Genomic DNA, 112,932 nt, shown 5'->3' on the forward strand with positions numbered 1-112,932 from the left:
CGCATTACCTCAATTGCGGGCGCTTTGCCCTGCCATCCGCCCCGACCGGGGATTGCCCCTCATCCGGCCCGCCGGCCACCTTCTCCCCGCGAGTGGGGAGAAGGGGACTAGCAGCGCTCGCCGAAGTCCCCTCTCCCCGCCTGCGGGGAGAGGGTTAGGGTGAGGGGCAATTCCGGGCAGAGGTAGCCACTCTTCTACCCAGCCACGCGCAGCTTCGCCGCTTCCTTCTCCGCGCGGATCTCCTCGATCGAGCGCACTTCGCGCCGAGCGGCGCCCTTCCACTCCCGGGTGGCGACCGTAGCGCGGGCGAGCCTTTCCTTGGCAGCGTCGATCGCATGGGCATATTGCGGCAGCCATTTGGCCTGCGCGACGACCATTTCGTCGACCATCTGCCAGACTTCCTCCGGCGTGCAGATGGCGCCGACCAGCGGGTCGTGCAGCACGGCGAGCTTCAGAAGATCGATGTCGCCGGTGATCGCCGCATGAACGGACATGCGCTGGACGTTGACCGACGAGATGCAGGTGGCCGCACAGGCCTCAGGCAATGTGATGCCTGCCACCATGTTGATGCCGAAACGATCGACGAAGCCGGGCGATTCGATGATCGCATCCGCCGGAAGGTTGGTGATCACGCCGTTGTTCTTGACGTTGAAGTGGCCGCGATAGACCCGACCCGTCTCCAGCGCTTCGAGGATGCGGCTCGCATGTTCGTTCGAGCGCCTGATCGTTTCCAGCGGCCGGCCCGCCTCTTCGAGGAAGCGCGGATATTCGGTCTCGAACCAGTTGCGGGTCTCGGTCGAATAGCGGAGATACCCGCCGGTCTCCCCATGGATCCAGTCCGACATGTCGATCCATCTGGAGATCTCGTCCGGACGCTTGCGATACCAGGGCAGGTATTCGGACAGGTGTCCGTTGCTTTCGGTCGAATAGACGCCGAAGCGCTTCAACACGTCGATCCGAAGCTTCTCCTGCTTTGAAAAGACGGGATGCGCCTCGAAGGCGGCGACGAGTTCGTCCTTGCCGACCTTGCGGCCGTTGAGGCGGATATCGACGAACCATGTCTGGTGGTTGATGCCGGAGCAGATGTAGTCGAGCTCGCCTTCCCCGGCGCCGAGAATCTCGGCGATCTGCTCGGCCCCGTGCTGGACGCCGTGGCAGAGACCGACCGTGTCGACCTTGCCGTATTCGATCGCCGCCCAGGTGTTCATCGCCATCGGGTTGGCATAGTTGAGGAACTTGGCGCCGGGCTCGGCCACTTCGCGGATGTCCTTGCAGAAATCGAGGATCACCGGAATGTTGCGCTGACCGTAGAGAATGCCGCCGGCGCAGATCGTGTCGCCGACGCATTGGTCGACGCCGTATTTCAGCGGTATGCGGATATCGTCGGCATAGGCCTCGAGGCCGCCGACGCGCACGCAGCTGATGATGTAACGCGCGCCCTCCAGCGCCTTGCGGCGGTCGATCGTCGCGGTTACCCGCGTGGGCAGTTTGTTCGCCTCGACGATCCGGTCGAGGATGGACTTGATCATGGCGAGGTTGTGCTCGCTCAGATCCGTCAACGCGAACTCGACGTCCCGGAGCTCCGGCACCGAAACGATGTCGGTGAAGAGCTTCTTGGTGAAGCCGATGCTGCCGGCGCCGATGATGGCGATCTTAAAGCTGGCCATGGCCGTGCTATTCCTCCTCAGACTGCGACCTTCGCGCTAAAAGGGTAAAATCAATTCATTGAACTGGCCGCGATCGGCGAAGCGGTGCCCTCCTCGGCAAACCCTCGTCAAACGCCGTAGCAACCGCATGTCTTGCGCGATCTGGGGGCATTATGTGTATAATCGGATGCACGACTAGAGAGGTATTGTGCTTTCATGGGTAATTCTATGCTGCAGCAACTGATCGCCCGGGGACCCGCGATGCGGACGGTCTCGCTGCCGCGGGGACGCCAGAACCTGCACACCATGCCGACGAGCACCGGCTACGAGATCAGGACCGATGCAAGCTACGATTGGGACGGTCGCAAGCGGGGCCAAACTCCGTTCACCGTGCTGCAGTACACGATCGGCGGGGCCGGCAACCTGCGATATGAGAACCGCAGTCACCGCGTGCGTCCGGGCGAGACGCTGCTCCTGCTCGTGCCGCACAATCATCGCTATTGGCTTGAAGAAGGCGGGCGCTGGGAGTTCTTCTGGATCTCCATGAACGGCGAGGAGGCGCTGAGGATCCACCGCGCCATTCTCGCCGTCACCGGTCCCATCATAAGGTTGCAGCCGGAAACCGTCGAACATCTTGCCGACTGCAGCCTGCGTCTCATGGCCGGTGGCGACACCCCGGGCAGCGCCTCGGCGATCGCCTATGAGGCGGCGATGGCGCTTTATGACGACGTGTTCGGATCGCATCCGGTTCTCAGTGACGAATACCGGAAGATGCAGCACGTGATCGATCATGTTCTGGGCAATCTCGACAAGCCCCTTCCGGTCGAGGAGCTCGCGCGCATTTCGGGCCTGAGCCGCGCCCATTTCTCCCGAGTCTTCGCCGCCAGCGAAGGCATGCCGCCGGCGGAATTTGTGCTGCAGAAGCGCCTGCAAAGGGCGGTAAAGCTGCTGACCAAGACCGCGGACCTGCCGGTCAAGGAAGTCGCCATCCTGTCCGGCTTCGAGGACCCCAACTACTTCGCCAAGGTATTCCGCCGCGTCTTCGGCGCGAGCCCGACCGAGTTCCGCACCACAGGCATGTATGCGAGCGTATCTGCCACGGGCCGCAATGCGAGGACCAACGAATCCGTGACCACGTTGGCTGCGGCTTGCGATTGAAAAAGCTGCGATAAAAATTTACTAAACAGGATACTCGAGCGCGGCACGGCAGAAGGACAGGCGAAACCGGAATGGTCACAATCAAGGAAATCGCGTCGGCCGTCGGCGTATCGTCGGCAACCGTCTCACGCGTCCTCAACTATGACCCGACGCTGTCGATCTCGAACAGGAAACGCCAGGCGATCATCGAAACGGCGGAGTCGCTCAACTATGCGACGCCGCGCAATCGCAGCCGCGCCGCAGCGCATGGCGTCGGCGTCGGGCTGAAGATCGCGCTCGTGCATTTCCTCGACCCCGCCCAGGAACTCGCCGATCCCTACTATGTCGGCGTCCGCCTCGGCATCGAAAGCCGCTGCCAGGCGCTGAAGAGCGAAGTCGTCAAGGTCTTCCTCACCGGCAACCCTCCGGAAGCGACGATCCTGGAGGGCGCCTCGGGCGTGGTGGCCGTCGGTCACTATTACGGCGATGAGCTAGAATGGTTGCGCCGCCACAGCCGCCACCTCGTCTTTGCCGATTACGCACCGGCCGGAGACATGGAGGACACCGTGCTCAGCGACGTCTCGCTGGCAATGACCCGGCTCCTGGAGGCGGTGCATGCCATGGGCTACCGGCGCATCGGCTTCATCGGCTGGATCGACGCCTTCTACGGGCCCGACAACGTCCATTCGGAGCGCCGTTGCCGCACCTATATCGACTGGATGACCAAGGCCGGGCTTTATGATCCGGAATTGTGCATGGTCGAGCCGATGACGCCCGACAGCGGCTACAAGCTTGCCAGGGCGATGCTATCGAAGCCCAATCCACCGAAGATCCTCATCACCTGCAACGACAATATGGCGCTGGGCGCCTACAGGGCCATCCGCGAGATGGGGCTCAGGATTCCCGAGGATATCGCGGTCGCAAGCTTCAACGACATTCCGGTCGCGCAGTTTCTCGGGCCGCCGCTTTCCACGGTGAAGATTCCGGCGGAGCTCATCGGAGAGACCGCCGTCGACCTGCTGCTGGAGCGCCTTTCGGGCCGAGAGGTCGCCAAGAAGGTGGTTTTCGGCACGGAAATCGTCTGGCGCGGCAGCACGCCGGCACCGGCCGACACAGCGAACAAGGAAGATGACATGGCGGGCGGGTCTTAAAAATCCCTGGACGATATCGACTCGACCCGTCGTGGCGATACCCGCAAACTCGCGTGTAGCCCATCGCCGCCTTTCACTCTGGCAATAGCGCATCGGGCGCCGACAGGCGCGACCGTGACGGCTGACGTCCTTTCAAAGCACGCGTGGCAAGTGCCAAGTAAAAATTTACTGAAAATAATTGCGCCCACTCGAGTTTTGAGAAATACTCGCCGCCGGGACAGAGAGGACTGTCTCGGGGAACACGATTTCGGGAGGAAACAATGGACATTCAGGCGCGTGCCTATCTGCCGCGTATCGCCGCTCTGGCTCTCGCGGGCGCAAGCTTCCTGGGGGTTACCGCGGCGCAGGCCAAGGAAATCACCATCTGGTGCTGGGACCCGAACTTCAACGTCGCGATCATGAAGGAGGCGGGCGCCCGCTATACGAAATCGCATCCGGACGTCACCTTCAACATCGTCGATTTCGCCAAGCTCGACGTCGAGCAGAAGCTGCAGACCGGACTTTCGTCCGGCACCGCCGACGCGCTTCCCGACATCGTGCTCATCGAGGATTACGGCGCTCAGAAATACCTTCAATCCTTCCCGGGGGCCTTCGCGCCTTTGTCCGGCACCGTCGATTATTCCGGTTTCGCCCCCTACAAGGTCGAGCTCATGACGCTCGACGGGCAAGTCTACGGAATGCCCTTCGATTCCGGCGTCACGGGTCTTTATTACCGCAAGGATTATCTGGAAGCCGCCGGCTTCAAGCCGCAGGACATGCAGGATCTCACCTGGGACCGCTTCATCGAGATCGGAAAGCAGGTCGAAGCGAAGACCGGCAAGAAGATGATGGGCCTCGACCCGAACGACGCCGGCCTCGTGCGCATCATCATGCAGTCGGCCGGGCAATGGTATTTCGACAAGGAAGGCAAGCCGAACATCACCGGCAATGCGGCGCTGAAGGCGGCGCTCGAAACCATCGGCAAGATCATGCAGGCGAATATCTACAAGCCTGCCAACGGCTGGTCCGACTGGGTGGGCACCTTCACCTCCGGCGATGTCGCGACCGTCGTCACGGGCGTCTGGATCACCGGCACCGTCAAGGCGCAGCCGGACCAGTCCGGCAACTGGGGCGTCGCCCCCATTCCGGCGCTCTCGATCGAAGGCGCGACGCATGCCTCCAATCTCGGCGGCTCCAGCTGGTACGTGCTCGAAAGCTCCGAGGAGAAGGCGGAGGCCATCGACTTCCTGAACGAGATCTACGCCAAGGACATCGATTTCTATCAGAAGATCCTCCAGGACCGCGGTGCGGTCGGCTCGCTGCTCGCCGCCCGCGGCGGCGCGGCCTATGAGGCGGCAGACCCCTTCTTCGGCGGCGAGAAGGTCTGGCAGAACTTCTCCGATTGGCTGGCGAAGGTCCCCTCGGTCAATTACGGCATCTTCACCAACGAGGCGGACCTCGCCGTCACTGCGCAACTCCCGGCCGTGACGCAGGGGACGCCGGTCGACGAGGTGCTGCAGGCGATCGAGGCCGAGGTCAGCGCACAGATCCAGTGATGCGGGGGATGGCGGCGGGCATGCGCCCGCTGTTTCCGGCCGCGGCTCTTGCCGCGGCCAAATTTCCGGCTGTCCGGCCTTCCAGGAGGGGAACATGGTTCGAGCGCGCCGCGGTATCGGCCGATATTACGACGTCAATGGCTGGCTGTTCGTCGCGCCGGCCCTCGGGCTGATCGCCCTGTTCATGGTCTATCCCATCGCGTGGTCCCTCTGGATGTCGTTCCAGTCCGGCCGCGGCATGACCATGAAGTTCGCGGGCTTCGCGAACATCGTTCGGCTCTGGAACGATCCGGTCTTCATCAAGGCCCTCACCAACACGATGACCTATTTCGTCGTGCAGGTGCCGATCATGATCCTGCTCGCGCTGATCCTGGCGTCGCTCCTCAACAACACGCGGCTCGTCGGCCGAGGGGTTTTCCGCACGGCGATCTTCCTGCCCTGCGTCAGTTCGCTGGTCGCCTATTCGGTGCTCTTCAAGGGCATGTTCGCAACCGACGGGATCGTCAATTCGACGCTCCAGGCGATCGGTCTCGTCGCCTCGCCCATTCCGTGGCTGACGCATCCCTTCTGGGCGAAGGTTCTCGTCATTCTTGCCATCACCTGGCGCTGGACCGGCTACAACATGATCTTCTATCTTGCGGCACTTCAGAACATCGACAAGTCGATCTACGAGGTGGCGCGCATCGACGGCGTTCCGGCCTGGGCGCGCTTTACCCACCTCACCATCCCTCTGCTGAAGCCGGTCATCCTCTTCACGACAGTCATTTCGACGATCGGCACGCTGCAGCTTTTCGACGAGGTCTATAACCTGACCGAGGGCAAGGGCGGCCCGTCCAATGCCACGCTCACCTTGTCGCTCTACATCTACAACCTGACCTTCCGCTTCATGCCGAATCTCGGTTATGCGGCGACGGTCTCCTATGTCATCGTCGTCCTCGTCGCGCTCCTCGCCTTCGTGCAATTCTTCGCAGCAAGGGAGCGTGACCGATGAACGGATTTGGACGTTTCGCGGCAATGGCGGCCACCTATGGCTTCCTCGGCCTGATGGCCTTCCTCTCCGTCTTTCCGTTCATCTGGATGGTGCTCGGCGCAACCAATTCATCGATAGACATCATCAAGGGCAAGCTCCTGCCGGGCGCAGCCTTTGCCACCAATGTCGGCAACTTCTTCACGCTGGTAAACGTGCCGCTCGTCTTCTGGAACTCGGCGAAGATCGCGATCCTTGCGACCGTGCTCACGCTCGCGGTCTCCTCGCTCGCCGGTTACGGCTTCGAGATGTTCCGCTCGCGAAGACGCGAGCGCGTCTACCGGGCGATGCTGCTCACCCTTATGATCCCCTTCGCCGCGCTGATGATCCCGCTCTTCGTCATCATGGGGAAGGCGGGTCTCATCAACACGCATCTCGCCGTCGTCCTGCCGACGATCGGCTCGGCCTTCGTCATCTTCTACTTCCGGCAGAGCACCAAGGCCTTCCCCTCCGAGCTCCGCGACGCAGCCAAGGTCGACGGGCTCAAGGAGTGGCAGATCTTCCTCTTCATCTACGTACCGGTCATGCGTTCGACCTATGCGGCCGCCTTCGTCATCGTCTTCATGACCGCGTGGAACAACTATCTCTGGCCGCTGATCGTGCTCCAGACCAACGAGACCAAGACGATCACGCTGGTCATCTCGTCGCTCGCCTCCGCCTACTACCCCGATTACGGCGTGGTCATGGTCGGGACGATTCTCGCGACACTGCCGACGCTAGCCGTTTTCTTCTTCATGCAACGCCAGTTCGTCCAGGGCATGCTGGGCTCAGTCAAATAGGAACGATGATGCGCTCTGTTACTTCCTTCAATAATTCGTGGATCTTCTCCGAAGGCTTCGACGCCGCCGACGCCGGAACGCTCCGGGCGGGTCAGCCGATCAGCCTGCCGCACAACGCCGTCGAACTGCCGTTCAACTATTTCGACGAGACATGCTACCAGCGCGCCTTCACCTACCAGAAGGTGCTTGCCTGGCGCCCGGACTTCTCCGGCCGGGAGGTCTCGCTCGTCTTCGACGCGGCAATGGCCGATGCGGTCGTCTATCTCAACGGCGAAGAGATCTTGGCGCATAAGGACGGCTACACGCCTTTCGAGGCACGCCTGACGGACAGGCTCCTGGAAGGCGACAATCTCATCACGGTGAAGATCGACGGCAGCGAGAATCCGGAGATCCCGCCTTTCGGCGGCCGGATCGACTATCTGACCTATGCCGGCATCTATCGCGACGTCTGGCTGAAGGTCACCGATCCGGTTTCGATCGCCAATATCAAGATCGAAACCCGCGACGTGCTCTCCGACCACAAGGCCGTTTCCGTCCGGTGCGACCTTTCCAATCCGCAAGGGTTGCCCTTCTCGGGTACGGTCTCGGCGCTCCTCAAGAATGCGGCGGGCGAAGTGCTGGCCGAGGTCGCCGGCGAAACCGCCGGCGAGAGCCTCACCCTTGAGATGGATGGCCTGAAAGGCCTATCGCTCTGGGACATCGACGATCCGGTGCTGTACGAGATCGAAGCCGAGCTCCGGACCCGCCAGGGCTCCGACCGCCTGGCCTCGCATTTCGGTTTTCGCATGGCGGAGTTTACGACCGCAGGCTTCCGGCTCAACGGCCGCCCGCTGAAGATCCGGGGGCTGAACCGTCATCAGGCCTTCCCCTATGTCGGCTACGCCATGGGGCGCACCGCCCAGGAGCGCGACGCCGAGATCATGAAGCACAGGCTTCACTGCAATCTCGTGCGCACCTCGCATTACCCGCAGTCGAAATGGTTCCTCGACCATTGCGACCGCATCGGGCTCCTCGTCTTCGAGGAAATTCCCGGCTGGCAGCACATCGGCGGGGAGGAATGGAAACAGGAGGCGATCCGCAATGTCCGGCGCATGATCGAGCGCGACTGGAACCATCCGTCGATCGTCATCTGGGGTGTGCGCATCAACGAGTCACAGGATTCGCACGACTTCTATGCCGAGACCAATCGCCTCGCCCGCGAGCTCGACCCGACACGGCAGACGGGCGGCGTGCGATACATTACCGACAGCGAATTTCTGGAAGACGTCTACACGATGAACGACTTCATCCTCGGCAACGAGGAGCTGCCCGGCTCGAACCGGCCGCGCACGGCGCTTCGCCCGCAACAGGAGTGCACCGGGCTTGCCCGCAAGGTGCCCTATCTCATCACCGAATTCGGCGGGCACATGTATCCGACGAAGATCTATGACCAGGAGCAGCGCCAGGCCGAACATGTTCGCCGGCATCTGGAAGTGCTGAATGCGGCTTATGGCGATCCCGGCATTTCCGGTGCGATCGGCTGGTGCATGTTCGACTACAACACCCACAAGGATTTCGGCTCCGGGGACCGGATCTGCTATCACGGCGTCATGGACATGTTCCGCGAACCGAAATTCGCGGCTTATGTCTATGCCAGCCAGTGCGATCCCTCCGAGGAAGTCGTGATGAAGCCGGTGACCTTCTGGGCGCGCGGCGAGCGCAATATCGGCGGCGTGCTGCCCTTGATCGTGCTGACGAATTGCGACGAGGTCGAATTGAAATACGGCTCGCTTTCCAAGCGCGTCGGCCCGGATCGCGAGAATTTCCCGCACCTGCCGCATCCGCCGGTCGTCATCGACCACCGCCACTTCACCAAGGACGAGCTCGGAGTCTGGGGCATGAAGTGGGAAAGCGCGGAATTTACCGGCTTCGTCGCCGGCAAGCCGGTCGCCGATCTCCGCATGGCCGCCGATCCCGTGCCTACGACGCTTCACGTCGAGGCGGATAGCAAGACGCTGCGTGCGGAGGGCCGCGACAGCGTTCGCGTCATCCTGCGCGCGCTCGACCAGGCCGGCAACGTCCTGCCCTTCCTGAACGATGCAGTCGACGTCGAGGTTCATGGTCCGGCGCGGCTGGTCGGACCGGCCCGCCTCGTCCTTCAGGGCGGTTCCGCCGGTTTCTGGCTGGAGTCCACGGGCCCCGCCGGCGCCGTCGTCGTCTCGGTCGCTTCGACGCGGCTCGGCGCGGCGAAGCTCGAGCTCGTCGCCCTGGCGGAAGGAGCGGCGAGCGCATGAGCCAACTCCAACTCAGCGATGTCCGTAAATCCTATGGTGGCCTCGAGGTCATCAAGGGTGTCGATCTCGACATAAAATCCGGCGAGTTCGTCGTTTTCGTCGGACCTTCCGGCTGCGGCAAGTCCACGCTGCTCCGGATGATCGCCGGGCTTGAGGAGATCACCTCCGGCGACCTGACGATCGACGATAGCCGAATGAACGATGTCGATCCGTCCAAGCGCGGGATCGCCATGGTGTTCCAGTCCTATGCGCTTTATCCGCATATGACGGTGCGCGAGAATATGGGTTTTGCGCTCCGCTTCGCCGGTGTCCCCAGGGCCGAGATCGAGAAGAGGGTGAACGAGGCCGCCCATATCCTGGAACTCGGGGCGCTGCTCGACCGCAAACCGAAGCAGCTTTCGGGCGGCCAGCGCCAGCGCGTGGCGATCGGCCGGGCGATCGTCCGCCATCCGAAGATCTTCCTGTTCGACGAGCCGCTTTCCAACCTCGATGCGGAGCTGCGCGTGCATATGCGCATCGAGATCGCACGGCTGCACAAGCAGCTCGCCACCACCATCGTCTACGTGACGCATGATCAGGTCGAGGCCATGACGCTCGCCGACAAGATCGTCGTCATGCGCGCCGGCGTGGTCGAACAGGTGGGCTCGCCCCTCGATCTCTATGACGACCCGGCCAACCTCTTCGTCGCCGGCTTCATCGGGTCGCCGAAGATGAATTTCCTGAAGGGCGTGATCGAAATCGACCAGGACCGAGCCTATGCGCGCCTGCCGGATCATGGAGACGCGAAGATCCCCGTCACCCTGCAGGCGGCGGCGGGAACTGCGGTGACGATCGGCATCCGGCCCGAGCATTTCAATGAAGACGGTCCTGCAGGGCTAGCCCTCACGATCGACATGCTGGAACATCTCGGCGGAGAGACCTTCGCCTATGCCCGCCACGGCAACGGCGAGCTCATCGTGGTCGAAACGAAGAACGGCCGCGGACTCAAGGCCGGTGACCGCCTGACGGCCCGCTTCGATCCGGTTTCGGTTCTGGTGTTCGACGGAGAGGGAAAACGGCTGCGTTAGTGACGCAATTTCCCGGAATCGTTCTAATGTCGCCGGTACGAATCAAGGGAGTGAACAGCGATGCGTATTGGCTTCATCGGCACCGGCGCCATCACCGAAGCGATGGTGACGGGCATCGTCGGTTCCGGGCTCGACGCCGCCGGGATCCTCGTCTCCCCGCGCAACCGGGAAATTGCTGCCCGGCTTGCCGGCCGCTTCCCGCTCGTGCGGATCGCCAAGGACAATCAGGAAACGGTGGACGCGGCCGACGTGCTGTTCCTCGCCGTCCGTCCTCAAATCGCCGAGGACGTGATCCCCAAGCTCAAATTCCGCAAGGGTCAGAAGGTCGTCAGCGTCATTGCCGCTACCGATCGTTCCACGCTTCTCGGCTGGATCAGCGAGGAGGTGGAGCTCACCCAGGCAATCCCCCTGCCCTTCGTCGCCGAGCGCGAGGGCGTGACGGCGATCTATCCACCGAACCGCGCCGTTGCCGCGATCTTTGCGGCACTCGGAACGGCGGTCGAATGCGAGACCAAGGAGGAATATGACCTGCTTGCCGTCGGAAGCGCTCTGATGGCGACCTATCTCGGCATTCTCGACCGGACGACCGGCTGGTTCGCCGAAAAGGGTCTCGACCGCGACAAGGCACGCGCCTATATCGCGCCGCTCTTCGCCAGTCTCTCCCAGAGGGCGGTCAGGGACGAGGGGACGCCGCTCGAAGAACTCGCCCGCGAATTTTCGACCGCCGGCGGATTGAACGAGCAGGTTTTGACGGACTTCGACCGCGGCGGCGGCCACCGGGCGCTGACGGATGCGCTCGAACGCGTGCTGCTGCGGGTGCGCGGCGACGACCGGTAGAGGTCTTCAAAGCTCGGTGCCAAGACCCGCGTGGCGACGAAAACGCCCGGCGGCGAAGTCCACGAAGGCGCGCACCCTTGCAGAGACCATGCGGCCTTCCGCATGCACGATGTGGATCGGCACCGGCTCGCGCTCGTGGTCGGCAAGGACGACCTTGAGCCTGCCGGCTCTCACGTCGGGTGCCACCTGGTAGGACTGAAACCGCGACAATCCCCAGCCCGCCAAAGCGGCGGAGAGGACAGCGTCATTGGTGTTGCAGATGAGACGAGGGCTGATCGGAACGCGGATGCTGTTGTCGCGTCCGAAGAGCCATTCCGAGTGGCCGAAGAGGCCCTCTCACCCGATGATGCGATGACGGGCAAGCTCCCGCGGGCTGCCCGGCTCGCCGAAGCGGGTGAAATAATCCGGCGAGCCGCAAAGCACTTGCCGGACCGAGCCGATCCGGCGCGCAACGAGCCCGGAGGGCGGGAGCGAGGCAATGCGGATCGCCACATCCAGGCCCTCGTCGACCAGATTGGTCACGCGGTCGACGAAGACGGTCTTGACCTGCATTGCCGGATAGTGATCGAGGAAGTCGAGGATGACGGGGAGCACGTGGATGCGCCCGAAGAGCGCGGGCGCCGTTACCGTGAGCAACCCTGCAGGTGCGGTGAAGCTGCCCGCCGCATTGGCTTCCGCCTCTGCGATCTCCCCGAGGATACGCCGGCAATCGGCCACGTAACCTTCGCCCGCCGCAGTCAGTTTCAGCGAGCGCGTGGTACGCACCAGAAGCCGTGTCCCGATCAGGTCCTCCAGCTTCGCCACCGCCCGGGTGACCGATGGCGGGCTCATATGCAGCACCTTGGCGGCCGCCGCGAAGCCGCCGCTTTCCACCACCTCCACGAAGGTCCGCATCGCCTGCCAGCGATCCATCGAATGCTCCTCGATTATTTCATCAAGTGAAACTGTCTAGTGCGTCTATCGGAGCTTATCAACTCCGCGGATAACAATCATCTTGGTGTCGTTCCATCATTCAACGAGGCCGACATGAAACTCTATCATCATCCCCTCTCCGGCCACGCGCACCGCGCCCGCTTGTTCCTCTCGCTGCTCGATATCGAGCATGAGCTGGTGGTCGTCGATTTCGCCAGGGGAGAGCACAAGCAAGCGGATTTCCTGAAGCTCAATTCCTTCGGTCAGGTCCCGGTGCTCGACGACGGCGGCACGATCGTCTCGGACTCAAGCGCCATTCTCGTCTATCTGGCAAAGAAGACCGGCCGCACGGACTGGCTGCCGGAAGATGCCGCCGGGGCGGCTGCCGTTCAGCGCTGGCTTTCGGTGGCTGCCGGCCAGATCGCCCATGGCCCGGCCCAGGCGCGGCTCATCAACGTGTTCAAGGCGCCCTACCGGCCGGAAGAGGTGATCCCTCGTTCGCATGCGATCCTGGCGCTGATCGAGCAGGAGCTCAAAGGCAGAGGCTGGATTGCCGCCGACCGGCCGACGATCGCCGATGTCGCGCTCTACAGCTACGTGGCGCGCGCCCCCGAAGGCGACGTCGATCTCCAGCCCTATCCGGAGATCCGCGGCTGGCTCGCCCGCATCGAGGCATTGCCGGGCTTCGTCGAGTTCGCAAAGACGCCGGTGGGGTTGGCGGCTTAGCGAGCGTTATGACGACGTCCGCTTGCGGGAAGCCATCTCGCACGGCACGTGCTTTTAAGCGTATCGAAGGACTGCAACCACCCTCTTCCCTGTGCTTGTCGCAGGGATGAGAGCAGCGCCGCGTCTGCGGTGCGAGGAGTCCTTCAGACCGGTGACTTGGCCTGCTGGGTTCCTGTGACAGACACAGGAATGAGGGAGTTTGGGCCGGGGGCGGATGTTATCGCCGCGAACAAGCCCAGAGATGCCCAACATTCACGCAACCAAGGAAACAATCGTTATGGAGGCTCCCATCCTCGCACATTCGCCCTGGCATGAGGGTGAAATCGCCCTGCAGAAGAGGCTGGGTGTGGAAACGCGCATGGACGAGATCGGACGCCGCGTCATGCGCGACCACCTGATCGACCAGCACCGGGAATTCTATCCCCTTCTGCCGATGGTCGTGCTGGGCTCGGTCGATCGCGGCGACGCCTGGGCGACGCTCAGGGCGGGCGAACCCGGCTTCCTCCACGCGCCGGACGAAAAAAGGCTTACCGTCGAGCTCCCGCGGGAGCCGACGGACCCCGCCGAGGCGGGCATGGAGGACGGCGCTCCCCTCGCCCTGCTCGGAATCGATCTCGGCACCCGCCGGCGCAACCGGCTGAACGGCACGCTTAAGCGGCATGCCCGCGGTTTCGATCTCGGCGTCGACCAGAGCTTCGGCAACTGTCCGAAATACATCCAGCTCCGCCAGGTCCGTTTCGTGCGCGACCCTTCCGTGCCGCCTTCGGTACCGCCCGTTTCCAGCTTCGGGCTCGACGCCGCCGCGCGTGCTCTGGTGGCGCAGGCGGACACGTTCTTCGTCGCAACCTTTGCCGATCTCGCCGGCGGCCGGCAGATCGACGTCTCCCATCGCGGCGGCCACGCCGGATTCGTGCATGTCGGCGAAGACGGTTGGCTGGTGATCCCGGATTTCGTCGGCAACCGCTTCTTCAACACGCTCGGCAACATCGCGCTCAATCCGCGCGCCGGGCTCACTTTCCCGGACTTCTCCACGGGCGGCCTCCTGCAGATGACCGGCGAGGCCGAGCTCCTGTCCGAAGCTCCGGACGGCGTGCCTCTCGACGGCGCCGAGCGCTATTGGCGTTTCCGTCCGCGCCGCAGCGTATGGCGGGCCGACGCTCTACCTGTTCGCTACGACCTTGCCGGAGCGGGATGAGGATAGTGCGTGCGGTTTTCCGCCCGCATCCCGCTCCACCTCTCGGAATGGGCGATAGCAGCAGGCCGGATGCCCGGGTAATTTTTGCGTGCAGGGGAACCAACCTCCCTCGCCAAGGTTTCGTGCCCATCCGCCCCCGACCAAGGAGTGCTGCCATGGCCAAGAAACCCTCTGCGCCGAACAATACGAAACCGGCCACCATTCATGACCAGAAAGCGACACGCGGCAACGGTGGAGAACTTCACCAGATCGCCGAAGGCGACACGCCCGTCCTGACGACGGCTCAGGGCGGCCCCGTCGCCGACGACCAGAACAGTCTTCGCGCCGGCGAACGCGGCCCGACGCTCATCGAGGATTTCCACTTCCGCGAGAAGATCTTCCACTTCGATCACGAACGCATTCCCGAGCGCGTCGTGCATGCCCGCGGCTACGGCGTGCACGGCTTCTTCGAAACCTACGAGTCGCTTGCAGCCTACACCCGGGCGGATCTGTTCCAGCGACCGGGCGAACGAACCCCTGTCTTCGTGCGGTTCTCGACGGTCGCCGGAAGCAAGGGCTCGTTCGACCTCGCCCGCGACGTTCGCGGTTTCGCGGTCAAAATCTACACAAAGGAGGGCAATTGGGACCTCGTCGGCAACAACATCCCGGTGTTCTTCATCCAGGACGCGATCAAGTTCCCCGACGTCATACACTCGGTAAAGCCCGAACCGGACCGGGAATTTCCCCAGGCGCAGTCCGCGCATGACAATTTCTGGGACTTCATCAGCCTGACGCCGGAAAGCATGCACATGGTCATGTGGGTCATGTCGGACCGGGCGATCCCACGCTCCTTCCGGTTCATGGAAGGCTTCGGCGTCCACACCTTCCGTTTCGTCAATGCCAAGGACGAGTCCACCTTCGTCAAATTCCATTGGAAGCCCAAGCTCGGTCTCCAGTCGGTCGTCTGGAACGAGGCCGTGAAGATCAATGGCGCCGATCCTGATTTCCACAGGCGCGATATGTGGCAAGCCATCCAGTCCGGCAACTTCCCGGAATGGGAACTGCATGTGCAGCTTTTCGATCAGGACTTCGCCGACAAGTTCGATTTCGACATTCTCGATCCGACCAAGATCATCCCGGAGGAAGTGCTGCCGACGAAGCCTATCGGCCGGCTGGTACTCGATCGCATGCCGGAGAATTTCTTCGCCGAAACCGAGCAGGTCGCCTTCATGACGCAGAACGTGCCGCCCGGCATCGACTTCAGCGACGATCCGTTGCTGCAGGGGCGCAACTTCTCCTATCTCGACACGCAGCTGAAGCGGCTCGGCAGCCCGAACTTCACCCATCTTCCGATTAACGCGCCGAAATGTCCCTTCCAGCACTTTCAGCAGGACGGCCACATGGCCATGCGCAACCCGGTCGGACGCGTGAACTACCAGCCCAATTCCTGGGGCGAGGGTCCGCGCGAGTCGCCCATGAAAGGCTTCCGCCATTTTCCTTCCGAGGAGCAGGGCCCGAAGCTGCGCATCCGCGCCGAGAGCTTTGCCGACCATTACAGCCAGGCCCGTCAGTTCTTTATCAGCCAGACGCCGCCCGAGCAGCGCCACATCGCCGATGCCCTGACCTTCGAATTGAGCAAGGTGGAGACGCCGGTGATCCGCGAACGAATGGTCGCGCATCTTCTCAATATCGATGAAACGTTGGGGAAAAAGGTCGGCCACGCCCTCGGCCTGGAGACGATGCCGAAACCGGCGGATGCGGCCGTTGCCACCCGCCAGGACCTCGACCCCTCGCCGGCCCTCAGCATCATCCAGCGTGGGCCGAAGCGTTTCGAGGGCCGCAAGCTCGGAATATTGGCGACGGACGGCGCGGACGCCGCGCTTCTCGACGCCCTGATAGCGGCTGTCGAGAAGGAGAAGGCGGTCTTCGAGCTGATCGCGCCGAAAGTCGGCGGCTTTACCGCCTCCGACGGAAAGCGCATCGCCGCCCACCAGATGCTCGACGGCGGCCCGTCGGTACTCTACGACGCGGTGGTCCTGCTTCCTTCCGCAGAGGCCGTCGCGGATCTGATCGACGTCGCTACCGCGCGCGATTTCGTGGCCGACGCCTTCGCCCATTGCAAATATATCGGCTATGCCGGCGCCGCCGTTCCCCTTCTCGAGAGGGCCGGCATTGCGGAGCTGCTCGATGAGGGAACGATCGAACTCACCGACGCTGCGAGTGCGGCCGCCTTCCTCAAGGAGCTCGGCAAGTTGCGCGTCTGGGGAAGAGAGCCCTCGGTCAAGCTGAAATAGGCCGACGGTTTAGACGGAGTGGACGATGGCGTCGCCCGCACATGGAAAGCCGACGAAGAAGGCCGCTCCGTCAAGCGCGGCGAAGAAGGCGGGGAGCTTTCCCCTGCCCGTCAGCACGGCGCCGATGGAAGCCCGTTCCGCGACCGGGCTTCCGGGCGGCGACGCATGGCAGTACGAGCCGAAGTGGGACGGCTTTCGCTGCCTTGCGTTCAAGTCCGGCGAGGACGTCGACATAAGGGCGAAATCCGGCAAGCCGCTCGGGCGTTTCTTCCCCGAGATCCTCGCCCTGCTGCGCCGACTGGAGCCGGACATGTTCGTCCTCGACGGCGAACTGGTGATCGAGGTCGACGGGCGCCTTTCCTTCGACGCCCTTCAGATGCGCCTGCATCCTGCGGCAAGCCGCGTGCAGAAGCTCTCGCGGGAAACGCCGGCCAAACTCATCCTGTTCGACATGCTGGCCGGCACCGACGGAACGGTCCTGACCGGCCAGTCCCTGACAGCACGGCGTGCCCGGCTCGAAACATTCGCCAAAGACAACGCGGTTGCGGAGATGCTCGAGCTTTCGCCCTTCACGCTCGACGTTAAGGAGGCCGAGAGGTGGCTCACCTCATGGCAGGCGGGTGCCACCGACGGGGTCGTCGCAAAGCGGCGCGACGGCGCGTATGAATGCGGCGAAAGGGCAATGGTGAAGGTCAAGCGGCTGAAGACGGCCGACTGCGTCGTCGGCGGCTTCCGCTACGAGCGCGACAGCTCTTTGGTCGGCTCGCTTCTGCTCGGCCTTTACGACACCGAGGGACTGCTGAACCATGTGGGCTTTACCGCGACGATCTCGGACAAGGAGCGGCCTGCCCTGACGCGCCAGCTCGAAGCTTTGCAGGAGCCGCCGGGCTTCACCGGCAAGGCACCGGGCGGGCCCAGCCGCTGGAGCAGCGAGCGCAGCGGCGAATGGCAGCCGGTTCGGCCGGAACTGGTCGTCGAAGTCCGGTTCGACCATGTCAGCAACCGGCGCTTCCGCCACGGTACGAAACTCATGCGCTGGCGGCCGGACAAGGACCCGCGCCAATGTACCTATGAGCAGATCGTACGTCCTGAAGGCTCGCCTTGAAAACCGAGGATCCGGGCAGCGATGAGCAATGATCTCCTGATCATCCTGGGAATCGCGGCGGCGGCGGCCGTCGCATCGCCCCTGGGCGGCCTGGCGGCGATCTCGCTCAGGCCGTCGAGCCTCGTGCTCTCGATCGCGGTCGGCTTCGCGGCCGGCGTCCTCATGGGCACCTTCGCTTTCGAGATGATGCCCACCTCCATGGAACTTGCGGGTCTTCCGCTTGCCGTTGCCGGATTTCTGCTCGGGCTGGGACTCGTCTATATTCTCGACCTCTACGTCAACCGATGGAAAATGGCCGGGCCGGAGGCGGACCAAAAGGCCGAGGTCGATCAGTTGCACCGGAGGCGCAGGCCGCGCGGGAGCAATGTCGCGGTGCTCGCCGGCGGCACGAGTGCGGAAGAGCTGATCGAAGGCATGACGATCGGCGTCGGCGCCACCTTCGAGCCGAAGGTGGCGCTTGTCGTGGGCCTCGCCATCTGCATCGATAATTTCAGCGAAGGAATGAGCATCGGCGAATTGACGCTCGACGAGGAGCGGAAGAACGCGAAGCGCCGGACGCTCGGATGGACCTCCGTCATCGGCCTCTCCCTTTTCGTGTCCGCCGTTGCAGGGTGGTTCCTGCTGAAAGGCCTGGTCCAGCCGGTCACCGGTTTTCTCTTCGCGACGGGAGCGGGCGGGATGTTCTACCTGACGATTACCGACCTCGTGCCGGAAGCGGAGTCGCATCAATTCCAGCAGTCTTCGGCGATCGCCAACGCCGCCGGCTTCCTGCTCGTCATGGTGCTTGCCCAGATGAGCTGATTGGACCACCGCGTCTTGAGGCGCGTCCGTCAGACGATCGCCCGGTCCCAGCCGCCATAATGTTCTTCGCTGCGCGTCCCGCGCGGAAGGCTGAGCGCGATCAGTGCCAAGCCGATCGCGACGTCGGCAAGGGTCGCGACCGTGCTGCCGCCGGCAAACAGGAAGGGCGAAGCCGCCACGCAGGCGCCGAGCAGCACATTCAGGAAGCGCACCGGCCGGACGACCTCCGCCATGGCGGTGACGGCAACCAGGATCACGACGCAGCCGAGAACGTGGTCGCTGTGATAGAGCGGCGGGACGCTGCCGAAAATCAAGGGCGTCGTCATCAGGACCGCCCCGAGCAATGCGCTGGCGACCAGCGTCCAGGGAAAGTTGACGCCGCCGACGATGAATTCCTTCAACAGCTCGGTCGCCGGACGGTTGAGGTCGGGCGCCGGCGTCTGGTCCTCCGAAATGGCCGGGCCGCCCATCCAGAACGTCCGCCAGAACGGCTCGCCCGCCTTCCTTACGCGCCAGAGGTATTGGATGGTGGCGAGCACCTCGTCTATCGAATAGGGGATGAGCACGACGGTGACGGCCGCCTGGATGATGCAGAGCGTACAGAGTGCGCCGATAAGCGGCGGCTGGATGATGATGAAGGAGACGCTGACGGCGCCGAGGGGCACGATCAGCAGGCCGAAGAGGAGCACCATCCAGGGCATGGTGCGCCAGCGCCGGCTGTCACCGATCGCGCCGGCCAGAATGTCCAACGAATAGGCGAAGGCGCCGAGGCCGGCATCGGCGATCGGAAAGCCCTTGGAAACCCAGGACGTCACGACCGCCTCGCTGCCGTTGCGGACGGGTGCCTCGCCAGGCCCGAAGAACGGGTCCCACAGCCCGTCGACATGGCCCATCTGATAGGCGGCGAGATAGCGCGAGACGAAGAGGCCGACGAAGGCGAGCGCGACGATCGGCATTCGCTGCGTGAAGGAGGACGGCGAATAGCTCCAGCCGAGCGGCCGGTCGTCGTCGGCCGCGAGCGCCCGCAGCCTTATTCCGGGCGTCGGCGGAATCATCACCGCAAAGGCCACGATCAGCATGCCGACAAGCGTATCGATGGCGTAGGCCGCGGCACTCGTCGTCCAGAAGACAAGCGGGGCAAGCATGATCCAGACGCCGAGCGCGGCCGTGATCCATTGCGCATGAGACCAGCGCCGGTACATCCCGAAAAGCGCGAATGCGGCAACGAGCAATCCGGACAGGATCTCGCTTGTCCCGAGACGGGCATTGCGTATGGCGGGTTCGTCGATCTCGTGGCCGAGCGCCGGTGGCAGCGGCACGCTGACGGGATCGAAAAGGCCGAGCGTCGCCGGCGAGGAGACGAGCCACAGGCCGAGAGCGACATTTGCCAGCGGCGCCCAGAGCGTGCGCAGCCGGTGCGCTTCCACGGCAGCTTCGACTTCGGCGTCACTGCGCTCCAGCGGCTCCGCCAGCCTTTTCTCCGCCTGCTCGATCTCGGGATCCGAGGCGGCGACCACGGAGGGCTCCAGCTTGTTCTTCGCGTACCAGTCGGTCGGGTCTTGCTTCAGCCGCCGGATCATTTCCGGCAACGTCGCAGCTAGGCTGTGCCTCGGCTCCCAGCCGAGCTTGTTGCGGGCACGGGAGATGTCGATCTCGTAATGATCGTCCGAGTTCTCGACCATCCACGGCTTGATCTCCGAGTCCTGGTCGAGCACCTCGGTCTGCATCCAAGCCCCCGGCTTGGCGAGGCTCTTGGGCAGAGCGAGCGTGCGCCAGTCCTCGCCGTGGATCAGCCGGCCGATGCGCTTCTGCAAGTCGCCATAGGAGAGCGTTTCCTCCTCGCCGATCAGCAACACGCAATCATCGGGCAAGTCGTTGCGACGGTCGACCGTGCGCGCGAAAGCCTCGACCAGATCGTCCTTGTGCAGATAGGGCTGGCCTGCATCCAGATCGCCGCTGAACAGATAGGCGGTCGGGAGCCGCTCGAAGATGCGGGCGATCTGCTGAGCGATGAAAGCGGCTCGGCAGTCCTCGTCATAGACGCCAGCGAGACGGAGGGTCGCGGTCCTGATTGCGCCGCGATGTCTGGCAATCACCGCCTCGGTCTCGGCCTTCGATTTGGGATAGGCCCAGGCGGGGTCCAGCGGATCATCCTCGTTGATCCGCGCACCCCTGGCCGGACTGGGCGCCTGCACCAGCAGCGTGCTTGCATAGATGAACTGTTCGGTGGGAAGGCCCTGCAGCGCCTCCAATAGCCGGCGCGTGCCCTCGACATTGACGGCATCGTATTTGGGATTGTCCTTGCCGGTGGTGTCGTAATAGGCGGCGAGATGAATGACGGAGGCAAGGCGCCCGCCGCTGCGCTTGCCCGCCGTCTCGATCGCCTCTCTCACGCTTTCGTCGGAGGTGATGTCGAATTTGATCGTCTCTTCGGTCTCGGACTTGCCTTTCGGCGGGGACAGGTCGAGCCCGATGACGCGATACCGGTCCCTCAGGCGATGCGCGATCGCCTGGCCCAGAAAGCCGCTCGAGCCGGTAATGAGAACGGTCGGCTGATTTGCATCTTTCGGCATGCCGAAGCAAACCGCGCTCCGGCAGGAAGGTTCCCGACTGGGTTGAAGCGCACGAACTACGCCCCCACGCGCGCCACGACGGGAATATAGTTTTCGAGCTCCGGCGCCGGGAAATGCAGCGTCGCGCCGATCTCGGCGGAGCGGTAGAGGCCCATCAGGATTTCGACGACCGCCAGGCCGTCCTCGAAGGTTTCGAGCGGCTTTATCCCCTTGCGGAAGCATTCGACCATGTGGCGGTTTTCGTCCGTATAGCCGTAGACGCCGGCTTCGTCCTCCAGCACCGGCATCAGGCCCTGCTCGGCATTCTGCTTTTCGACGAGGTCCTCGCCCTCGGTGCCCTGCACGGCCCGCGACAGGAAGATCTTCAAGCCGGTGCCGAGCGAATTGTATTCCAGCGCATATTCGGGCCCAAGAAGCTCGAGCTGAATGCGCAGGCCGGCGCCGACATAGGCCCAGGAGGTCGTTGCCTCGATCATCAGTTCGTTGCCCTCCTCGTCCTCCAGCGTCACGGTCGCCCGGGCGAAATCCTCCGATGGGCGCCGGCGGTAGTCGACATCCTCACCGAAGCGGCGGCGCAGCTCGTCGGCATAGCCGGCCCGCGTCCATTTGAGGTTCGCGACCGTGCCGTTCACCGATTTGACCTTCAACGAATTGCGAGGCGCGCCGGGCGCCGTGAGCAGATGGCGCGCCACCTCGACGCTGTGGCACATCATATCGGAAAGCACCCCGCCGCCCTGCTTGTCGCCCTGCCAGAACCAGGGCGCGTGCGGACCGGCATGTTCTTCCGCGGCGCGTGCGAGATAGGGCCGGCCGGTGGTCGAGGCGGCGCGCCGCCAAATGATCTCCTTGCCCCGCAGCACCGGCGTGCAGAAGACCTGGTTTTCGAGATAGCCATGGTTGAGACCTGCATCCTCGGCCAGGTGCAGCATCTCGCGTGCCTCCGCTACGGTACGCGCAAGCGGCTTCTCGCAGGCGACGGCGAAGATCTTGCTGCGTCCCGCCTTGACCTCCCGGTGGAGCGTCCGCATGACGTCGAGCCGCGTGTAGTTCGGCGACAGAATCCAGACCGCGTCGACGTCGCCGGCGGACAGGAGCGATTCGAGACTCTCATGCGCGCGGCACGCGCCTAGATCAAGCGCCCCGACTTCGCTCGCGAAGCGCGCGCGGTTTTCGGGATTGCGGCTGTAGACGCCGGTCACCTCGACATTGCGTACCCCGATGAGCGATTTCAGGTGGAAATGCGCGATAAAGCCGGTGCCGACGAAGCCTACTCGCAAGGTCTGTTTCGGTAATGTGGTCATTCTTTCCTCCCCGACATCCAGCGGCGACCGCTTCCAGCCGCCCGCATGTGCTTTCAGATAAGTGGCGGCGCCGTACTGCCTCGTACCTTCAGGGCCGTGGGCAGCACGATCGGTTCGGCCCCCACCGAGCCGCCCGCCAGAATTCCAAGGAGCACCGCCATGGCGGTGCGGCCGATCTCGGAGCGAGGCTGGACGACCGTCGTCAGCGGCGGATAGAAGGCCTTGCTCAGATAGAGATCGTCGAAGCCGACGACCGAAACGTCGCCCGGCACGTCGCGTCCGATCCGTCTCAGCTCGTGGACGGCACCATAGGCCATTTCGTCATTGGCGACGAAGAGCGCGGTCGGCGGATCGGAAAGAGAGAAGAGCGAGCGGCAGCATTCCTCGCCGCTTTCGATCAGGAAGTCGCCCCGCACCTCGTAGCCGGCTGGAATCGGCAGCCCGGCAGCGCGCATCGCCAGGCGAAACCCCTCCCGCCGATAGACGCTCATCGGCTCGGGAACCGGCCCGGATATATGAGCGATCCTCCGATGGCCGAGTGAAATCAGGTGCTCGACGGCACCACGGGCCGCGGCGACATTGTCGACCTGCACATGCGGCAGGCCAGAGCCCTCGATCATTTCCAACGCCACCACCACGGGCAGATGGTTCCAGCCGCCCGCTGGCGGCAGCTTGCCGGTCATCAGGATCATGCCGTCGGCATGCCCGTCGCGCAGCATGTTGAAATATTCGGTCTCGCGCGCCGGGTCGTCCTCGGTATTGCCCATCAGCACGGCATAGCCGGCTTCGCGCGCCGTCGCCTCGACGCCCTTGAGGATGTCGAGATAGAAGGGATTGCCGACGTCGCGTACGACCATCAGCACCGTCATGGACCTGCGGGTGCGCAGGTTCCGGGCGCTGACATTCGGGCGGTAATCAAGCTCGCGCGCCAGGTCGAGCACGCGCTGGCGCGTCTCGGCGGTCACCAGCGTCGAAGCGGCGAGGGCGCGCGAGACGGTGGCCACCGACACGCCCGCCTTCTCGGCGATGTCCTTGATCTTCGGCCGGTCCCTCATGCGCGCATCGCCCGGCCCCGTCCGTAGAACATCATCAACAGGAGCAGCGTCGCGCCGAACACCATCTGGCGTCCGGACTCCTCGATGTTGATGGTCGTCAGGATGCTCTGCAGGATGACCAGCAGGACCGCGCCCGCCATGGTGCCGGTGTAGCCGCCCTTGCCCCCGGCAAGCGATGTGCCGCCGAAGACGACCGCGATGATCGAGGGGAGCATGTACTGCTCGCCGACATTGGCGAAAGACGTGCCGGAATAGCCGAGCAGGCAGAGGCCGGCGATCGCGGCGAACATGCCGGAGATCATGAAGAGCGCGATGCGGACCAGCTTGACCGGCACGCCGGCCATGTAGGCCGCGTGCTCGTTGGAGCCGATCGCATAGATGCGGTGGCCGAAGACGGTGCGGTTGAGCATGAGCGCCATTAGGATGCCGATCACGATCCAGAGCCAGATGATGCCGGGAATGCCATAGGCGAGCGGTTGCGTGACGAAGCGCGAGAGCGCGGGCGCGGCCTGGCCGGAGGGAATTCCCATCCGGATGACGACGAGAAGCCCCTGCAGCACGCCCAGCATTCCGAGCGTCATCACCAGCGGCGGGATTCTGAGAAGCGTGACGCCGAGCCCGTTCAGGAGGCCGAAGAAGGCGCCGGCCGCAAGACAGGCGGCGACGGCCGGCAAGATGCCGCCATCGGCGCCGTTCATGACGTTGCCCGCGAGGATCGCCGAGAGCGAGACGACGCCGCCGACCGAGAGATCGATTCCTTCGCGTCCGCCGAGGATGACGACGTTCTGACCGGCCGCGACGATGCCGAGCAGCGAGGCGACGATCAGGAGCCGCAGGATCTGACCGCCGGTCGCAAAGCCCGGCGACAGCGCCTCGCCGAGATAGAGGAGCAGCACGATGAGCGCGAGCGCGACGACGATCGGCTGCCGGACGAAGGACACCACTCGGCTCATGAGCGCGCCCTCCTGCCGGCAAGCACGCCCGCCATCAGGACGAGGAGGATCGCGAGGCCCTGCACGAAGTTCTGCCACTCGGACGGCGTGCCCATGAAAAAGACGACCGAGTTGATGAGCCCTATCGTCAGCGCCCCGAGCAGCGAGCCGACGACGGTGCCCCAGCCGCCGGAGAGCGCGCTGCCGCCGAGCACGACCGCCGCGACGCTGTAGAGCGTCATCTTGCCCCCGACCAGCGGATCGCCGCTTGCGGTATCGCCGGTGATGCAGAAGGCGGCGAGCGCGGAAAAGAGGCCGCAGAGCACATAGCCCTTGATCCGGGTCGCTATGACAGGCAGACCGGTCTGGTAGGCCGCCTGCTGGTCGTCGCCCACGGCAAGCAGTTGCGTGACCAGCCTGGTGCGGCTCATCACCGCGAGGAGGATGACGAGGGCCGCCAGGATGTAGAAGACGAAGGGAACGCCGAAAAGCCGGCCGCCATAGGTGCGCCAGAAGAGCGCCGGCGCCGGCGTGCCGGCAACGGGCAGGATGTAAAGCGCAAGGCCCGTGAAGAAGATGCTGGTTGCGAAGGTCGCGACGATCGCCTGCAGCCGCAGAGCTGCGACGACGAGGCCGTTCACGAGCCCGCAGGCCAGCCCGAGCAGGAGACCGATGGCCAGTGCCAGGAACACCGCGCCGGCCCCCCCTCCCCAGCGTTCCATCAGAACCACGATCGCGACATTGACCAGCGAGAGGATCGCGCCGGCAGAGAGGTCGATATCGCCGGCATAGACGACGTAGGTCTGTGCGATCGCGAGCAGGATCAGCGCCATATAGGTGCTGAGCAGCCCGGTCAGAGCCCGGAATGTCAGGCTGTTCGGCGAAAAGAAGCCGTTGAGGAGAAGGAGTACGGCGACGATCACGAGTGCGGGCAGAAAAGGATAGCGCTCCAGCAGCCTGCCGATGCCGCCGGCGCGCCGGTATGTCGGGACGGTTGCGGTCTCTGCCATCACGCGGCCTCGTAAGCGGCTTGATATAGATTGTAGCGGGTGCGGTCCGCCCCCGTGAGCTCCCGGCTGACCGATCCGCCGTTGAAGACGAGAATGCGATTGGCGTTGCCGAGCAGTTCGGCATCCTCGGAAGAATAGAGAACGATGCCGAGCCCCTCCGCCGCCAGTTGCCGGATCAGCGCGAAGAGGTCCGCCTTGGCGGACAGGTCGATGCCCTTGGTCGGGTCGTCGAGCAGCAGCACGTCGGGGCGGTCGATCAGCCAGCGGGCGATGATCACCTTCTGCTGATTGCCGCCCGAAAGCGAACCGATCGGGTGGAAGAGGCTCGCGAATTTGGTGTGCATGCTTTCCAGCGCCGGCGCCACCCTATCGCGCAGCTTGCCCGGCCGAGCGATCATCAGCCGGTCGCGCAGATAGTGGATCGGCGTGACGTTCTCGATGATCGGTCTTCCGCTGATGACGCCGTCGCGGCTGCGGTCGCCGGAGACATAGGCGCAGCCGCGCCGGATCGCGTCACGCGGGTTCGAAGCGTCGAAGCGGCTGTCGCCGATGAGGATTTCGCCCGACGCGATCGAGCCGGCGCCGAAGATCGCTCTGAGCACCGCCGATTGGCCCTGGCCGTGCAGCCCGCCGAAGCCGAGAATCTCGCCCCGGCCAACCTCGAAACTCACATTGCGGAAACCGCGGCCGGAAAGATCGCGCACCGTCAGCGCGGCGCCTCCTTCACCCTCCACCACCGCCGGCACTGAGGATTGCGTTGCCGGCATGTCGCCGGCGCCGCCGACCATCAGCCGGATCACGGTTGCCGGATCCGTGTCGCCCAGGTTGAGCGTGGTGATGGTCTCGCCGTCGCGAATGATGGTGACGCGATCGCCGATCGCCTTGATCTCGTCCATGCGGTGCGAAATGAAGATGATGCCGCGCCCGCGACGTTTGAGATCGCGCAGGATTTCGAAGAAGCGCTCCACCTGGGCTCGGTCGAGCGCCGAGGTCGGCTCGTCGAAGATGAGGAGCGGCGCCTCGCTGGCCAGCGCCTTCATGATCTCGACGAGCTGACGCTGGTCGGGGCGCAGGTTGCCGACGAGTGTGTCGGCGGAAAACCCTTCGCCGCAGACGCCGTCGAAAAGGCCGATATAGCGCGCCGCGCGCTGCCGGAGTTCCCAGCGGTCGATGAAGACCCGCGATTTGACCGGCAGCTTGCCGAGCGAGATGTTTTCCTCGACCGAGCGGTGCGCGGCGAGGCTGAGTTCCTGATAGAAGATGCCGATGCCGTGGGCTCGCGCCGAGCGCGGTCCGCTGATCGTCACCGGCTGGTCGTCGACCAGGATCCTGCCGCTATCGGGCCGCACGCTGCCCGCAATGATCTTGCAGAGGGTGCTTTTTCCCGAGCCGTTGGAACCCATCAGGACATGGACTTCGCCGGCCATGAGCTCAAGATCGCCGCGGCGGACCGCCAGGGTCGCGCCGTAAGCCTTGCTCACGCCGCTCAGTTTCAATTTCGACATGGAAACTCGTCCGTTCGCTTCGGTTTGGCGGGCGCTGGCCGGGATCGGCTACTTTATGTTTCCTCAAATCCTGGCGGATTTAGGGATAGAAACATGCAGCAAGACAAAGTGTTACCGGGAGCATGCGCGCCCAACGGGACGCGCAATGCCTCAGCGCCCCGCCGAAGGCTCACTTGAACAGCGCTTCCGCCTCCTCGATCGAAAGCGAGCTCGTATAGGAATAATAGCCGGGCTTGCCCTCGAGCTGCTTTGCGGCTTCCGCCACGTTCTTGGAGTCGATGAAGGGAATCGGCAGGTAGAGCGCGTTGCCGTATTGTCCAGCCTTTGCCGGCTCCTTCAGTTCCTTGCCCTGCAGCATCAAAACGGCGACGTTGAGGGCACTCGCCATGACGCCGGGCGGATTCACGGTCGCTCCCGAGTTCAGTTTTTCCTTGATCCAGAGGTCGATGAAGTCCTTGCGGATTTCGCCGGTTGCCGCGATCTCGCCGGCCTTGCCGGCGTCCATGATCGATTTCCAGGCACCGGCCGCCATGCCGTCCTGCACCAGCACGCCGTTGATGTCCGGATAGGTGGCAAGAATGTTCTGCATCGCCTGCTGGCCCTGCGCCTGGTCCCAGTTGGCATTGACCTCGTTGACGACCTGGATATCCGGATAATCCTTGAAGACGCTCTTGTAGCCGGCGACGCGCATCTCGTTCGCCGGATGGCCGGCGACGCCGTTGATCGCAACCACCTTGCCCTTGCCGCCGAGCGTTTCGGCGAGCCACTTGGCGCCCGCGGCACCCCAGGCGGTCTGGTCGATGCCGACATAGATGGCATCGGGCGAAGAGACTTCCGCGTCGGTGGCGATCACCAGGATGCCGGCTTCCTTCGCCTGGGCGAAGATCGGATCGAAGGCGGTCGGGCTGTTGGGGTTGACGATGATGGCGTTCACCCCTTCCGCGATGAAGTTGCGGATATGCGCGATCTGCCCGGGCACGTCGACATTGGCGCTCTGGACGGAGACCTCGACGTCGACGCCTTTTTCCTTCCATTCCGCAGCGGCGGCCTTCGCCTCGTCGATCATCTGGGTGCGCCACTCGCTGCCGACCCAGCCGTTGGAGAGACCTATTTTAAAGGTCTCGGCGTGAGCGGATGCCGACAGGACGATGGACGCGACGGTGCCCAGCGCAAATGCGATAAGTTTCTTCATAAGATCCTCCCAAATCTTGCCGGCACATGAAGCCAGAAAATGTAATCGATTTCAATCGCCGTTTTGGGCGACGATCAGGGGCCGGGAGGGTCATTTACAGCCGCGCGTCTTATCAGACGCGCAAAGATCTTTAATCTGGGGCCTGTAATCGCCCCTGATCAGTAGGCCAGGTCTCGATCACGCGGACGAAATGCGTCAGCCACGCATTGGTCTGGTGGCCGTCCAGCGCACGATGGTCGATCGTCAGCGACACATAGGCCATCGGGCGTATCTGGATCGTGTCGGCGCCATCCACCTCGCGGACGACCACCCGCTTGTCGAGCTTGCCCACGCCCAGGATCGCCGATTGCGGCTGGTTGATAATGATCGGCGCCGCGAGCAGCGATCCGGAGACGCCATGATTGGAAATAGTGAAGGTGCCGCCCGTCACGTCCGCGCGGGAGAGCGCGTTCGAACGCGCGCGCGTCGTCAGCTCCTGTAGCCGGGCCGCAATCTCGGCAAGCGACAGGTCCTGCGCCCGATGGAGGACCGGCACGACCAGGCCCTTGTCCCCGAGGGAAATACCCACGCCGATATTGATGTCGTCGAATGTTTCGAGCGCATCCTCGTGCCAGCGGCTGTTGACCTCGGGGACCGCGCGCATCGCCGCCACGCAGGCCGAAACCACATAAGCCGTATAGGAGAGCTTGGCGCCGTCAGCGGCAAGCCTCTTCCCATGTTCGTCCCGATGGCGCATCACCGCCGAGAAATCGGCCTCGAACACCGCCGTCACATGCGGCGCCGTCGTGACGGAGGTGAGCATATGTTCGGCGATCGCGGCGCGCATGGCGCTATGGGGTATCCTGCGCGACTTGGGTGCCGCTCCCCTGCCGCCAGCCTCGGCCGCGACCGAAGCAGTGCCTTCCTGCCGGGCCGTAAACGCCCTGTCCATGTCGGCGCGCGTGACGCGACCACCCCTGCCGGTGCCGGTGACGGTGGCCGGATCCAGGCCATATTCTTCCGCTGCATGCCGCACGGCCGGCGAATAACGCGGCGCGTGTCCCGCCCCGGCAGCCTCGCTGCCGATCCGGCCGAGAACGGCGCCGGGCGGGGCATCGTCGCCATTTCGCATCAGGATTTCCGCGAGCACCCCGTCGGCGGGCGCCGACACCTCCTGGGTCACCTTGTCGGTCTCGAGCTCGACCAGCGGATCGCCCGATTTGACCGTCTCGCCGATCTTCCTTAGCCAATTGCGGACGACCGCTTTGGTCCCCTCCTGCTCCAGCGGAGCCTGAATGTCGATGAGATCGCCCATTCTCAGAACTCCAGAAGGTCGGTGATCTTCTGGCGTATGCGTTCCGTCGATGGAACCGCCCAGTCGAGCAGGACGGGATTATGGGGGCTGGGAATATCCGGCATGGTGAGACGCGAGATCGGCGCGTCGAGATCGATGAAGGCTTCGTCGGCGACCGCTGCGGCAATCTCCGCGCCGAAACCCGCCGTTGCGAGGTCCTCGTGGACGATGAGGCACCGGCGGGTGCGGCGCACGGAAGCGATGACCGCTTTCCTGTCCCAGGGCATCAGGGTTCTCAGATCGATCACATCGGCGGAGATCCCCTCGGCCGCCTCTTCGCAACGCGGCACCATGGCGCCCCAGGTGACGATGGTGATGTCGCGACCTTCACGCGCGAACTTCGCCTTGCCGAAAGGCAGGGCGAAGGCATCGCCGGGATAGGGCCGCCGCGCCCAGGGATGATCGAGCATGGCCCGGTGCTCGAAGAAGATCACCGGGTCGTTCCCGCGCAAGGCGGTGCGCAGGAGCCCGACGGCGTCCTCGGCATTGGAGGGTACGGCGATCTTCCAGCCGGGCTGGTGGACGAAGGCGACCTCGTTCGTCTGGCTGTGCCACGGATCGCCGCATTTGAAGAATCCCCCCGCCATCCGCACGACGATCGGCGCGGCGAAGCGGTTGCTGGTCCGCCAGCGGATCGTGCCGCAATCGTTGAGCTGCTCGATCGCGGGCTCGGCATATTTGCGGAACTGGATTTCCGGCACCGGCACGAGCCCCGCGAGCGCCATGCCCACCGCCCGGCCGATGATGCCTTCCTCCGAGAGCGACGTGTCGAAGACGCGGGCGGTACCGTATTTCTCCTGCAGCCCGAGGGTCACGGCATGGACGCCGCCCTTCGGGCCGATATCCTCGCCGAAGAGGACGACCCTCTCGTTCACCGACATCTCGTGATCGAGCGTGCGGCGGATCGCCGTCACCATGTTGATCCTCTGGCCGTCGCCCGTCACGGTTTCCGTCGTTTCCGGCGGACGGTAGCCGGCAGAGTGCTGTCCGCCCATGACCTGCATCTGGCCTTCGAAGAAGACATTGCTGGTCACTGTTTCGGGGTCGGCGACCGGCCGGGATTCGGCCTCCATGCGCGCCCGTTCGGCGGCAGCCTTCGCGTCTCTCGCAGCTTCGTTCCATTCCTCTGCGCTCAACAGGGCGGGGACGAGGTAGTCCCTCAGCCGCGGCAGGGGATCGTGTGCCCATTCGCTCCTGACGAGCTCCTCGCTCTTGTAGGTCTGGGTATCCTGGAAGCTGTGCCCTTCGAGGCGCGGCACCTCGAGCCTGAGCAGCACCGGCATCCGCCCTTCGCGCACCAGTTCCACGGCGCCCTTCGTAAGCCGGGCGGCCTCTTCGGGATCCGAGCCGTCGCCGTCGAGAACGGTCAAGTTTTTCCAGCCGGCGAGATTGCCGGCAATATTGCCCTCGGGTGTCTGGAAGCTCGACGGAACGGAGATGCCGAAGCCGTTGTCTTCGATATAGAAGAGCAGCGGCAGGCCCTGCGTCGTCGCGATCGTCAGAGCGGACCAGAAGCCGTTGGAGGCAACGGAACCGTCACCGCCCAGCACGACGGCAACATCCTTCCGATATTCCTCCTTTCCGAGAACTTCGCTGAAATAGGTGATCGCCTGCGCCCAGCCGGCCGTCGGCGTGTACTGGGTGCCCACGCCGCCGCACATCGGCAGGGCCGAGGCGCCGTGCGGGTTGGGATAGTTGAAGACGACACCGATATCCCGGCCGTCGGAATATCCGCCCGCGCGCCCCATCGCCGAGCCGAGCGCGTCCGCCGGATCGACGCCGAGCGCGAGCAGCAGCGGGCGCGAGCGATAATAGCCGCATGCCGCGTCATGCCTGCCCGTGAGGTGAAGCCCCAGGAGAATCTGCGCCATGTCATGGCCGCGGGCCGAAAATTGGTAGAGGACCTTTTTCTCCGGGACCAGCCGCTGCTCTTCCATCTCGTCGAGGGCGCGCGACAGGAGCAGAAGTTGCACGACCTTTTTCCAGTCGATGCTCTCGTCCGGTGCGTTGCGCCGGTCCTTTTTGAGTGCGGCCTGAGCCATCAGGGTCTCCTCCGGTCCTCCGAGATCAAGACTACGCCGCTCGACGCGCAAAACGGTTTCAATCTGGTCGTTTTTTAGCTAGGCTTTGATGAGAATGTTTCGGTTTTGAGGAGTTTATGATGAATTCATTCAATCTCGACGCGATCGACCGAAAGATTCTAGGAATCCTCCAGGACCGGGGCGACATCAGCCATGCAGCCTTGGCGGAGGCGGTCGGTGCCTCGCCGGCGTCCTGCTGGCGGCGCATCAAGGCGCTCGAGACGGCGGGGGTGCTGGTCAAGACCGTGAGCCTCGTCAATCCCGACCTGGTCGGACGCGGATTGAACGTCTTCTGCCAGGTGCGCATGAAGTCCCATGATCCGGTTGCGCGCCGAAATTTCGAACGCTTCGTGGAAAGCCACGAGGAAGTTCTCGAATGCTATTCCATGTCGGGTGATTGGGATTACCTGCTACGGGTCCTCGTTGCCGATGTCGCCGACTACGAGCGCCTGCTGATGCGCGGCATCCTCACCCACGAGGCAGTGGCGAACTCGTCGTCTCACTTCGCGCTGAAGAGCGTCAAATACTCCACTGCCGTTCCCGTCTAGATCATTGAAGCTGCGCCCTTTTCCTGGAAATGCTCTAAGACCTTAGTCCGACGCTTCCGGCCATAGGTCCTAGGACCGTTGCGTGCCGAGTTCCCATAACCTATGCCAGTGGTTGCGCGTTCTCGGGATAACGGAAAGCCCCAACTGCCGCCCGGGCGCGCGAGGGTCGCAGAGCGAAGACGCCCCAGCCCCAACTGTATCGCTCTGCGACCCTCGCCTCGAGCATTCCCGCCCATTTTCCCGTCTACGGCACCGAACGCCCCCTCACATGTCGCGATTTTCTCGGAACCATCCGCTGGCCGAGACGTTAGACGCGGTCGCTTTTGCCCGAAGCGACTGGAAGCGTAAGAGGGTCGGCTCGTCATTCCCTCCCCCCTCCCCGAAGAGTCGACCGACAGGCGGCGGCGCCCTTTCTCCTCCCTCGGGGGCGCCGCCATCACTTCTTCGAAACGGCCTGCAGGTCATGGATGCACCGTTGCCGTCGCTGGCTCCGCGTGATCAAGTGCATCCTGCGCCAACAGCCCAGGGAACCGTGCCGTGACGACTGTGATCCTTTTCCATTCCGTCTATGGACTGCGCCCGTTCGAGAGGGGCGTCGCCGAGCGCCTCACTGTCGCAGGCCACGAGGTGTTCACGCCCGACCTCTACGAAGGCCGGGTTGCTTCCTCGATGGAGGAGGGCTTTGCCCTGAAGGAAGAGATCGGCTGGGGCACCCTTTGCGAGCGCGCCGAGCGGGCGGTCGCGGATCTGCCTGCCGATGCCGTTCTCGGCGGTTTTTCCATGGGCGCTGCTGTCGCCGCCAGCCTGTGGCCGAAGCGGCCCGAGGCGGCCGGAATTCTCTTTCTGCACAGCATCGCCGAAATTCCGGCAAATGCACGTCGCGGGCTGCCGGTGCAGGTCCATCTCGCCGACCCGGATATCTTCGAGCCTGCAGACGAGGTCGCCGTCTGGCGTGCTGATGCCGAACGGACGCCGGTGGCACTGGAAGTCTTCATATATCCCGGTGCCGGGCATCTTTATACCGACGCCACGCTTGCCGATTACGACTCCGAGGCGGCCCGGCTCACCTGGAGCCGCATCGAACGTTGCCTTGCAGCACTTTGAGCGGACACTCGAAGTCTGCCCCTCATCCGGCTGCCGCCACTTTCTCCCCGCAGGCGGGGAGAAAGGAGCAAGCCGCACGTTCTTGGATCCCCTTTCCGTCATAACCGGGAGAGAGGGGCGATCCGTGAAGCTTTGACGTTACGAAGCCTTCCCATAACCTCCGCCCGTCGGCGTCACGACGGTGAAAGTCTCGCCCGCCTCGAGCACCGTATGAGCCGAGCCCGGCAGCTCTTCGATGCGGCCGTCATTGCGGCGGACAAAATTGCGGCCGGTTTCCCCCGCCTCGCCGCCCTTCAGGCCGAAGGGCCGGATGCGGCGGTGGCCGGAAAGGATCGCGAAGTCCAGCCGCTCGCGCGCGCGGATCGTCCTCTGTGTACCGTCGCCCGCCGACCACTTGCCGCGCCCGCCCGAGCCCTTGCGGATGTGGAAGTCTTCGAGCACGACCGGGAAGCGCGTCTCCAGGATTTCCGGGTCGGTGAGGCGCGAATTGGTCATGTGCGTGTGAACCGCATCGGCGCCGTCATAGCCGGGGCCGGCCGGCGCGCCGGAGCAGATCGTCTCGTAATACTGGTAGTCGGCGTTTCCGAAAGTCAGGTTGTTCATTGTTCCCTGCGCGGCGGCCTGCGCCTCGACGGCGCCGAAGAGGCAATTGGTGACCGCCTGACTGACCTCTACATTGCCGGCGACCACCGCCGCCGGGTAGCGCGGCGAAAGCATGGTGCCTTGCGGGATGACGATGCGGATAGGCCTCAGGCAACCGGCATTCATCGGGATGTCGGCCTCGACCAGTACCCGGAAGACATAGAGCACGGCGGCACGCGTCACCGGCTCCGGCGCGTTGAAGTTATCCGAGCGCTGTTGCGACGTTCCGGTGAAGTCGACCGTTGCTTCCCGGCTCTCGCGGTCGATGGATATCTTCACAACGATCCGGCAGCCCTGGTCCATCTCGTAGGAGAATTCGCCGTCCGGCAATCGGTCGAGCACGCGGCGCACGCTTTCGGCCGCATTATCCTGGACGTGACCCATATAGGCCTCGACCACATCCTCTCCGAATTGCGCGATCATCTTCGTGAGTTCCGCCACGCCCTTCTCGTTGGCCGCGACCTGTGCCTTGAGATCGTTGACGTTCTGGAGGATGTTGCGCACCGGATAGCGCGCTCCGTTCAAGAGCTTCTCCAGTTCCTTCTCGCAGAAGCGGCCGCGGTCGATGAGCTTGAAGTTGTCGATATAGACGCCTTCCTCTTCGATATTGGTGGCCAGCGGCGACATCGAGCCCGGCGAGATACCGCCGATATCCGCATGGTGACCGCGGCTTGCGACCCAGAAGCGGATCTCGTGGCCCTCCTTGTCGAAGACCGGCGTGCAGACCGTCAGGTCCGGCAGATGCGTGCCGCCGTTGTAGGGCGCATTGATCAGGAACACATCGCCCGGATGGATGACCGGGTTCTCACGGATGGCGGTCGCGACCGAAGCGTCCATGGAGCCCAGATGCACCGGCATGTGCGGCGCATTGGCGACCAGATTTCCCCTGTTGTCGAAGACCGCGCAGGAGAAATCGAGCCGCTCCTTGATATTGACCGAATAGGCGGTGTTCTGCAGCGTCACGCCCATCTGCTCGGCAATCGACATGAAGAGATTGTTGAAGATCTCCAGCATGACCGGATCGGCCTTCGTGCCGATCGCAGTGCGTTCGGGCAGCGCCTTGATCCGCCTCAGGACGATATGGTCTTTCGCCGTCAGTTCCGCCTGCCAGCCGTCCTCGACGACGATCGTCTGGTTGGCTTCGATGATGATTGCGGGCCCGGTGAGCTTCTGGCCGGGCCTGATTTGGGAACGCAGCGCCACCGGAGCGTCGTGAAACGCACCCTGCGAATAGAAGCGGGTCCGCCGGTTCGGGGCGACATCTCCGACCGTCACGGCAAGACCTTCCGCTTCCATTTCCGCAGCCCCGCCGCCGACCGTTTCGACCTCGACCGCATCGATCACCAGAGCCTTGTTTTCGGCGACGAATCCGAAGCGGCGCCTGTGCAGACGCTCGAATTCAGCGCGGAGCCGCGCCTGGTCGTCCTCATCCGGGAAGGTCGCTTCCACCGGCAGCACCGTGTCGGTTCCGGCATAGCGGATATGCGCGCGCAAATGTGTGCGTATCCGCTCACGGGAAATCCCCTGCGCCTCGAGTTCCGTCAGGCATTCCGATTGCAGTGCCCGGGCAAGTGCGGCAAGCGCCCTCGGCGCGGCCTCGTCGAGACCGGCCCCGAGCGCCTTCTGCCGCGTCGCGCGAATGTCGGCAAGGCCCATTCCATAGGCCGAGAGCAGCCCCGACATCGGGTGCAGGAGAATACTCTTCATGCCGAGCGCGTCGGCGACCAGGCAAGCGTGTTGCCCGCCGGCGCCGCCGAAGCAGTTGAGCGCATAGCGCGTCACGTCATAGCCGCGGCTTACGGAAATCTTCTTGATCGCCTCGACCATATTGGCGACCGCGATGCGGATGAAGCCGTCGGCGACGTCCTCGGGGCTCCGCCCGTCGCCGATCTCGGCCGCTAGCGCGACGAAACCTTCGCGCACGGTCTCCACGTCGAGCGGCAGATTCTGTTCCGGCCCGAAGATCGCCGGAAAGTGTTCCGGCAATAGCTTGCCGAGCATGACATTGGCATCGGTGACGGCGAGCGGTCCGCCGTTGCGGTAACAGGCGGGACCGGGATTGGCGCCGGCCGAATCCGGACCGACACGAAAGCGCTCGCCGTCGAAATGGAGGACCGAGCCGCCGCCAGCGGCAACCGTGTGGATCAGCATCATCGGCGCTCGCACCCGCACGCCGGCAACCTCGGTCTCGAAGGCGCGCTCGTACTCGCCGTCGAAATGGGCGACGTCGGTCGAGGTTCCGCCCATGTCGAAGCCGATCACGCGGCCGAATCCGGCCGCCTCGCCCGTCCGCGCCAGACCGACGACACCGCCCGCAGGTCCGGAGAGGATCGCATCCTTCCCCTGGAACATCTTCGCCGCCGTAAGCCCGCCGGACGACATCATGAACATGAGCCGGGCGCCGGATCGGGCGACGTCCAGCTCTTCCGAAACCTGCGCCACGTAGCGGCCGAGCACGGGCGAGAGATAGGCGTCGATCACGGTCGTATCGCCACGGCCGACATATTTGACGAGCGGCGAGACCTCGTGGCTGACGGATACCTGCTCGAATCCCATCGATCGTGCGATGCGGGCGACGATCGCCTCGTGGGCGGGATATCTGTAGGCGTGCATCAGGACGATGGCGACCGCCCCGTAGCCATTGGCCTTCAAGCCTTCGAGCGCCTGGCGCGCTGCCGCCTCGTCGAGCGGCCGCTCGACCGTGCCGTCGGCGAGCACCCGCTCGTCGAGCTCGACGATCTCCGAATAGAGTGCCTCGGGCTTGATGATCTCGGTGGCGAAGATCTTCTTGCGTTCCTGATAGCCGATCCTGAGCGCATCGCAGAAGCCGCGCGTCGTGACGAGCGCCAGCCGCTCGCCCTTGCGCTCCAGCAAAGCATTGGTGGCAACCGTCGTGCCCATCCTGACCTCGCCGACCACGCCCGCCGGAACCGGATCGCGGGGGCCGAGACCGAGATGCTGCCGGATGCCGTGGACCGCCGCATCGCGATAGGCGCCGGGATTTTCCGAGAGGACCTTCAGCGCGTGCAAGGCGCCCGCCGGATCGCGGCCGACCACGTCGGTGAAGGTACCGCCGCGATCCACCCAGAAATCCCAAGCTCCCGTCACGCTCATCTCCAGTTCCTCCACAATTCCGCCCGCCGCTTCCATGGGCGCTTTTATGGGCCGGCGACGATCGGCGGGCAAGGGAAGAAGAGGCGCGCCACCATCGAAAAGGGCGCCGATACCTCTGCCGGATCTCTGGCCTCGCACCGCCATTTATGTCAGAGGAGGCACGATCCAACAGCGCGGAGGCGGATAAGGTGAAACAGCGCCACCCTACGGCGAAAAGGCGGATCGGAGGCGCGAAAGCCGGCGAACTGCCCGGCAAGCGGGTGACGCTCGCCCGGGCGCTCTCCAAGCTCGGCTACTGCTCGAGGACGCAGGCCGAAAAGCTGATCGCCGAGGGGCGTGTCAGCGTCGCCGGCCGGAAGATCACGGATCTCTCCCACTGGGTCGATATCGAAGCGGACAGGATCGCCGTCGACGGAACCGTCATCGCCGCGCAAGCCAGAGTCTATCTCATGCTGAACAAGCCGCGCGGCCTCGTGACCACCCGCGACGATCCCGAGGGCCGGCCGACTGTCTTCAGCTGCCTCGACAATGTCGACGTTCCGTCCCTCTCGCCGGTCGGCAGGCTCGACAAGGCCAGCGAGGGGCTTCTGCTCTTCACCAACGACACGGTGCTGGCGCAGCGTCTGCTCGATCCGGAGACCCATCTCGGCAAGATATACCATGTTCAGTTGCGCGGCATTTTCGGCGAGGCCATGGCCGCACGGATGCTGGAAGGCGTTACGGAGGGTGGCGAACTGCTGCGCGCCGTGCGGGTCGAACTCCTGAAAAGCGGAGACAGGAACAGTTGGATCGAGGTGGAGCTTGACGAAGGACGCAACCGTCAGATCCGCCGCATGCTCGACACGCTCGGCTTCGAGTGCCTGCGTCTCCTTCGCGTCTCGATCGGCGACATAAGCCTCGGCGACCTGCCGAAGGGAGCAAGCCGGCCGCTGACGGAGGCGGAGATAGTTTATCTCAGACACCGCACCGGGCTCTGACGAGGGCTTTCCCCGGCTTGCCGGCGCGACAAGCCCGATGTCCCGAAGTCCACCCATCGACAGGCGCTTTTGTTTCCAAATCCACCCATTTGACGCGCCTATCCGCGGTAAATGCATGAAACGGCGTCGGGCAGCGGTTGTCTGTGCTAAAATCCGGCCTGCTAATGGGTGAACCCAGAACCGGCGGGAGGAACCATGCCGGCTGGTCGATAATTTCATCCGGGAGGAAAAGATGAAAATCCTTAACGCGCTTCTGGGCGCAGCCGCCGCCGTTTCCCTTTTTGCCGCTTCGGCGAACGCCCAAACCTATCCGGAGCGCACGATCACCATGGTGGTGCCGTTCTCGGCCGGCGGCCCGACCGATACGGTGGCCCGCCTCGTCGCCGAGTCCATGTCGAAGGATCTCGGCCAGCAGATCATCGTCGAGAATGTCGGCGGCGCCGGCGGGACGCTCGGTGCCGGCCGCGTCGCTCAGGCCGATCCGGACGGCTACACGCTGCTTCTGCATCACATCGGCATGGCCACCAGCGCGACGCTCTATCGCAAGCTCGCCTATGACACGCTGAATGCCTTCGAATATGTCGGCCTCGTCACCGAAGTTCCGATGACCATCGTTGCCCGCAAGGATTTCGAGCCGACCGACCTCAAGGGCCTGATCGAACACGTCAAGGCGAACAAGGACACGGTGACGGTCGCCAATGCCGGCATCGGCGCGGCGTCGCATCTTTGCGGCATGATGTTCATGAGCGCGATCGAAACGCCGCTGACGACCGTGCCCTACAAAGGGACCGGCCCGGCGATGACCGACCTGCTCGGCGGCCAGGTCGACATCATGTGCGACCAGACGACGAACACGACGAAGCAGATCCAGGGCGGCACGATCAAGGCCTATGCAGTGACCTCGCCGCAGCGCCTCAAGATCTTCCCCGATCTGCCGACCGCCGAGGAAGCGGGCCTTGCCGGCTTCCAGGTCGGCATCTGGCACGGCATCTATGCGCCGAAGGGCACGCCGGCCGAAGTCACCGACCGCCTCTCCAAGTCGCTGCAGAAGGCACTCAAGGACGAGAACGTGGTTGCCCGCTTCGGCGAACTCGGCACCGAGCCGTCGAGCGAAGCCGACGCAACCCCAGCGGCGCTGAAGGCCAAGCTCGAAAGCGAGATCGCCCGCTGGAAGCCGGTGATCGAGGCCGCCGGCCAGTACGCCGACTGATCGCGCGTCAGGCCTTCAATCCGTGCGGGCGCCTAGCGAGAATGCGCCCGCACCGGCGTTGACAGCTGTCAACAGGCGATGCCTCGGCTTCCCACTTTCGGGCGACATGCATCAGCCAGCAGAACATGCGAAGATATTCGCCAAAAACCGGTGCGGCACGCTCCTCGGAAAAGGGATCGGCACTCACGGAAATAATGGGGAAACGATGAAATCCATCTCTTTCGACACGACCAACGCGCTGTGCGGCGGCATTCTGACGGCCGTCGGGCTGTTCTTCGCCTGGCAGTCGCTCGGGCTCGAGCTCGGCACCGCCTTCCGCATGGGCCCGGGCTATTTCCCGCTGGTTCTCTCCGCCGTGCTGATCCTGCTCGGTCTGATCATCCTGGTGCAATCGGCGCGCGTTCACGGCGAGCCGATGGGGCCGATCGCCATCCGCGGCATCGTCTTCATCCTTCCGGCGCCGATCTTCTTCGGGCTGACCGTGCGCGGCCTCGGCTTCGTCCCCTCACTCTTCTTCACGGCGCTGATCGCCTGTTTCGCCTCCAGCCGGATGAAGCCGCTCTGGGCGATCGCTCTCTCGCTTGCCTTGACCATCTTTTCGGTCGGCGTCTTCAGCTACGGCCTCAACCTGCCATTCGAGCGGTTCGGCCCGTGGACCCGGTTCTAGGAGTCGGCGACGATGGAACTCTTCAGCAATCTTGCCCTCGGCTTTGCCACAGCCGCCTCGCCGGCGAACCTGCTCTTCTGTCTGATCGGCGTACTCCTCGGAACCCTGATCGGCGTGCTGCCCGGCATCGGCGCCACTGCGACCATCGCCATGCTGCTGCCGATCACCTTCCAGCTTGAGCCGGTCTCTTCGCTGATCATGCTCGCCGGCATCTATTACGGCGCTCAATATGGCGGATCGACCACCGCGATCCTGATCAACATGCCCGGCGAATCCTCTTCTGCCGTCACCGCCATCGACGGCTATCAGATGGCGCGCAAGGGCCGCGCCGGCACAGCGCTCGCAATCGCGGCGCTCGGCTCGTTCTTCGCCGGCACGGTCTCGACATTCCTGGTCGCGCTCTTCGCGCCGCCTTTGACGGAGATCGCGCTCGAGTTCGGCGCGGCGGAATATTTCTCGCTGATGATCGTCGGCCTCGTCTCCTCGGTCGCGCTTGCGCACGGATCGGTCATCAAGGCGCTTGCCATGGTGGCGCTCGGCCTGCTTCTCGGCCTCGTGGGCACGGATATCTATACCGGCACGCCGCGCTTCACCCTCGGCATCCGGGAATATTCGGACGGCCTCAATTTCGTGGCGCTGGCGGTCGGCGTCTTCGGTATCGCCGAAATCCTCCGCAATCTCGAAAGCGAGAAGACGCGCGAAGTGCTGATGGCGAAGGTCACCGATCTGATGCCGACGCGCGAGGACTTTAGGCAGATGGTCGCTCCGGTCCTGCGCGGCACGGCCATCGGCTCGGCGCTCGGCGTATTGCCCGGCGGCGGCGCGATCCTCGCCGCCTTCGCCTCCTACACGGTGGAGAAGCGCCTCTCCGACCGGCCGGAGGAATTCGGCCGCGGCGCGGTCGCGGGTGTCGCCGGACCTGAAAGCGCCAACAATGCCGGCGCGCAAACCTCGTTCATTCCATTGCTCACCCTCGGCATTCCGGCAAATCCGGTGATGGCGCTTATGATCGGTGCGATGATCATCCAGGGCATCGTACCCGGCCCGAACGTGGCGGTGGAGCAGCCGGCGCTTTTCTGGGGCATCATCGCCTCGATGTGGATCGGCAACCTGATGCTGGTGGTCCTGAACCTGCCCTTGATCGGTCTCTGGGTGAAGCTCCTGAAGATCCCCTATTTCGTGCTCTTCCCGATCATCATGGCCTTCTGCTCGATCGGGGTCTACAGCGTCAACTCCAATGTCTACGACCTCTACGCCGTCGCCTTCTTCGGCCTTGTCGGCTACCTGCTCCTGAAGCTGCGCTGCGAACCGGCGCCGCTGCTCCTCGGCTTCGTGCTCGGCCCCCTGCTCGAGGAAAACCTCAGGCGCGCAATGATCCTCTCGCGCGGCGACCCGACGACCTTCGTCACCCGGCCGATCAGTGCGACCCTGCTCCTCATTGCCTTCGCCGTGCTCGTCGTCGTCTTCCTGCCGAGCATCAAGAAAAAGCGCGAGCAGGTCTTCGTCGAGGAGGATTGAACCGGATCGGTCTGGTGCACCGGGCGCATGGCCCCATGCGCCCCCTCACTGACCGGGAAATCGATCGGTGAAGGTGTGCGTGTATTCGCCTGTCTGGAAATCTTCGAAACGCTGAGACCAGCGTTTCCCCGGCCAGATATAGTCTACTCTGCCTTTTGCAGGTCGATAGACGGCTGTGTAGAGGGTGGGATGGGGGCCGCTCACGGAATAAAGCGGCGGCCGAAGGAAGCCATCCGTCAGCTTCTCCAGCGACATGGAAGGATCCTCTAGTGCTTGCAGAATAAATTGCTGTCGAGCCACCGAGAATGATGACGGTCGTGCCGCCCGCTGATGATTTGCGCATGCCTTCAGGCGCGTAATGATCGGGCGCTGGCCCGGCCCGAGGAACAGAGTGGCATAATTGCCGGCACTATCCAGTACGGTGACGTTCTGCGCGAGCGCCACAGGTATTCGGCATAGAGCTTTGACAGCCTGCTCGACCTGGTGACAGGTCTCCAGCACGTAGCGGATCACGAGGATGATCGAGAACCCTCTGCCCTGAGAACGTCCGCCCCCAAGAGTAACACTTGCGACCAGTCCTTCCTCATTCATCCCGTCCACGCAGCCTCCCCAAGGGCGTTGCGCCTTCGCGATCACCTTCATCCCGGACCACCGGGTCATTTCGAAACGATCGGAGGCCACACTCGGCGGATAGTCGAAATTGCGGATCAGTGCCGGGCCCCCTTCCCCGAGCCAGACAGATTGACTGCAGCCGTAAGCATCCGGCGCGGGTCGAAAGTGACTGAGCATCCGATGAGCAACCTCATCATCTCCAACGAGAGCGCAGGCGTGCTCATAGTGAGGAACGAGTTCCGGCATGTACTGCCGTAAGGCCTCGCGACATTCTTTGACGCTCGGACCCGATGCTCGTCGGGCCCGCCCGAAATACCAGCTCTCCGCCTCGGCTCGACCGGCGGCAAACCGCGAAAGCCAAGCTTCCCCAGGCCGTTCCTCTTGCGCCGCGACGAAGGTCTTCTCCATAGCCCGAGGAGTATAAGGACGGAGTGAGCGGCTTTGCAACGCAGCCTTGTTGCCCGCTTTCCGCCCGCGGGGACATCCAGCGAAGCACCGGCGACGGCTCTTCCGCGTCGCCTATGGCACCCCGCTCGGCGGCCGCGATCGCACCTGTGTTATCCTCTCGGTCATCAGGATCGCGGTTGCCGCCCTCGTCGTCGTCTTCCCGCCGCGGGGCCGAGCCCGAGATCGAGCCTTGAATTCCTCCGCCCGCAGGCGCATTCATGTAGTCACATGTGACTACATGCCTGGGATGAAACCATGTCGACCGTGAGTCTTAAAGATGCCAAGGCCCGCCTGTCGGCCTATGTAGACGAGGCGATCGCCGGCGAGTTCGTAACGATCACCCGCCACGGAAAGCCCGTCGCAGCGCTGGTTCCGCTTGCGGCAGCGGAGATTGCACGCAAGGCCCTAAACAGGATCCGGCCCAGCCTGACCTCGCATCTGCAGAAGTTCCCCGGCGGTGAGTTCGAACGCAACAGTTCACCATCCCGGGATGTCGATCTGTAAGCGGTTATCCCTCAACACGACCGTCATTTCGATGTTCTCGCCGTCCAAACCGACAGTGCCGGAGGGTTTTATCCGCTGGCTGGAGGCGGCCGATGCGGAAGGCACGAGATTCCTCTCCGTGTTGACAGTTCACGAAATCGAAAAGGGCGTCGCCCTGCTCGAGCGGATGGGAGCCACGGCGAGAGGAGCAAGTCTTCGGCTCTGGCTTTCCGGCCTTGTGTCGACCTACGACGACAGGATCCTGTCGATAGACACGACCGTTTCCACAAGATCGGGCCAACTGGGAGCAATCGCAGTGGCGGCCGGTCACAGTCCCGGCATGGCCGATGCGCTGATTGCCGGCACCGCGAAAGTCCATGACCTGGTCGTGGTCACTAGGAATCCGAAGCACTTCGACCCCTTCGGGATCGGCGTGATGGCTCCCGGGGCGGCCGATCCGAGGAATTCCGGCGGTTCGCTGGAACAGTAAAAGTTGATCCACGCAAAAAAATTCGCATCGATGTCACACCGGCGAACTCTGTCTCGTCATGGTGTCGGAACCAACAAAAGGAGACCGACCATGACTGCCAGACTTGATCCCTTTGCCGCCGCCCCTTCGCTGATGAAGAGCTGGTTCAGCATCTCGACCACGATCGCTTCGAGCCTCGAGTCGAGCCTTATCGAGCTCGTCAAGATCCGCGCTTCGCAGATCAACGGTTGCGCAAACTGCATCAACATGCATACGACGGAGGCGCGTGCCAAGGGCGAGAGCGAGCAGCGGATTTACCTGCTCTCGGCATGGCGCGAGGCGCCGTGCTATACCGACCGCGAGCGCGCTGCGCTCGCCTGGACGGAAGCTTTGACGCGGCTGTCGGAGGGCCACACTCACGTCGCCGCCTATGAGGCGCTGAATGCCGAGTTCACGCAGGAGGAGCAGGTGAAGCTCACGCTCATGATCAATGTCATCAACGGGTGGAACCGCCTCGCCGTGGGCTTCGGCCTGTGGGTCGAACCGGCAGCCGCAAAGACAATCGCCGAGAAGGCGGTCGCCTGATGACACAGGCTACGCAAGCGGATGCGGCAGCGAGTTTCGACCCGCTGCGTCCAAAGCTGATGCGCGTCGCCTATCGCATGCTCGGCTCGGTTGCCGACGCCGAGGATATGGTGCAGGAGGCCTTCATCCGCTGGATGGGGGCCGACCGCGCCGCGGTGCGCGAACCGGAGGCCTTCCTGCGCCGCACCGTCACCCGGCTCTGCCTCGATCAGCTAAAATCGGCTCGGCGCCAGCGCGAGACCTATGTGGGGCCTTGGCTTCCCGATCCCGTCGTGGAGGAGGAGGAAGAGGAAGACGTCACATTGCCGCTGATGCTGGCGCTGGAGCGGTTGTCCCCTCTCGAGCGGGCAGCGTTCCTGTTGCACGACGTGTTCGGGCTAGGTTTCGAGGAGGTCGCGGCGACCATCCAGCGCGACGCCGCCGCCTGCCGGCAGCTTGCCGCCCGCGCACGCTCGCATGTCCGGGAGGCAAGGCCTCGCTTTCACGTCGAGAAGGAGCGCGGCCTCCAGCTTGCGGAGGCCTTCTTCAAGGCCTCGCGTAGCGGGGACATGAACGCGTTCGGCGCGATGCTCGCGGCCGATGTCAGCATCCATGCGGACGGCGGCGGCAAGCGCTCGGCAGCGATCATGCCGATCGTCGGCTTTGATGCCGTTATGAAGGTCCATGAGAAGCTGGCTGCGCTTTTTCGGGCGAACGGCTCGAAACTGCTGCGCATCGGTTTCGTCAACGGGCTGCCCGGCTTCATCACGATGGAAGCCGACGGCGAAATCCAGACCACCGCCCTCGACATCGAGGGCGGCAAAATCGCTGCGATTTATGTCGTAAGGAACCCCGACAAGCTGAGGCACCTGCACTGAGCCCGACGTGAAAGCCGCTCGAAATTAGTGCGAGGCGCCCGAACCGCCGACGGCGACGATCGCAAAGGGCTGACCTTCGATGGGGATCGTGCGGGTCTCCTTGAGAGTCTCTGCATCGGTCACCCGGAGGAGAGCGTGTCGCGGGTCGGTGATCACGATCTGGCCGTCGGCTGCCGCCAGGCGCGGGCGCGGATCACGCCAATGGCCGTCCTTGCTGTATGGCTCGGTGACCCTGCCCTTGCGGAGGATTTCCCCCTTGATCACGTCCAGCACATGAAGGTCGCCGTCTTCCGTCAGAATGTAGGCATTGGCCGGCATTGCAGGATCCAGGAGGAAGTCGACACGCCGAGTCGGCAGCGTGATCAGCCGATACGGTTCGCTGCTGTCGGGATCGATGAGCACGACTTTATCGTCGCCGTAATTGCCGAGGAAAAACTGCATCGCCTTGCCTCCGAGCAGGGTGCCGGTGTGACCCTTCGGGAAATCCGAGGGGTAGGGAAGCATTGTGAGCTTCGGCCCGTCGATACCGCCGGGGCGGGCGACGAGCACCCCTTCCTTGCAGCCGAAGGCGACGAGACGGGCTGATGTGGCCTCGCCATGCAGGTCGGTGCATTTGCTGATCTCGCCGATCTGCCCGCCCTTCTCGTCGATCACACGCACGCCGACGCGCGGCGGCAGTTCGTCCGGCTTCGGCTCGATTTCCGTGTCCGGCACCGAGACGAGGACGTGGCGCCCCATGCTCACGGCGACACCATGGTGCGGCCTGGTCGTATCGATCGTCCTGACCTGCGCCTTGCCTTCGAGAAGTGCGGCTTCATCGACGATGTCCGCCTTGCCGCCGCGATCGTAGAAAATGATCGCGTGATCGTCATGCGGCACCACATGGGCGGGGCGCTTGCCCTCGAGCGCCACCGGAAGAAGCGCCACATCGGAGACTTCCAGATCGCGATGCTCCCCATGATCCGAGAACCCGATGCCGGTCTTGATGACGTGTACGATGTCTTCTTCCGACTGCGCGGCGAAGACCGTCTGACCGGATGCGCTGACCGTCAGGGCTGCATATCCCTTGGTGTCGTAGCGGCCCAATTCGTTGCCGTCCGAAAAGTCGATGGCGCGTACCACCGGCTGCGTGTGATCGGCGACGAACAGGCGCCACGCCTCCTTCGTCTCATGATCATCCGCGCGTGCGCCGGGTGCGGCCAGGACGAAAGCGGTCGCCACTGCTGCCATCAGGCGGGCCCGGGTGAGAGACAATATCATGGGGGTCCTTTCTTTGTGTTGAAACAGTTTTCGTCCGCGCAATCCGTCGGCACGGCCGGGCTATCGAAAAGTCCTCGCGCAGCGGATCTTCCCGAAGTCGCTATGTTATTACATTACTCGATAGCGACGTAATAACATTACCGAAGCCATGCCTGTCAATCCCGAGAACGTTACAAGCGAATGCTTTTCGCCCTCGCTCCCCTGCTGGTCGCAGAAATGAAAACGGAGAGGATCTAGCGAAGCGCCGCGCTGGGCTCGTCGCCCTTCAGATAGCTCACCACGGCATCGGCGATCATCGTGCGATGCCGCGCGATCGTCTCGGGCTCCGACAGGTCCCGACGGAAGATCGTGCCGAAGGTGTAGCGGTTCGACACGCGGAAGAAGCAGAAGGCGCTGATCAGCATGTGCACGTCGATCGGGTCGGCCTTGCGGCGGAAGGTCCCGTCGCCAAGGCCGCGCTCGATGATCGCGTCGATCATCTGGATCACCGAGACGTTGAGGTCGCGGATCGCATCAGAGCGCAGCATGTGCGCGGCGCGATGAATGTTTTCGATGCTGACCAGACGGACGAAGTCCGGATTGGCCTCGTCATGGTCGAAGGTGGTCGCGATCAGCGTGCGAAGTGCCTCTTCCGGAGGCAGGTTCGCAAGCTCCAGGTCGGCCTCCAGCGTGCGGATCTTGCGATAGGACCGCTCGAGGACGGCGAGATACAGCGCTTCCTTGCTGCCGAAGTAATAATAGATCATCCGCTTCGACGTGCGGGTGCGCTCGGCGATCTGATCGACGCGCGCGCCTGCGAGGCCATGGGTGGAGAACTCCTCCGTCGCGACTTCGAGGATGTCGTCCTGCGTCCGCTGCGGATCGTTCTTCCTGCCGTTTGCCTGCCGCTCCGCCATTTTCACCGCTGCTCCCCCGCTCTCCCTCAAGCCGTTTACCGATCCAATTTGCCGAAGCAAGGCGGCGGTCGAACCACGGACCTCCCGAACGATGGATCAAGACATATCACCTTGCCGAACCCTTTCAACCTCGCGGGATTGATTTTCCGAACTAGTTAGTACATTTTGCAACGAGACATGCCGAACGCCACGAAGGAGCGTGGTGGAGGGCTCCGGGCGACCGCCTGGTTGGGAGGAGAAGCCTGCGACAGGTCTGCGCCTTGGGCTGTCGCTCGCCTGTCGCTTGGGAGGAGCGGATGAGCCGCATCATCGATTTCTATTTCTTCGCGTTGAAGGTGACGATCGCGCTGCTGCTTGCCGGCATGGTCGTTCTCGTCTTCGGCAATGTTGTGCTGCGCTATGCCTTCAACCAGGGAATAACGGTGTCGGAGGAGCTGTCGCGGATGTTTTTCGTCTGGCTCACCTTTCTCGGCGCCGTGGTCGCCATGCGCGAGCACGGCCATCTCGGCGTCGACTCGCTCATCAAGCGCCTGCCGCCGCGCGCCGCGAAGGCGGCCGTGCTCTGCGGCCACGCGCTGATGCTCTTTGCAATCTGGCTGGTGATCAGCGGCAGTTGGACCCAGACGTTGATCAACCTCCATGTCGGCGCGCCGGCGACCGGCATCTCCATGGCCTTCTTCTACGGTGCGGGCCTCGCCTTCGGCATTCCGGCCTTCCTGATCCTGCTCGCCGATGCCTTCGCGATCGCGACCGGCCGCATCGACGTGACCACGACCGATCTCGTACGCGACAGCGAGGACGAAGCAGCACTCGACGACCTTTCTGCCCCCGCACTCGGTCCGCTTTCGGCGAAGCATTGAGGAGGCGGCGATGACCGTATCCATCTTCCTCGGCGCCCTTCTCGGACCTATGGCTCTCGGCGTGCCGATCGCCTTCGCCCTCATCCTGAGCGGCGTGGCGCTGATGCTCTATCTCGGCCTCTTCGACGCCCAGATCGTGGCGCAGAACGTGCTGAACGGTGCCGACAGCTTCCCGCTGATGGCCGTTCCCTTCTTCCTGCTTGCCGGCGAGGTCATGAATACGGGCGGCCTCTCCCGCCGCATCGTCGCACTGGCCATGGCCATGGTCGGCCATATCCGCGGCGGGCTCGGCTTCGTCGCGATCTTCGCGGCCTGCATTCTCTCCAGTCTTTCCGGTTCGGCGGTCGCCGATGCGGCCGCACTCGGCGCGCTGCTTCTGCCGATGATGCTGAAAAGCGGCCACGACCCGGCGCGTGCCGGCGGGCTCATCGCCTCCGCCTCGATAATCGGCCCGATCATACCGCCCTCGATCGGCTTCATCCTATTCGGCGTGGTCGGCGGCGTCTCCATCACCAAACTCTTCCTCGCCGGCATATTCCCGGGACTGATGATCGCCGCGGCGCTTTCGATCACCTGGCTGATCGTCGCCCGCAAGGAGCAATTCGACCTGCCGCCGCGGCAGAGCGGCAGGCTGCGGCTCAGGGCCTTCGTCAACAGCCTCTGGGCGCTTTTCCTGCCCGTCATCATCATCGTCGGTCTGAAGTTCGGCGTCTTCACGCCGACGGAGGCGGGTGTCATCGCCGCCGTCTATTCGCTCTTCGTTTCGATGGTCGTCTATCGCGAACTGGCGCCGGCGCAACTCTTCCACGTCTTCGTCTCGGCCGCCAAGATCAGCGCCGTGGTGATGTTCCTCGTCGCCTGCGCGGCGGTTTCGGCCTGGCTGATCACCGTTGCCGACGTTCCCGGCGCGCTCGCCGCACTCCTCGAGCCCCTGATGGGCAACCAGACGGCTCTGCTTATCGCGATCATGGTGTTGATCGTGATCGTCGGCACCGCGATGGACATGACGCCGACAATCCTGATCATGACGCCGGTGCTGATGCCGGTCATCAAACAGGCGGGCATCGATCCGGTCTATTTCGGCGTGCTCTTCATCATCAACAACTCGATCGGCCTGATCACCCCTCCGGTCGGCACCGTCCTGAACGTCATCTGCGGCGTGTCGAAGCTTTCGATGGAGAATCTCATGAAGGGCGTGATGCCCTTCCTCTTCGCGGAACTGATCGTTCTTTTCCTGCTCGTCCTGTTCCCTGAACTGGTGACCGTTCCGGTCTCCTGGTTCGGGCGCTGACGCGCGATTTTCGACTGTCAACAAGGCCGGCACGATACCGGCCCAACCTGGGAGGAAAACATGTTCGACAGACTGACCAAAATGGCACTGGGCCTAGCCGTGCCACTGGCACTCATGACGGCGGGGCCGGCACTGGCAGAAATCCGCGATCAAACGGTCAAATTCGCCTCGGCGAACAACAAGGGTCATCCGCAGGTGACCGGCATGGAGAAATTCGCCGAGCTCGTGAAGGAGAAGAGCGGCGGCAAAATCGAGGTGAAGCTCTTCCCGGGCGGGACGCTCGGCGGTGACGTGCAGACCGTTTCGGCGCTGCAGGGCGGCGTCATCGAGATGACGGTACTGAACGCCGGCATTCTGGCGAGCAACGTCAAGGAGTTCGGCGCGGTCGACCTCCCCTTCCTGTTCGACAGCGGCGAGGAGGCGGACAAGGTGATGGACGGTCCCTTCGGTACCGGCCTGATGGAACGCCTGCCCGACACCGGGCTCGTAGGCCTCGCCTATTGGGAGCTCGGTTTCCGCAACCTGACCAACAACCGGCATCCGGTGACCAAGCTCGAAGACATCAAGGGCCTGAAGATCCGCACCATTCAGTCGCCGATCCCGGTCGAGCTTTTCAACGCGCTCGGCGCCAATGCGGTGCCGCTCCCCTATACCGAGCTCTATACCGCGCTCGAGACGGGAACGGTCGACGGCCAGGAGAATCCCTCCGCCAACATCATCAACGCAAAATTCTACGAGGTGCAGAAGTACATGACGCTCACCCGTCATCAGTACAATCCGCAGATCGTGCTCGTCAGCAAGAAGTTCTGGGACGGCCTCAATGACGAGGAGAAGGCCGTACTGCAACAGGCAGCCGTCGAAGCGCGCGACTTCCAGCGCAAGGTCTCGCGCGAGCAGGATGCCGCAGCACTCGAAGAGATCCGCAAGACGGGGATGGAGGTCAGCGAACTGAGCCCCGAGGAAACGCAGAAACTGCGCGATGCCGTCAAGCCGATGATCGAGAAGTTCAGTGCCGATATCGGCCAGGAGACGGTCGAGGCGCTCTTCAAGGAAATCGGCACCGCCCGCGGCCAGTGATCGTCATGCCGGTCCGCCCGCAACCGGACGGGCCGGCGCGCCGTGGCCGCAGCCGAAAACGAAACAACCGGAACCCGACGCATGACCGAAACGCTTGTAAAATCCTTGAAGGCGGGCCTGATCGGCGCGGGTATCCAGGCTTCGCTGACGCCGGCGATGCACATGGCGGAAGGTGCGGCGCAGGGCATTCGCTACGATTATGAGCTGATCGATCTCAACGTGCTGGGGGCGAGCGAGAAGGACCTGCCGCGCCTGCTCGCCGACGCCGAGCGGCGGGGGGTTGCCGGGCTCAATATCACCCATCCCTGCAAGCAGGCGGTCATTCCCTATCTCGACGAGCTCGCCCCCGAGGCACGGCAACTCGGCGCCGTCAACACGGTGGTCCTCAGAAGCGGACGGCGCTACGGCCACAATACGGACTGGTGGGGTTTTGCCGAAGGCTTCCGGCGCGGCCTGCCGGATGCCGACCTCTCCTGCGCTGTCCAGCTCGGCGCCGGCGGAGCAGGCGTCGCCACGGCCTATGCCGCGCTCTCGCTCGGCTTGCAGCGGCTGGTCGTGTTCGACCGCGAGGCCGGCCGCGCGCAGGCGCTTGCCCGGATGCTCTCCCCTCTCTTTCCGAAAGCCGAGGTGGCGGCCGGCACCGATCTCCCCTCGGAAATGGGAAATGCCGCCGGCCTCATCCACGCGACGCCGACCGGCATGGCGAAATATCCCGGATTGCCGCTCGACGCGGAGCTTCTTTCGCGAAGCCATTGGGTCGCCGAGATCGTCTATTTTCCGCTGGAAACGGCGCTTCTCGGGGAGGCCCGGCGGCGTGGCTGCAAAACGCTCGACGGCGGCGGCATGGCGGTGTTCCAGGCGGTCGGCGCGTTTCGGCTGTTCACCGGGCTCGAACCCGACGCGGCGCGGATGCTCGGCCACTTCAGGGCGATGACCGCCTGAAGGCGCCCGGTCACACAGGTTTCATTTGACGACCGGCTTGTGTAGCGTGTCATTCAAGGAGGCACGGGGCAAGGGGCGGTTGTGATGGGGCTTACATTCTGGTTATCGGCGGCGGCGTTCGCCGTCAAGTTCAGCATAGACGAGCAATTTCTGAGCCTCCTCCGCAGGGGAGACCAGAAGGCGATGAGTGAGCTGATTGCACGGCACCACGGTGCTTTGGTCAGGCTGGCGGACAGCATCGTCAGGAACCGGGCCGTCGCGGAGGAAGTGGCCCAGGAAACCTGGCTCGCCGTCATCGCCAACCTGGGGTCCTTCGAAGGCAGATCGGCCCTTTCCACCTGGATCATTTCCATCCTCCTGAACAAGGCGAAGAACCACGCGAAGCGCGAGAGCCGCTATGCCGCATTGGGACAGGGGGAAGACCCGGGGCGGGATCCGGAGCAGACGCTGCGCAGCCGATTCGACGAAAGCGGCCATTGGAGCGAGGCGCCGGTCTCCTTCGATGGTCTCACGCCGGAGCGGATCGTCGCCGGGCGCCACCTCTGGGAGCATGTGCGGCAGATGATCGATCGCTTGCCGCCAGCCCAGAAGGCGGTCCTGGTGATGCGCGACGTCGAAGGGGCAGACGCTGCGGAAACCTGCCGCCTCCTGGACCTTACTCCCGAGAACCAGCGGACCCTTTTGCATCGGGCACGTACGCGCATCCGCGACGAGATCGAGACGCAGCCTGGAATGATCGTGATCTACGCAGCGGTCAGGAGTGCTGCAAGCTCGCGAAAAAGCCGCTCGTCTTCCGACTGGGCGACATTGAAGCGCAAAAAGCCGCTGGCCGTCTGCGTATGACTGAAGACATTGCCCGGTGCGAGCACGATGCCTCTGGCGAGCGCTTGCCTCGCGAGCTTGGCGGCATCGATGCCATCGGGCAGCCGGCACCAGAGGAACATGCCCGCCTGCGGCTCGATCCAGGGCGTGATGCCGATCCGGGCGAGTCTTCGGGCAGTCTCGGCCATCGCCCCTGCCAGGCGCTGACGCACCGTCTCCATGTGCTTGCGATAGCTGCCGTCTTTCAGGAGCGTCAGCACCAGTTCGGAGGAGAAGCCGGCGGCGCCGAAGCACGTGGCGATCTTGAGGTCGGTCAACGCCTCCACCCATCCGCGAGGCGCCACGATGAACCCGCAGCGCACCGCCGCCGAAAGCGTTTTCGAGAAGCTGCCTATGTGCACCACCCTTTCGAGCCCGTCGAAAGCCGCAAGGCGCGGCGCCGGCGTCTCTTCGAAATCGGCGAAGATATCGTCCTCGATGATCGTCAGCCCGGCCTGCTCCGCAAGCTTGAGCAGACGATGGCCGACGAGCGGCGACAGCATTGCGCCGGTCGGGTTGTGAATGGCGGAATTGGTGATGTAGAGCCGCGGTTTGTGTTCTGCGAGCGCTTCGGCGAAGCGGCCGATGTCCGGCCCGCCGGGCGTATAGGGAACACCGACGATTTTTGCCTGATGCGCCCTGAGGAGTGCGTGGAAATTGAAATAACACGGATCGTCGACGAGCACTGCATCCCCCGGCTTCAGCAGGAAACGGCAAAGCAGATCGATCGCCTGCGTGCCGGATTCGGTGAGCAATATCTGATCGGGCGACGCCTCTATGCCGTGCTGCGCCACGCGCCGTGCCAGAAGCTGACGCAGCGGCAGCAATCCGAGTGGCGAACCATAGTCGACGAGCGTGGCGGCGCCGCCGCGGGCGATGCCCCGCAACGCCCGCCGTAGTCCTTCCTCCGGCATCCAGTGCGGCGGCAGCCAGCCGCAGCCGGGCCTGAGTACCCCCTCCCCCGGCTCAAGGGCCTGGCGCGAGATCCACAGGGGATCGACGGCCCGGTCCAGGCGCGGGCCGATCTCGGCAAGCGTGAGCGGCGCGAGCGGCGCCGCTACGAAGAAGCCCGAGCCCGGCCGCGAGCGGATCACACCTTCGGCCTGAAGGCGCTCATAGGCCTCGACCACCGTGGACTTGGAGACTTTCATCGTCAAAGCGAAGGAACGGATGGATGGGAGCCTCGCGCCGGGCGTCAAACTCCGCGCCGCTATCCGGTGCTTCACCGTGCCCATCACCCTGGCGATCAGGCTTTCGCCAGCGGCACTCGTCGCTTTCAGCTGCATCCGTACTGGGCCTTTCTCCATGACAGTTCTTCTCAACTGTACCCTACTGTCTCTGGAACGGCCAGCGATCCAGCCCGATACCGGAGAAAAAGGAGCATAGGTATGAATAAGGCAGCGAACGGCTGGATGAGCGGTTTGATCGGCGTCGTGATCTTCAGCGGCTCGTTGCCGGCGACCCGCGTCGCAGTGATGGACTTCGACCCCATCTTCCTGACCGTGGCACGGGCGACGATCGCTGGAATTCTCGCCTTCTGCCTGCTCTTCGCGTTCCGAGAAAGACGGCCTGCCCGCGGAGACCTCGCATCGCTGGCCGTGATCTCGCTCGGCGTCGTCGTCGGTTTCCCGCTTCTGACGGCGCTTGCGCTGCGTCACGTGACCTCCGCCCATTCCATCGTCTTCATCGGCCTTCTGCCGCTTGCGACGGCGATTTTCGGCGTGCTTCGCGGCGGCGAGCGTCCACGCCCCACCTTCTGGGTGTTCTCCGGCCTCGGCAGCGCGATCGTCGTCGGCTTCGCGGCACGGCAGGGCTTTTCCGCCTCCCCGATCGGGGATCTCCTGATGCTCGCTGCCATCGTCGCGTGCGGGCTCGGTTACGCGGAGGGTGCGAAGCTGTCGCGCAGGCTCGGCGGCTGGCAGGTCATTTCCTGGGCCCTCGTCCTCTCCCTTCCGATCATGACGGCCCTGATGCTCGCCACCATGCCGTCGACTCTTGCGGGCCTGAGCGCCGCTTCCTGGCTCGGCTTCGGATACGTCTCCGTCTTCAGCATGCTCATCGGCTTCATCTTCTGGTATCGCGGTCTGGCGCTGGGAGGGATCGTGGCGGTCGGCCAGTTACAATTGCTGCAGCCCTTCTTCGGTCTTGCGCTGGCTTCGACATTGCTCGGCGAAACCGTCAGCTGGGGCATGCTTGCCGCGACGGTCGCCATCGTCGCCTGCGTCGCCGGCGCCAGAAAATTTGCCTGACCTCCGGCGAGCGTTCCTGGAGTCATCCGGCGTCTGCCCGCCGCGACCGATCGGTGATACTGTTGCGATAACGGCCCGCCGGAACCTTCGCAGCCATCCGCCGTTTCATTCGGACCGGTCGCTCAACGAGCGTCTGCGGAAGACCGCGTGCCTTTCCTCACTCCGCTCCAGAACGGGAGGCTTATGACGATGATGCGGCGGAAGATATCCCGGTTCGTGCTTGCGGGGCTCGTGCTCGTCGGGGGGATACTTCCCTTGGAGACGAGCGCTGCCCCGGCCGACGAGGCCGCCTTTCTCAATTCGCTGGAGGGCCGATGGACCGGCGGCGGCACGGTGCTGCTTCGCATCGACCGAGGACCGATCAATGTCTCGTGCAATTTCAGCTCGGATGCGACCGGTACCGCCCTCGCCATGAGAGGAACCTGCCGCGGTCTGCTCGTGGTGTCACGCTCGATCAGCGCGGATCTGCGATCCGACGGCGCCCGCTATACCGGCATCTATGTCGGCCCGAGAGGCGGGCGGTCCGCCTTGTCCGGGAGCCGCCGCGGCAACGCCATCAATCTCAGCGTCACCTGGGCAAGGGAAGTCAACGGCGATCGCAAGGCGACGCTCATCGTGCAGAAACGCGGCGAGAACGGAATGCGCCTCAGTACTGTCGACGTGGATCCGGCGACAGGAAAACGGGTGGTGACGAGCGAGCTCAACCTGCGGCGGAGCTGAAGCGGCCGTTTCCCCTCGCTCTTTCAGAGCACGCCCCAGCCGCGATAGCGCCCCCTGCCCGTCATTTCGCGCACCCCGAGTTCGCGCACAAGATTGAGGGCGCCGCGCGGCGTGACCCCGAGATGGCGCGCGATCAGAGGTGCGGAGACGATCGGTCGCGACAGAACGAGATCGATCAGGCCCGGGAGATTGCTGTTCGATCGGCGGTCTTTGATCCGCAATTCCATCTGCGTTCTGGCGAGCGACAGACGGTCGAGTTCCTTCATGCCGAGTTCGGCCGCCGCGGACATCGCCTCCAGAAAACCGGTGAGACGCGTCAGCCGGTCCTTTGAGCGTCGACGCTCGTGGCGGATCGTCTTCAAGCCCGTATTATAGGCAAGCACGTGCGAACCGACCTTGCCGCGAAATCGAAGATAGGCGCCGACCAGAAGCGAGCCGAGCCAGTGTTGCCGACGCAACGGCTCGATGCGCTCCCATGCATCGAAAAGAACGGCAGCCCCAAGCGCGGCGGGCAGTTGGTCGGCAACCGGCAGCACGGCGCGCCACGCGTCGAGCCGGGCGGCCTCATCCCAGTCGTCATCGAAGAGCAGGCCGAGTTGACCCGTCGGCTCTACTCTCGGCGACTGCGTTTCGATTGCGGGCTGTTCTGCCATGACCGCGCTTCCAGCATGAATGTCCAGCAGCCGCGCGGACCGGGCGATCGCCGCATCGATCTCGGCGAATGCATCGGAAAGGGAGCTGTCCATCGGACCGTCCGCCATGTCGGGCGCATCCGTTTCGTCCGGATCGTCCCGGAAAGCCGAAGTGTCGGGAGAGTCATGCCTGACGGCCGGACCCGCCTCGCCGCGCAACGCGCTCAGCCCGGGCGGCGACAAGGCCCAGTCGGCATCGGCCAAATCCAATCGTCGCCGCGCCCTCAGAACCGCGTGCGCGATGGTCAGCTCGTGCGACGGAGCGCGCGCGTCCATATGCGAATCGTGTAGAACCAGGTCCTCGACATGGACCAGTTCACCGGCGACCCAAAGGGCCGCCGCCGCGTCGAAAAACTGACCGCGCTCCCGAAAGCCCTCGGCGACGGCATGACGCCCTGCCCGCTCGTCGAGCCGGGCGAGCCCGTCTTCGGCGGCAATCAGGACCGGCAGCAGCGCCGGATCGAGCGGATCAGGGATCTCATATCTCATTTTGAAAGCAAAGCGTTGGCGGTGAAACGGAAGGTAACACGCGCCTTCGTTCCGGCACAGCTATTCGAAGGTTTTCCACCCCTATTGTGCTCCGCTCACATCTGTTCCCCGCACGCCGTCCACGAGGACGCTTGCGCGCCGGCGGCGTTGATCTTAAGACCGGCCTAAGACCAACCAACTTGATGGAGTTGACAGCTGTCAAGTCCGGGCCGGCATGGCGGAGCGCTCTTGATCTCGGGTCTCCCGACGCCTCCCCGGAACTCCAGGAGGTAACGGCTGTCTGCACAGCGGGAGGGTTCCGGACCGGAGCAAGTCGCCCCTCGGCAAAGCATCAGCTGTGCGGATGCGCCGTTAGACACAAGGAAAAGGCAAGCGTCTATGGTATCCGATGTTCTCGCCGCATCCGGCGGCGTCAAGCAGGTAATCTGTATAAATTGGGGAACGAAATACGGGGCGCCTTTCGTGAACCGCCTCTTCGCGATGGTCGCCCGCAACATCACGCCGCCTTTCACCTTCACCTGTTTTACCGACAATAGGGAAGGCCTTCGGTCGGAAATACTCTGCGAGGACCTTCCGCCGCTCGATGTCGAGATGCCGGTGAATACCAAGGGAATCTGGCCCAAGGCGCGCCTGTGGGGCCCGGAACTCGGCAGCCTCAAGGGACCGGTACTCTTTCTCGACCTCGATCTGGTGGTCGTCGGATCGCTCGACGCGTTTTTCGAGATCGGCGGTCCCAACGATATCGTGATGACCCGCAATCAGACGACGCCGCTTGAGCGTCTCGGGCAGACGTCGCTGTTCCGCTTCCCTGTCGGAAAGCTGGTCCCATTGCAGGAGAAGTTCCGCGCCGACCCGCAACAGGTGGCGGACGAATATGAATTCGAGCAACGCTTCGTGACGCGCAACGCGCCAGGAGGGGCGAAATTCTTCCCGCGGCGTTTCGTTCTGCATTTCCGCCAGGATTGTCGGCGGCCATTCCCCTTGAACTACTTCCTGCCGCCACAGCTGCCGGCGGATGCACGCGTGGTTATTTTTCCGCGCGGTCTGCTGCCGCAACATGCGATAGACGGGCAGTTCGGCTACAAGGGGCGGGTGGCGACGCCGATCGATCATATTCGCGGGCTCTTCTCTCCAGACAGAAGAGAAAGGAGCCCGTTCCGCTACCTCCGGCACTATATTCTCCCGAGCCCATGGGTCGCGGAACACTGGCGCGAGTGACGGCAAAGTTCGCATTGTTGACAGCTGTCAACTGGGGAAACGGCAGCAGGGATCGACACCTGCATATGGCCGGTTGCCATGCTTCCGAGTTGGTTGGCGCCCGCACGACGTTCACTCGACTGGAGAATAGGGGAGGTGGTTGGCCGCCGTCGCTGCGGTCACCAACCCTCGAAATAAGGCCGTCCGCGTGACGGAACCTATTGGCGATTTAGCTTCCGCATTGCCGATTTATCGCTTTGTTCGCCAATACCTTACGATAGAAGCAAAATTGTTAAAAAACAGACACCAAGGCGGTAAATCAAAAACGAATGCGAATCCCCAACTGAGGCGAGTTTCCCCTATCTGGAGCGTCAAGGCAACCGCGAGTGGTCCGCGTCGCAAGCCAGACCCAACCTTACGACAGACAAATCCTGCAGTGCGCTTGAGATCCCTGTCCTATGGGGTCCGCTGAGCGAGAGGCGTCAACCGGCAAGCGGCATGCTTGGCCCTCGCGCGCGCCTCAGTGCAGCGACCATCGGAGCAACCGAGAAAGACTGCCGCCGCGCTCTCGCGGTAAGAACCCGAAGATAGCCGCCGGGCGAACTTATGCAATCGGCTCTCTCCAGGATGCAGGCGATGACGCTCGCAGCATTTTCCTGGCCGAGAACCGTGCATGCATCGTCATAGGCATCCGTGCTCACGTTCAGCATGGTCCTGACGACGATTGCAGCGGTCAGCAGTTCCTTCCAGGTCGTTATCCGGCCCTGTGGTCCGTAATCGGTGATCTGCGGGCAAGCGGATAGGAGGACGGGCAGGGGAATTTCCCGGGCGAGGCGGGAGATCGGCAGAGATGGAGGCGCCGGTCTGACAGGGGTCTGCGCATCGACATCGGTCGAGACCTCCGAGAGCTTCGCCTTCGGCGTTACAGGATCCACGTTGCAGCTTCGGGCGCTTGCCGAAAATTTCCCCGACCTTTTTCCCAAGCCAGGTTCAGATTCAAATTGAGAGTCTGGATGTGAATTCTGTATGTGCTGCCCATTATGGCGATCATTGGCCTCCATTTTTTCCGAATTAAGTAGTTTTTCCAATTGATTGGACAGATCGGCGCGAATTTCCGCCATAGCGTCGTGCCGGGCCTCGACGTCGCTGACCGATGCCTTGCGCGAGAGAGGCGCGGACAATTCTTCATATCGCCGCTGCTGCTGCTCCCAGCCGGCTGGCACGCCTGATTCACGAAGGAGCTCGAGCAGCTTGGCGATGTCGCGCCGGCAGAGGCTCAGCCTTTCACGCATCTGACGGTGATACTGTTTGGCTGCGGCAAGTTCGGCAGCGGCGATTTTGAACTCATCGGCCCGGGCTACGAGTGGGGAGAGGTCGAATCCGAAAGCTTCGCCTACCGCACCATTGCGGCTCCTTCGAGCGTAACGCTTACCATTCGGGCTGTCGCGCCGCAGGATCAGACCCGATTCCACGAGGCATGCAAGATGCCGGCGGAGCGTGGTGCCCGCCATTCCGTGGGTTCGGAGCGAGAGCTGCGCATTGGAGGGGAAAACGACGAGGCCATTTTCACCCGAGAGCTCGGCTCCTGGATAGAAGCTTAAAAGGGCGTTCAACACCGCAAGCGAACGATCGGACACGCCGATCACCGTCTTCGCTTCACAGAGAGAACGAAACAATTTCCACTTGTCCACCGACCGGTCCGGTGGGACGTTGCCGGCGGCGATCTGACTTGCGAGCATGCCAAGCGTCATCGCCCGCCGCCCAAAGGGCGTCGTCACACTTCCACGTTCCATTTTCTTCACCTTTTCCAAGGCAAAAGAAATTCGTTCGCCGAAACGACGTCAAAAATGCTTGACACTGATTCGCGGAAATGGGATTCTCTAGTTGCTACACGAGAGAAGGGTTTCCGCAGCGCTAGTCGTTCGGAAGCCTTTTTCTTTTGCTCTGTTTAGTCTCCTGTTTCCCGTTGATATTCGAGGTAGAGCGCTTCAAGCCTCTTCCTCACGAATTCTGCAAAGCCCGGAGCCGCCTTCTTGCTGAAGGCCAGCGTCGTATCCGCATCCGTTTCACGAATTCGCACGGCGCGGCTCTTGTCCGGAGCAATCCAGGTTTCCGCCTTTGAGGGCTTCCTGGCGAGGCTCAGCAAGGCAAACAGCTTTTCGAAACGCTGATCGCTCTCCAGCGCCTTGAACTCGGGCGCATCGATGAAATCCAATGCCTTCGGACGCCAGTCATCACGGTCGATGAGATCGGCGAGTTCGATCCATCGCCTCCTGCCGAAACCCGGCGCGGCACCGATGGCTTCGATGATCTCCAGCGGCAATCGGCGGACGACGGCGATCATCTTGGAGAGCGCTGCCTTGTCGACCCCGAGGGCCGACATGATCGTGTCCCGCGAGAAGCCGCGATCTTCAAGACGCGATGCGAATAAGGCTCGCTCTATGAAGGAGAGGTCGGTGCGGGCGTTGTTTTCCTGCCCCTGGGAAATGACGAGCTGCTCGTCGTTCAGGTGCCGGATGACCGCCTTGACCTTGGTGCCGATCTCGCGCAAGGCCGCAAGCCGCCTGTGGCCGTAGGCGACCTGATATCGGCCGCTCTCCGCCGGATGCGGCCGCACGAGGATCGGAACCTGTTGTCCGTGGTCCCGGATCTGCTGAACCAGCATGGCCTGAACCTCCGGGGCGACACCCAGCCTATCGATGATGAAAGAGGAATCGATCAGCTCCGGGTCCAGTTCGACGATCGCGTGCCCCTCGGCAAGCTGGCGCTCCAATTCCTCCGCTCGTTCGACCTTCTGGGTGATGTTCGAAAGGGATCTGGTGATGCCGCCGACGAGGCCGTTGGAGCGCTGCGCGGGTGCAATACCCGCGATCGGACGACCGACGGCCGGACGCTCCCCGTCTCCGGAGGCGAGAGGGCTGTCGGAAATGCCGATCAGGTTCTTGCGGGCCATCGATTACTTCCTCCCCCAGACCCTGCGGATCATCTCTTCGATCTCTGCATTGACGAGCGAGAGCGAATCCATCGCCCGATCGTAGGTACCGCGTATGAATTGCGAGCGCTCCACCTCATAGAGCGTCTGCTTGGTCACGCCGGCGTCGGAAATCGCGGTCGATTTCACCATCGCGTTCTGCAGCATGCGGTTACCGAAGATCGCGCGCATGAAGCCGGTCATCTGACTCTGCGGTCCGTCGTTCGGCTCGAAACGCGTGACCAGATAGCGCATCCAGTCATAGCTGGTGCGCCCGCCGGCATTCTCGACAACGGCCATGAGCTCGCTCGTCATCGACAGGAACTGGGACATCGACATGACGTCGAGCATCTGCGGGTGCACGGTGATGAGCACGGAGGTCGCCGCGCAAAGCGCTGACATGGTCAGGAAGCCGAGCTGCGGCGGGCAGTCGATGACGACGATGTCGTAGAAGCTCTCGATCTCGGAAAGCACCTCGCCGATCCGCGCGAAGAACATGGTCTCGGTGGAGCCCGCGATCATCGCCTTCGGGGTCTCGTGCTCGAATTCCATGAGTTCGAGATTGCCCGGAATGAGGTGAAGATTGGCGGTATAGGTCGACCGAACCACCTCCGCGACCGGCCGGGGGGCCTCGTAGCGTATGGCGCCGTAGAGCGTCTCCCCTTCGCCGACGTCGAGTTCCGGCTGATGGCCGAAGAGGGCGGAGAGGGAGGCCTGCGGATCGAGATCGATCGCCAGGACCCGATAGCCGCGCAAGGCGAGATACTGCGCGAGGTGAGCGGATGTCGTCGTCTTGCCTGAACCGCCTTTGAAATTCATGACGGAGATGACTTGCAGCTTCTCGCCTGGTCGGCGATGCGGAATATATTTGCCGGTCTTGCTGCCTTCGTCGAGAACCCGGCGGATACGGTCGATGTCCTCCATCGCATACATGCGGCGGCCGTTTGACAGCGGCTGCGGGCCGTGGCCTTCTGAGGCGATCTGGCGCAGATAGCCTTCGCCGATTCCGATGAAGGCCGCTGCCTCTGCCGGACTGAAGAGCCGCATCGTCTTTTGCGCCGACGGAGAAAAGATCTTCTTCTGATGCTCCTGCAACTGGTGTGCGAGTTCCTGAGCGTCGGCAGACAAGAGCGACGGCAAATGCTCCTGCTCCTCAAGACTCTGGATTCTCTGTTGCAACATTCCTATTCTCCAAAAACTGCGCAAAATTCCCCGATGGGAGCTGATCTGCGCAGTTATACTATGCGCCGATTCGTTGCCATTTTACAAACGCTTAACAAAAAGCTCGGTTGTGCTGCCGGAGCGCTGCAGTTTTGTCATCCGGCAGTTCATTGGTTGTCCGCGGACAACTCGCCGGCAGCCCAGCCGGACCGATCCCGCCGACATTTGCGTTGGCGAAGCGTCGCGCAACCGAGCGGTCGCGCAAATCTCCTCCTGACGGTGCAACCCACACGGGGCCGCTATAGATCATAATTTTAGTAGACTATTGACAGCGGACCGGATTGTGACAGGATCGAGCGCGGCAGGTCGGATAAGAGAAGGATAAGGCATGTTCTATCTCGGCGGAATGACCCTCGGCTACCTCGTTCCACCTCGGCGCACCGGCGTGGCCCGCAAACCCGCGGCCAGCAAGGAGCCGGCGAACGACCGTCCCGACCGGGACAACGCGCCGTGTGACGGCGAAGTGGATCGGGAGTGGGCTCGAGCCTTCCTGGCGCCGTGGCACCTCTTCTATTGAAACGCCTCTGCCGCAAGTCCTTCTCTTGAAGCGACGATGCGTCGGGAAACATGCGGGAGGGCTGTCGTCTTGGCGCGAAATGGGTAAGGTACGGGGTCGTTTACGAGCGAGGGTCCCGCCATTTCCAGCAATCGTGCCTACACCGAAGAAAAACGTCAGGAACAGCCTCTGTCGCTGCATCAGAAAATTCTGAGCGAGGTCGAGGGCCACATTCTTTCCGGCGACTGGCCGCCGGGGTACCGCATTCCTTTCGAGCACGAACTCACGGAGCAATACGGCTGTTCGCGCATGACCGTGAACAAGGCCCTGAGCGAACTCGTGAAGCGGGGACTGATCGAACGGCGGCGCAAGTCCGGAAGCTATGTCAGCTTTCCGCAGGTCCAATCCGCGGTGATGGAGATTCACGACGTCAAGCGGGAGGTGCAGTCCCTCGGGCTCGACTACGCCTACAGTCTCGGCGAGCGAGCGGTGCGCAAGATGCGTGCCGGCGATGAGGGGCGCATCGATCTGCCTCTCTCGTCCCGGCTTCTCGATATCACCTGCCGCCATTTTGCCGGCGGCCGGGTTTTCTGCCTCGAGGAGCGGTTGATCAATCTTTCGGCGGTGCCGGAAGCCGAGACCGAGACCTTCGAGACCGCTGCCCCGGGCTCGTGGCTGCTCGGTAAGGTGCCCTGGAGCACCGCGGAGCATCGCATCAGGGCCGTAGCGGCGAGCCGCCCGACGGCCCAGGCGCTCGAAGTGGCGGTCGGCGCGGCCTGTCTCGTCATCGAGCGACGGACCTGGAGCGGCGGCGTACCGGTCACCAGCGTGCTGCTCACCTATCCCGGAGATCGCCACGAGCTCATCGCGGAGTTCGCGCCGAGCGCGCCCGCATAGACCGCGTCAATTCCTGCTAACGCGCAATTTTTGCAAGAAAAAGCACCAATCTCTGGCGCTTTGGCTCGTCGAAGGGCATCCTGTCTGCAGTGTCATCCTGGCAGAGGGAGGAACGCCGATGCGCTGCTTTACTGTACTCGGTCCTTCGCAGATCGGAAAATCCACGCTCGTGGAGAGGGTGGGCTCGCTGGGAGGCGAGCCGAAAAAATCAGTTACGCCATATGGACTGGGCCTCACCGAATTCGAATTCGGCGGCGAGGCCTGGTGCGCGCTCGACGTTCCCGGCAATAACGAGGCCCTGGCGCATGCGCAGCATGCGCTGCTCGCGAGCGACGCATGTGTTCTCTGTGTTTCGCCGATACTGGACGAGGCGGTTCTCGCCGCCCCTTACTTGCGCATGATCGAGGCGTCCGGCACGCCTTGCATCCTCTTCATCAACCGCATGGACGAGCCGCGAGGGCGCATAAGGGACATCGTCGCCGCCCTGCAGGATTTCTGCAGCCGCCCGCTCATCCTGCGGCAGATTCCCATCCGCGACGGCGACAGGATCATCGGCAGCTGCGATCTGATTTCGGAGCGGGCCTGGCGCTATCGCGAGGGACAGCCGTCCTCTCTCTTCGAGATCCCCGAAAGCGCGGTGGAGCGCGAACACGAGGCACGCGCGGAGCTTCTCGAGCACCTTTCGGAATTCGACGATTGGCTGCTGGAAGAGCTCATCGAGGACCGCGAGCCGGCCAGCGACGCGATCTATTCGATCTCGACACGGGTTCTGAACGAAAACAAGATCATTCCGGTGCTCCTCGGCTCCGCCGGCCACGGCAACGGCCTGATGCGGCTGATGAAGGCGCTCCGCCACGAGGCGCCGCGCGCTGAGGCGCTGAGAGAACGCCTTGCCGCGGGTGCCGGCGTCGACGAGGCGACGCTCCTCGCAGTCAGTTTCCATGCCCATTATCGCCAGAGTGTCGGCAAGACGGTTCTTGCCCGCGCTCTCCAGAACGGAGTGAAGCAGGGGGCGACGCTCGGCGGCGGAAGTCTCGGCGCTCTGCAGGATCCCGCAAGCGGCCGGCCCATCGGTTCGGGCGTGACCGAGGCGGGCCAGCTCTTCGGAGCGGTCAAATCCGACCACCTGCCGGTCCCCTCGCTGTTGACGGCCGGTGCGGCCCTCGCTCCGCCCGACTGGACGACCCCCCCGAACCCCATGCTCGAGCGGATACTGGTGCCGGCGAGCGAACGCGACGAGACCAAGCTCTCCGAGACCCTTGCGAAACTCGCCGAGACAGATCGCGGCCTGAAGGTGATGCAGGAGGAGGGGACAGGGGCGCAGCTCGTTTGCGCCCAAGGCCCGGTGCATCTGCGCGAAGTCTGCAGGACGTTGTCGGACGTCTTCCATGTCGAGGTGAGCGACCGGCCCCCGAGCCCGATCTACCGGGAGACCGTTTCGAAGTCCTCGGACGTTCATTACCGCCATCGCAAGCAGACCGGCGGGGCCGGGCAATTCGCGGATGTGAAGCTCAGCGTCCATCCGAACGGGCGAGGCGACGGATTTTCCTTTGCCGAGACGGTCAAGGGCGGTGCCGTGCCGCGCAATTACATCCCTGCGGTCGAGGCGGGCGCGCGCGAGGCGATGGAGAAGGGACCCCTCGGCTTCAAGGTCATCGATGTCGGCGTGCTGCTCACCGACGGCCAGCACCATTCGGTCGACAGCTCGGAATATGCGTTCCGCACGGCCGGCAAGCTTGGCGTCCGGCAGGCGCTGTCGCAGGCCGCCTCCGTACTGATGCAGCCGGTCTTTCGCGTCGAAATCCATGTCCCGTCGGTCTATTCGGGCAGTCTCGTGCCGATCGTTGCCTCGTTGAAGGGCCAGGTGTTGGGCTTCGATCGGGACGAAGCGGCGAAAGGCTGGGACATCTTCCGCGCCCTTCTGCCCGGCAGCGCGCTCGACGACCTGGCGCGCTCGCTCAGATCCGCCACCCAGGGCATCGGCTATTTTTCCAAGAGTTTCGATCATTTCGAGGAACTCTACGGCAAGGAAGCCCAGGCGATCGTCACCGCTCACGGAGCGCCGGCCAACGAGCATTGACCGACAGCACGAAGCGCGCCGTATCGATACGGCGCTTGTTGGGTCATCCCCGGCCTGGAGCGTTCAGCGTTTCCTTGAAACACCGAACGCTCCAACTGAAACTACGCCTGCCGACGGAAAACCGCTACGCACTTTTCCTGGACCTCGGGCGCACGGGCAGCGGCAATGCCGCCCGTCGCGACCCGATGACCGCAGTTGCGCCGAGCACGATGCCTGCCGTCAGCAACAGGGCTTGCGCAGCGACGAAGGGCGCCTCGGTTTGCGTCGGCGCCAGCGGCTGCAGCACCGGAACCTTGAGGAAGCTCTGCACGACAAGAACGAAGAGGTTGAGATAGAGCGCGAATGTCGCGCTCACCACATAGGCCGGCCGGGCCCAGCCGCGGAGCGTCAAGGCATAAAGCGCGGCAAAGGCGATGACGAGGGTGAGGACGGAAATCGCTCCGACCACCAGTGCGGGCGTGATCCCGCTGAAGGGAAAGAGGAAGCCGGTGATGCTGGTGGCCGCGGTGGTGACGAGGAAAACTGCGTGCCAATGGCCGAGCCAGCGGCCGGCGGCGAGCGCCGGCAGGGCGACGAGGCCGGTTCCGATCCCGATCAGACTGACGGCGACATGCAGGGCAAGAAGGGTCTCGATGGAAATTCCGGGGATCATAGCGCATCTCCTGGAGGCAGGGGGACGAAGCTGGGGGAGGGCGACGGCACCGCCGCCGCGCCTCGCCGGCGTTGAAGTCAAGCTTCGATGAATTCGAGCAGGTCGGCGTTGAAGCGGTCCTGATAGGTCTGCGTCAGGCCATGGTCGGCACCCTCGTAGACCTTCAGCACGGCATGCTTGACGATTTTGACGCTCGAAAGCGCCGAGGCGCCGATCGGCACGATCTGGTCGTCGTCGCCGTGGAGGACCAGGGTCGGCTTGTCGAACTTCGCCAGGTCGGCATTGAAATCGCTTTCCGAGAAGGCGCGGATGCTGTCGAGCTGGCCCTTGAGGCCGCCCATCATGCCCTGCAGCCAGAAGCTCTCGCGGATTCCCTCCGAGATGGAGGCACCCTCGCGATTGTACCCGTAAAAGGGGATCGTCAGATCCCTGAAGAATTGCGAGCGGTCGTCGTAGGTGCCCTTGCGAATGCCATCGAAGACGTCGATCGGCAGGCCGCCGGGGTTGGCCTCGGTTTTCAGCATGAGCGGCGGCACCGCGCCGATCAGCGCCACCTTTGCCACGCGCCCGGTGCCGTGCCGGCCGATGTAGCGGGTGATCTCGCCACCGCCTGTCGAATGCCCGACAAGGATCACGTTGCGCAAGTCCAGCGCCTCGATCAGTTCGGCAAGGTCGTCGGCGTACTGGTCCATGGTGTTGTTGTCCCAGACCTGGTCCGAACGGCCGTGGCTGCGGCGGTCGTGGGCGATGACGCGGTAGCCCTTGTTTGCAAAGAAGACCATCTGCGCATCCCATACGTCGGCCGTGAGCGGCCAGCCATGGGAGAAGAGGATGGGTTGAGCATTGCGCGAGCCCCAGTCCTTGTAGAAGATGCGGGTGCCGTCCCTGGTGGTGATCGTAGCCATTTTCTTCATCCTTTCAGCGGGTTGGAAGACTGCCGGGTGGGGTGCCGTACTTGCCGCGCCCCGTGCTTGAAGATTTAGGCCGATTGCGAAATGATCGGGATTGGCGGATCGGACATTAGGCGGGCCGAAACCGACAAAGAGGGGCGACATGGCGAATGGACGAGCACTGCCAGCGAGAGCCGAGATCGGCCTCATGCTTTATCCGGGTTGCCAGATGGCGATGGTCCACGGCATGACGGATCTCATCGGCATAGCCGGTCAATTCTCCGCCGAGCGCGGCGGAACGGTGGCGCGAGTCAGTCACTGGCGGCTTCAGGACGACGGCTGTCTTGCACGCTGTTTCGACACCCATCCCGAACTCGGGTCCCGGCAGGCGCCGGAGATCCTGCTTGTCCCAGGCCGGCTGACGGGACCGATGGAAGCAGAGGAGGCAGCGCCCTATGCGCGCTGGCTGCTCGACCGGCATGCCCAGCGGGCGACGCTGGCATCGACTTGCGGCGGGACTTTCGTGCTTGCGGCGACGGGCCTGCTCAAGGGTCGCCCGGCGACGACGCACTGGCTGTTCGCCAATGCCTTCCGCGATCGTTTCCCCGACGTCCGGCTCGATCCGGACAAGATCGTCATCGAGGACGGGGACCTCATCACCGCCGGCGGCCTCATGGCGTGGACGGACCTCGCATGCGCCTCGTGGACCGCCTGTTCGGTCCGACGGTGACGGTCGAGACCGGGCGTTTCCTGCTCATCGATCCGGCCGGACGCGAGCAGCGGCACTATTCCAGCTTTTCGCCGCGTCTCAATCACGGTGACGAGGCGATCCTCAAGGTGCAGCATTGGCTGCAGGCGCGCGAGGCCCGCGCCGTCAGCGTCGCGGAGATGGCCAAAGTGGTGGCGATGGAGGAGCGCACGTTCCTGCGCCGTTTCAAGGCGGCGACCGGTATGAAGCCGATCGAATATGCGCAGCATCTGCGCGTCGGCAAGGCGCGTGAGCTCCTGGAGTTCACCAAACGCTCGGTCGAACAGATCGCCTGGACCGTCGGCTATGAGGATGCTGCGGCTTTCCGCAAGCTGTTCCATCGCATCGTCGGGCTGTCGCCGGGCGACTACCGGCACCGTTTCGCCGTAGCGGCTGCCGGATAAACTGCGCGGAGCACGGCGTCGCTTCTTTCGCGCCCGCGGCTGCGGAACAAATTTTCGTCTGAAGAATTAACAGGTGTCGCTTCTGTCCCCCAGCGACATTCAGGACCCCAACCTGTTGCAGTGCCCGCGTCATCCCCTGCGCGGGCACTCGCATGTCTGCGAAACGATTCCCGCCCGCCCTCGGTTGAGGACGCAAGCGGGACCCCGCAAAGCGGCGAGGCCCCGCCTGAAGTGTCGCTGAAAAGATCTAGGTCCTTGTATAGGTGGGAAGCCAGGAAGCTAGAGTGCCATCCGCTCCCATCTATAGGACCTTGGTCCGACCCCCTAAGGGCAAAGGTCCTAGGCCCGTTGCCAGCTGAGTCTCAGGGTACATATTGCAGCATTCGCGCCGCGGGAGCCTGGAGCGGAACATTGTGCGGCATTTCTGCTCTGGCTCCTTGCACGATCACGTTCCATGATTTTGGGTCGACGGGGCCTAAAGTCATCGTGATCTCGGCAGGGGAACAACTCAACGATGGATCTCTCCCATGGCATTGTCGAACTACGGACGGAACAACACTGTCTCTGAAACCTGTTTCAGGACGCTCACCCACCCGTTGACGAACCTGATCTGCATTATCGTGGCCGTGTCGATCGCCGTTTTCGCGAGCGTACCGACAGGCATTCCCCCATACGTGCTCGCGCCGATCGGCTTCATGCTGGTTATCCTGATCGACCCTGCAGAAATTGCATCTAGATTGAAGGCGCGCTCCGCAACGCGGGACGTCACGGTTGGCCGCTCGGAATCGGCCGCCGGAGGCTGGCAGGCCAAGGGAGACGGTTGGAGCCTGACATTCCAACGCAAACACGGCCTGACGAGAGGAGCGGCTCGGTCGAATATCGCCGCCGCTGCACGGGGACGCGCGGCCGACAGCTGCCGCCGCTGAAATCGTACCTAAACGCCAAGCGCCGCGCGTCGCCGGACGCGCGGCGCTTGCGCGGGAATTTGTCCGGAGCCAGCGGAAGGCGGATTGTCGCCGATTGCTGCGGGGCACCGGGCAAGATCCGCCCGCATCGGCGAAGTTGTCGATTGCGCTTCCACAAAATCAATCATTTAGAGTTAGCCGATCTCTTGCTACTGTAAACATTGAAACGCGCCGCCATCGCGGCGATCGCAAGTGCGTCCATCGCCCTTTCCGCGGCTTCGACAGGCGCAGCAGAGTTCATCACGTCCTGAGCTGGTCCTGGCCGCCTCCGGAGCGACCGTCTCCGGCTGGACGCTTTGCGACGCCGGCGGCTGCCGCGAACTCCCGGTGCAAAGCCGGGAACCAATCGTCCTGTGGCCATGTGATGGGCTAAAGCGATAATGGCCGATGCCGATCTGGCGGGCACTGGTTGAAGGCTGATCGGAACAGTCCGGGGCGCCATGAAATGTTATTACATATCTTTCTGTTGACGAGTGTAATAACATAACATATTGAACCCGCATGCAGCGCGGCTTCGCGTTTCACCTTGACCAGCGGCTGCATTCTAAATTAACTGAGCCGGACGGTTCCCCTACCCGTGAGGTGGAGGGGATTAATAGGGAACACGGTGCGGACGACCCAAGAGGGACCAAAACCGTGGCTGCCCCCGCAACTGTAAGCGAATCGTCGTTCATCGTGGCGCCCAGGCGCCAGCCACTGCGCGCGTTGCGCGGGAAGGCAGATGAGCGATTTCTGTCCGCGAGCCAGGAGACCTGCCGTCAAATCAGATCCAACGTCACGGGCGGGGATGCCCGGAACAGGAGCAAGCCATGATCATCTTTCGCGCCTTGCGGCGCACGCTTTCATCAGTTTCCCCGAGGTCGAGCCGTCACTCGTCCGATCGAACCCGATCGGCAGGCTGACGATCACGGCCGTATAGCGGCCTCACATTCGGGGACTATTCATGAACAGCTTTTGGAAACGACCGCTCATTGCGGGTCTCATCACCTTTTCCGCAGGCGTAGCGGCTCTTGACCGTCCCGCCTTCGCTGCCGAGACGACCTATCCGCTGACACTCGAAAACTGCGGTCGGCAGATCACCTTCGACAAGACGCCGACGCGCACCGTCTCGATCGGCCAGAGCAGCACCGAAATCCTCTATCTGCTCGGCCTTGCGGACAAGGTCGCCGGCACCGCCCTCTGGGTCGGCCCCGTCCTTGAAGGTTACGAGGAGGTCAACGCCAAGGTCGAGCGCCTGGCAGACAACGATCCGAGCTTCGAAAGCGTGCTTGCCAAGAAACCGGACATGGTGGCGGTGCAATTTCAATGGCAGGTCGGCCCGGAAGGCGTGGTCGCGCGGCCGGAGCAGTTCGAGGAGCTCGGCATTCCGGTCTACACATCGCCTTCGGATTGCACCGGCAAGGAGAATTCGGCGGCGAGCGACGGCGTGCGCCGGCAGGTCTTCACCATGGATCTCGTCTATCGGGAAATTCGCGAGCTGGCGCAGATTTACGATGTTCAGGACAAGGGCGAGAAGGTCGTAGCCGAGCTGAAAAGCCGAGAAGAGGCGGCGCGCGCCAAGGTCGCCTCGGCCGGGGGCAAACTCTCGGCGGTCTTCTGGTTCTCCAGCGCTGCCGATGCCGACCCCTATGTCGCCGGCAGGAACGGCGCACCCGGCTACATAATGGCGGCGCTCGGCATCGAAAACATCATCGACACAGAAGACGAATGGCCGACGGTCGGCTGGGAAACCATCGCCAAGGCCGAGCCGACCATGATCGTTGCCGGCTCCATGGAGCGTCGACGCTACCCGCTGGACAGCCTCGACGCCAAACTCGAATTCCTGAAGACCGATCCCGTGGCGAGCCTCATGCCGGCAGTCGCCAAAGGCTATGTGTTCGACATGGATGCGCAGGCGATGAACCCGACGATCCGCACGATCGAAGGAATCGAAGCGCTGGCGGATGCCATCGCCGAGGCCGGACTTGCGCCCAAGGCTGGGCCGGCTTCCAAGGGTGGGTTGGGCAAGTGAGCCGCGTGCTTACCCTGGCCGGGCGAACGGGGACGGGACGCGTCGGCGCGGCTATCGCCGCGCTCGTGATCCTGTTCGCGGCACTCTGGATGGGCGCTGCGATCGGCGAAACGGCGATCCCGTTCAGGACGGTTGCGCAGACGGTCGCGAATCGGCTGTGGAACGCCGGCTATCCGCTGGCCCCGATCGACGAGGGCATCATCTGGAGCTACCGACTGAGCCGGGCGGTCGTGGCCGCTTCCTGCGGGGCGGCGCTCGCGCTCTCCGGAGCCGTGCTGCAATCGCTGCTGCGCAATCCGCTCGCCGATCCCTATATTCTCGGCATCTCCGCCGGCGCCTCGACAGGCGCGGTCAGCGTCGCCATCCTCGGTGTGGGTGCCGGGATGCTGACGCTGCCGCTCGGCGCCTTCATCGGCGCGCTGGTCGCTTTCATCCTGGTGAGCCTGCTGGCGGTGAAGGCCGGCCGCGGCACCGCGGCGATCATCCTGGCGGGTGTGGCGGGGTCACAGCTCTTCAACGCACTGACCTCCTTCATCGTCACCAAGGCGGCCACGGCCGAGCAGGCGCGTGGCATCATGTTCTGGCTGCTCGGCAATCTTTCGGGCGTGCGCTGGCCGGATGCCTGGCTCGCCGTGCCGGCGACGCTTCTCGGTCTCGTCGTCTGTCTCTGGCATGCCCGTCCCCTCGACGCGTTTACCTTCGGGTCGGAATCGGCTGCCTCGCTCGGCATCTCGGTCAGGCGAACCTATTTCGCGCTTGTCGGCGTCTCGGCGATGATGACTGCGGTGATGGTATCCATCGTCGGGTCGATCGGTTTCGTCGGCCTCGTCATCCCCCATGCGGCCCGCATGCTCGTCGGCGTCCGCCACGGTGTCCTGCTGCCGGCAGCGGCGCTCATCGGCGCCGTGTTCATGATCCTCGCGGACATACTGTCGCGCGTTCTCATTCCCGGCCAGATCCTGCCGATCGGCGTGATCACGGCGCTCGTCGGCGCTCCGGCCTTCGCGTTGATACTCGGACAAAGGAGGGACCGCGCATGACGCTTTCGGCGCGCGGGGTTTCATGGTCGGCCGGCGGGGTGGACATCCTGAAGGAGGTCTCCCTCACGGTCGAGACGGGAGAGTTCCTCGGCATCATCGGCCCGAACGGTTCCGGCAAGACGAGCCTGATGTCGCTCATATCGGGCATCCGCAAGCCGAAGAAGGGGGAGGTGCTTCTGGACGGTTCTCCGATCGGGACGCTCGGCCGCCGCACGGTCGCGCAAAGGCTCGCTCTGGTCGAGCAGCAGGCCGAGACCGGCGAGAGGATCACCGCGCGCCAGGCGGTAGAGCTCGGCCGCACACCCTATCTCGGGCCGCTTTCGCCCTGGTCGCCGGAGGACGATGCGATCGTCGAGGCGGCGCTCGAAAACGTGGATATGGCGCATCTTGCCGATCGCCTGTGGCACACGCTCTCCGGCGGCGAGCGGCAAAGGCTGCACATTGCTCGGGCGCTGGCGCAGCAATCGAAGATCCTGCTCCTCGACGAGCCGACCAACCATCTCGACATCGGCCATCAGATCAGCCTGCTCGACCTCGTTCGCCGCCAGGACCTGACGGTGGTCGCAGCGCTCCACGACCTCAACCACGCCGCTATGTTCTGCGATCGGATTGCGGTGATGCAGGCCGGCCGGCTGGTGGCGCTCGGGCCCCCGCGGGAGGTACTGACGGTCGAGCGCATCCGCGCGGTGTTCGGGATCGAGGTCGAGGTCGAGCACGACTTCGACGGAAGCTGCTCCATCCGCTATCGCGCCAGACGCCCGCGTCCGCTTGCCGCAATCTCCGCCGTCGGAACCTGACCCATGGACATGCGCAACCACCACCTGAAGGAAGATATCCGCGAATACTGGTCGAAGCGGTCGGAAACGTTCGACCTCGCCTTCGGCCACCGCATCCCGCCGGGACCGGAGCTCGACGCCTGGGCGGCAGCGATGCGCAGCGCACTCGGGGCGAGGCCGCTGAAGGTTCTCGAACTCGCCTGCGGGACGGGGGAGGTGACCAACGTGCTCCTTTCGCTCGGCCACGAAGTGACGGCGCTAGATTTCTCCGAGGCCATGCTCGCGGTGGCGCGGCGCAAGCACGCAGGGAACGACAGGGTTCGTTTCATTCTGGCCGATGCCGAGCACACGATGGAGCCGGACGAGACCTATGATGCCGTGGTCTGCCGGCATCTCGTCTGGACGCTGACGGAGCCGGAGCAGGCTTTCGCCGAATGGTTCCGCCTGCTGAAACCGGGCGGAAGGCTGCTCGTCTTCGACGGGGACTGGTCGAAGCCGACGCCGCTCGGCCGTCTGGCGTCTTTCGCGGTGGCTGCCCTCGAGCGGATCATCGGCCATGACCCGCATTACGACGGCGCCATGAGCGAACGCCACGCAAAGATCATGGAGCGTCTGCCCTTTGGCGATGGCCTCACCGTCGAAAGACTTCTTCCCTTGATCGAAGAGGCGGGATTCCAGAACATAGAGTTGCCGTCCCGCCGCCCGATCGCGGCGGCCCAGCGCAGGAATGCCGATCTCAGAAACAGGCTGAGGACATTCTTCTACCGCAGGTTCTTCCTCGTCTGCTCGCGGCCTTCGGGAGATTCACTTTGAGTTTATGACGGCTGCCGCGGGATGGACAATGGCGTTGAAGCTCTGGTCGGTTTGTCGGCACGCATGGTGATGCGCTTGAATTCCATGAGTACCGACCGTGCGTCCGCTGCAAAGTGCTACAGCGACATTTGCGCGTCTCATATGACGCGCGGCGCTGTAGGAGGCCTATCGGAGGGCTGCAATCTCTCCTTTCTCCTCATCCCTGTGACGAGCACAGGAATGAGGAAATCAAACAAGCCGCCGCGTGCGGCCCGAATCTCGACAGGCCTTAGATCACGATGCTTTCAGGTGGGGCCGACCTGGAACATGACCGTGATCGATTCCATGAAGTTGAGACGCGGGATGCGGGTGGAAAACCGCATACACTTTTCCTCATCCCACTCCAAAGTCGCGGTTGCCTGATCCGCCTGCTCGGCCGTCATCAGATCCAAATTCAGCCTCAAAAGGAACTCCCGGCCCCCGGCCGCCGTTTCCGGGTTGCTGTCTCTGACAAGTTGGGACCCAGACACGGAGGATGAGCATATGGCACAGGAAAAGCGACTCGGATCCACCATACCGCGCGGCGTGGTCGATACGAAGAACGGATCGGTAGGCGTTCCGGACCAGGCAAGCATGGAAGAGGAAGTCAGATCGTTGCGCGAGCAGGTCAATGCGCTGACCGAAAAGCTCTCCGATCTCGGTATCTATTCCGGCAGGGCCATCGCGGATACGGGCCGCAGGGCCGGCGAGATGGCAAGGGAACATCCCGCCTGGACGGCGCTCGCCGTGGTCGGTCTTCTGGGGCTGCTCATTGCAGGAACCAGCCGGCCCTATTGGCAATCGCGAAGCTCCTCGCGCATCGAGGACCTGATCGCCGATATCGAGGATCGGCTGAGCGATCTGAAGGGCCGTTATTGGTCAAGCGGCTGGCGGCCCTGGTGAAAATTGGACCCGTCCTGCCGGAGACAATGTGCGGTCCATGGAAGGGCGCGCTGCCGCCATCGGGAGATCGGCGGCATGGTTTGCGAGGAACCGGTCGGTTTCTCGCTCCTTCGGTCGCCGTGAGGTCGCCGGCGCGTGCCGGCCAGAAACAAGCGCAACCCGAGTTCGAGCGCGAAAAGCTGAACCTCATTCGGCGTCGAGGTCGATGAGCGCTATCCCGAGTTCCGGTCGCTTGCGCCGGCGCAATCCAGTCGGGCTTTCGCGGATGATGACCTCCAGGGTCGGACGGACGCGCCCCTCCAGAAGGTGCCCGCCACGGGTCGACCCGTCTTCCAACCCCAGAACCGCATGCAAATGCAGGCTCGGGCGGCCGGCTTCGTCGCGGGCAATGTCGCCGATCGCGCTCAGAACTTCCGATTGCTCAGCTACGGGGATCTTCCTGTAATTTCTGCTTTCGACACGGAAGAAGCCCACCGTCGCGCTGCTGAAGGCGCCGATCGCCGTCACCGATGCGCCGGCGATGCCCGCCTGCGCTGCGAAGGCCGAAATGGCCGAGAATGCTTCGTCGCCCTCCTCGAGTACGAGAATGAAGGTGCGTTCGCTTGCGTCTTGCGCCAAAAGTTTCTGCTTCATCAATTCGTCCTCGTCTCCGCCCGAACCTGTAGGACGGCGATCTGTTCCGGATTCAGCGAAGCGCCGGATCGTTCATCCCGTGCCGGTCACCTCCGCGAGCGCGTCAGGCTACAAAATCGAAACGCCCGAACTTGCCGTCCTCCGTGTCGCGAATGTCAAGCTGCAGCGACGGCGTATAAAGGTGATCACGGTCGTTCTGAGGTTCGTTCGGGAAGAAGAGCTGCGTTGTCAGGACCGCGGCGCCGGGAGGGCGCACCCGAAAATGATAGTGGCGGGTGCGGCCGGGATAGAGTGCCGGGACGATGGTGCTGAACCACCATCGCCCGCGTTCGTCGGTCATGTGGTGACCCCGCAGCCTGTAGCCGCGTGTATCGTAGGCGCCGGTTTCGTCCGCATGCCAGATTTCGACGAGACTGCCGGCGATCGGCCTGCAATTGCCGTCGAGCACGTAGCCGGCAATGGTGATGCGTTCGCCGTTCGGGGCGTCGCCGGAAAGTTCGTGCCTGAGCGGCGCATCGGGCTTGTAGAAAGGGCCCGCCGTCAGCGCGGGCGTCAGGTCGTCATCGTCGTCGCAGGCCTGTGTGAGCGGCAATGCGGGTCGCTGCGCCGCGGCGCGATCGGCGACGGGCAGGGCGGGTAAGGCCAGAAACGCCCTCAGCAGGGAACGTCGGGTCGGCAGCATGGTCGCCTCCTTCGTGGAGCGTTCGCGCGTCCTTGGCGGGGCGTCGCGTTCGGACATGGCCAGTGATACGAGCATAGAGCATTTTTAATCCCCAGGGCAGCCGGCCGCCTGGCGCGGCATAGGCCGATTTTCCCCGAACGCTGGCGGTTCGCGCCGAACGAGGGCATGATTGTCCTTGGCGGCGGTCGCGCTGCCGTCCCTTGCCGCCCCTACAAGGAGACCCGGCGAGCCTGGAATCAACCTAGAAGCTTCAGGAGGAAACCGTGAGCGAGCACGTCTACAAGAAGATCGAGCTGATCGGCAGTTCGCCGAACTCGATAGACGAGGCCATCGAAGGCGCGATTTCGCGTGCTTCGAAAACGACCCGGAATCTCGACTGGTTCGAAGTGGACCAGGTCCGCGGCCAGATCGTGAATGGCAAGGTCGCGCATTACCAGGTGGTGATGAAGGTGGGCTTCCGCATCGACGATTGAAGCGCGCGCGGCGCCGAGAGCGGGATTCGACGTTCCGCCCTGACTTGTTCTGCGGGTTTCAACTGCCCGCGATTGGAGAGGAGACGCCGGCACCGATGAGGAAGCCGGCGATGCTGGGTGGTGGCCCGTTGCGAAGGCCGGCTGAACCGGATGGGTATGTATGTTCGCGCGCCGAGTACTGACAATCTCGTGCCGGCCGCGCCGCTTTCCCATGCCGATCTGCCGGCCATCATCAATTTCATAAATAGAAGCATTCGAACTATGAAATTCACCAACCTCGACTTCTATGTATGATCGCGGCTCCCGAGGGGCCCGCATGTACCTATCGCGCCTGACGCGCCGGCTCCACGGGTACCGCCTGCGTGTTCGCAGACGGGGGACACCCAGGCGTCCTCGATCGAAATGAATCAAGGTGCCTGTGGCCCATGAACAAGACGGGCTTGCAATATTCGCCGGTGAAGTTAGTCAGGCCGCAGGCGTGCGCAGGCTCGCGGAAAGACAGGCACCAGGGAGGAGAGCAGTCTCGTGGAAGCACTCAACCAATTCTTTAACTGGCTCAACGGCATCGTTTGGGGCGTGCCCATGATCGTGCTGATCATTGGCACCGGTCTGTATCTTCAGCTTCGCCTGGGCTTCATGCCGATCCGCAAAGTGGGCTACGGCTTCCGCATGATCTTGAAAAGCCGCAGGCCGGGGAGGGCCGCCGAAGGCGAGATTACACCCTACGCCGCGCTGATGACGGCGCTCTCGGCCACCATCGGCACGGGCAACATCGCCGGCGTCGCTACCGCTATCGCGGTGGGCGGACCCGGTGCGCTGTTCTGGATGTGGATTACCGCCTTCGTCGGAATGGCGACGAAATACGCCGAGGTCGTCGTAGCGGTGAAATACCGCGAGGTCGACGACAAAGGCGAACACGCCGGCGGACCGATGTTCGCCATCAAGAATGGGCTCGGGAAGCACTGGCAGTGGCTGGGCACCGCCTTTGCCATCTTCGGCGGACTGGCGGGTTTCGGTATCGGAAACATGGTTCAGGCCAACGGTATCGCCAGTGCGGTCGAGAACGCCTTCGGCATCGAGACCTGGATCAGCGGCATCGTGATGACCGTCTTGACGGGTGCGGTGATTCTCGGCGGCATCAAGCGCATCGGCGCCGTGGCCGAGAAGGTCGTGCCCTTTATGGCGATCTTCTATCTCACCTGTGTGGTCGTCGTCCTGATCGTCTTTGCCGGCAACATCCCCGAGGCGATCGCCACCATCTTCACCCAGGCATTCAGTCCGACGGCAGCCACCGGCGGCTTCCTCGGCTCCACTGTACTGATGGCGATCCGCATGGGTGTGGCGCGCGGGATCTTCTCGAACGAGGCGGGCCTCGGCACCGCCGGTATCGCACAGGCTGCCGGCTCGACCGCCAATCCCGTTTTCTCCGGCGTCATCGGCATGATGGGGACGTTCATCGACACGATCATCGTCTGCACCCTGACCGGTCTGGCGATCATGGTGTCGGGCGTCTGGGCCTCGGGCGAAACCGGAGCGGTGCTGAGTTCTGCGGCCTTCGAAGCGGCGCTGCCCGGCTATGGGAATTATCTCGTCACCATCTCGCTGGCATTGTTCGCCTTCACGACGATCCTCGGCTGGGCCTATTATGCCGAGAAGTGCTGGGAATACCTGATCGGAACCGTGAGCGCGATACCGTTCCGCATCGTGTGGACCGTCGCGGTGTTCTTCGGCGCCACCCTCAGCCTCGACTTTGCCTGGCTGGTGGCCGACACGCTGAACGCACTGATGGCTATCCCCAACCTTATCTCGTTGCTGCTCCTGTCCCCAGTCATCGCCCAACTGACGCGCGACTACTTTGCCGAAGAACGCGCCGTCACCGGAGTGCCGTCGCGCAGCCGGAGCTAGCTGGCCAAGCGTGCGTGCGGGAAGGTTCGCAGAGCGTTCCTGCACGCGCGCTGGTTTGCGATCTTAAGCGCTGAATCGCTCTAAAGCTCCATCACCTCCGCATCGCCGAAGGCCGCGGTCACCATGATTTCTACCCGCATGTCCGGGTCGCCGAGCTCGACGGCGCAGCAGCATCGGGTTGGCGGGTTCTGCGGTGCCACCCATTCCTTCCAGACCGCATCCATCGCGGCAAAATCGGCCATGCTGGTAATCCAGACTTCGGCGGTCAGCAGGCGTGACTTGTCCGTGCCTGCGCGTGCAAGCAACTCGTCGATTTTCGCCAGCGTTTCCCGCGTCTGGGTGGCGACGTCACCGGCATTGTCGGAAAACTGGCCGGAGAGGTAACAGACGCCGTTGTATTTCACGAGGCGGCTTCTGCGTGCGTTCACGTCAAAGCGTTCCACTTTCATGATAGGTTCTTCCCTTAGAGGACTTCCAGGAAAAGTGCGTATCGGCTTTCCGTCCGGAAGTGCGTCGTTCAAACTCTCTAGGCTTCCAGGCCCGCTTTGCGGCTTTCGATTGCCGAGACGATCTGGAAGCCGATGCTGCGGAAGGGTTCGGGAGCGATCAGGCTGGCCGTTCCCATCGCGCCGCTGACCTTTGCCGGATCGCCGGTGCCGAGCATCAGTTCGGCGAGATGCCGGCCGAGCATCGTGCCTTTTGCTATCCCGCTGCCATTACAGCCGCCGGACGCGAAAAGGCCGTCGTCGAGCTTGCCCCACCACGGTGCGCCATTCATGGTGAACGCCGTCGCGCCGCCCCAGACATATTCCAGGTCCACATGGCCCAAGCCCGGCCACCGCCGAACAAAGCGGTCGCGCAACTTCGCGGACGCCTCCTCCACGGGCACTTCGTGCTCGTGGGCATAAAGGGAGCGCACCATGAGACGGTCGCGCCCGATACGCCGCAAAGTCGTCCCAAGCCGATGAGAGGGCAGGAGACCCCATGCCGGCGACTGGCCGAGATGGCCGAGGTCTGCCTGGGGGACCGGGCACGTCACCGCGGCATAGGTAAAGATCGTGGTCATGCGGAGCTTGAGATAGCCGAAACGCCGGATGAACCCGTTGTTTGCGAGAGCGACGCTTCGCGCGCGCACGAAGCCGCCGTCGGTCAGGAGCTCCCAGCTCCCGCCGTTCCGCTTCAATCGTTGGACCGCCGTATTTTCGTAAAGGTCGATGCCGTCCGGCAGGGAGTCGGCGAGGCCGCGAATGAGGGCTGCCGGTTGCAGCAAATAGGTGTCGTTCAGATAAATGCCGAAGCGGTAATAATCCGATCCGATGCGCTCGGCTATTTCGTTCCGCCCCAGCACCGTGTGGCTTATTCCGTTGGCCTTCGCGACTTCGACGACCTGCCTCAGCGAGGCCTCCCCGGCTTCCGTCGCCGCAGCGCGGATCGATCCGACTTTCTGCAGCTCGCATTCGATGCCGGCATCTGCAATCATGCTTTTGAGCCAGTCGAAGGGTTCCCTCATCAGAGCCGTTTGACGCAGCGCTTTCTCGGCGCCGGCAAGGGTGGCGGTGCGAGGCAGCACTTCGGACCCGGTAAAACCGGAATTGCGGGCTGAAGATCCTTCCCCGACGGATGATGCCTCGAACACGGCAATGCTTGCCTGCGGATCGAGTTCACGGAGCCGGCGCGCGATCGCGAGGCCGGTGTAGCCGGCACCCACGATGGCATAATCGACGGTAAGGTCGCTCTGCAACGGTGAGCGGGGTGTACGCTTCGGGAGCATTGCGTTCCAGCCGCATGGGCTGGAATAGATCGGGAAAATCTCTTTGGACATAATGGGTTCATCACACAATGAATTGGGCTGCGGTTTCCCGCAGCCCGTGGATTGTTATTCCGTGAAATGAGTGAGTTCGGTCACCAGCGGCCCGAGCGACATCGAGCCCTTGAAATCGAAGCCCCAGTCGAGGTTCTTGCGCCGCGCCCACACACCTGCTGTCTCGGTTATCGGAACCCCGCAGACCGCCTCGATGATCAGCCGCTGTGCTTCGTGCCACAGCTCCAGCTGCTTTTCCGGATCGGTTTCGACACGGGCTGCCTCGATCTGCTTGTCGGCCACGTCGCAATGGCTGAAGTTCGTCACCGCAGCGGGCGATCCGATGGCGCTGTTCGAATGGAAGAACTGGCTGAGATAGACATCCGCTACCGGGAAGCGGGCTGCACCGTAGGTCACGAGCGGGCTCAGGTCCTGCCGAATCATCTGGTGCCAGGTGGCGTGCTCGACCGGCTGCAGCTCGAGATTGAAGCCTGCCTCTCGAAGCTGAGCCTGAAGGATCTGGTTCGAGGATTCATAGCTCGGCAGCTGGCTCGAGATCATCTTGACCGTGATGCCGTCCGGATGGCCTGCCTCGGCAAGCAGTGCCTTGGCCTTTTCCGCATCGAAGGTTACCAGGCCGTTGTCCTCGGTGTAGCCAAGATTGTTCGAGGGAATGATCGACTTTCCCACGCGGGTGAATTCGGTTCCGCGATAGGCGGCGACACGGCTCGGATCCACGGCGTAGGCCAAGGCACGACGGACCCGGATGTCGTCGAACGGCGCTTTCTTGGTGTTGATGTGCAGCACGGTCAATTCGGCTGGATCGAAGATGTCCACGGTGGTGCCGTCGACCGCCAGGGTGCGTTTCAGCCAATTCGGGTCGGCAAGCCCTGTGGCCGCGTCGACCTCACCGGCGAGGAACGCCAGATCGCGTGCAGCCGCAGCATTGAGGAAGCGATATGTCACCTTCGTCAATTTCGGCGCGCCGCGGAAATAATCCTTGTGGGCACTGAAATGCACGGCCACGCCGGGCTCGATCGAGTCGAGCTGGAACGGACCGAAACCGACCGGACGGCGCGAGAAGCTCTCCGCCCGTTCTTCGTAGGCCTTCTTGCTGACGATGAAGCCGCCGGCATAGTTCGCCAACGGACCCAGCACGCTCGGAATGGCGTTCTTCAGCGTGATGCGCACGGTATAGGGATCGACTGCCTCGATCTTGTCGAAGGAGGCGTAGTCGGTGGCAAAGGCCGAACGCTCGGGATCCGCTGCCTTCTGCAGGCTGAAGACGACGTCCTCGGCGGTCACTTCACCATAGTTGTGGTGGAACTGGACACCCTTGCGCAGTTTGAAGGTCCAGACCAGCTTGTCGGGGCTGGATTCCCAGCTTTCGGCAAGGTCCGGTTCGATCGAGGCGGGGTCGGTCGTGCCGGGAGCGAAGCGGACCAGGCCGCCGAATATCCAGGCGACCAGGGTGCGGTCGGTGGTGCTCGCCGAATAATGAGGATCGAGATTGCCGATGTCGGCTGCTGCCGCGCCGAGAGTGAGCTCCGTCTTTGCGGCCATTGCCGGCAAGGGAGCGAGCGCGCTGCCAGCCATAATCGCCGCCAGGACCAGAGCCCTCGGGAACTTGAATTGCATCATTGCGCTACCTCCTTGATTAGCATGATGTTGCGTTTGTTCAGATTGTATTGGCGAGGGTTCAGCACGGAGAAAAGCGGCCCAAAGCCATGGTCCAGAATCCCGTCGAGTGCCGGGAGAATGTCGTTCAGCCAGCCGGATTCGACGCTTGCCGCGCCGATTTGGCGGAATTTCTCCTTCACCTGTTCGCGCGACATCGGATTGGCGACGTCGCCGAGCGGGTGGAGAACGGTGGCGGTCTGCGGACCTTCGCCCTGATCGATGATCACGCGGCAGGGCGTGCCCCCGGGGAACGAGCCGGCAAAGTCCTCATGCGCTACCAGCTCGATGCGGCCGGCGAGATCGAGCACGTCCGGATCCTGCAACCGGTCCGGATCGACGGGTTGCAGGGCCGATGGTCCGTACAAGGCAGCCAGAGCGCAGCTGAAGTAGAAGCTGTATTGCCCCGCTTCGAGCGATTTCGGCGTGCGGGCGTTCGAAAGCCTCAGTCCCTGCGGGAACGTCTCGATCCGAAGGCTGCGGATCGCCTTGCCGGGCTGGCGCAATTGGAGAACCGCGTCGATTGCAGCGTGCATGTACCGGCAACAGGCATAGGGTTTGAGATAACACTGCTGCAGCCACCAGCTTTTCCCGAGGCCGCCGGTCAGGATTTCGCGGTTGAAATGCGAGGGCCTGTCCAGAAGGTCCAGGGGGCCGGTCGCTCCGGCGCGTGCGCGATAGGCGCCGGTAAGCCCCGCCGTCACCGCCGGCGGGATCGCCTCCTTCACGGTGGTTCCCTGATATTTCGAGCTGCCGGTCGGGAAGCTTATGGGCCCCTCGGCGCCGGCAATGGCCATTGCATTTGCAAGCTGTCCGGCGGTCAAGCCGAGCAGTCGTCCGGCAGCAGCGGCAGCTCCGTAGCCCACCCAGCGGCCACTGCTGTAGGTGTCGATGGTCGAGGTGGGACGAGACGACGCCACGCGCAGCGCGACGTCGTAACCGAGTACGATCGCGCTCATGATCTGCTCGTCGCTCGAGCCCGACGCCTGCCCCACGGCCAAGGCCGCGGGGATGACGCCTGCTCCGGCGTGACCGGCGGCACCGCGGTGGCCGTCGTCGATGTCGAGGGCGCTGGCCGCCGCGGCATTGGCCATGGCCGCGCCGGCGGGCGAAAGGTTGATGTCGGTCAGCCAGACTGCCGCCGGTCCGGTTCCGTACAGATCGACGGCGGCTTCGCGGGCGGCCGTCGCAAGAGGCGAGTGCAGGCCGGCGGCCGTCGCAGCCATCAGGTCGGCCAAGAGAAGCGACGCGGCTTCACGCGCCTGCCCCCCTATGTCTGCCGCCGGGCAGCCGGCGACAAAGGCTGCAAGCTCTTCGATCGTGTGCAAGTCGGTAGTCCTTCTGCGTTGGAGGTCAGGTCGCACTGCGGATGAAGTGCCCTTCGGAGGCCATGGACCAGCGGGGGGCCGGGGCCTGATATGCGAGTGGCTTGATGGGACTGCGCGGCTGGGTGACGTCCACGCCCTGGGGCGGGCGCCGTCCGCGCTGGTCGGGATGGGTGATCGGGATGGCCGAAAGCAGGCGCCTGGTATATTCGTGGCCCGGCCGGCCGATAACGTCCTCGGTCTTGCCGATCTCGACGATCTCGCCGAAATACATGACCGCCACCCGATCGCAGATCCGTTCTACCGCGGCCATATCGTGGCTGATGAACAGATAGGAGACGCCGAATTCCTTCTGCAGGTCGATCATCAGGTCGATGATCTGGCCTTTGATCGCCACATCGAGCGCGGAGACCGCTTCGTCGGCGATGATGAGCTTCGGCGACATCGCCAGTGCGCGCGCGATGCAGATGCGCTGCCGTTGGCCGCCCGAGAATTCGTGCGGCAGGCTCGAGGCGCGCGAAGGGTCGAGGCCCACCCGCTCCATCAGCCATTGCATCTTCTCGAAGGCTTCGGCGCCCCTGGCGAGCCCATGGACCTGCATGGGCTCCATGATCGCAGAGCCGATCGTCTGCCGGGCATCGAGCGACCCGTAGGGATCCTGGAATATCATCTGCACGTCGCGCCGCATACGGGCGAGGCTCTGCGGATCGTCATAGTCCACGCGCTGGCCGCACACCCGCACATCGCCGGAACCGATCGGTGCGAGGTTTATGACGGCCTTGCCGATCGTCGACTTGCCGGAGCCGGACTCCCCCACCAGACCGAGCGTTTCGCCTTTCGTTATGGCAAGCGATGCACGTTCGACCGCGTGAACCATTCCCGTCAGGCGACCGAAGAATCCACTGCGTACGGGAAAGCGCACGGTGAGGTCGGTAACGTCGAGTACCGGCGTTTCGCCGGTGATCGAGGCCGGCACGCCTTGCACCGGCTGAGCAGGAACGCTGATCTCGCTGAGTTTTCCCACGAGGCTGGGAGCGGCTTCTATCAGGCTGCGGGTATAGGCGTCCTTCGGATTGGAGAAGACCTCATGGACGGTGCCGCTCTCGATTTCGCGTCCCCGGCGCATGACCAGCACATTGTCGGCCAGCTCGGCGACGACGCCCATGTCGTGCGTGATGAACAGAACCGCAGCGCCGGTCTCACGCTGAAGGTCTTTCAGCAGGGCCAGCGTCTGAGCCTGAACCGTCACGTCGAGTGCGGTCGTCGGCTCGTCGGCGATGATCAGCGCGGGATCGCAGGCGAGAGCCATGGCGATCATCACGCGCTGCCGCATTCCGCCGGAGAAGGTGTGCGGGTACTGGTGCATGCGCGCTTCCGGGTCGGGGATACGCACCTTCCGCAGCATCTCCAATACTGCTTCCTTCAGCGCCGCACCTTTGAGCCCCCTATGGATGCGGATCACCTCGGCGAGCTGGTCGCCCACGCGCTGGACCGGGTTCAGCGACGTCATCGGTTCCTGGAAGATCATGCTGATCCGTCCGCCGCGCACCTGCCGCATTTCCGGTTCGGTCAGGGTCAGGAGGTCACGGTCATCAAGCGTTATCGAGCCTCCGGCTCGTGCGACGCGCTCGGGCAGGAGCCGCATGATGGCAAGCGAGGTAACCGATTTTCCGGAGCCGGATTCTCCGACCAGCGCGAGAGTGCTCCCCGCGGCGATGTCGAAGCTGAGATCATGAACGACCGTGGTGCGACCGAAAGAGACGCTGAGATTGCGAACCGAAATGACAGGCTTCTTCTCCACCACGAGGCATCCTTAAGGCGGGGGTCGATGGCATCGCGCAGGCCATCGCCGATCAGGTTGAAGGCAAGGACCAGAAGCAGGATCGCCAAGCTGGGGACGAGTGCGAGATGGAAAGAGCTCAGTATGTTGTCGAACCCGTCGCGCACCATGCCGCCCCAGGTCGGCGTCGGCGGCGCCAGCCCCAGACCGATGAACGCCAAAGACGCTTCGGTGCGCACGGCAGTGGCCATCCACAGCGAGGCCATGACCATCACCTCCGGCAGGATCGCCGGCATGATGTGCCTGAAGAGAATTCTCGGGCCCGAGAACCCCATTGCCTGGCACGCCTGCACATATTCGCGGTCGCGCTGTGTGATGACGCCGGCACGGGCGATGCGGGCGAAAGCGGGCGTTGCCGTGAATGCGATCGCGATGATGATGTTGGTCAGCGTGGCGCCCATCAACGCCACGAGCGCGAGGCCGAGAATGAGCGAGGGAAAAGCCAGCACCACATCCATGACTTGCATGAAGACGATGTCTATGCGGCCGCCGACATAGCCGGCGATCATGCCGATCAACGTGCCGACGATCAGCGCCGTCAGGATGGCAAAGAACCCGATGGTCAGCGAGTATCGTGCGCCGTAGAGGATCCGCGACCAGATGTCTCGACCGAACTGGTCAGCGCCCAGCCAGAAGTTTGCGCCGGGCTCGGCCAGCTGGTCCATGATGTTCTGACTTGCAGGATCGTGCGTCGCCAGCTGCGGCGCGAAGATCGCGGCCAGGACCAGCGCCAGAACGATGAGCATGCCGATCCAGGTCGATGCGTTCAATTGTGCGGCAAAATCACGAAAGGCGCTTCTGCGGCTGATCGGCCGTGAGGGTGTGATGCTGGCGTCGGTCATTTGTACTGCACCCTCGGATCGAGAAAGCCATAGGTCAGGTCGGTCAGCAGGTTCACGACGACGACCATCAGCGTGTAGATGACGATCATGCCTTGAAGCAGCGTGTAGTCCCGCTGCGTGAGTGCCGTGAGGATCAGCTTGCCCAGGCCGGGGCGCGAAAACACGATCTCAGTCAGAACCGAATTGCCGATCAGAATGCCAAGGTAGAGCCCGACGACCGTGGTGATCGGGATCATGCAGTTTCCGAGAGCATGCCTCCCGATCACGGCGGCGGGGGTGGCACCCTTTGCGCGTGCCGTGCGCACGAAATCCTGATTGAGCACCTCCAGCATGGCCGAGCGGGTCACGCGGGTGATGTAGGCCATCATGATCAGTGCAAGCGCCAGTGTAGGCAGCGCCATTTGCCGAAGCCGGTCGGCTATAGTTTCACCGCTGCCTGCGCTGATGACGGGAAACCAGCGGAACTGGATCGCAAAAACCATCAGCAGTACGATTGCCGCGACAAAGGCCGGAAGCGAAAGGCCGAGCAGTGAGATGAACCGCAGAAGGTAGTCCGGGAGGCGATTGCGCCTTACGGCAGCCCAGACGCCGGCGGGAACGCCCAGCACCACGCCGAGGGCGAGTGCCGCGATAGTCAGCTCCATCGTATAGGGCAGAACTGCGAGGATTTCTTCCGAAACCGGCCGGCCGGTCACCATCGACTTGCCGAGGTCGCCCTGCACCGCTTGCAGGAGAAACTGGCCGTATTGCACGAGGACGGGCTGGTCGAGGCCGAGCCGGGCATGCAGGGCAGCGATGCTGGCCGGACTCGCCTGGTCTCCGAGAATGACGAGAGCCGGGTCCCCCGGCAGAACCCTGACGATCAGAAAAACCAGGGTAAGCACGCTGAACAGGGTCAGGATCGCGAACCCCAGGCGCTTGATCAGAAATGGCAGCATACACTCGCCCTTTGTCAGACCCCGGGCAGGATGGAGGCGCCTGACAGAGCATACCCGGCCGACGCCTGCGCCGACGATCGGGCGCAGGAAACCGGTGAGCGACAGCCTCCTCTCCTGTCCGGAAAACTCCGTTTCCTTGGTGGTCGCGATGCTGGCAATCGTCCATCATGTCAAACAAATTCCTTTAATCGAGACGAAAACGCCTGTATCGTTCCGATTATAGGAATATAATGAAAGTAACATCATGTCTGGAAGCGTCGCCTCCTCCCTCAACGCCGAGAGGGCACTGGAGATACTGATCGTCCTCGGGGATGCAGGGCCGGACGGCTTGAGTCTGGCCGAAATTGCCCGAAGGACGGGGAGCGCGAAGTCGGCCGCCCACCGCAGTGTCGCCGCGCTGCTGCAGAAAGGCTTTGCCGAGGCGGCGGGGCGCTACGGGCACTACCGGCTGGGCCCGGCCATCCATATGCTCGCCAAACGGCAGGAGCGGCTGGAGTCCCAGATCCAACTGATCCGGCCCGGCATGACCGAATTCGCGCGGCGCACCGGGTTCACTGTCTACCTGATGGTGCAGGCAGGCGTGGATGCCGTTTGCGCCGAAATGGTCAGCCGATCCACGCGCAGGCAGTTCACGATGGGCGTGGGCGCGCGCGTGCCCATGGGCGTTGCCGCGGGAAGCGTGGCCTTGCTTTCGATGCTGCCCGAGGACAATGCGGCACAGATCATCGAAGCGAATTCCGAGCGCTATGCAACGCACCCGGCGCTGCGACACGTCGATGCCGGTGTCGTGACGAAACTGGTAAGCGAGGCGCGCGGTCGCGGCTATGCGGTCAATATGGGCTATTATTTGCCCGGCGAGGGCGGCATCGGCCTACCGGTCCCGCGACGTGGCCAATACGAAGTGAATGTTGCGGTTTCATTCAATGCGCCGCTGGAGCTGATGAACGATGTCTGGATCGCGGAGATAGTAGAGAACCTGCGGGAGTGTCTCGGCGGTACGCTGCTGTAGTCGTGAGCCGCAGGGTACTTTTTCGGTATAGTTCCGTCTTACTTTAAATGAAAAGCCGCAGGCGGCCGTGCTCGCCGGAAGGGCAACCCGTGTCCTTGTGGACGAGACCCCGGGCTGATCCTGTCCGACCCGGGGTCTCGTGAATTCAATGTGTTGCGGTGAGCGCCGCTCCTTCGCACTTGTCGTGCACGGCGAAGCGGTCGAGCATATGAGCGCTGGCCTCGTTGAGGCCGATCACCTCGACGGTTACGCCGTGGCGGCGATATTTAAGCACCACCTTGTCCAGTGCGCCGACCGCGGTGATGTCCCACAGATGCGCCTCGCCGACGTCGATGACGACCTTTTCCAACGGCTCGGCGAAGTCGAAGGCGCCGATGAAACCCTCGGTCGAGGCGAAGAAGATCTGGCCGTCGACATGGTAGGTGCGCACCGTGCCGCTCTCGTCGAGCATCGAGCGGACATGGAAGAGGCGGGCGACTTTTCCGGCGAAGAATACCCCCGACAGAAGCACCCCGACCAGGACGCCCTTTGCGAGATCATGGGTGCCGACCGTGGTGACGACGGTTGCCAGCATCACGACGGAGGAGGGCAGGGGATTGCGGCGCAGGTCGAGGATGGAGCGCCACGAGAAGGTGCCGACCGAGACCATGATCATGACAGCCACGAGTGCGGCCATCGGAATGATGCGGACGAGGTCGTCGAGGACGAGGATGAGGAAGAGAAGGAAGGCGCCGGCGACGAAGGTCGAGAGCCGCCCGCGCCCGCCGGAGGTCACGTTGATCACCGACTGGCCGATCATGGCGCAGCCGCCCATCCCGCCTATGAGGCCGGAGGCGATGTTGCTGGCGCCCTGGCCGATGCATTCCTGGCTCTTGTTGCTCGTCGTGTCCGTCATGTCGTCGACGATCTGAGCGGTCAGAAGGGATTCGAGCAGCCCGACGGCCGCAAGCGCCACGGAATAGGGGAAGATGATCTGCAGCGTCTCGAAGGTGAGCGGCACCTGCGGCAGCGCGAAGATCGGCAGGCTCGACGGCAGTTCGCCGAGATCGCCGACCGTGCGAATGTCCATGCCGGTCCATACGGCCACCGCGGTCAGAACGGCGATGGCGACGAGCGGCGAGGGAAGCGCCCTGGTGACGTAAGGAAACAGGTAAATGATCGCGAGCCCCGCCGCGATCATCGCATAGGTCACGTGCGGCACGCCGATGAGTTCCGGAAGCTGCGCCATGAAGATCAGAATCGCAAGCGCATTGACGAAGCCGGTGATAACCGAACGGGAGACGAAGCGCATCACCCGGCCGAGCTTCAGGAAGCCGGCTGCGATCTGGATGAGCCCCATCAGCAGGGTGGCGGCAAAGAGATATTGGAGGCCGTGATCCCTGACGAGCGTCACCATCAGGACGGCGGTGGCGGCCGTCGCCGCCGAGATCATCCCCGGCCGGCCGCCGGTAAAGGCGGAGACGCAGGCGATGGCGAAGGAGGCGAAGAGGCCGACCTTCGGATCGACGCCGGCGATGACCGAGAAGCCGATGGCCTCCGGGATCAGTGCAAGCGCCACGACGATGCCCGATAGGACGTCGGCGCGGATATTGGAGAACCATTCGCGTTTATAGCTGGCAAGTGTCAGTTTCATGATTTTCTTCGCAAGAGTAGCACACCAGGCCGGCGGGAGGCCGGCTCGTCATGGTTTGATGCTGTTGCGTTGTCTGGCGGATCGGCGGCCAGAAGAGCCACCCGGGGTTTCACCGGGTCCGGGGTGAGTACCGGCTTTATACGGACCGGCTGCTGCCGATGCAATGATGAATTGTGCGCTGCCGCAATTCCGGCGGCAGCGCGACGTTTCGCAATCTCAGCCGCTGACGGTGGCGGGCTCGCCGCACACCGTTTCGCGGCGGTCGAGAACGCCGCTCCAAAGCGTGAGCAGGAGCGCGCCCGAAACGAGAATGGCACCGACCCATGGCGTGGCAGCGAGGCCGAGCGGAGAGGCGACCACCAAGCCGCCGAGCCACGCGCCGAGCGCGATACCCAGATTGAAGGCGGCGATGTTCAGCGCCGAGGCGACGTCGACGGCACCGGGCCGGTGCCCCTTGGCAAGCTGAACGACGTAGAGCTGCAGACCCGGTACGTTTGCGAAGGACAGGAAGCCGAGCGCGGCGAGCGTCACGAGCGTCAGCACCGGCGAGATGGCGGTGAACGAGAAGATCACCAGCACCAGCGCCTGGAGCAGGAAGAGCCCGACGAGCGCCTTGACCGGATTGGTGTTGGCGATCCGCCCGCCGGCGATGTTGCCGATGGCAATGGCGACGCCGTAGAGCACGAGGATCAGGCTGACGCTCCGTTCGGAAAAGCCGGTGACCTCTTGCAGGATCGGCGCCAGGAAGGTGAAGGCGACGAAGGTGCCGCCATAGCCGAGCGCGGTCATGGCGAAGACGATGAGCAGACGGCCGGAACCGAGAACCCGCACTTGATCGAGAAGGCTCGCCGGCGCGGCTTTGGTGAGCGTGCCCGGAAGGAGGGCGGCGATGCCGGCAAAGGCGACGACACCGAGCGCCGCAACGCCCCAGAACGTCGCCCGCCACCCGAAGATTTGGCCGATATAGGTGCCGATGGGGACGCCGGTGACGATCGCGACCGTCAATCCCATGAACATCATGGCTATCGCGGAAGCGCGGCGGTTCTCCGGTACGAGATCGGCGGCGATCGTCGAGCCGACCGAGAAGAAGACGCCGTGGGCGAAGGCCGAAAGCACCCGTGCGACGAGCAGCACTTCATAGTTCGGTGAGAGCGCCGCGGCCGTGTTCCCGGCAATGAAGAGCGCCATCAGCCCGAGAAGCAGCGGCTTGCGTTCGATCCGCCCGGTCAGCGCCGTCAGGACCGGCGCGCCGAAGGTGACGCCGAGCGCGTAGACGCTGACGATGAGGCCGGCAAGCGGCAGCGTAATTGCGAGGTCGGTGGCGACCGTCGGCAGCAGACCGACGATCACGAATTCGGTGGTTCCGATCGCATAGGCCGCGATCGTCAATGCGAAGATGGCCAAAGGCATGGCAAATCCTTTCCGCCCGCAATTCGCGGTCGCGAAGCGGGACTCGAAGACGTTGGCGATGGTTGACGTTTCGCAGTGCAATATGCTGCAGCCGACCGACAGCGAGAAGCACCTCGCCAGTCGCAATGCCTGTGAATGAAATTCACGAATGGTTGCCGGTTTTCCCCGAAGCGACTCTCGTCGCTGTCAAAGGATGCGACGAGGCCGGGCGAAACAGTCGTCCGACCTGCCGGCCGCTTTCCCTGCAGGCGGTGCGAGGGGAAAGCGGCCGGCGGACGAGGACTGGATAAGGTCCCGGGAACCAGGGCCTACTGGTTGGCCGTGGCGTAGTCCTGCATGTTCTGCGGCGTCACCAGTTCGAAGGGAACCCAGATCTGCCGTTCGGTCTTCTGGCCGCGCGAAAGGGCGACGGCGGCGTCCATGGCGGCAGCCCCTTGGGCGATCGCATTCTGAAAGACGGTGACGTCCAGATCGCCGGCAGCCATGGCGGCCAGGCCGTCCGGCGTTGCGTCGATGCCCCCTACGACGACCTTGGACATGTCGACGCCCGCCGCCTTCATGGCCTGGATAGCGCCGATGGCCATCTCGTCGTTATTGGCGATCACGGCGTCGAATTCCCGTCCGGTCGAAAGCCAGTTGGTCATGATGTTGGCGGCTTCGAGACGATCCCAATTGGCGCTCTGCTCCTCGATGACGCTCATGCCCTTGCACTCGTCCGTGGCGATCACGTCATGGATGTCTTTCGTTCGGACGAGCGAGGAGTGATTGTTGAGCGGTCCCATGAGGACATAGGCCGCGCCCTTGCCACCGAGCAGCCGGCACACTTCCTTCGTTTCCAGGGTGCCGGAATCGACCTCGTTGGAGCCGACGAAGGCAGCCGTTTCGGGTAGCTTGTCGACATCGGCCGGCGGGTGGTTCGCGTAGACGATCGGGATGCCCGCATCGCTCGCCATCTTCGTCAGCGCCGGTGTGCTGTCCCCGTCGACGGCGATGACGATGATTGCGTCGACGCCGGAGGAGACGAAGTTCTGCACCTGATCGAGCTGCCGGCTCGGATCGTTCTGCGCATCCTCGACCTGGACGGTGATGCCGTCGAGCTTGGCGGCCTGGTTCTGCATGCCGTCGCGCAGGATGGTCAGGAATGCGCTGTCGGAGCGGGCGATGGTGATGCCGATGTTTTCGGCGTTGGCCGCGCTGGCGAAGAGAGCCAGTGCGGCAGCGGACAATATGCGTTTCATGAGAAGTACCTCCCTCGGGCGACTGTGAAGCCGGGAGGAAATGGAATACGAATTCTGAAGAAAATCAAGATGAAATGTACATTTCATTCGGGTGCGATCGACGAGCCGTTCGCCGACCGCCGGCCTCTCAGAGGAACGGCTTGCCGCCGGTCACGGCGATCGTCGCACCGGACACGTAGCTCGACATGGGGTCTGCGAGCATGACATAGGCCGAGGCGAGCTCCACGGGCTGCCCCGGCCGCGTCATCGGCACCTGCTTGCCGAAATTCGTGACCGTATCCTCGGGCATGGTGGAGGGAATAAGCGGCGTCCAGATCGGTCCCGGAGCCACGACATTCACCCTTATCCCCCGCTCGGCCAGCATCTGAGCGAGACCGGCACTGAAATTGTGAATCGCGCCCTTGGTGGTCGCATAGGCAAGCAGGATCGGATTGGGAGCATCGGCATTGATGGAGGCGGTGTTGATGATGGCGCTGCCCTTCTTCATGTGCGGCACCGCTGCCTTGGTCAGGTAGAACATCGCGTGCATGTTGACGCGGAATGTCAGCTCCCATTCCTCATCGCTGATGTCTTCGATGTTCTTGAAGGTCGCCTGATGGGCCGCATTGTTGACGAGGATGTCGATGCCGCCGAGCTCCCGAACGGCCGTTTCGACAATCCTGCGGCAATGGTCGGACGACTGAATGTCGCCGGCGGCAAGCACGGCCTTGCGGCCTGCTTCCTCCACCAGAGCCTTGGTGGCCATCGCGTCGTCATGCTCGCTCAGATAGCTGATGAGAACGTCCGCTCCCTCGCGCGCATAGGCGACCGCCACGGCCCTGCCGATGCCGCTGTCCCCGCCGGTGATGATGGCTCTCTTGTCCTTCAGGCGTCCGGAACCCTGGTAGGAGTTTTCCCCGTGATCGGGCAGCGGCTGCATCCGATCGGTGGTGCCGGGCATTTCCTGGGTTTGGCGGGGAAAGGGAGGGTGCGGAAATTTTTCCATGGTCACGAACTCCTTCGCAAGGCTCCTTCTGGAATGGCGATCGGCATCGCTGCGCTGCCTCCGGCGAGTACGCGGCCCTAACTCGGGCAGACTGGCTTTGTTCCGGGCCATGGCGGCCTTGAGAAGACCGCCGATGGAACTTCGCCTACGGCTTCACGTTGCCCTCCTGACCCAATGAAACAGCAGGAGAGTAAGATGGAGAGAGCCAAGCGCCCATCCGCGGCCCCCCTTGATGTGAAGACCGTGCAACCGCCTGTCGAGAATGACAGCGACCTGCGCCCGGAGGCCGACAAACCCCCGATGGAACCGGACGAGATCCCGAACGCCAAGGCCGCGCGGGAGGCGGCGCGTTTGAAGAGGGATGAATACATCGTCAAGTCCGACCTGGAGGATGCCGACCAGCGCAATCCCCTGCCCGACATGAAAGACCAGGAATGAGTGCGTTCCGGATGCACAGTGTTCGGTTCGCCTTGCAGCTTGATGGAGAATGACGATGAAAACGCCAAAGGAAGGTGCGCCCGGCACTACCGAGCAGTCGCCGCGGTGGGAAGGACCGAAGGAGACGCGCCCGAGAGGATATCTCCCCGCCAAGGATGATCCGGAACGCGATCGGGACGCCGTCGGCGAGAACCTGAAGGATCCGCATCGCGGCAAGGTTTCGGACGCCGGCAAGACGAAGCGTTGAAGGGCCGGCGCTGCCGGAACATCTTCGCTCCCTCGCGGTTCCACAGGCGGCGGGGGCATGCTCGTAATGTGGTTGCGGCCGGCGTGCGGACGGCAGATGGAGGAGCGATATGTTGAATTCTCTCGAAGATGCAGTGGTCGTCATCACCGGGGCGTCGTCGGGGGTTGGACAGGCCACCGCCGAGGCCTTTGCCCGGCGTGGGTCGAAGCTGGTGCTTGCGGCGCGCGATGCGGCCGCGCTTCACGAGGTCGCCAGAACCTGCCGTAAACTCGGAGCGGAGGTTCTCGTGGCCCCCACCGACGTGACGGACGCCGATGCGGTCAAGGACCTGGCCAGGAAGGCGATCAGCTTCGGCAAGATAGACGTCTGGTTCAGCAATGTCGGCGTCGGCGCCGTCGGCCGCTTCGAGGAAACGCCGATCGAAGCGCATGAACAGGTCATCCGCATCAACCTGATCGGCCATCTAAACGACGCGCACGCGGCGATCCCGATCTTCCGCAAACAGGGGCATGGTATTTTCATCAATATGATCTCGCTCGGCGGCTTCGCCTCTGCACCCTTTGCCGCGGCCTACAGCGCCAGCAAATTCGGCCTGAGGGGCTTTTCGGAAGCTCTGCGGGCGGAGCTTGCGGACGAGCGCGACATTCACATCTGCGACGTCTATCCGACCTTCATGGACACACCCGGGGTCCGGCACGGCGCCAATTACACCGGTCGCAGGCTGAGCGTTCCTCCGCCGGTCTACAATGCGCGCCGCGCTGCCCGGGCGATCGTGCGCCTGGCGGAGCGCCCCCGCAATTCGCTGACCGTCGGCCTCGTCGCCGACCTGACGCGGTTCGCGCATTTCGTCGCGCCGAACATGACCCCGCGGCTCATGGCGAAGCTGACATCGCGTTATCTGAGCCGCGCGCCGCGCGTGGCGAGGAGCCATGGCAATCTGTTCAGGGCACCGGCCGAGCCAGGGGGCATCGACGGCGGGCTGCGCTCCTCCCGCCGCGTCCCGGTCGCAACGACGGCCGCTGTCTGCGTGCTGGGCATTGCCGTCGCCGCGCTTGTCCTCGGCAAGCCGCGCGCGACGGTCGGCCGAAGCCGCTCCGGCGTCGCGCGTCTCTTCAGGCGCGCTTAGGCGGCACAGGATCGTTGACTTTCGCGCCATTCGCAGTGAAGATCGCGACATACTAATATAAATTTTCACTTCCGCGATCGCGCGAAGGCAGAGTTGCGCATGGCGATCACGCAGCCGACCCGGAATGACGCGCCTGTGCGCGCTCACCGCCCAGCTAAGGAATTTGCGGGGGGCGCGCGCGAGTGGCTGTTGCGCACGGATCCGGAACGCCTGATCTGCCTCGGTCGCGTGATCACGGCCGCTTTCGCAATTCTGGCGATCTATCTCGATCCCACTCGGCCGAACTCGCTTCTATACGAGTCTCGCGTCGTTCTTTGCCTCTACCTTCTCCTCGCAACTGCGCTGGTGATGTTTCCGCTGCGGTACTCGTTCGTCAGTCCGGTGCACCTCTTGATCCATGGTATCGACGCGGCGGTCGTCGGCTGGCTGACGTTCCTGACGAACGAACTGGTGAGCCCGTTCTTTTCGATTCTTCCGTTCGTCATCCTGGCGATGACGATGCGCTGGGGTTTGAAGGGTGCAGCGCTCGGAGCACTGATCGCCCTTCTCGTCCAGCTCGTGGTCGGCCTTCCCGACCTTCTCGACGGCGACGCGGAACTCAACGTCTTCATCATGCGGTCCACCTATTTCGTGCTCATCGCGGCGACGCTCGGCTATTTCGGAGCCTATCGCGAACGAAGCCGGCAGCGCCTGGCGCAACTCGCGCAGTGGCCGCCGGGCGCAATCGGCGAGGACCGGGTGTCCTGGCTGAGTATCCTGTTGGAACATGCTTCCGGCGTTCTCGGCGATGCGCATCTGCTCGTCATCTGGCGTGAGCAGGAATTCGAATCGGGATGCGTCGCACACTGGGCTAACGGCATGCTCCAATTGGCCGATCTCAGGGACACCGACTTCTGGCGTCGTCACGATCCCGATCACTACGACGGACGCGATCGCAAGAGCGGCGAGGCGCTGAATGGCCTCTTCGCCGATCTGCCCCAGATCCGCGCAAACACCGACCAATCGGACCGCAAGGTATTTTCCGCCGCCTTCTCCAGTGTTCGATATCGCGGCTGCGTTTTCGTGGTCAGCTTCGCCAACGCCGCCGACGACACGAAAGATCTGTCTCAGATCATCGCCACCCGCGTCGGGACGGAGCTCGAGCGTGTCGCTCTTATCCAGGCCGCCCGTTCCGAGGGGCGCATGCGCCTTGCCCGCGATCTGCATGACAGCGTGCTTCAGAACCTCACTGCGGCGCGTCTCAAACTGAAACTGATCGGAGAAGGAATCCCGGATGGCGCAAAGACGCAGCTGACGGAGGTGGGCTCGCTCATCCTCGAACAGCAGCAATGTGTCCGCAAATTCGTGGATGAGAACCGACCGGGAGAGGAAGGTAATCTCGCCAGGCTCGAGCAGGAACTTCCGGAATTTCTCGACCTCTTGAGAACGCAGTGGAATTGCGCAATCGACGTGTCACACGGACCCGCGCCGCTCGTGGTGCCCAAATGGATGCTTTACGAGATAATGCAGTTGATCTCCGAAGCCGCGAGCAATGCGGTGCGCCACGGACGAGCGACGCTGTTGCGGATAGCTTTTGTCAGGAGCGCGGAGCTCCTGAACCTTGAGATCACCGATAACGGCACGGGAATATCGGGTGAACTCGAGATGAAGCCCCTCTCGCTGTCGCAGCGGGTGGCGGAGCTTGGCGGAAAGCTGGCGGTCTGCCGGAACTCTCCTGGCCTCGGGCTCAAGATCGCGCTACCGCTGAAGCTGGAGGTCAGGTGATGCATTCGGTGCTGCTCGTCGACGATCACCCGTTGCTCCTGCGAGGATTGCAGGACATCATCGCCGCAGCGCCGGACTTCGACGTCGTCGGCGCAACGGCAAGCGGCGTCGAAGCGATTTCGCTCATATCCCGCCTCCAGCCGGACATTGCCGTCCTCGACGTGGCCATGCCCGGCATGGGCGGATTGGAAATCCTGAGGGCGATCCGCGGCACGCGGCGTCTGCCGAGGGTGATCTTCCTGACTGCGACGATCAGCGGCCCGCAGGTCGCGGAAGCGCTGAAGATGGGGCTCTCCGGTCTTCTCCTGAAGGAATATGCGCCCGAAGCGCTGCTGGACTGCATGCGGCAAGTCGCCATGGGCGGGAAGTGGCTGCCGGCCGATTTGATGGCAAAAACGTCTCAAGTAAGCGACGACGCGACGCTGGAGAGGTTCAGTCTGCTTACGCCGCGCGAACGCGAAATCGCAGCGCTGATCTGCGGCGGTCTCTCCAACCGCATGATCGCCGCGAGACTCGGAACCTCCGAAGGTACGGTGGGCATCCACCTGCACAACATCTTCCGCAAATTGGACATCAGCAATCGCGCCACCCTTGCCGCGCTTCATGTGCAGTACACCAATCCCTTGAGATCTTGAGCCGCTCGAAGTCGAAAAAAACGGAGGCATTTGAGCCTCCGAGCTGGCATGGAGCTTGTTACGCGTCGGTGTAGATCAACCGCCGCTATCCTGTTTTCCTTTGTCGCCCTTCTTGTGGCCGATGTCGCGGCTGTCTGCAAAGGCCTTGTCGGAAGACCCGTCGAATACAGTGATCGATATAAGCGGGAGCAACATCAGGAAGGATACTCCCAGCGCGCATACGGAAACAATTCTCCTACGTGTAAGCATAGGTAGCCCCTTTCCTATAAAAGGTGATATTTTTCCGAGGTTTTTTGTCGTGTCGTCCGTGAGTGTCCAGACGCCACTGAACGCATAGTCACACCAAATCATTGATTCCGAAATATAGTGAAACTTATATGCTTCGTTTTCCGGGCCTACGCCCTGCTGCAGAGATCCCGATCCGCGGCCGCTTTCTAAAGCTGCAGCCACACCTAGAGTGGGATAAGGAAAAGTGTTTGCGGTCGTCCCCCGGTAGCCCGCGTCTCAGCCTGTCGGAGTCCGTCACGTTCATAATTTTCGGTAGGCTCAACCTTAATCACAGAGATCCAGGGGCCCTGTCCATGCTCCCGGTTCCCCCTGCACTATATGGTTCTTTATATTCCCAACCGCAGCCGGCGGTGCAATTATCCCGTACTATTGTCTTGCCTAGAAGGCGGCATGCCCAGAAAAGGAGCCGTGGAAATCACAGTGTTCACGGTCGAGGCCCCAAGTTCAGCACGTAATCGATATTGATCTAGACGGGTAAGACGGGCGACGAGCCGCACATATTTCTCAGCCCGCGCCGGTACCAAATGAATGATCGCGCGAGCCGCTTGCACTCAGGGGACGCGCAACATCACCAATGCCCGGCTTTTACGTCAGCAATTCTCCAAGCGTCGGGCGCAATATCCAGGCCCCCGACTGGAGATTTTTAGGGAGGAATTCCCATGGCAGTCATTAACGGCACAGCCGGAAACAATGTCCTCATCGGCACTGATCTAGACGACGTGATCAGCGGGTTCGGCGGTGACGATTTCATTCAGGGACTTGGAGGCGCCGACGTGATCAACGGCGGCGCGGGCGTCGACACGGTCGACTATAGCGAAAAGACGACTTCAGTCGAAGTCACCCTGACCGGTGCGACCGCCGCGACGGTCTTCGTCAATGGCGTGGCCGAGGACACTCTCAGCAACATCGAGAACGTTTACGGGGGCTCCGGCAACGACACTATTACGGGCGACGCCCAAAACAACCTGTTCCGAGGCGGCGGCGGAAACGACGTCCTCGACGGAGGCGCTGGGAACGATACGGCCGACTATACCGATAAGACCCAGTCCGTCGTTGTCACTCTGATGGGGGCGACACCCGCCACCGTCTTCGTGAACGGCCTCGCCGAGGACACGATCAGCAACTTCGAAAACGTCTATGGCGGCTCGGGCAACGACGTGCTGACCGGTGACGACCGAAGCAATATCCTGCGCGGCGAAGCAGGCGACGACATTCTCAACGGCGGTGCCGACGACGACTCGCTGTCCGGCGGCGCCGGCAACGACACGGCCGACGGTGGCACCGGGATCGATACCTTCGATCTCCGCGAAAAGACCTCTTCAGTCGTCGTACAGCTCAGCGGCGCGAACGCGGCTACGGTCTTCGTCGGTGGCGTCGCCGAGGACACGATCCGCAATGTGGAGAACATCGTCGGCGGGACGGCGGACGACACGCTCATCGGCGATGCGGCGGCAAACAAGCTCTCGGGTGCGCGCGGCAACGACTGGCTCAAGGGAGGAGGCGGCGCAGACACCCTTGACGGCGGCGAAGACAGCGACACCGCCGACTACAGCGACAAGGCGGCGGCGATCGCCGTGTCGCTGAATGGCGGCAACCCTGTTACTGTAACGGTTGGCGGCGTCGCCGAGGATCTGATCGCGAAGATCGAGAACATCGTCGGCGGCTCGGGTGCCGACACGATCATCGGCGATGCAGCCGCCAATACGTTTCGCGGAGGCCTCGGTGCCGACGTGCTGGACGGCGGAGCCGGCAGCGACACCGCAGACTTCAGCGATAAGACTCAATCCGTCGTGCTGGCCCTCAATGGGGCGACCGATGCCATTGCAACGGTCGGCGGGACGGCCGAGGATACGGTTCGCAACATCGAGAACATCAACGGCGGATCCGGCAACGACCAGCTTACCGGTGACGCCGCCGCGAATACGTTCCGCGGCGGCCTAGGCGCCGACCTTCTGGACGGAGGTGCCGGCAGCGACACGGCCGACTACAGTGACAAGACGGCGTCGCTCGTCGTGACACTGGCCGGATCGAACCCGGCGACTGTCTTCGTCGGCGGCGTCGCGGAGGATACTCTGCGCAACATCGAGAACGTCATCGGCGGCTCGGGCAATGACGTGTTCGCAGGCGACGCGTTCCAAAACGTCTTCGACGGCGGGGCGGGCAACGACACGGTCGACTATTCGGCTTCAGCCAAGGGGATCGCGGTGACGCTCAACGGCGCTAACGACGCGAAGGTGATCGTTGGCAACGCTGCGGAGGACACGCTGCGCAACATCGAGAATGTCACGGGCAGCGCCGTCGCGGACGTGCTGACCGGCGACTCACAGGCCAACGTCCTCCTGGGCGGCGGCGGCGGCGACATTCTCAAGGGCGGTGGTGGACAGGATACGATCGACGGCGGCGCGGGGTCCGATACGGCCGACTTCAGCGACAAGACGGTAGGTGTCGTCCTGACGCTGGCGGGCGCAGCCGATGCTATTGCGACGGTCGGCGGCGTTGCCGAGGATACGATTCGCAATATCGAGAACATCTTCAGCGGTGCCGGTGCCGACGTGCTGACGGGCGACGCCGGCAACAATACGATACGTGGTGGTGCGGGCGCCGACAGTCTGGACGGCGGCGGCGGGGCAGATACGGCCGATTACCGGGACAAGACGCAATCGGTCGTCGTGACCCTTGACGGCGCCAACCCTGTGACCGTCAAGGTGGGCGGCGTTATCGAAGATACGATCCGCAACTTCGAGAACATCGCCGGCGGCTCGGCCGCGGATACGCTCACCGGAGACAGTCTGGCCAATGTCCTTATCGGCAATGACGGCGCCGATACGCTGAAAGGGGGCCTTGGCAACGACGTGCTGGACGGAGGCAACGGTATCGACACGGCGGATTATCTCGAGAAGACCGACGCGATCACTGTTACGCTGAACGGCGCGACGAACGCGACCGTCCTCGTCGGCGGAGTCGCCGAAGACATTATCCGCGGTGTGGAGAATGTTCTCTCGGGTTCCGGTGACGACACGCTTGTCGGCGACGCCGCAAGCAATATCTTTCGGGGAGCTCTCGGCGCCGATTTCATAGACGGCGGCGCGGGCGTGGATACTGCGGATTACCGGGAGAAGACGGCGTCGGTCGACGTGACTCTCTTCGGCGCCAGCGATAGCTTCGTCTTCGTCGGCGGCGTCGCGGAAGACACCATTCGCAATATCGAGAATGTGTTCGGCGGCAAGGGCAACGATACGCTCGCGGGCGATGGCTTCGCCAACACCCTCAACGGCAATGACGGCAAGGACCTCCTCACGGGCGGAGGCGGAGCGGATATTCTCGACGGCGGGGCGGCTTCCGATACCGCGAGCTACCGTGACAAGAGCGCATCCGTCTCCGTCGCACTCGACGGCGCCAGCTATACGACCGTCACGGTCGGGGGCGTGGCCGAGGACACGATCCGCAACATCGAGAACATCTGGGGCGGGACCGGCAATGACAGCCTGAGCGGCGACGCGAACGCGAACCTTCTTTCGGGCGGCGGCGGAAGCGACACCCTCTTCGGTGGCGCGGGTGCGGACATTTTCCAGTTCGACTTCGCTCTCGGCGCTGGGAATGTCGACACGGTCGTGGATTTCACCGCCGGAGACAGGCTCTTCCTGTCGAAGAGTGTCTTCACCACGCTGAGTGGCGGGACGCTGGCGGCGACGCAGTTCTACGCGGCGGCCGGTGCAACCGATGCGCAGAACGTGAACCAGAAAATCATCTACGACACGACGAGCGGTGCGCTCTACTACGACGCCGACGGCAGCCTTTCCGGTCATACGGCCGTGCAGTTCGCCGTGCTTTCGACGCAGCCGGGCCTGACGGCGGGCGATTTCGTGCTCGTCGTGTGATCTGCCCGGCTCCAGGGAACACCCGCCCAGGCTCCGTGTTTGGAAGAATGTGAAAGGACGAGCAGCGCCCGTCATTTCTTTTTCTTTCAGCGAAAAGGAGCTCCGACGTGAAAGCCCTGACATGGCACGGCAAAGGCGATATCCGGTGCGAGAGCGTGCCCGATCCGAAGATCGAGGATGACCGCGACGTCGTCATCAAGGTCACCGCTTGTGCGATTTGCGGATCGGACGTTCATATTTTCCACGGCCTCATTCCATCCATGGAGAATGGCGACATCCTCGGCCATGAAACCATGGGCGAGGTCGTGGAGGTCGGCAAGGGCGCGACCGGCCTGCAGGTCGGCGACCGGGTGGTCGTTCCGTTCACCATCGCCTGCGGCGAGTGCTTCTTCTGCCGGAAGGGCTTCTATTCCGCCTGCGAGCGAACCAATCCCGACCGGGAAAAGGCGGTGAAGCTCTGGGGCAATTCACCCGCGGGCCTCTTTGGCTACTCCCATCTCCTCGGTGGCTATAGCGGCGGACAGGCGGAGTATCTGCGCGTGCCGCACGCCGATGTCGGGCCCATCAAGGTTCCCGACGAACTCACGGACGAGCAGGCGCTCTTCCTCTCCGATATTTTCCCCACCGGGTACATGGCGGCGGAGTTCTGCAACATCGAACCCGGGCAGACGATTGCGATCTGGGGCTGCGGCCCAGTCGGGCAGATGGCGATCCGGTCAGCCTTTCTGCTCGGCGCCGAACGGGTTATCGCCATCGATACGATCGCGGAGCGCCTGAGGCTTGCGGAGTCCGCCGGCGCCATGACCCTCGACTACATGGCGGAGGATATCTATGACCGGATCATGGAGATCACCCGTGGCCGGGGCGCAGATGCCTGCATCGACGCCGTGGGAACGGAGGCCGACAGCCGGGCAAGCCTGGGTTCGCTTGTCGACCGCGTGAAGGTGGCGACCTTCATGGGAACGGACCGGCCGCATGTATTGCGGCAGGCGATCCATTGCTGCAGGAATTTCGGCACGGTTTCTGTCGTCGGCGTTTATGGCGGCTCCCTCGACAAGGTACCGCTCGGTTCGGCGATCAACCGCGGCCTGACGCTTCGGATGGCCCAGACCCCCGTTCAGCGTTATTTGCCTTTGCTCCTGGACCGCATCCGGAAGGGCGATATCGATCCGTCCTTCGTGGTGACCCACCGCGGCGGGCTCGACGACGGCCCCGAACTCTACAAGACCTTCGCGGAAAGAAAGGACGGCTGCATCAAGGTCGTCCTGAGGCCGTGACAGGACTCCTTTGAAGCTGCGCGCTTCCGGACGAAAACCGCCACACTTATCCTGAAAATGTCCAAAAGGCCTCAGAGTTCGAGCATGGCGTAAGGCCTGCCCGTCGGTTTCTCCACATGGGCGGCGACGTTAAAGACGGGGGCGCCGCCGGGCGTCTGCCCCTGATAAGCGCCCTTGTGCGCATGGCCGTGAACGACGGCGCTCACCTTGAAGCGGTCGATCGTCTCCGCGAGCCGCGACGACCCGAGAAACGGATAGATTTCCTTCGGTTCTCCGGCAACGGTTTCAGGGATCGGCGCGTAATGCAGAACGACGAGCGCGCGCTCCGCCCTGGTAGCCCTCAAGGCGTTCTCCAGCCGAATGGCCTCGTCGACGCTGGTTCCGACCATGGTCTTTATCGCCGCTTCGCCAAAGGCGCCCAGCATATACCGGCCGAAGCCGCCGATGAACCCCTTGGTTCCGCAGAAGCCGACGCCTGAAATTTCGACGCTCTGACCGTCGAGAAGATGCACACCCGCCCTGACGAGGATCGACGAAACCTCCTCCACGGCATCGCATTGATGATCATGGTTTCCGAGCACGGCGACGACCGGGATCGTGCAGGACTTCAGATCGGCGGCGAGAAGCTCCGCCTCCGCAGGCTTGCCGAGATCCGTCAGATCGCCGGCAATCACGAGCACGTCCGCCGCGCGCGCGATTTCCGCAAAGAGGTCGGTATAGGAGACCGATCGGTCCTCCTTCACATGCAGGTCCGCCACGGCGGCCACCTTCAACTTGCTCATGACTCCGTATCCTCAGTTTCTGCGCTGACGTCGGCGTCGCCTCCGACATCGGCGAAACCCCATTCCTTCACATCGATTTCGTAGTCGGGGCGCGAGTACATCCGGCCGCGACAGATCTTCGTCAGGGGCAGTGGGAGGTCTCTTTGCGTCGCCAGCCTGCTCAACAGCTCGTCCATCAGCCAGAGCGGGACCTTGTCGCGTTCGGAGGGATAGATCCACCGGAAGTTCAGGAGGTGGATGAGCAGGACCTCCCAGTGCGCTTCCATGTATCCGAGCAATCTTGCCCAATCGATTCGATCATGTGCCTTCAGGATCAGGTGCGCGACGTCGGCGCCGTCGTAGCGGTGGCGAAGCTGGATGAAGGCCTTTGACCAGACGAGTTCCGTCGGCGCGACGATCGCACAGGTGGAGGCACCGATCTCTGTCAACAGAGCATTGGCGAACCAGGCGTCGGTGACCATCATGGTTCCGTTCGGCGAGGAGAAGATGACGTCGAAGAAGGATTTCCCCTTGAAGACCTTGCCCAGCCATCGATCGTCCTCGATTTCGACGGCGTATCCGAGCGACTTGAAATGATTGAGGATGCGAGTGTAATCGCCGGGCTTGCAGAAGACGTCGAGATCCTTGGTCGGCCTCGAAATCCCGGTATGGGCGCTGACGGCGAAGGTGCCCGCGATCAGGAACGGAATTTGCGACCGGCCCAGCTCGGCAATCGCCTCGGCAACAAATGCTTCGGCCTCCTCGTCGACGAGACGCGGCAGCGCGAGCGGCTCGGACGGGTGTTCCGAAGGGGAGCGCGGGGGCATTGACGTCATGCTGGTCATCCAAGTGAACGAGACTTCCTTGACAACCCGCCAGTCTTTCGGAAGTTCCGCTCGCCATAAGGTGTGGGATTGCGTCCCCTCGCGCCCCCGCACTTTGGGTCCGCCACTTAGCCGGGAAGCACCAAGGCGCGAACGTGATGGAACCGCCGGCCACGTCATGGCGTTTGTCTGGCAGCTACCGCATGAGCGCCCGGAGCCGAAGCGAAGGGCAGAAACATTAGGCAAAACAAAGCGCTACAGCGACTGCGCGCGTCCGTTGACGCGCCGCTGAGGGAGGAGCATATGCCTGTCATCAGCCCCAACATCCATACCCAGCAAAACAGCCGGGAGCTTGAGTGTCAGCGCGCAATGGAGGACGAGTTTCTGGTCTTTACCGCGCTGGCCGAGGAAGCGGGCTGGTCATGGCAGGAGATCGCGCTCGCCATGTTGGAGTTGACCGAGCAATATGTTGCAGCCATGCGGCCGAGTTCGGCGATGGAGGCAAGATCAATGTTGCGCAGTCACTCCAAGAGCTTGCACTGACCGCAGCAGTATTGTGTTCGCCCGAGGCGTTTCGCTGTTTCATTGAAGCAGTGAAACGCCTTTTAATTGAGACTGCGCATTCCGGACGGCTGTGAGACGGAGTGCTACAGCGACCTCTGAAGACGCGCCGCGCGGCAGGAACTTTTCGGAGGACTGCAATCTCTCCTCATCCTCTCTCTGTGCTTGTCACAGAGATGAAAGCAGCGCCGCGTCTGCGGCGCGGGAAGCGTTCTTTCAGCCCAAGGACTTGGTCTGGCTGCACCCCTGTGACGAGCACAGGGACGAGCCGCCGCCGCGAGCGCCCCGAATCCCAACAGGACTTAGGTCACGGCACCTCCGACGGCCAGTGCCAGTACGAGGAATACGAGGAAGATTATAACCGCAATGTAGAAGAGTATCTTCGCGATCCCCGCCGTCGCGGCCGAGACGCCGGAAAATCCGAGGAACCCGGCTATCAGTGAAATAACGAAGAAAATCAGTGCCCACTTCAGCATAATCGCTCCTTCCGTTCAGTTCCTGCCTCGCGGTCGTCGTGCCCAGCCGTTCAGCGGCTGTCCCGGTTCGGATCCTTGCCGGCCGCCTGGCTGCTTTTCTTGACGTCGTCCTTCTTCGCTTGATCGCCTGCACGATTCCCGCCATGCGTCCCTTTCGAGCTCTTGGCGGCCTTGCCGTCCTTTACGTTCGTAGCCATTTCACATCCTCCAGCGCAGTACCGAAACCGGCAGCAGAGCGGATGCAACCGGGGAAGGGCGATAAAGTTCCTTCCGGGCCTTCAAAGCCGGGGCGCCGGCCCGCTTTCCTTCCCATCGTGCCGGCGACTGCCCGCGGAACCAAATCTGGCCCGGACGGTTTGGTTGGCCGATTGAGGATCGAGAGAGGAAAGGCCATGAAGAACACCGTCTTCGGCGTTGCGGTACTGTTGAGCGCTGCCGCAGGACCGGCCTTCGCGCAGACGGCCGGCAACACCCCGGCCATTGCCACTCCCGACACGCAGAACCCGACGGCACCTGTCCCCGGCAAGAACAGCTTCACCGAAGCCCAGGCACGGGAACGGATGCAGGAGGCGGGCTACACAGACGTCAAGGAGCTGAAGCTCGACGACAAGGGTATCTGGCGGGCAACCGCGATGAAGGACGGCAAATCCGTTTCCGTCGCTCTCGATTTTCAGGGCAACGTAGTCGCGCTTTAGAGATCAAGGAAGAAGACGATGAGAACCGTGGCAGGGCTGTTTGACGATTACGGGGAAGCCCGAGGGGCCGTGAGCGATCTGGAGGCGGCAGGGTTTCCTTCCGAAGATATAAGCATCGTCGCCAACAATGCGGGAGACCGCTATTCGGCCGACGGTTCCGGTACGGCGAGCGGTGCCGGAGCAGGTGCTGGTCTGGGCGCCGTGGGCGGGGGCACGCTGGGGCTTTTGACAGGCCTGGGCCTGATGGCCATACCTGGGGTCGGACCCGTGGTCGCGGCTGGGTGGCTGGCGTCGACCGCCGCAGGCGCGGCGGCCGGCGCTCTCGCCGGAGGTGCGGCCGGCGGCATCATCGGCTCGCTCACCGATTCCGGGATCGAGGAGGAGGATGCGCATCTTTACGCCGAGGGAGTGCGCCGAGGCGGTGCGTTGGTGGTGGTCAGGACCGAGGAGCCTCTGGTCGCACAGGCGGACGGGATTCTAAGAAATCGCGATGCCGTCGACATATCGGTCCGGCGCCGCGCCTATACGGAGGATGGCTGGAACCGGTTCGACACCGCCTCCGGTCCCTATAGCCTCGACGAGATCGAGCGCGAACGTGAACGCCTCAGCCGCCCGGCGCTGTAGCGACAGGCAGGTACCGCTGCCGCGGCATGGCTGACACCGCCGTCAGGGTCCGCAAAAGCAACCCGGCCGCCCGAAAGGAGCCAGGTCACCACGCCCCTTGGCGAAACAATGACACGATGTGACGCGGCGGGTTGCGATGAAACGCAAGGAAGGCTTCCGCCATGATTGATTTTTCGCGCGCCCGCGAACGGATGATCACGTCGCATCTCTCGCGACGGGGGATAAGGGACAGATATGTCGTGGAGGCGATGGGCGTCGTCCCGCGGGAGGCATTCGTCGATCCAGGCTTCGAGGAATTCGCATATGAGGATTCGGCCCTCTCGATCAGCCATGGCCAGACCATCTCGCAGCCCTATATTGTGGCGCTGATGATCGAACGCGCCGAAGTCCAGCCGGGCGATACGGTGCTCGAAATCGGGACCGGATCCGGTTATGCGGCGGCGGTGCTGAGCCGGATCGCGGCACATGTCTATACGATCGAGCGCCATGCCGGCCTCGCCGAGGTCGCCCGGAGACGATTTGCCGAGCTCGGTTACGGCAATATCGATGTGCGTGTCGGCGACGGCACGGCCGGCTGGCCCGAGGCTGGACCGTTCACCGCCATACTGGTCGCTGCCGGAGGTCCCGAGATACCGCATGCGCTCAAGGAGCAGCTCGACCTCGGCGGCCATCTCGTCATACCCGTCGGCCCCCCGGAGGAGCAGCGCCTGCTGAAGGTCACGCGCGTCAACGCCACGACATTCGAGGAGCAGGACCTCGGCGGGGTCAGATTCGTGCCTCTCGTCGGCGAATACGGCTGGCATGAGGAGCGGGTTCAATCCCGGGCCGGGCTCAGACCGGCGCCCACGCTGCCCGAGATGGTTGCAGAGTCGGCCGAGCCGCTGCCCGATTTCGACGATCCTGCCTTCGGCCGGCTTTTCGATCGCTTTGCCGGGCGGCGGGTCGTGCTGCTCGGAGAGGCGAGCCACGGCACGTCGGAATTCTACCGCGCCCGCGCAGCCATCACGCGTCGCCTGATCGAGGAACATGGGTTCACGATCGTGGCGGTCGAAGCGGATTGGCCGGATGCGGCGGCGGTCGACCGCTATGTCCGACATCGAACGCAAGGCATGCGTCTCGATGCGCCTTTCCAGCGGTTCCCGACCTGGATGTGGCGCAACCGCGAAGTGATGGATTTCGTCGAATGGATGCGCGAACATAACGGCCGCAGGGGCCTGTCCGGCCGGGCCGGCTTCTACGGCCTGGACATCTACAATATGCGCGGCTCCATTGCCGCGGTTCTCCGGTATCTCGATGAGACCGATCCCGAGGCCGCTACGGTTGCCCGCGAGCGCTACGGGTGCCTGACCCCCTGGCAGAACGAGCCGGCGACCTATGGCCGTGCGGCCATGACCGCGGGCTTCCGCAAATGCGAAGAGGCCGTCGTTAAGCAATGCCGCGAACTCCTGGAGAGGCAGCTCGAAGCCGGGCGCGACAGCGGCGACGAGCTTCTCGACGCGGTGCAGAACGCGCGCCTCGTCGCCTCGGCCGAGCGGTATTACCGCATCATGTATTATGCCGGGGCCGACTCCTGGAACATGCGCGACACCCATATGTTCGCGACGCTCGAGCATCTGTTGAATGCACGCGGCGCCCGCTCGAAGGCGGTGGTGTGGGCGCACAATTCCCATATCGGCGATGCTCGCCATACCGACATGGGCACGGCACGCGAGGAGTTGAACATCGGTCAGCTCTGCCGCGAGCGGTTTAGCGATCAGGCAGCGCTGATCGGCTTCGGCACGCATGGCGGTCATGTGGCTGCCGCAAGCGATTGGGACGGCGAAATGGAGGTGAAGCCGATCCAGCCGTCGCTCGAAGGAAGCTACGAACGCGTAATGCACGTTTCAGGGGTCGAGCGCTTCCTAATCGACTTCGCACGCCACGCGCGTCTGCGCGACGGTCTCCTCAAGCCGATGCTTGAGCGCTTCATCGGCGTGATCTACCGGCCGGACACGGAACGCTTCAGCCACTATGCCCACGCCTCGCTGCCCCGGCAGTTCGACGCCTTCGTCTGGTTCGATCAGACGACGCCGGTCGAACCGCTCGGCGCGGAACACATAAAAGCGGGCGTGCCGGATACGTTCCCGTTCGGCCTGTGAGGCTCGTGAATCGGTGCGTTAAAGCTGCGTCGAGATGATGTTGTCGACGCTCACCTCCCCGCGGAGCACGCCGCGTTGCGTGCCGTCCGGGGCCGGCCCCTCCTCGACCACGGTGTAGAGCTTCTCGCTGCGAAACGCGCTGGCCATGTCGGTTGTCACCCCTTCCGCCGGCTTGGCGTCGATTTCGAGGAAATCGAGCTCCGCCTCGCTTGCGACGATGCGGGCATCGCCGCTCGATCTTGCCGCCACCACGACCTCGCCCTGGTAGCTGGCATTCTGCCAGTTCGGATCGTCGGGCTCGGCGAGTGGCGACAGACGGTATATTTTGAGCTCTTCGTGCATGTGCTACTCCGACTGGTCGATCGCATGCGGCGGCGGTTGCCCCGATTCGGCCGACTGGTCGAGAGGGAACATCATCCAGAGCGCCGCAATCACCACCAGGACGACGATCACTGCTGCAGCCAGGATCTTGGACATGTGAACCTTCCGACGATTGTCGAGACCGAACCGCGAAACCTGCGGTCTTCCGGCCTCCAATCACCAAGGCGTCGAATTGTTCCGAAGCCGCAGGGTGAGGCGATCACGCGCCGTTCTGCAGGAACATTTCGGGAAACCGCCGGTTGGAGGGCGCGCGAAAAGAAAGGAATATCCGATGGCTACTGCGAACGAACACCTTGTGGCTTGGCTCAGGGATGCACATGCGATGGAAGAGCAGGCGATCACGATGCTCACCAGCCAATCGAGCCGGCTGGAAAACTATCCAGAACTCAAGACCAGGATCGACCGCCACCTGCAGGAGACGAAAGACCAGGCGGCCATGCTCGAGCGCTGCCTCGAACGGCTCGACGGCGGAACCTCGAGCATCAAGGATATCAGCGGCAAGATCGTTGCCTTCGGGCAAGGCCTGAGCGGCCTCTTCGTCAGTGACGAAGTCGTCAAGGGCACGCTGGCCAGCTATACATTCGAGCATATGGAAATCGCCAGCTACAGGATTCTCATCGCCGCAGCCGAACAGGCGGGCGATCAGGAGACGAAGCGGGTCTGCGAGAGCATCCTGCAGCAGGAAATCGCGATGGCCGAGTGGCTGGCTGAGAACGCCGGTGAGATCACGCGCAGATTCCTGGAGCGAGACCAGCGGGACGTGACGGCCAAACACTGAAACCGTTTCAGACCAGAAACCTGCGGGACCTGCGGGCAGCGCCGCGCCTCCGACAAGATGCGCGGCGCTGTCGTTTTCAGGCCTCCTGCTTTTCGTCTCGCTTGACGACATCCAGTTCGGCAAGCAGCGGAAGATGATCCGAAGCGCTTCGCGCCAGCGTGCTGCCGTGCACTCTGCAGGAAGCCACTTCTATGCCTTTGCCGACCAGCACGTGATCGATGCGCAGCAGCGGCAATCGCGATGGAAAGGTCGGCCGCGGCTTGGCCCCGGTCAGCAGCTGCGCGTCGCTGAGCTGTCGGGCCAGGAGCCGGTAGGCGGTAGAACGCCCCGTGGCGTTGAGATCGCCTGCCAGGACCACGTGAGCGTCCCCCTTGGCCATTCCTCCGAGCCAGCCGGGGCCTAGAAGGGCGGTCGCCTGGCGCAGGCGCTCGGCGCCGCGCAATCCGAGATGCGTCACAATCACCTGAAGCTTGATTTCGGCGACGTCGATCTCCACCCAGAGTGCGCCTCGCGGCTCGCCGGACGAGGGGAGGGGTGCTGCCTTGATCAGCCGCATAGGCAAGGCCGTCAGAACGGCGTCTCCGTATTTCTCGTCCTCCAGGTGGAGAGCCGGATGGAACTCGGCTTCCATGTTGAGATGCGTGGCGATCATATGGGCCTGGTCTATTCCGCCGGTGCGGGCGCGGCCGACGTCGACCTCCTGCAATGAGATGACGTCGGGCTGGCACTCGGCGATGACGGCGGCGATGCGCGCGGGATCGAGCCTGCGGTCGGTGCCGAAGCAGCTGTGAACGTTGTAGGTGAGGAAACGTATCCGCTGTCGCATCGCCTTCGGAACACGCAGCACCTGCTTTTCGTTCCGGTGGGTGCGCAAGGGAGGGCCGATGTCCAGAAAAATTCTAGCGAGATTGTTCATCGCTGCCGGTATCTGCGTGGCGGGCTGGTTGATCTATCGGACCCTCAGCCAACACAGCTTTCATGAAATCGTCGGCTCGATCATGCGGATTCCGGCCCGGAATCTCTTGCTAGGCATCGGTTTCGTGTTTCTTTCCTATTTCTGCCTGACCCTCTTCGACACCCTCGCCATCCGCTATGTCGGGCGGAAGCTCGCCTATCCGCAAATCGCCATCGCCTCCTTCACCAGCCTTTCGATCGGCCACAATGTCGGCGGTGCGGCCTTGAGCAGCGGTGCCGTCCGCTACCGCTTCTACTCGCGTTGGGGGCTGAGCGCCGAAGAGGTGGCGAAGGTCATTCTCTTCTGCGGTGTCACCGTCGGCCTCGGCCTTGTCACATTGGCCGGGCTTTGTTTTCTGATCGTGCCGGCGGGTGCCGCGCGCCTTACGGGATTTTCCACGACCGGCGCTTTTCTGTTAGGCACTGCCTGCATTGCGGCCGCGGCCGGTTACGTGCTGCTCGCTTATTTTCTGCGGGGCTCGGTTCGCCTCTTTCGCTGGACTTTCGAAATGCCCTCGGTGGGGATTGCGGCCTTGCAGGTCGTCGTCGGAGTCGCCAACTTCCTCTGCGTCAGCGCAGCGTTGCATCAGTTGCTGAGCGCCTTCCAGGAGGTGAGTTTCATCGATACGGCCATGGCCTATGTCGGGGCCGGCGTGACCGCGATCGTCAGCCATGTCCCCGGCGGCATCGGCGTACTCGAGGCGACGATCGCATTTCTGCTTGGCAGTTCGGCGAGCCTGGGCGCTCTGATCGCCTTTCGGGCGATCTATTTCTTCCTGCCGCTGCCGCTCGGCTTGATCTTGCTTTCGGTCACGGAGTTCGTCGCCCGTCGAGATGAGGAAAAAAGCCTGGCGAGCAAGGCGAAAAGCTGACCGATCCAGCGCCTCACGAGCTTGTGCGTGCGGTAAAAGGGTCGGATCGGCCTCTGCGGATCGACGATCTCCGTGCCCCAGATGAGACTGGTCGCGCCGTCGTCATCGATTCCGTCGAAGGCGCGTATGCCGCGCCGGCGCGTGTTCAACATGTCCAGGGTGGCGACGAGAGAGTTCGTTTCCCTCAGTGCCTTCTCAACGGCGTCCACTTCAATGTCGAGATGTTCTGCGATCAGGCCGTTGCGCACTCTGGCAATGGCGGCGCGCTGCCCTTCGTTGGCGGCTTCCACGGCGACGTCGCATTCGGTGTCGAGGCTTGCCGAGCGGTGGTTGAAGTTCGACGAGCCGACGCGGAAAAAACGATCGTCGATCGCGACCACTTTGGAATGGATAATCACCTCCTGCTCGGATCCGTCGGCGGCGGGAACGACCGGATAGGCGACCCTGAGCCTGCCGTAGCGGTCGGCCCGCTTGAGCCGCCGAACGAGGCGGTCGCGGTTTCCTCCCATGACGATGCGTTCCAAAAGCCCATGCGAGCTGCGGGTGGTGATGACCACCACTTCCGGTCCATCAGGCTCCTGCAGCCGGTCGCAGAGCAACTGTCCGATTCTTCCCGATGCGAAATACTGGTTTTCGATGTAGATGTGACTTCGCGCACTGCGCAAAGCATCGAGCGTCAGCCGCAGCGCCTCCTGACGGCCGCGTCGTTTGCCGGAGCCCGGTTCCGTGCGGGCGATTGCGACCGGGCAATCCTCGAGCACCGGCACCGTGCCGTTCGGCCATGCAAGCGCCCGCGCGGGCGGCGCCTCGATTTCGTCGCCCGTAGAGGCTTTCCAGCGAGATCTGCAGAGATCGCCGATTGCACGGCTCGCCCCGCCTTCGAGCACCACCTGTATGTCATGCACCGGATCATAGGGTTTTCCGTCCGGATCGCGCCGCAACTCGTTCTCGGCCGCGTGCTCCGGCGTGTCCCAGCGGCGCGCCGTCAGGTCGATGCCCCCGGCAAAAGCGATGCTGTCGTCTATGCAGACGAGCTTCTGATGATGCGATCCGCGCAGCGCCCGATGGCTCGCGAAACGAAGTTCGATCTGCGGATGGGCCGCCCATTGCTGCTTGCGAAACAGCCTGAGCGACTTTCCCGAATAGATCGGTCCCATCGCCCAGACGAGAATGCGAATCTTCAGTTTCGGCTTTTGTGCAGCGAGGCGCTCGAGCCTGCTGCCGAGCGATTCCGCTTGGGGGTCGTCCGGTCTGAGCTTGATTCGCGGATCGAAGTCCCATCCGGTGATCCAGATCTGCTCTTCCGCCTGATCGAACGTGCTGTCGAGACAAGCATAGTAGGCGGCTGCGTCCACCAGGAAGGACAAATGCCGTGCGGGCGCGCTGCGCCAGACATTCTCCGCCTCCTTTATTATCGGCCGGCTTGTCCGACGCCGTCGGCCGGCCGGATTTCCGGTGAACGCGTTTTTCCAGTCCAAGCTTCCTATCCCGTGCGTGGCGACTGGAAATGAATCCCTTTCAACCGTGATTTGTTCCAGGAGCAGCATTGTTGTGGCGTGCGCCTCCGTCGGGGCGGCGAAGCTCGTCCCCCGGCGGAACTTTTCCGGGGGGCGGCCGCACACGGTTCCTGATCGTATGGCTCCCACCTGGCTCCAGGCACCGTGCTTCCCCGATGCCTGCAAGAAGGCTATGCATGGCAAAGGACGCATAACATGTACGAGCCGGG

General features: G+C 63.4%; 98 protein-coding genes, 4 pseudogenes, 1 riboswitch and 1 other annotated feature. Of the genes and pseudogenes, 58 read left to right on the forward strand and 44 right to left on the reverse strand.

Translation table 11 applies throughout. The features are described from left to right. Nucleotides 1-194: 194 nt before the first annotated feature. The gene (locus tag ACTJKL_RS06725) at nt 195-1,667 is read right to left on the reverse strand and encodes an alpha-glucosidase/alpha-galactosidase (protein ID WP_440852506.1); all 1,473 of its coding nucleotides are present in this window, start codon (nt 1,665-1,667) and stop codon (nt 195-197) included. A 195-nt stretch (nt 1,668-1,862) separates the two neighbouring features. Here ACTJKL_RS06725 and ACTJKL_RS06730 point away from each other — a divergent pair, with 195 nt between their 5' ends. The 8 genes from ACTJKL_RS06730 to ACTJKL_RS06765 all read left to right on the forward strand — a co-directional run bounded on the left by ACTJKL_RS06730 (nt 1,863) and on the right by ACTJKL_RS06765 (nt 11,452). Further along, nucleotides 1,863-2,804, forward strand: a complete 942-nt coding sequence (locus ACTJKL_RS06730; protein WP_411926486.1) for an AraC family transcriptional regulator — start codon at nt 1,863-1,865, stop codon at nt 2,802-2,804. Between the two features lie 71 nt (nt 2,805-2,875). Then, nucleotides 2,876-3,934, forward strand: a complete 1,059-nt coding sequence (locus ACTJKL_RS06735) for a LacI family DNA-binding transcriptional regulator (protein WP_440852507.1) — start codon at nt 2,876-2,878, stop codon at nt 3,932-3,934. Between the two features lie 260 nt (nt 3,935-4,194). Further along, nucleotides 4,195-5,469 carry an ABC transporter substrate-binding protein gene (locus tag ACTJKL_RS06740; RefSeq protein ID WP_440852508.1) on the forward strand — a complete coding sequence of 425 codons (1,275 nt, stop codon included), beginning with the start codon at nt 4,195-4,197 and terminating at the stop codon, nt 5,467-5,469. A gap of 94 nt (nt 5,470-5,563) precedes the next feature. Continuing rightward, on the forward strand, nt 5,564-6,460 hold the full coding sequence (locus tag ACTJKL_RS06745; RefSeq protein ID WP_440852509.1) for a carbohydrate ABC transporter permease: 897 nt from the start codon (nt 5,564-5,566) through the stop codon (nt 6,458-6,460). Next, entirely contained in the window at nt 6,457-7,275 is an 819-nt protein-coding gene (locus tag ACTJKL_RS06750) for a carbohydrate ABC transporter permease (RefSeq protein WP_018096058.1), read from the forward strand. Before ACTJKL_RS06745 ends, ACTJKL_RS06750 begins: the two co-directional genes overlap by 4 nt. 8 nt (nt 7,276-7,283) lie before the next feature. Next, nucleotides 7,284-9,548, forward strand: coding sequence for a glycoside hydrolase family 2 protein (locus ACTJKL_RS06755; protein ID WP_440852510.1), 2,265 nt, complete (start codon nt 7,284-7,286; stop codon nt 9,546-9,548). Continuing rightward, the gene (locus ACTJKL_RS06760) at nt 9,545-10,615 is read left to right on the forward strand and encodes an ABC transporter ATP-binding protein (RefSeq protein WP_100671064.1); all 1,071 of its coding nucleotides are present in this window, start codon (nt 9,545-9,547) and stop codon (nt 10,613-10,615) included. The genes ACTJKL_RS06755 and ACTJKL_RS06760 overlap by 4 nt, the downstream gene beginning before the upstream one ends. 60 nt (nt 10,616-10,675) lie before the next feature. Then, nucleotides 10,676-11,452 (forward strand): pyrroline-5-carboxylate reductase, encoded by a 777-nt coding sequence (locus ACTJKL_RS06765; protein ID WP_440852511.1) that lies wholly within the window; start codon nt 10,676-10,678, stop codon nt 11,450-11,452. Nucleotides 11,453-11,458: 6 nt separating this feature from the next. On the opposite strand, the pseudogene ACTJKL_RS06770 reads toward ACTJKL_RS06765, so the two are convergent. Continuing rightward, nucleotides 11,459-12,364: pseudogene (locus ACTJKL_RS06770) on the reverse strand (LysR family transcriptional regulator). Between the two features lie 114 nt (nt 12,365-12,478). Between ACTJKL_RS06770 and ACTJKL_RS06775 the strand changes: the two are divergent. From ACTJKL_RS06775 to ACTJKL_RS06795, 5 genes are all read left to right on the forward strand, one after another. Further along, nucleotides 12,479-13,090 (forward strand): glutathione S-transferase family protein, encoded by a 612-nt coding sequence (locus tag ACTJKL_RS06775; protein WP_411923046.1) that lies wholly within the window; start codon nt 12,479-12,481, stop codon nt 13,088-13,090. Nucleotides 13,091-13,331: 241 nt separating this feature from the next. Then, nucleotides 13,332-14,285, forward strand: a complete 954-nt coding sequence (locus tag ACTJKL_RS06780) for a flavin-nucleotide-binding protein (RefSeq protein WP_440852512.1) — start codon at nt 13,332-13,334, stop codon at nt 14,283-14,285. Nucleotides 14,286-14,440: 155 nt separating this feature from the next. Further along, nucleotides 14,441-16,558 carry a catalase gene (gene katE / locus ACTJKL_RS06785; RefSeq protein ID WP_440852513.1) on the forward strand — a complete coding sequence of 706 codons (2,118 nt, stop codon included), beginning with the start codon at nt 14,441-14,443 and terminating at the stop codon, nt 16,556-16,558. A 25-nt stretch (nt 16,559-16,583) separates the two neighbouring features. Further along, complete coding sequence (locus tag ACTJKL_RS06790; protein ID WP_411933158.1) at nt 16,584-17,663, forward strand: ATP-dependent DNA ligase; 1,080 nt, start codon at nt 16,584-16,586, stop codon at nt 17,661-17,663. Nucleotides 17,664-17,684: 21 nt separating this feature from the next. Beyond that, complete coding sequence (locus ACTJKL_RS06795) at nt 17,685-18,464, forward strand: ZIP family metal transporter (protein WP_338282155.1); 780 nt, start codon at nt 17,685-17,687, stop codon at nt 18,462-18,464. 29 nt (nt 18,465-18,493) lie between these two features. Here the strand turns inward: ACTJKL_RS06795 and ACTJKL_RS06800 are convergent, their stop codons facing one another. From ACTJKL_RS06800 to ACTJKL_RS06840, 9 genes are all read right to left on the reverse strand, one after another. Then, nucleotides 18,494-21,037, reverse strand: a complete 2,544-nt coding sequence (locus ACTJKL_RS06800; protein ID WP_440852514.1) for an NAD-dependent epimerase/dehydratase family protein — start codon at nt 21,035-21,037, stop codon at nt 18,494-18,496. A gap of 56 nt (nt 21,038-21,093) precedes the next feature. Next, nucleotides 21,094-22,338, reverse strand: a complete 1,245-nt coding sequence (locus tag ACTJKL_RS06805; RefSeq protein WP_440852515.1) for a Gfo/Idh/MocA family protein — start codon at nt 22,336-22,338, stop codon at nt 21,094-21,096. Between the two features lie 53 nt (nt 22,339-22,391). Then, complete coding sequence (locus ACTJKL_RS06810) at nt 22,392-23,393, reverse strand: LacI family DNA-binding transcriptional regulator (protein WP_411933157.1); 1,002 nt, start codon at nt 23,391-23,393, stop codon at nt 22,392-22,394. Further along, the gene (locus ACTJKL_RS06815; protein WP_100671044.1) at nt 23,390-24,346 is read right to left on the reverse strand and encodes an ABC transporter permease; all 957 of its coding nucleotides are present in this window, start codon (nt 24,344-24,346) and stop codon (nt 23,390-23,392) included. Before ACTJKL_RS06815 ends, ACTJKL_RS06810 begins: the two co-directional genes overlap by 4 nt. After that, nucleotides 24,343-25,335, reverse strand: a complete 993-nt coding sequence (locus ACTJKL_RS06820) for an ABC transporter permease (RefSeq protein WP_100671042.1) — start codon at nt 25,333-25,335, stop codon at nt 24,343-24,345. The genes ACTJKL_RS06815 and ACTJKL_RS06820 overlap by 4 nt, the downstream gene beginning before the upstream one ends. After that, nucleotides 25,335-26,840, reverse strand: a complete 1,506-nt coding sequence (locus ACTJKL_RS06825) for a sugar ABC transporter ATP-binding protein (RefSeq protein WP_275599549.1) — start codon at nt 26,838-26,840, stop codon at nt 25,335-25,337. The genes ACTJKL_RS06820 and ACTJKL_RS06825 overlap by 1 nt, the downstream gene beginning before the upstream one ends. A gap of 169 nt (nt 26,841-27,009) precedes the next feature. Further along, nucleotides 27,010-28,032, reverse strand: coding sequence for an ABC transporter substrate-binding protein (locus tag ACTJKL_RS06830; RefSeq protein ID WP_018096043.1), 1,023 nt, complete (start codon nt 28,030-28,032; stop codon nt 27,010-27,012). A gap of 130 nt (nt 28,033-28,162) precedes the next feature. Further along, nucleotides 28,163-29,326, reverse strand: coding sequence for a dihydrolipoamide acetyltransferase family protein (locus ACTJKL_RS06835; RefSeq protein ID WP_100671038.1), 1,164 nt, complete (start codon nt 29,324-29,326; stop codon nt 28,163-28,165). Nucleotides 29,327-29,328: 2 nt separating this feature from the next. Then, nucleotides 29,329-31,407, reverse strand: a complete 2,079-nt coding sequence (locus tag ACTJKL_RS06840) for an alpha-ketoacid dehydrogenase subunit alpha/beta (protein ID WP_324764433.1) — start codon at nt 31,405-31,407, stop codon at nt 29,329-29,331. A 116-nt stretch (nt 31,408-31,523) separates the two neighbouring features. Between ACTJKL_RS06840 and ACTJKL_RS06845 the strand changes: the two genes are divergently transcribed. Together ACTJKL_RS06845 and ACTJKL_RS06850 are read left to right on the forward strand one after the other, a co-directional pair. Beyond that, nucleotides 31,524-31,994: an Lrp/AsnC family transcriptional regulator gene (locus ACTJKL_RS06845; RefSeq protein WP_010974948.1), complete on the forward strand. Its 471-nt coding sequence runs from the start codon at nt 31,524-31,526 to the stop codon at nt 31,992-31,994. A gap of 537 nt (nt 31,995-32,531) precedes the next feature. Then, the gene (locus ACTJKL_RS06850; RefSeq protein ID WP_100671032.1) at nt 32,532-33,098 is read left to right on the forward strand and encodes a dienelactone hydrolase family protein; all 567 of its coding nucleotides are present in this window, start codon (nt 32,532-32,534) and stop codon (nt 33,096-33,098) included. A 138-nt stretch (nt 33,099-33,236) separates the two neighbouring features. Here ACTJKL_RS06850 and ACTJKL_RS06855 read toward each other — a convergent pair whose 3' ends face one another. Beyond that, a complete protein-coding gene (locus ACTJKL_RS06855) occupies nt 33,237-36,854 on the reverse strand; it encodes a hydantoinase B/oxoprolinase family protein (RefSeq protein ID WP_100671599.1) in 3,618 nt (1,205 codons plus the stop codon). Between the two features lie 146 nt (nt 36,855-37,000). Between ACTJKL_RS06855 and ACTJKL_RS06860 the strand changes: the two genes are divergently transcribed. The 4 genes from ACTJKL_RS06860 to ACTJKL_RS06875 all read left to right on the forward strand — a co-directional run bounded on the left by ACTJKL_RS06860 (nt 37,001) and on the right by ACTJKL_RS06875 (nt 41,226). Continuing rightward, the gene (locus ACTJKL_RS06860) at nt 37,001-37,831 is read left to right on the forward strand and encodes a pseudouridine synthase (RefSeq protein WP_440852516.1); all 831 of its coding nucleotides are present in this window, start codon (nt 37,001-37,003) and stop codon (nt 37,829-37,831) included. Between the two features lie 232 nt (nt 37,832-38,063). Further along, entirely contained in the window at nt 38,064-39,041 is a 978-nt protein-coding gene (locus ACTJKL_RS06865) for a tripartite tricarboxylate transporter substrate binding protein BugD (RefSeq protein WP_100671028.1), read from the forward strand. A 205-nt stretch (nt 39,042-39,246) separates the two neighbouring features. After that, on the forward strand, nt 39,247-39,708 hold the full coding sequence (locus tag ACTJKL_RS06870; protein WP_100671026.1) for a tripartite tricarboxylate transporter TctB family protein: 462 nt from the start codon (nt 39,247-39,249) through the stop codon (nt 39,706-39,708). 12 nt (nt 39,709-39,720) lie between these two features. Next, entirely contained in the window at nt 39,721-41,226 is a 1,506-nt protein-coding gene (locus ACTJKL_RS06875; protein ID WP_100671024.1) for a tripartite tricarboxylate transporter permease, read from the forward strand. 45 nt (nt 41,227-41,271) lie between these two features. Here ACTJKL_RS06875 and ACTJKL_RS06880 read toward each other — a convergent pair whose 3' ends face one another. Next, on the reverse strand, nt 41,272-42,246 hold the full coding sequence (locus ACTJKL_RS06880) for a C45 family peptidase (protein ID WP_100671022.1): 975 nt from the start codon (nt 42,244-42,246) through the stop codon (nt 41,272-41,274). A gap of 294 nt (nt 42,247-42,540) precedes the next feature. Here ACTJKL_RS06880 and ACTJKL_RS06885 point away from each other — a divergent pair, with 294 nt between their 5' ends. The 4 genes from ACTJKL_RS06885 (at nt 42,541) to ACTJKL_RS06900 (ending at nt 44,679) form a co-directional block, all read left to right on the forward strand. Then, nucleotides 42,541-42,789 carry a type II toxin-antitoxin system Phd/YefM family antitoxin gene (locus tag ACTJKL_RS06885; protein ID WP_324764430.1) on the forward strand — a complete coding sequence of 83 codons (249 nt, stop codon included), beginning with the start codon at nt 42,541-42,543 and terminating at the stop codon, nt 42,787-42,789. Then, the gene (locus ACTJKL_RS06890) at nt 42,776-43,258 is read left to right on the forward strand and encodes a type II toxin-antitoxin system VapC family toxin (RefSeq protein WP_440852517.1); all 483 of its coding nucleotides are present in this window, start codon (nt 42,776-42,778) and stop codon (nt 43,256-43,258) included. The genes ACTJKL_RS06885 and ACTJKL_RS06890 overlap by 14 nt, the downstream gene beginning before the upstream one ends. 90 nt (nt 43,259-43,348) lie before the next feature. Beyond that, on the forward strand, nt 43,349-43,822 hold the full coding sequence (locus ACTJKL_RS06895) for a carboxymuconolactone decarboxylase family protein (protein ID WP_440852518.1): 474 nt from the start codon (nt 43,349-43,351) through the stop codon (nt 43,820-43,822). Then, nucleotides 43,822-44,679, forward strand: coding sequence for a sigma-70 family RNA polymerase sigma factor (locus ACTJKL_RS06900; protein WP_100671016.1), 858 nt, complete (start codon nt 43,822-43,824; stop codon nt 44,677-44,679). Before ACTJKL_RS06895 ends, ACTJKL_RS06900 begins: the two co-directional genes overlap by 1 nt. A gap of 24 nt (nt 44,680-44,703) precedes the next feature. On the opposite strand, the gene aztD is transcribed toward ACTJKL_RS06900, so the two are convergent. Continuing rightward, on the reverse strand, nt 44,704-45,939 hold the full coding sequence (gene aztD, locus ACTJKL_RS06905; protein ID WP_100671014.1) for a zinc metallochaperone AztD: 1,236 nt from the start codon (nt 45,937-45,939) through the stop codon (nt 44,704-44,706). 233 nt (nt 45,940-46,172) lie between these two features. After that, complete coding sequence (locus tag ACTJKL_RS06910; protein ID WP_100671012.1) at nt 46,173-46,835, reverse strand: TetR/AcrR family transcriptional regulator; 663 nt, start codon at nt 46,833-46,835, stop codon at nt 46,173-46,175. Between the two features lie 296 nt (nt 46,836-47,131). On the opposite strand from ACTJKL_RS06910, the gene ACTJKL_RS06915 reads away from it, so the two are divergent. From ACTJKL_RS06915 to ACTJKL_RS06935, 5 genes are all read left to right on the forward strand, one after another. Continuing rightward, nucleotides 47,132-47,695, forward strand: coding sequence for a TRAP transporter small permease (locus tag ACTJKL_RS06915; RefSeq protein ID WP_275599560.1), 564 nt, complete (start codon nt 47,132-47,134; stop codon nt 47,693-47,695). A gap of 10 nt (nt 47,696-47,705) precedes the next feature. Continuing rightward, nucleotides 47,706-48,986: a TRAP transporter large permease subunit gene (locus tag ACTJKL_RS06920; RefSeq protein ID WP_440852519.1), complete on the forward strand. Its 1,281-nt coding sequence runs from the start codon at nt 47,706-47,708 to the stop codon at nt 48,984-48,986. 60 nt (nt 48,987-49,046) lie between these two features. Then, nucleotides 49,047-50,063 carry a TRAP transporter substrate-binding protein gene (locus ACTJKL_RS06925; RefSeq protein ID WP_018096027.1) on the forward strand — a complete coding sequence of 339 codons (1,017 nt, stop codon included), beginning with the start codon at nt 49,047-49,049 and terminating at the stop codon, nt 50,061-50,063. An 81-nt stretch (nt 50,064-50,144) separates the two neighbouring features. Next, nucleotides 50,145-51,005, forward strand: a complete 861-nt coding sequence (locus ACTJKL_RS06930; RefSeq protein WP_411926454.1) for a shikimate dehydrogenase — start codon at nt 50,145-50,147, stop codon at nt 51,003-51,005. Between the two features lie 183 nt (nt 51,006-51,188). Beyond that, nucleotides 51,189-51,848 (forward strand): RNA polymerase sigma factor, encoded by a 660-nt coding sequence (locus ACTJKL_RS06935; RefSeq protein WP_440852520.1) that lies wholly within the window; start codon nt 51,189-51,191, stop codon nt 51,846-51,848. Here the strand turns inward: ACTJKL_RS06935 and ACTJKL_RS06940 are convergent. Then, entirely contained in the window at nt 51,749-53,173 is a 1,425-nt protein-coding gene (locus ACTJKL_RS06940) for an aminotransferase-like domain-containing protein (RefSeq protein ID WP_440852521.1), read from the reverse strand. The genes ACTJKL_RS06935 and ACTJKL_RS06940 overlap by 100 nt on opposite strands. 81 nt (nt 53,174-53,254) lie before the next feature. Here ACTJKL_RS06940 and ACTJKL_RS06945 point away from each other — a divergent pair, with 81 nt between their 5' ends. After that, nucleotides 53,255-54,115, forward strand: coding sequence for a DMT family transporter (locus ACTJKL_RS06945; protein WP_440852522.1), 861 nt, complete (start codon nt 53,255-53,257; stop codon nt 54,113-54,115). A 189-nt stretch (nt 54,116-54,304) separates the two neighbouring features. Beyond that, entirely contained in the window at nt 54,305-54,835 is a 531-nt protein-coding gene (locus ACTJKL_RS06950; protein ID WP_100671597.1) for a hypothetical protein, read from the forward strand. Nucleotides 54,836-54,858: 23 nt separating this feature from the next. Here ACTJKL_RS06950 and ACTJKL_RS06955 read toward each other — a convergent pair whose 3' ends face one another. Further along, nucleotides 54,859-56,016, reverse strand: coding sequence for an RHE_PE00001 family protein (locus ACTJKL_RS06955; protein WP_440852523.1), 1,158 nt, complete (start codon nt 56,014-56,016; stop codon nt 54,859-54,861). Between the two features lie 378 nt (nt 56,017-56,394). Here ACTJKL_RS06955 and ACTJKL_RS06960 point away from each other — a divergent pair, with 378 nt between their 5' ends. Further along, nucleotides 56,395-57,234: a glycosyl transferase gene (locus ACTJKL_RS06960; protein ID WP_440852524.1), complete on the forward strand. Its 840-nt coding sequence runs from the start codon at nt 56,395-56,397 to the stop codon at nt 57,232-57,234. 461 nt (nt 57,235-57,695) lie between these two features. Here ACTJKL_RS06960 and repC read toward each other — a convergent pair whose 3' ends face one another. The 3 genes from repC to repA all read right to left on the reverse strand — a co-directional run bounded on the left by repC (nt 57,696) and on the right by repA (nt 61,363). Further along, a complete protein-coding gene (gene repC / locus ACTJKL_RS06965; RefSeq protein ID WP_440852525.1) occupies nt 57,696-59,006 on the reverse strand; it encodes a plasmid replication protein RepC in 1,311 nt (436 codons plus the stop codon). A 155-nt stretch (nt 59,007-59,161) separates the two neighbouring features. Further along, nucleotides 59,162-60,166, reverse strand: coding sequence for a plasmid partitioning protein RepB (repB, locus tag ACTJKL_RS06970; RefSeq protein ID WP_440852526.1), 1,005 nt, complete (start codon nt 60,164-60,166; stop codon nt 59,162-59,164). A 3-nt stretch (nt 60,167-60,169) separates the two neighbouring features. Beyond that, nucleotides 60,170-61,363 carry a plasmid partitioning protein RepA gene (gene repA, locus ACTJKL_RS06975; RefSeq protein WP_375341903.1) on the reverse strand — a complete coding sequence of 398 codons (1,194 nt, stop codon included), beginning with the start codon at nt 61,361-61,363 and terminating at the stop codon, nt 60,170-60,172. Between the two features lie 370 nt (nt 61,364-61,733). Here repA and ACTJKL_RS06980 point away from each other — a divergent pair, with 370 nt between their 5' ends. From ACTJKL_RS06980 to ACTJKL_RS06990, 3 genes are all read left to right on the forward strand, one after another. After that, complete coding sequence (locus tag ACTJKL_RS06980) at nt 61,734-61,922, forward strand: hypothetical protein (protein ID WP_440852527.1); 189 nt, start codon at nt 61,734-61,736, stop codon at nt 61,920-61,922. A 168-nt stretch (nt 61,923-62,090) separates the two neighbouring features. Continuing rightward, on the forward strand, nt 62,091-62,798 hold the full coding sequence (gene hutC, locus ACTJKL_RS06985) for a histidine utilization transcriptional repressor HutC (protein ID WP_440852605.1): 708 nt from the start codon (nt 62,091-62,093) through the stop codon (nt 62,796-62,798). Nucleotides 62,799-62,916: 118 nt separating this feature from the next. Next, on the forward strand, nt 62,917-64,878 hold the full coding sequence (locus tag ACTJKL_RS06990) for an elongation factor G (protein WP_440852528.1): 1,962 nt from the start codon (nt 62,917-62,919) through the stop codon (nt 64,876-64,878). A 124-nt stretch (nt 64,879-65,002) separates the two neighbouring features. Here ACTJKL_RS06990 and ACTJKL_RS06995 read toward each other — a convergent pair whose 3' ends face one another. Next, entirely contained in the window at nt 65,003-65,530 is a 528-nt protein-coding gene (locus tag ACTJKL_RS06995) for a hypothetical protein (protein WP_440852529.1), read from the reverse strand. 77 nt (nt 65,531-65,607) lie between these two features. Beyond that, entirely contained in the window at nt 65,608-66,435 is an 828-nt protein-coding gene (locus ACTJKL_RS07000; RefSeq protein ID WP_440852530.1) for an alpha/beta fold hydrolase, read from the reverse strand. Nucleotides 66,436-66,583: 148 nt separating this feature from the next. On the opposite strand from ACTJKL_RS07000, the pseudogene ACTJKL_RS07005 reads away from it, so the two are divergent. The 7 genes and pseudogenes from ACTJKL_RS07005 to ACTJKL_RS07035 all read left to right on the forward strand — a co-directional run bounded on the left by ACTJKL_RS07005 (nt 66,584) and on the right by ACTJKL_RS07035 (nt 73,177). Further along, nucleotides 66,584-67,572, forward strand: a pseudogene (locus tag ACTJKL_RS07005) (GlxA family transcriptional regulator). Between the two features lie 527 nt (nt 67,573-68,099). Further along, a complete protein-coding gene (locus ACTJKL_RS07010) occupies nt 68,100-68,498 on the forward strand; it encodes a hypothetical protein (RefSeq protein ID WP_157813658.1) in 399 nt (132 codons plus the stop codon). Between the two features lie 285 nt (nt 68,499-68,783). Further along, nucleotides 68,784-68,918: pseudogene (locus ACTJKL_RS07015) on the forward strand (DUF1850 domain-containing protein); the annotation flags it as partial. Between the two features lie 164 nt (nt 68,919-69,082). Next, nucleotides 69,083-69,311: riboswitch (cobalamin riboswitch) on the forward strand. Nucleotides 69,312-69,480: 169 nt separating this feature from the next. Next, entirely contained in the window at nt 69,481-70,548 is a 1,068-nt protein-coding gene (locus tag ACTJKL_RS07020) for an ABC transporter substrate-binding protein (RefSeq protein ID WP_411933131.1), read from the forward strand. Next, nucleotides 70,545-71,588 (forward strand): FecCD family ABC transporter permease, encoded by a 1,044-nt coding sequence (locus ACTJKL_RS07025; RefSeq protein WP_440852531.1) that lies wholly within the window; start codon nt 70,545-70,547, stop codon nt 71,586-71,588. Before ACTJKL_RS07020 ends, ACTJKL_RS07025 begins: the two co-directional genes overlap by 4 nt. After that, nucleotides 71,585-72,385 carry an ABC transporter ATP-binding protein gene (locus ACTJKL_RS07030; protein WP_324764401.1) on the forward strand — a complete coding sequence of 267 codons (801 nt, stop codon included), beginning with the start codon at nt 71,585-71,587 and terminating at the stop codon, nt 72,383-72,385. Before ACTJKL_RS07025 ends, ACTJKL_RS07030 begins: the two co-directional genes overlap by 4 nt. A 3-nt stretch (nt 72,386-72,388) precedes the next feature. Then, nucleotides 72,389-73,177, forward strand: coding sequence for a class I SAM-dependent methyltransferase (locus ACTJKL_RS07035; protein ID WP_338282235.1), 789 nt, complete (start codon nt 72,389-72,391; stop codon nt 73,175-73,177). A 284-nt stretch (nt 73,178-73,461) separates the two neighbouring features. Here ACTJKL_RS07035 and ACTJKL_RS07040 read toward each other — a convergent pair whose 3' ends face one another. Beyond that, nucleotides 73,462-73,608 carry a hypothetical protein gene (locus tag ACTJKL_RS07040; RefSeq protein WP_440852532.1) on the reverse strand — a complete coding sequence of 49 codons (147 nt, stop codon included), beginning with the start codon at nt 73,606-73,608 and terminating at the stop codon, nt 73,462-73,464. Between the two features lie 91 nt (nt 73,609-73,699). On the opposite strand from ACTJKL_RS07040, the gene ACTJKL_RS07045 reads away from it, so the two are divergent. Next, nucleotides 73,700-74,098, forward strand: a complete 399-nt coding sequence (locus ACTJKL_RS07045; RefSeq protein WP_440852533.1) for a hypothetical protein — start codon at nt 73,700-73,702, stop codon at nt 74,096-74,098. A 186-nt stretch (nt 74,099-74,284) separates the two neighbouring features. Here ACTJKL_RS07045 and ACTJKL_RS07050 read toward each other — a convergent pair whose 3' ends face one another. Together ACTJKL_RS07050 and ACTJKL_RS07055 are read right to left on the reverse strand one after the other, a co-directional pair. Then, on the reverse strand, nt 74,285-74,731 hold the full coding sequence (locus tag ACTJKL_RS07050; protein ID WP_338282244.1) for a PPC domain-containing DNA-binding protein: 447 nt from the start codon (nt 74,729-74,731) through the stop codon (nt 74,285-74,287). A 103-nt stretch (nt 74,732-74,834) separates the two neighbouring features. After that, on the reverse strand, nt 74,835-75,413 hold the full coding sequence (locus ACTJKL_RS07055; RefSeq protein WP_440852534.1) for a dioxygenase family protein: 579 nt from the start codon (nt 75,411-75,413) through the stop codon (nt 74,835-74,837). A 263-nt stretch (nt 75,414-75,676) separates the two neighbouring features. Here ACTJKL_RS07055 and ACTJKL_RS07060 point away from each other — a divergent pair, with 263 nt between their 5' ends. Then, entirely contained in the window at nt 75,677-75,886 is a 210-nt protein-coding gene (locus ACTJKL_RS07060) for a dodecin (protein WP_018095980.1), read from the forward strand. Between the two features lie 525 nt (nt 75,887-76,411). Then, nucleotides 76,412-77,791 carry an alanine/glycine:cation symporter family protein gene (locus ACTJKL_RS07065; protein WP_275600100.1) on the forward strand — a complete coding sequence of 460 codons (1,380 nt, stop codon included), beginning with the start codon at nt 76,412-76,414 and terminating at the stop codon, nt 77,789-77,791. A gap of 80 nt (nt 77,792-77,871) precedes the next feature. Here the strand turns inward: ACTJKL_RS07065 and ACTJKL_RS07070 are convergent, their stop codons facing one another. The 7 genes and pseudogenes from ACTJKL_RS07070 to ACTJKL_RS07100 all read right to left on the reverse strand — a co-directional run bounded on the left by ACTJKL_RS07070 (nt 77,872) and on the right by ACTJKL_RS07100 (nt 86,214). Beyond that, a complete protein-coding gene (locus tag ACTJKL_RS07070; protein ID WP_100670960.1) occupies nt 77,872-78,240 on the reverse strand; it encodes a RidA family protein in 369 nt (122 codons plus the stop codon). Between the two features lie 77 nt (nt 78,241-78,317). Further along, a complete protein-coding gene (locus ACTJKL_RS07075; protein WP_440852535.1) occupies nt 78,318-79,613 on the reverse strand; it encodes an NAD(P)/FAD-dependent oxidoreductase in 1,296 nt (431 codons plus the stop codon). 54 nt (nt 79,614-79,667) lie between these two features. Continuing rightward, a complete protein-coding gene (locus tag ACTJKL_RS07080) occupies nt 79,668-81,233 on the reverse strand; it encodes an ABC transporter substrate-binding protein (RefSeq protein WP_440852536.1) in 1,566 nt (521 codons plus the stop codon). Then, nucleotides 81,230-82,597, reverse strand: a complete 1,368-nt coding sequence (locus tag ACTJKL_RS07085) for an MmgE/PrpD family protein (protein ID WP_440852537.1) — start codon at nt 82,595-82,597, stop codon at nt 81,230-81,232. The genes ACTJKL_RS07080 and ACTJKL_RS07085 overlap by 4 nt, the downstream gene beginning before the upstream one ends. 25 nt (nt 82,598-82,622) lie before the next feature. Continuing rightward, the gene (locus ACTJKL_RS07090) at nt 82,623-84,395 is read right to left on the reverse strand and encodes an ABC transporter ATP-binding protein (RefSeq protein WP_411923695.1); all 1,773 of its coding nucleotides are present in this window, start codon (nt 84,393-84,395) and stop codon (nt 82,623-82,625) included. 2 nt (nt 84,396-84,397) lie between these two features. After that, nucleotides 84,398-85,276 (reverse strand): annotated as a pseudogene (locus ACTJKL_RS07095) (ABC transporter permease); the annotation flags it as partial. Beyond that, nucleotides 85,273-86,214, reverse strand: a complete 942-nt coding sequence (locus ACTJKL_RS07100) for an ABC transporter permease (RefSeq protein WP_440852538.1) — start codon at nt 86,212-86,214, stop codon at nt 85,273-85,275. The pseudogene ACTJKL_RS07095 and the gene ACTJKL_RS07100, both read right to left, overlap by 4 nt. 244 nt (nt 86,215-86,458) lie before the next feature. Between ACTJKL_RS07100 and ACTJKL_RS07105 the strand changes: the two genes are divergently transcribed. After that, nucleotides 86,459-87,223, forward strand: a complete 765-nt coding sequence (locus ACTJKL_RS07105; RefSeq protein ID WP_338282262.1) for an IclR family transcriptional regulator — start codon at nt 86,459-86,461, stop codon at nt 87,221-87,223. A gap of 145 nt (nt 87,224-87,368) precedes the next feature. On the opposite strand, the gene ACTJKL_RS07110 is transcribed toward ACTJKL_RS07105, so the two are convergent. From ACTJKL_RS07110 to ACTJKL_RS07125, 4 genes are all read right to left on the reverse strand, one after another. Further along, on the reverse strand, nt 87,369-88,856 hold the full coding sequence (locus ACTJKL_RS07110) for a SulP family inorganic anion transporter (RefSeq protein WP_440852539.1): 1,488 nt from the start codon (nt 88,854-88,856) through the stop codon (nt 87,369-87,371). A 67-nt stretch (nt 88,857-88,923) separates the two neighbouring features. Continuing rightward, nucleotides 88,924-88,979, reverse strand: a sequence feature (sul1 is cis-regulatory element that is thought to sense ions involved in sulfur or methionine metabolism; They are found in Alphaproteobacteria). A 93-nt stretch (nt 88,980-89,072) separates the two neighbouring features. Further along, the gene (locus tag ACTJKL_RS07115; protein ID WP_440852540.1) at nt 89,073-90,266 is read right to left on the reverse strand and encodes an MFS transporter; all 1,194 of its coding nucleotides are present in this window, start codon (nt 90,264-90,266) and stop codon (nt 89,073-89,075) included. Between the two features lie 308 nt (nt 90,267-90,574). Then, complete coding sequence (locus tag ACTJKL_RS07120; RefSeq protein ID WP_275599579.1) at nt 90,575-91,504, reverse strand: substrate-binding domain-containing protein; 930 nt, start codon at nt 91,502-91,504, stop codon at nt 90,575-90,577. 127 nt (nt 91,505-91,631) lie between these two features. Continuing rightward, complete coding sequence (locus ACTJKL_RS07125) at nt 91,632-92,489, reverse strand: SDR family oxidoreductase (RefSeq protein WP_440852541.1); 858 nt, start codon at nt 92,487-92,489, stop codon at nt 91,632-91,634. A gap of 195 nt (nt 92,490-92,684) precedes the next feature. On the opposite strand from ACTJKL_RS07125, the gene ACTJKL_RS07130 reads away from it, so the two are divergent. From ACTJKL_RS07130 to ACTJKL_RS07160, 7 genes are all read left to right on the forward strand, one after another. Next, nucleotides 92,685-92,927 carry a hypothetical protein gene (locus tag ACTJKL_RS07130; RefSeq protein ID WP_440852542.1) on the forward strand — a complete coding sequence of 81 codons (243 nt, stop codon included), beginning with the start codon at nt 92,685-92,687 and terminating at the stop codon, nt 92,925-92,927. A gap of 55 nt (nt 92,928-92,982) precedes the next feature. Next, nucleotides 92,983-93,174: a hypothetical protein gene (locus ACTJKL_RS07135; RefSeq protein WP_003532118.1), complete on the forward strand. Its 192-nt coding sequence runs from the start codon at nt 92,983-92,985 to the stop codon at nt 93,172-93,174. A gap of 109 nt (nt 93,175-93,283) precedes the next feature. Then, nucleotides 93,284-94,300 carry an SDR family oxidoreductase gene (locus tag ACTJKL_RS07140; protein WP_440852543.1) on the forward strand — a complete coding sequence of 339 codons (1,017 nt, stop codon included), beginning with the start codon at nt 93,284-93,286 and terminating at the stop codon, nt 94,298-94,300. A 99-nt stretch (nt 94,301-94,399) separates the two neighbouring features. Next, nucleotides 94,400-96,064: a sensor histidine kinase gene (locus tag ACTJKL_RS07145; RefSeq protein WP_440852544.1), complete on the forward strand. Its 1,665-nt coding sequence runs from the start codon at nt 94,400-94,402 to the stop codon at nt 96,062-96,064. Continuing rightward, nucleotides 96,064-96,699: a response regulator gene (locus tag ACTJKL_RS07150; RefSeq protein ID WP_440852545.1), complete on the forward strand. Its 636-nt coding sequence runs from the start codon at nt 96,064-96,066 to the stop codon at nt 96,697-96,699. The genes ACTJKL_RS07145 and ACTJKL_RS07150 overlap by 1 nt, the downstream gene beginning before the upstream one ends. 947 nt (nt 96,700-97,646) lie before the next feature. Continuing rightward, entirely contained in the window at nt 97,647-100,865 is a 3,219-nt protein-coding gene (locus ACTJKL_RS07155; RefSeq protein ID WP_440852546.1) for a beta strand repeat-containing protein, read from the forward strand. A gap of 107 nt (nt 100,866-100,972) precedes the next feature. After that, nucleotides 100,973-102,142, forward strand: coding sequence for a zinc-dependent alcohol dehydrogenase (locus tag ACTJKL_RS07160; protein ID WP_440852547.1), 1,170 nt, complete (start codon nt 100,973-100,975; stop codon nt 102,140-102,142). 71 nt (nt 102,143-102,213) lie between these two features. On the opposite strand, the gene ACTJKL_RS07165 is transcribed toward ACTJKL_RS07160, so the two are convergent. Then, the gene (locus ACTJKL_RS07165; RefSeq protein WP_440852548.1) at nt 102,214-102,924 is read right to left on the reverse strand and encodes a metallophosphoesterase family protein; all 711 of its coding nucleotides are present in this window, start codon (nt 102,922-102,924) and stop codon (nt 102,214-102,216) included. Next, nucleotides 102,921-103,739, reverse strand: a complete 819-nt coding sequence (locus ACTJKL_RS07170) for a hypothetical protein (protein ID WP_100671596.1) — start codon at nt 103,737-103,739, stop codon at nt 102,921-102,923. The genes ACTJKL_RS07165 and ACTJKL_RS07170 overlap by 4 nt, the downstream gene beginning before the upstream one ends. A 291-nt stretch (nt 103,740-104,030) precedes the next feature. On the opposite strand from ACTJKL_RS07170, the gene ACTJKL_RS07175 reads away from it, so the two are divergent. Then, nucleotides 104,031-104,270, forward strand: coding sequence for a hypothetical protein (locus ACTJKL_RS07175; protein ID WP_100670924.1), 240 nt, complete (start codon nt 104,031-104,033; stop codon nt 104,268-104,270). Nucleotides 104,271-104,590: 320 nt separating this feature from the next. On the opposite strand, the gene ACTJKL_RS07180 is transcribed toward ACTJKL_RS07175, so the two are convergent. Together ACTJKL_RS07180 and ACTJKL_RS07185 are read right to left on the reverse strand one after the other, a co-directional pair. Next, nucleotides 104,591-104,764, reverse strand: coding sequence for a DUF1328 domain-containing protein (locus tag ACTJKL_RS07180; RefSeq protein ID WP_010975005.1), 174 nt, complete (start codon nt 104,762-104,764; stop codon nt 104,591-104,593). Between the two features lie 50 nt (nt 104,765-104,814). Continuing rightward, nucleotides 104,815-104,961 carry a hypothetical protein gene (locus ACTJKL_RS07185; RefSeq protein WP_440852549.1) on the reverse strand — a complete coding sequence of 49 codons (147 nt, stop codon included), beginning with the start codon at nt 104,959-104,961 and terminating at the stop codon, nt 104,815-104,817. Nucleotides 104,962-105,156: 195 nt separating this feature from the next. Between ACTJKL_RS07185 and ACTJKL_RS07190 the strand changes: the two genes are divergently transcribed. The 3 genes from ACTJKL_RS07190 (at nt 105,157) to ACTJKL_RS07200 (ending at nt 108,221) form a co-directional block, all read left to right on the forward strand. Continuing rightward, the gene (locus tag ACTJKL_RS07190; RefSeq protein ID WP_440852550.1) at nt 105,157-105,459 is read left to right on the forward strand and encodes a PepSY domain-containing protein; all 303 of its coding nucleotides are present in this window, start codon (nt 105,157-105,159) and stop codon (nt 105,457-105,459) included. 18 nt (nt 105,460-105,477) lie between these two features. Next, the gene (locus tag ACTJKL_RS07195) at nt 105,478-106,083 is read left to right on the forward strand and encodes a general stress protein (protein ID WP_440852551.1); all 606 of its coding nucleotides are present in this window, start codon (nt 105,478-105,480) and stop codon (nt 106,081-106,083) included. A 161-nt stretch (nt 106,084-106,244) separates the two neighbouring features. Continuing rightward, entirely contained in the window at nt 106,245-108,221 is a 1,977-nt protein-coding gene (locus tag ACTJKL_RS07200) for a protein-L-isoaspartate(D-aspartate) O-methyltransferase (protein WP_440852552.1), read from the forward strand. A gap of 18 nt (nt 108,222-108,239) precedes the next feature. Here ACTJKL_RS07200 and ACTJKL_RS07205 read toward each other — a convergent pair whose 3' ends face one another. Together ACTJKL_RS07205 and ACTJKL_RS07210 are read right to left on the reverse strand one after the other, a co-directional pair. After that, nucleotides 108,240-108,563: a hypothetical protein gene (locus ACTJKL_RS07205; RefSeq protein ID WP_100670920.1), complete on the reverse strand. Its 324-nt coding sequence runs from the start codon at nt 108,561-108,563 to the stop codon at nt 108,240-108,242. A 3-nt stretch (nt 108,564-108,566) separates the two neighbouring features. Further along, the gene (locus ACTJKL_RS07210) at nt 108,567-108,698 is read right to left on the reverse strand and encodes a hypothetical protein (protein ID WP_018095947.1); all 132 of its coding nucleotides are present in this window, start codon (nt 108,696-108,698) and stop codon (nt 108,567-108,569) included. 175 nt (nt 108,699-108,873) lie between these two features. Here ACTJKL_RS07210 and ACTJKL_RS07215 point away from each other — a divergent pair, with 175 nt between their 5' ends. Next, complete coding sequence (locus ACTJKL_RS07215) at nt 108,874-109,380, forward strand: ferritin-like domain-containing protein (RefSeq protein WP_100670916.1); 507 nt, start codon at nt 108,874-108,876, stop codon at nt 109,378-109,380. 76 nt (nt 109,381-109,456) lie between these two features. On the opposite strand, the gene ACTJKL_RS07220 is transcribed toward ACTJKL_RS07215, so the two are convergent. Further along, on the reverse strand, nt 109,457-110,254 hold the full coding sequence (locus ACTJKL_RS07220; RefSeq protein ID WP_440852606.1) for an endonuclease/exonuclease/phosphatase family protein: 798 nt from the start codon (nt 110,252-110,254) through the stop codon (nt 109,457-109,459). A gap of 10 nt (nt 110,255-110,264) precedes the next feature. Between ACTJKL_RS07220 and ACTJKL_RS07225 the strand changes: the two genes are divergently transcribed. Continuing rightward, on the forward strand, nt 110,265-111,206 hold the full coding sequence (locus ACTJKL_RS07225; protein ID WP_440852553.1) for a putative bifunctional lysylphosphatidylglycerol flippase/synthetase: 942 nt from the start codon (nt 110,265-110,267) through the stop codon (nt 111,204-111,206). Here ACTJKL_RS07225 and ACTJKL_RS07230 read toward each other — a convergent pair. Next, nucleotides 111,101-112,753 (reverse strand): phospholipase D-like domain-containing protein, encoded by a 1,653-nt coding sequence (locus ACTJKL_RS07230; protein WP_440852554.1) that lies wholly within the window; start codon nt 112,751-112,753, stop codon nt 111,101-111,103. The genes ACTJKL_RS07225 and ACTJKL_RS07230 overlap by 106 nt on opposite strands. Nucleotides 112,754-112,932: the final 179 nt, after the last annotated feature.

The sequence above is a fragment of the Sinorhizobium sp. 22678 genome (genome assembly GCF_052044265.1).
GTDB lineage: Bacteria > Pseudomonadota > Alphaproteobacteria > Rhizobiales > Rhizobiaceae > Sinorhizobium > Sinorhizobium meliloti_A.

Bases quoted from the DNA above. Each gene is read 5' to 3' on its own strand.
- ACTJKL_RS06725 (WP_440852506.1), bottom strand. From the start codon at position 1,667: ATGGCCAGCTTTAAGATCGCCATCATCGGCGCCGGCAGCATCGGCTTC.
- ACTJKL_RS06730 (WP_411926486.1), top strand. From the start codon at position 1,863: ATGGGTAATTCTATGCTGCAGCAACTGATCGCCCGGGGACCCGCGATG.
- ACTJKL_RS06735 (WP_440852507.1), top strand. From the start codon at position 2,876: ATGGTCACAATCAAGGAAATCGCGTCGGCCGTCGGCGTATCGTCGGCA.
- ACTJKL_RS06740 (WP_440852508.1), top strand. From the start codon at position 4,195: ATGGACATTCAGGCGCGTGCCTATCTGCCGCGTATCGCCGCTCTGGCT.
- ACTJKL_RS06745 (WP_440852509.1), top strand. From the start codon at position 5,564: ATGGTTCGAGCGCGCCGCGGTATCGGCCGATATTACGACGTCAATGGC.
- ACTJKL_RS06750 (WP_018096058.1), top strand. From the start codon at position 6,457: ATGAACGGATTTGGACGTTTCGCGGCAATGGCGGCCACCTATGGCTTC.
- ACTJKL_RS06755 (WP_440852510.1), top strand. From the start codon at position 7,284: ATGCGCTCTGTTACTTCCTTCAATAATTCGTGGATCTTCTCCGAAGGC.
- ACTJKL_RS06760 (WP_100671064.1), top strand. From the start codon at position 9,545: ATGAGCCAACTCCAACTCAGCGATGTCCGTAAATCCTATGGTGGCCTC.
- ACTJKL_RS06765 (WP_440852511.1), top strand. From the start codon at position 10,676: ATGCGTATTGGCTTCATCGGCACCGGCGCCATCACCGAAGCGATGGTG.
- ACTJKL_RS06775 (WP_411923046.1), top strand. From the start codon at position 12,479: ATGAAACTCTATCATCATCCCCTCTCCGGCCACGCGCACCGCGCCCGC.
- ACTJKL_RS06780 (WP_440852512.1), top strand. From the start codon at position 13,332: ATGCCCAACATTCACGCAACCAAGGAAACAATCGTTATGGAGGCTCCC.
- katE (WP_440852513.1), top strand. From the start codon at position 14,441: ATGGCCAAGAAACCCTCTGCGCCGAACAATACGAAACCGGCCACCATT.
- ACTJKL_RS06790 (WP_411933158.1), top strand. From the start codon at position 16,584: ATGGCGTCGCCCGCACATGGAAAGCCGACGAAGAAGGCCGCTCCGTCA.
- ACTJKL_RS06795 (WP_338282155.1), top strand. From the start codon at position 17,685: ATGAGCAATGATCTCCTGATCATCCTGGGAATCGCGGCGGCGGCGGCC.
- ACTJKL_RS06800 (WP_440852514.1), bottom strand. From the start codon at position 21,037: ATGCCGAAAGATGCAAATCAGCCGACCGTTCTCATTACCGGCTCGAGC.
- ACTJKL_RS06805 (WP_440852515.1), bottom strand. From the start codon at position 22,338: ATGACCACATTACCGAAACAGACCTTGCGAGTAGGCTTCGTCGGCACC.
- ACTJKL_RS06810 (WP_411933157.1), bottom strand. From the start codon at position 23,393: ATGAGGGACCGGCCGAAGATCAAGGACATCGCCGAGAAGGCGGGCGTG.
- ACTJKL_RS06815 (WP_100671044.1), bottom strand. From the start codon at position 24,346: ATGAGCCGAGTGGTGTCCTTCGTCCGGCAGCCGATCGTCGTCGCGCTC.
- ACTJKL_RS06820 (WP_100671042.1), bottom strand. From the start codon at position 25,335: ATGGCAGAGACCGCAACCGTCCCGACATACCGGCGCGCCGGCGGCATC.
- ACTJKL_RS06825 (WP_275599549.1), bottom strand. From the start codon at position 26,840: ATGTCGAAATTGAAACTGAGCGGCGTGAGCAAGGCTTACGGCGCGACC.
- ACTJKL_RS06830 (WP_018096043.1), bottom strand. From the start codon at position 28,032: ATGAAGAAACTTATCGCATTTGCGCTGGGCACCGTCGCGTCCATCGTC.
- ACTJKL_RS06835 (WP_100671038.1), bottom strand. From the start codon at position 29,326: ATGGGCGATCTCATCGACATTCAGGCTCCGCTGGAGCAGGAGGGGACC.
- ACTJKL_RS06840 (WP_324764433.1), bottom strand. From the start codon at position 31,407: ATGGCTCAGGCCGCACTCAAAAAGGACCGGCGCAACGCACCGGACGAG.
- ACTJKL_RS06845 (WP_010974948.1), top strand. From the start codon at position 31,524: ATGATGAATTCATTCAATCTCGACGCGATCGACCGAAAGATTCTAGGA.
- ACTJKL_RS06855 (WP_100671599.1), bottom strand. From the start codon at position 36,854: ATGAGCGTGACGGGAGCTTGGGATTTCTGGGTGGATCGCGGCGGTACC.
- ACTJKL_RS06860 (WP_440852516.1), top strand. From the start codon at position 37,001: ATGTCAGAGGAGGCACGATCCAACAGCGCGGAGGCGGATAAGGTGAAA.
- ACTJKL_RS06865 (WP_100671028.1), top strand. From the start codon at position 38,064: ATGAAAATCCTTAACGCGCTTCTGGGCGCAGCCGCCGCCGTTTCCCTT.
- ACTJKL_RS06870 (WP_100671026.1), top strand. From the start codon at position 39,247: ATGAAATCCATCTCTTTCGACACGACCAACGCGCTGTGCGGCGGCATT.
- ACTJKL_RS06875 (WP_100671024.1), top strand. From the start codon at position 39,721: ATGGAACTCTTCAGCAATCTTGCCCTCGGCTTTGCCACAGCCGCCTCG.
- ACTJKL_RS06880 (WP_100671022.1), bottom strand. From the start codon at position 42,246: ATGGAGAAGACCTTCGTCGCGGCGCAAGAGGAACGGCCTGGGGAAGCT.
- ACTJKL_RS06885 (WP_324764430.1), top strand. From the start codon at position 42,541: ATGTCGACCGTGAGTCTTAAAGATGCCAAGGCCCGCCTGTCGGCCTAT.
- ACTJKL_RS06890 (WP_440852517.1), top strand. From the start codon at position 42,776: ATGTCGATCTGTAAGCGGTTATCCCTCAACACGACCGTCATTTCGATG.
- ACTJKL_RS06895 (WP_440852518.1), top strand. From the start codon at position 43,349: ATGACTGCCAGACTTGATCCCTTTGCCGCCGCCCCTTCGCTGATGAAG.
- ACTJKL_RS06900 (WP_100671016.1), top strand. From the start codon at position 43,822: ATGACACAGGCTACGCAAGCGGATGCGGCAGCGAGTTTCGACCCGCTG.
- aztD (WP_100671014.1), bottom strand. From the start codon at position 45,939: ATGATATTGTCTCTCACCCGGGCCCGCCTGATGGCAGCAGTGGCGACC.
- ACTJKL_RS06910 (WP_100671012.1), bottom strand. From the start codon at position 46,835: ATGGCGGAGCGGCAGGCAAACGGCAGGAAGAACGATCCGCAGCGGACG.
- ACTJKL_RS06915 (WP_275599560.1), top strand. From the start codon at position 47,132: ATGAGCCGCATCATCGATTTCTATTTCTTCGCGTTGAAGGTGACGATC.
- ACTJKL_RS06920 (WP_440852519.1), top strand. From the start codon at position 47,706: ATGACCGTATCCATCTTCCTCGGCGCCCTTCTCGGACCTATGGCTCTC.
- ACTJKL_RS06925 (WP_018096027.1), top strand. From the start codon at position 49,047: ATGTTCGACAGACTGACCAAAATGGCACTGGGCCTAGCCGTGCCACTG.
- ACTJKL_RS06930 (WP_411926454.1), top strand. From the start codon at position 50,145: ATGACCGAAACGCTTGTAAAATCCTTGAAGGCGGGCCTGATCGGCGCG.
- ACTJKL_RS06935 (WP_440852520.1), top strand. From the start codon at position 51,189: ATGAGTGAGCTGATTGCACGGCACCACGGTGCTTTGGTCAGGCTGGCG.
- ACTJKL_RS06940 (WP_440852521.1), bottom strand. From the start codon at position 53,173: ATGGAGAAAGGCCCAGTACGGATGCAGCTGAAAGCGACGAGTGCCGCT.
- ACTJKL_RS06945 (WP_440852522.1), top strand. From the start codon at position 53,255: ATGAATAAGGCAGCGAACGGCTGGATGAGCGGTTTGATCGGCGTCGTG.
- ACTJKL_RS06950 (WP_100671597.1), top strand. From the start codon at position 54,305: ATGATGCGGCGGAAGATATCCCGGTTCGTGCTTGCGGGGCTCGTGCTC.
- ACTJKL_RS06955 (WP_440852523.1), bottom strand. From the start codon at position 56,016: ATGAGATATGAGATCCCTGATCCGCTCGATCCGGCGCTGCTGCCGGTC.
- ACTJKL_RS06960 (WP_440852524.1), top strand. From the start codon at position 56,395: ATGGTATCCGATGTTCTCGCCGCATCCGGCGGCGTCAAGCAGGTAATC.
- repC (WP_440852525.1), bottom strand. From the start codon at position 59,006: ATGGAACGTGGAAGTGTGACGACGCCCTTTGGGCGGCGGGCGATGACG.
- repB (WP_440852526.1), bottom strand. From the start codon at position 60,166: ATGGCCCGCAAGAACCTGATCGGCATTTCCGACAGCCCTCTCGCCTCC.
- ACTJKL_RS06980 (WP_440852527.1), top strand. From the start codon at position 61,734: ATGTTCTATCTCGGCGGAATGACCCTCGGCTACCTCGTTCCACCTCGG.
- ACTJKL_RS06990 (WP_440852528.1), top strand. From the start codon at position 62,917: ATGCGCTGCTTTACTGTACTCGGTCCTTCGCAGATCGGAAAATCCACG.
- ACTJKL_RS06995 (WP_440852529.1), bottom strand. From the start codon at position 65,530: ATGATCCCCGGAATTTCCATCGAGACCCTTCTTGCCCTGCATGTCGCC.
- ACTJKL_RS07000 (WP_440852530.1), bottom strand. From the start codon at position 66,435: ATGGCTACGATCACCACCAGGGACGGCACCCGCATCTTCTACAAGGAC.
- ACTJKL_RS07010 (WP_157813658.1), top strand. From the start codon at position 68,100: ATGGCATTGTCGAACTACGGACGGAACAACACTGTCTCTGAAACCTGT.
- ACTJKL_RS07020 (WP_411933131.1), top strand. From the start codon at position 69,481: ATGAACAGCTTTTGGAAACGACCGCTCATTGCGGGTCTCATCACCTTT.
- ACTJKL_RS07030 (WP_324764401.1), top strand. From the start codon at position 71,585: ATGACGCTTTCGGCGCGCGGGGTTTCATGGTCGGCCGGCGGGGTGGAC.
- ACTJKL_RS07035 (WP_338282235.1), top strand. From the start codon at position 72,389: ATGGACATGCGCAACCACCACCTGAAGGAAGATATCCGCGAATACTGG.
- ACTJKL_RS07045 (WP_440852533.1), top strand. From the start codon at position 73,700: ATGGCACAGGAAAAGCGACTCGGATCCACCATACCGCGCGGCGTGGTC.
- ACTJKL_RS07050 (WP_338282244.1), bottom strand. From the start codon at position 74,731: ATGAAGCAGAAACTTTTGGCGCAAGACGCAAGCGAACGCACCTTCATT.
- ACTJKL_RS07055 (WP_440852534.1), bottom strand. From the start codon at position 75,413: ATGCTGCCGACCCGACGTTCCCTGCTGAGGGCGTTTCTGGCCTTACCC.
- ACTJKL_RS07070 (WP_100670960.1), bottom strand. From the start codon at position 78,240: ATGAAAGTGGAACGCTTTGACGTGAACGCACGCAGAAGCCGCCTCGTG.
- ACTJKL_RS07075 (WP_440852535.1), bottom strand. From the start codon at position 79,613: ATGTCCAAAGAGATTTTCCCGATCTATTCCAGCCCATGCGGCTGGAAC.
- ACTJKL_RS07080 (WP_440852536.1), bottom strand. From the start codon at position 81,233: ATGATGCAATTCAAGTTCCCGAGGGCTCTGGTCCTGGCGGCGATTATG.
- ACTJKL_RS07100 (WP_440852538.1), bottom strand. From the start codon at position 86,214: ATGCTGCCATTTCTGATCAAGCGCCTGGGGTTCGCGATCCTGACCCTG.
- ACTJKL_RS07105 (WP_338282262.1), top strand. From the start codon at position 86,459: ATGTCTGGAAGCGTCGCCTCCTCCCTCAACGCCGAGAGGGCACTGGAG.
- ACTJKL_RS07110 (WP_440852539.1), bottom strand. From the start codon at position 88,856: ATGAAACTGACACTTGCCAGCTATAAACGCGAATGGTTCTCCAATATC.
- ACTJKL_RS07115 (WP_440852540.1), bottom strand. From the start codon at position 90,266: ATGCCTTTGGCCATCTTCGCATTGACGATCGCGGCCTATGCGATCGGA.
- ACTJKL_RS07120 (WP_275599579.1), bottom strand. From the start codon at position 91,504: ATGAAACGCATATTGTCCGCTGCCGCACTGGCTCTCTTCGCCAGCGCG.
- ACTJKL_RS07125 (WP_440852541.1), bottom strand. From the start codon at position 92,489: ATGGAAAAATTTCCGCACCCTCCCTTTCCCCGCCAAACCCAGGAAATG.
- ACTJKL_RS07130 (WP_440852542.1), top strand. From the start codon at position 92,685: ATGGAGAGAGCCAAGCGCCCATCCGCGGCCCCCCTTGATGTGAAGACC.
- ACTJKL_RS07135 (WP_003532118.1), top strand. From the start codon at position 92,983: ATGAAAACGCCAAAGGAAGGTGCGCCCGGCACTACCGAGCAGTCGCCG.
- ACTJKL_RS07140 (WP_440852543.1), top strand. From the start codon at position 93,284: ATGTTGAATTCTCTCGAAGATGCAGTGGTCGTCATCACCGGGGCGTCG.
- ACTJKL_RS07145 (WP_440852544.1), top strand. From the start codon at position 94,400: ATGGCGATCACGCAGCCGACCCGGAATGACGCGCCTGTGCGCGCTCAC.
- ACTJKL_RS07150 (WP_440852545.1), top strand. From the start codon at position 96,064: ATGCATTCGGTGCTGCTCGTCGACGATCACCCGTTGCTCCTGCGAGGA.
- ACTJKL_RS07155 (WP_440852546.1), top strand. From the start codon at position 97,647: ATGGCAGTCATTAACGGCACAGCCGGAAACAATGTCCTCATCGGCACT.
- ACTJKL_RS07165 (WP_440852548.1), bottom strand. From the start codon at position 102,924: ATGAGCAAGTTGAAGGTGGCCGCCGTGGCGGACCTGCATGTGAAGGAG.
- ACTJKL_RS07170 (WP_100671596.1), bottom strand. From the start codon at position 103,739: ATGACGTCAATGCCCCCGCGCTCCCCTTCGGAACACCCGTCCGAGCCG.
- ACTJKL_RS07175 (WP_100670924.1), top strand. From the start codon at position 104,031: ATGCCTGTCATCAGCCCCAACATCCATACCCAGCAAAACAGCCGGGAG.
- ACTJKL_RS07180 (WP_010975005.1), bottom strand. From the start codon at position 104,764: ATGCTGAAGTGGGCACTGATTTTCTTCGTTATTTCACTGATAGCCGGG.
- ACTJKL_RS07185 (WP_440852549.1), bottom strand. From the start codon at position 104,961: ATGGCTACGAACGTAAAGGACGGCAAGGCCGCCAAGAGCTCGAAAGGG.
- ACTJKL_RS07190 (WP_440852550.1), top strand. From the start codon at position 105,157: ATGAAGAACACCGTCTTCGGCGTTGCGGTACTGTTGAGCGCTGCCGCA.
- ACTJKL_RS07195 (WP_440852551.1), top strand. From the start codon at position 105,478: ATGAGAACCGTGGCAGGGCTGTTTGACGATTACGGGGAAGCCCGAGGG.
- ACTJKL_RS07200 (WP_440852552.1), top strand. From the start codon at position 106,245: ATGATTGATTTTTCGCGCGCCCGCGAACGGATGATCACGTCGCATCTC.
- ACTJKL_RS07205 (WP_100670920.1), bottom strand. From the start codon at position 108,563: ATGCACGAAGAGCTCAAAATATACCGTCTGTCGCCACTCGCCGAGCCC.
- ACTJKL_RS07210 (WP_018095947.1), bottom strand. From the start codon at position 108,698: ATGTCCAAGATCCTGGCTGCAGCAGTGATCGTCGTCCTGGTGGTGATT.
- ACTJKL_RS07215 (WP_100670916.1), top strand. From the start codon at position 108,874: ATGGCTACTGCGAACGAACACCTTGTGGCTTGGCTCAGGGATGCACAT.
- ACTJKL_RS07225 (WP_440852553.1), top strand. From the start codon at position 110,265: ATGTCCAGAAAAATTCTAGCGAGATTGTTCATCGCTGCCGGTATCTGC.
- ACTJKL_RS07230 (WP_440852554.1), bottom strand. From the start codon at position 112,753: ATGCTGCTCCTGGAACAAATCACGGTTGAAAGGGATTCATTTCCAGTC.